The 115,343-nt window shown below is 60.2% G+C and carries 94 protein-coding genes, 1 tRNA gene and 3 pseudogenes (1 of these 98 cut by a window edge); 54 read left to right on the top strand and 44 right to left on the bottom strand.

All coding sequences use genetic code 11. From position 1 onward, the window contains the following. On the bottom strand, positions 1 to 514 hold the 5' portion of the coding sequence (tsaD, locus tag AB4N33_RS24190) for a tRNA (adenosine(37)-N6)-threonylcarbamoyltransferase complex transferase subunit TsaD (RefSeq protein ID WP_460120314.1). Its footprint begins 512 nt before the window's first position; 514 of the gene's 1,026 nt are visible here — the first part of the coding sequence; it begins with the start codon at positions 512 to 514; its stop codon lies beyond the left edge, outside the window. A gap of 199 nt (positions 515 to 713) precedes the next feature. On the opposite strand from tsaD, the gene rpsU reads away from it, so the two are divergent. The 6 genes from rpsU (at position 714) to AB4N33_RS24160 (ending at position 10,879) form a co-directional block, all read left to right on the top strand. Next, on the top strand, positions 714 to 929 hold the full coding sequence (gene rpsU / locus AB4N33_RS24185) for a 30S ribosomal protein S21 (protein ID WP_002551877.1): 216 nt from the start codon (positions 714 to 716) through the stop codon (positions 927 to 929). Positions 930 to 1,403: 474 nt separating this feature from the next. Beyond that, positions 1,404 to 3,374: a DNA primase gene (gene dnaG / locus AB4N33_RS24180; protein ID WP_460120313.1), complete on the top strand. Its 1,971-nt coding sequence runs from the start codon at positions 1,404 to 1,406 to the stop codon at positions 3,372 to 3,374. A gap of 67 nt (positions 3,375 to 3,441) precedes the next feature. Then, entirely contained in the window at positions 3,442 to 5,289 is a 1,848-nt protein-coding gene (gene rpoD, locus AB4N33_RS24175) for an RNA polymerase sigma factor RpoD (RefSeq protein WP_460120311.1), read from the top strand. A 120-nt stretch (positions 5,290 to 5,409) separates the two neighbouring features. Continuing rightward, positions 5,410 to 9,156, top strand: coding sequence for an EAL domain-containing protein (locus AB4N33_RS24170; protein ID WP_476458409.1), 3,747 nt, complete (start codon positions 5,410 to 5,412; stop codon positions 9,154 to 9,156). Positions 9,157 to 9,171: 15 nt separating this feature from the next. Beyond that, positions 9,172 to 9,248 (top strand) — tRNA-Ile (locus AB4N33_RS24165). 419 nt (positions 9,249 to 9,667) lie between these two features. Then, positions 9,668 to 10,879 (top strand): glycosyltransferase family 4 protein, encoded by a 1,212-nt coding sequence (locus AB4N33_RS24160; protein WP_476458408.1) that lies wholly within the window; start codon positions 9,668 to 9,670, stop codon positions 10,877 to 10,879. A 9-nt stretch (positions 10,880 to 10,888) separates the two neighbouring features. On the opposite strand, the gene AB4N33_RS24155 is transcribed toward AB4N33_RS24160, so the two are convergent. Continuing rightward, on the bottom strand, positions 10,889 to 11,515 hold the full coding sequence (locus AB4N33_RS24155; protein WP_476458407.1) for a peptidase M41: 627 nt from the start codon (positions 11,513 to 11,515) through the stop codon (positions 10,889 to 10,891). Positions 11,516 to 11,660: 145 nt separating this feature from the next. Here AB4N33_RS24155 and AB4N33_RS24150 point away from each other — a divergent pair, with 145 nt between their 5' ends. The 10 genes from AB4N33_RS24150 (at position 11,661) to AB4N33_RS24105 (ending at position 22,558) form a co-directional block, all read left to right on the top strand. After that, the gene (locus AB4N33_RS24150; protein WP_460120303.1) at positions 11,661 to 12,122 is read left to right on the top strand and encodes an Lrp/AsnC family transcriptional regulator; all 462 of its coding nucleotides are present in this window, start codon (positions 11,661 to 11,663) and stop codon (positions 12,120 to 12,122) included. Positions 12,123 to 12,293: 171 nt separating this feature from the next. Next, on the top strand, positions 12,294 to 13,976 hold the full coding sequence (locus AB4N33_RS24145; protein ID WP_476458406.1) for a flavin monoamine oxidase family protein: 1,683 nt from the start codon (positions 12,294 to 12,296) through the stop codon (positions 13,974 to 13,976). A gap of 12 nt (positions 13,977 to 13,988) precedes the next feature. Next, positions 13,989 to 14,783: a carbon-nitrogen hydrolase family protein gene (locus AB4N33_RS24140; RefSeq protein WP_476458405.1), complete on the top strand. Its 795-nt coding sequence runs from the start codon at positions 13,989 to 13,991 to the stop codon at positions 14,781 to 14,783. A gap of 48 nt (positions 14,784 to 14,831) precedes the next feature. Then, positions 14,832 to 17,276 (top strand): pyrroloquinoline quinone biosynthesis protein PqqF, encoded by a 2,445-nt coding sequence (gene pqqF / locus AB4N33_RS24135; RefSeq protein WP_476458404.1) that lies wholly within the window; start codon positions 14,832 to 14,834, stop codon positions 17,274 to 17,276. Between the two features lie 133 nt (positions 17,277 to 17,409). Further along, positions 17,410 to 17,484: a pyrroloquinoline quinone precursor peptide PqqA gene (pqqA, locus tag AB4N33_RS24130; RefSeq protein WP_009045898.1), complete on the top strand. Its 75-nt coding sequence runs from the start codon at positions 17,410 to 17,412 to the stop codon at positions 17,482 to 17,484. A gap of 79 nt (positions 17,485 to 17,563) precedes the next feature. Then, positions 17,564 to 18,475 carry a pyrroloquinoline quinone biosynthesis protein PqqB gene (gene pqqB / locus AB4N33_RS24125; RefSeq protein WP_476458403.1) on the top strand — a complete coding sequence of 304 codons (912 nt, stop codon included), beginning with the start codon at positions 17,564 to 17,566 and terminating at the stop codon, positions 18,473 to 18,475. A gap of 119 nt (positions 18,476 to 18,594) precedes the next feature. Further along, the gene (gene pqqC, locus AB4N33_RS24120; protein ID WP_476458402.1) at positions 18,595 to 19,347 is read left to right on the top strand and encodes a pyrroloquinoline-quinone synthase PqqC; all 753 of its coding nucleotides are present in this window, start codon (positions 18,595 to 18,597) and stop codon (positions 19,345 to 19,347) included. Further along, positions 19,344 to 19,619: a pyrroloquinoline quinone biosynthesis peptide chaperone PqqD gene (gene pqqD / locus AB4N33_RS24115; RefSeq protein ID WP_460120292.1), complete on the top strand. Its 276-nt coding sequence runs from the start codon at positions 19,344 to 19,346 to the stop codon at positions 19,617 to 19,619. The genes pqqC and pqqD overlap by 4 nt, the downstream gene beginning before the upstream one ends. Before the next feature lie 4 nt (positions 19,620 to 19,623). Continuing rightward, the gene (gene pqqE, locus AB4N33_RS24110) at positions 19,624 to 20,766 is read left to right on the top strand and encodes a pyrroloquinoline quinone biosynthesis protein PqqE (protein WP_476458844.1); all 1,143 of its coding nucleotides are present in this window, start codon (positions 19,624 to 19,626) and stop codon (positions 20,764 to 20,766) included. After that, entirely contained in the window at positions 20,732 to 22,558 is a 1,827-nt protein-coding gene (locus tag AB4N33_RS24105) for a S9 family peptidase (protein ID WP_476458401.1), read from the top strand. The genes pqqE and AB4N33_RS24105 overlap by 35 nt, the downstream gene beginning before the upstream one ends. Positions 22,559 to 22,661: 103 nt before the next feature. On the opposite strand, the gene AB4N33_RS24100 is transcribed toward AB4N33_RS24105, so the two are convergent. From AB4N33_RS24100 to AB4N33_RS24085, 4 genes are all read right to left on the bottom strand, one after another. Continuing rightward, positions 22,662 to 22,820 (bottom strand): YqaE/Pmp3 family membrane protein, encoded by a 159-nt coding sequence (locus tag AB4N33_RS24100; protein ID WP_003228885.1) that lies wholly within the window; start codon positions 22,818 to 22,820, stop codon positions 22,662 to 22,664. An 82-nt stretch (positions 22,821 to 22,902) separates the two neighbouring features. Then, the gene (locus tag AB4N33_RS24095; RefSeq protein WP_460120288.1) at positions 22,903 to 23,223 is read right to left on the bottom strand and encodes a helix-turn-helix domain-containing protein; all 321 of its coding nucleotides are present in this window, start codon (positions 23,221 to 23,223) and stop codon (positions 22,903 to 22,905) included. After that, the gene (locus tag AB4N33_RS24090; RefSeq protein WP_460120287.1) at positions 23,216 to 23,572 is read right to left on the bottom strand and encodes a type II toxin-antitoxin system RelE/ParE family toxin; all 357 of its coding nucleotides are present in this window, start codon (positions 23,570 to 23,572) and stop codon (positions 23,216 to 23,218) included. Before AB4N33_RS24090 ends, AB4N33_RS24095 begins: the two co-directional genes overlap by 8 nt. Positions 23,573 to 23,826: 254 nt before the next feature. Next, positions 23,827 to 25,110, bottom strand: coding sequence for an aspartate aminotransferase family protein (locus AB4N33_RS24085; protein WP_476458400.1), 1,284 nt, complete (start codon positions 25,108 to 25,110; stop codon positions 23,827 to 23,829). A gap of 169 nt (positions 25,111 to 25,279) precedes the next feature. Between AB4N33_RS24085 and AB4N33_RS24080 the strand changes: the two genes are divergently transcribed. Further along, positions 25,280 to 26,203: a LysR family transcriptional regulator gene (locus AB4N33_RS24080; protein WP_476458399.1), complete on the top strand. Its 924-nt coding sequence runs from the start codon at positions 25,280 to 25,282 to the stop codon at positions 26,201 to 26,203. A gap of 224 nt (positions 26,204 to 26,427) precedes the next feature. Here the strand turns inward: AB4N33_RS24080 and AB4N33_RS24075 are convergent, their stop codons facing one another. The 11 genes and pseudogenes from AB4N33_RS24075 to bioB form a co-directional block, all read right to left on the bottom strand. Then, positions 26,428 to 28,206 (bottom strand): acyl-CoA dehydrogenase C-terminal domain-containing protein, encoded by a 1,779-nt coding sequence (locus tag AB4N33_RS24075; RefSeq protein WP_476458398.1) that lies wholly within the window; start codon positions 28,204 to 28,206, stop codon positions 26,428 to 26,430. Between the two features lie 203 nt (positions 28,207 to 28,409). After that, complete coding sequence (locus AB4N33_RS24070; protein WP_476458397.1) at positions 28,410 to 30,206, bottom strand: acyl-CoA dehydrogenase C-terminal domain-containing protein; 1,797 nt, start codon at positions 30,204 to 30,206, stop codon at positions 28,410 to 28,412. A 91-nt stretch (positions 30,207 to 30,297) separates the two neighbouring features. After that, positions 30,298 to 31,587 carry a GGDEF domain-containing protein gene (locus AB4N33_RS24065; RefSeq protein ID WP_476458396.1) on the bottom strand — a complete coding sequence of 430 codons (1,290 nt, stop codon included), beginning with the start codon at positions 31,585 to 31,587 and terminating at the stop codon, positions 30,298 to 30,300. A 153-nt stretch (positions 31,588 to 31,740) separates the two neighbouring features. Beyond that, positions 31,741 to 33,854 (bottom strand): annotated as a pseudogene (locus tag AB4N33_RS24060) (cytochrome-c peroxidase). Positions 33,855 to 34,115: 261 nt separating this feature from the next. Then, positions 34,116 to 35,921, bottom strand: coding sequence for a phenylacyl-CoA dehydrogenase (locus AB4N33_RS24055; protein WP_460120274.1), 1,806 nt, complete (start codon positions 35,919 to 35,921; stop codon positions 34,116 to 34,118). 276 nt (positions 35,922 to 36,197) lie between these two features. Beyond that, complete coding sequence (locus AB4N33_RS24050) at positions 36,198 to 36,494, bottom strand: pyrroloquinoline quinone biosynthesis protein PqqE (RefSeq protein ID WP_460120272.1); 297 nt, start codon at positions 36,492 to 36,494, stop codon at positions 36,198 to 36,200. 113 nt (positions 36,495 to 36,607) lie between these two features. Further along, positions 36,608 to 37,288, bottom strand: coding sequence for a dethiobiotin synthase (bioD, locus tag AB4N33_RS24045; protein ID WP_476458395.1), 681 nt, complete (start codon positions 37,286 to 37,288; stop codon positions 36,608 to 36,610). Continuing rightward, the gene (gene bioC, locus AB4N33_RS24040; RefSeq protein ID WP_476458394.1) at positions 37,285 to 38,097 is read right to left on the bottom strand and encodes a malonyl-ACP O-methyltransferase BioC; all 813 of its coding nucleotides are present in this window, start codon (positions 38,095 to 38,097) and stop codon (positions 37,285 to 37,287) included. Before bioC ends, bioD begins: the two co-directional genes overlap by 4 nt. After that, positions 38,090 to 38,821 carry an alpha/beta fold hydrolase gene (locus tag AB4N33_RS24035; protein WP_460140785.1) on the bottom strand — a complete coding sequence of 244 codons (732 nt, stop codon included), beginning with the start codon at positions 38,819 to 38,821 and terminating at the stop codon, positions 38,090 to 38,092. The genes bioC and AB4N33_RS24035 overlap by 8 nt, the downstream gene beginning before the upstream one ends. Then, positions 38,814 to 39,992: an 8-amino-7-oxononanoate synthase gene (gene bioF, locus AB4N33_RS24030; protein ID WP_460140784.1), complete on the bottom strand. Its 1,179-nt coding sequence runs from the start codon at positions 39,990 to 39,992 to the stop codon at positions 38,814 to 38,816. Before bioF ends, AB4N33_RS24035 begins: the two co-directional genes overlap by 8 nt. A 155-nt stretch (positions 39,993 to 40,147) precedes the next feature. After that, positions 40,148 to 41,203 carry a biotin synthase BioB gene (bioB, locus tag AB4N33_RS24025; protein WP_460120262.1) on the bottom strand — a complete coding sequence of 352 codons (1,056 nt, stop codon included), beginning with the start codon at positions 41,201 to 41,203 and terminating at the stop codon, positions 40,148 to 40,150. A 97-nt stretch (positions 41,204 to 41,300) separates the two neighbouring features. On the opposite strand from bioB, the gene AB4N33_RS24020 reads away from it, so the two are divergent. From AB4N33_RS24020 to rarD, 5 genes are all read left to right on the top strand, one after another. Beyond that, positions 41,301 to 42,032 carry a double zinc ribbon domain-containing protein gene (locus AB4N33_RS24020; RefSeq protein ID WP_476458393.1) on the top strand — a complete coding sequence of 244 codons (732 nt, stop codon included), beginning with the start codon at positions 41,301 to 41,303 and terminating at the stop codon, positions 42,030 to 42,032. Between the two features lie 152 nt (positions 42,033 to 42,184). Then, on the top strand, positions 42,185 to 42,949 hold the full coding sequence (locus AB4N33_RS24015; RefSeq protein ID WP_460120257.1) for a TOBE domain-containing protein: 765 nt from the start codon (positions 42,185 to 42,187) through the stop codon (positions 42,947 to 42,949). 57 nt (positions 42,950 to 43,006) lie between these two features. Then, the gene (locus AB4N33_RS24010) at positions 43,007 to 44,908 is read left to right on the top strand and encodes a PhoX family protein (protein ID WP_476458392.1); all 1,902 of its coding nucleotides are present in this window, start codon (positions 43,007 to 43,009) and stop codon (positions 44,906 to 44,908) included. A 159-nt stretch (positions 44,909 to 45,067) separates the two neighbouring features. Continuing rightward, positions 45,068 to 46,042, top strand: a complete 975-nt coding sequence (locus AB4N33_RS24005; RefSeq protein WP_460140780.1) for a serine/threonine protein kinase — start codon at positions 45,068 to 45,070, stop codon at positions 46,040 to 46,042. Positions 46,043 to 46,237: 195 nt separating this feature from the next. Beyond that, a complete protein-coding gene (gene rarD, locus AB4N33_RS24000; RefSeq protein WP_460140779.1) occupies positions 46,238 to 47,125 on the top strand; it encodes an EamA family transporter RarD in 888 nt (295 codons plus the stop codon). Between the two features lie 216 nt (positions 47,126 to 47,341). On the opposite strand, the gene AB4N33_RS23995 is transcribed toward rarD, so the two are convergent. Next, positions 47,342 to 47,860: a glycine cleavage system transcriptional repressor gene (locus AB4N33_RS23995; protein WP_476458391.1), complete on the bottom strand. Its 519-nt coding sequence runs from the start codon at positions 47,858 to 47,860 to the stop codon at positions 47,342 to 47,344. A gap of 507 nt (positions 47,861 to 48,367) precedes the next feature. On the opposite strand from AB4N33_RS23995, the gene AB4N33_RS23990 reads away from it, so the two are divergent. Continuing rightward, complete coding sequence (locus AB4N33_RS23990; protein ID WP_476458390.1) at positions 48,368 to 50,545, top strand: malate synthase G; 2,178 nt, start codon at positions 48,368 to 48,370, stop codon at positions 50,543 to 50,545. Between the two features lie 201 nt (positions 50,546 to 50,746). Here the strand turns inward: AB4N33_RS23990 and AB4N33_RS23985 are convergent, their stop codons facing one another. Beyond that, a complete protein-coding gene (locus AB4N33_RS23985) occupies positions 50,747 to 51,193 on the bottom strand; it encodes a response regulator (protein ID WP_460120244.1) in 447 nt (148 codons plus the stop codon). Between the two features lie 259 nt (positions 51,194 to 51,452). Between AB4N33_RS23985 and AB4N33_RS23980 the strand changes: the two are divergent. The 8 genes and pseudogenes from AB4N33_RS23980 to AB4N33_RS23945 all read left to right on the top strand — a co-directional run bounded on the left by AB4N33_RS23980 (position 51,453) and on the right by AB4N33_RS23945 (position 60,583). After that, a pseudogene (locus tag AB4N33_RS23980) lies at positions 51,453 to 53,386 on the top strand (putative nucleotidyltransferase substrate binding domain-containing protein). Beyond that, positions 53,383 to 54,090, top strand: a complete 708-nt coding sequence (locus AB4N33_RS23975; protein ID WP_476458389.1) for a 3'-5' exonuclease — start codon at positions 53,383 to 53,385, stop codon at positions 54,088 to 54,090. Before AB4N33_RS23980 ends, AB4N33_RS23975 begins: the two are co-directional and overlap by 4 nt. A 222-nt stretch (positions 54,091 to 54,312) precedes the next feature. Beyond that, positions 54,313 to 54,831 carry an RNA polymerase sigma factor gene (locus AB4N33_RS23970; RefSeq protein WP_460120238.1) on the top strand — a complete coding sequence of 173 codons (519 nt, stop codon included), beginning with the start codon at positions 54,313 to 54,315 and terminating at the stop codon, positions 54,829 to 54,831. Continuing rightward, entirely contained in the window at positions 54,828 to 55,799 is a 972-nt protein-coding gene (locus tag AB4N33_RS23965) for a FecR domain-containing protein (RefSeq protein ID WP_476458388.1), read from the top strand. The genes AB4N33_RS23970 and AB4N33_RS23965 overlap by 4 nt, the downstream gene beginning before the upstream one ends. Positions 55,800 to 55,988: 189 nt before the next feature. Beyond that, positions 55,989 to 58,397, top strand: a complete 2,409-nt coding sequence (locus AB4N33_RS23960) for a TonB-dependent siderophore receptor (RefSeq protein ID WP_476458387.1) — start codon at positions 55,989 to 55,991, stop codon at positions 58,395 to 58,397. Positions 58,398 to 58,465: 68 nt separating this feature from the next. After that, on the top strand, positions 58,466 to 59,596 hold the full coding sequence (locus AB4N33_RS23955; RefSeq protein WP_476458386.1) for a PepSY-associated TM helix domain-containing protein: 1,131 nt from the start codon (positions 58,466 to 58,468) through the stop codon (positions 59,594 to 59,596). After that, positions 59,593 to 59,772, top strand: coding sequence for a hypothetical protein (locus AB4N33_RS23950; RefSeq protein ID WP_460120230.1), 180 nt, complete (start codon positions 59,593 to 59,595; stop codon positions 59,770 to 59,772). The genes AB4N33_RS23955 and AB4N33_RS23950 overlap by 4 nt, the downstream gene beginning before the upstream one ends. 145 nt (positions 59,773 to 59,917) lie before the next feature. Beyond that, positions 59,918 to 60,583: a glutathione S-transferase gene (locus AB4N33_RS23945; protein WP_476458385.1), complete on the top strand. Its 666-nt coding sequence runs from the start codon at positions 59,918 to 59,920 to the stop codon at positions 60,581 to 60,583. Positions 60,584 to 60,803: 220 nt separating this feature from the next. Here AB4N33_RS23945 and creD read toward each other — a convergent pair whose 3' ends face one another. The 3 genes from creD to creB form a co-directional block, all read right to left on the bottom strand. Next, positions 60,804 to 62,174 (bottom strand): cell envelope integrity protein CreD, encoded by a 1,371-nt coding sequence (gene creD / locus AB4N33_RS23940; protein ID WP_476458384.1) that lies wholly within the window; start codon positions 62,172 to 62,174, stop codon positions 60,804 to 60,806. A gap of 172 nt (positions 62,175 to 62,346) precedes the next feature. Continuing rightward, positions 62,347 to 63,765 (bottom strand): two-component system sensor histidine kinase CreC, encoded by a 1,419-nt coding sequence (creC, locus tag AB4N33_RS23935; RefSeq protein WP_476458383.1) that lies wholly within the window; start codon positions 63,763 to 63,765, stop codon positions 62,347 to 62,349. Then, a complete protein-coding gene (gene creB / locus AB4N33_RS23930; RefSeq protein ID WP_476458382.1) occupies positions 63,765 to 64,445 on the bottom strand; it encodes a two-component system response regulator CreB in 681 nt (226 codons plus the stop codon). The genes creC and creB overlap by 1 nt, the downstream gene beginning before the upstream one ends. 167 nt (positions 64,446 to 64,612) lie before the next feature. On the opposite strand from creB, the gene AB4N33_RS23925 reads away from it, so the two are divergent. After that, positions 64,613 to 65,692 (top strand): RHS repeat-associated core domain-containing protein, encoded by a 1,080-nt coding sequence (locus AB4N33_RS23925; protein WP_460120220.1) that lies wholly within the window; start codon positions 64,613 to 64,615, stop codon positions 65,690 to 65,692. Between the two features lie 44 nt (positions 65,693 to 65,736). Here AB4N33_RS23925 and rloA2 read toward each other — a convergent pair whose 3' ends face one another. After that, positions 65,737 to 66,240, bottom strand: a complete 504-nt coding sequence (gene rloA2 / locus AB4N33_RS23920) for a retropepsin-like aspartic peptidase RloA2 (protein WP_460120218.1) — start codon at positions 66,238 to 66,240, stop codon at positions 65,737 to 65,739. A gap of 268 nt (positions 66,241 to 66,508) precedes the next feature. Between rloA2 and AB4N33_RS23915 the strand changes: the two genes are divergently transcribed. Beyond that, positions 66,509 to 67,396 (top strand): acyltransferase, encoded by an 888-nt coding sequence (locus AB4N33_RS23915; RefSeq protein ID WP_476458381.1) that lies wholly within the window; start codon positions 66,509 to 66,511, stop codon positions 67,394 to 67,396. A gap of 1 nt (position 67,397) precedes the next feature. Here AB4N33_RS23915 and AB4N33_RS23910 read toward each other — a convergent pair whose 3' ends face one another. Further along, positions 67,398 to 67,946: a DUF2780 domain-containing protein gene (locus AB4N33_RS23910; protein WP_476458380.1), complete on the bottom strand. Its 549-nt coding sequence runs from the start codon at positions 67,944 to 67,946 to the stop codon at positions 67,398 to 67,400. A 548-nt stretch (positions 67,947 to 68,494) separates the two neighbouring features. On the opposite strand from AB4N33_RS23910, the gene AB4N33_RS23905 reads away from it, so the two are divergent. Beyond that, on the top strand, positions 68,495 to 68,791 hold the full coding sequence (locus tag AB4N33_RS23905) for a DUF6124 family protein (RefSeq protein WP_476458379.1): 297 nt from the start codon (positions 68,495 to 68,497) through the stop codon (positions 68,789 to 68,791). A 172-nt stretch (positions 68,792 to 68,963) separates the two neighbouring features. On the opposite strand, the gene fdhA is transcribed toward AB4N33_RS23905, so the two are convergent. The 8 genes from fdhA to AB4N33_RS23865 form a co-directional block, all read right to left on the bottom strand. Next, positions 68,964 to 70,163, bottom strand: coding sequence for a formaldehyde dehydrogenase, glutathione-independent (gene fdhA, locus AB4N33_RS23900; RefSeq protein ID WP_027617107.1), 1,200 nt, complete (start codon positions 70,161 to 70,163; stop codon positions 68,964 to 68,966). 118 nt (positions 70,164 to 70,281) lie between these two features. After that, the gene (gene purU, locus AB4N33_RS23895; protein ID WP_460120210.1) at positions 70,282 to 71,139 is read right to left on the bottom strand and encodes a formyltetrahydrofolate deformylase; all 858 of its coding nucleotides are present in this window, start codon (positions 71,137 to 71,139) and stop codon (positions 70,282 to 70,284) included. A 142-nt stretch (positions 71,140 to 71,281) separates the two neighbouring features. Further along, positions 71,282 to 71,914, bottom strand: a complete 633-nt coding sequence (locus AB4N33_RS23890; RefSeq protein ID WP_460120208.1) for a sarcosine oxidase subunit gamma — start codon at positions 71,912 to 71,914, stop codon at positions 71,282 to 71,284. Between the two features lie 145 nt (positions 71,915 to 72,059). Continuing rightward, the gene (locus tag AB4N33_RS23885) at positions 72,060 to 75,077 is read right to left on the bottom strand and encodes a sarcosine oxidase subunit alpha (protein WP_460120206.1); all 3,018 of its coding nucleotides are present in this window, start codon (positions 75,075 to 75,077) and stop codon (positions 72,060 to 72,062) included. Further along, the gene (locus AB4N33_RS23880; RefSeq protein WP_368555738.1) at positions 75,074 to 75,403 is read right to left on the bottom strand and encodes a sarcosine oxidase subunit delta; all 330 of its coding nucleotides are present in this window, start codon (positions 75,401 to 75,403) and stop codon (positions 75,074 to 75,076) included. Before AB4N33_RS23880 ends, AB4N33_RS23885 begins: the two co-directional genes overlap by 4 nt. A 14-nt stretch (positions 75,404 to 75,417) precedes the next feature. Beyond that, the gene (locus AB4N33_RS23875) at positions 75,418 to 76,668 is read right to left on the bottom strand and encodes a sarcosine oxidase subunit beta (protein WP_007980419.1); all 1,251 of its coding nucleotides are present in this window, start codon (positions 76,666 to 76,668) and stop codon (positions 75,418 to 75,420) included. 23 nt (positions 76,669 to 76,691) lie between these two features. Next, a complete protein-coding gene (glyA, locus tag AB4N33_RS23870) occupies positions 76,692 to 77,945 on the bottom strand; it encodes a serine hydroxymethyltransferase (protein WP_460120204.1) in 1,254 nt (417 codons plus the stop codon). 234 nt (positions 77,946 to 78,179) lie between these two features. Then, a complete protein-coding gene (locus AB4N33_RS23865) occupies positions 78,180 to 78,929 on the bottom strand; it encodes a TraX family protein (protein WP_476458378.1) in 750 nt (249 codons plus the stop codon). Positions 78,930 to 79,062: 133 nt separating this feature from the next. On the opposite strand from AB4N33_RS23865, the gene AB4N33_RS23860 reads away from it, so the two are divergent. Further along, a complete protein-coding gene (locus AB4N33_RS23860; protein ID WP_460120201.1) occupies positions 79,063 to 80,103 on the top strand; it encodes a threonine aldolase family protein in 1,041 nt (346 codons plus the stop codon). Positions 80,104 to 80,213: 110 nt separating this feature from the next. Further along, positions 80,214 to 81,037 (top strand): annotated as a pseudogene (locus AB4N33_RS23855) (SDR family oxidoreductase). Here AB4N33_RS23855 and AB4N33_RS23850 read toward each other — a convergent pair. Continuing rightward, positions 81,030 to 81,152, bottom strand: a complete 123-nt coding sequence (locus tag AB4N33_RS23850) for a hypothetical protein (RefSeq protein ID WP_476458377.1) — start codon at positions 81,150 to 81,152, stop codon at positions 81,030 to 81,032. The pseudogene AB4N33_RS23855 and the gene AB4N33_RS23850 sit on opposite strands and share 8 nt — an antisense overlap. A gap of 28 nt (positions 81,153 to 81,180) precedes the next feature. Continuing rightward, on the bottom strand, positions 81,181 to 82,281 hold the full coding sequence (gene gbcB / locus AB4N33_RS23845; protein ID WP_460120198.1) for a glycine-betaine demethylase subunit GbcB: 1,101 nt from the start codon (positions 82,279 to 82,281) through the stop codon (positions 81,181 to 81,183). Positions 82,282 to 82,564: 283 nt separating this feature from the next. Here gbcB and gbcA point away from each other — a divergent pair, with 283 nt between their 5' ends. After that, the gene (gbcA, locus tag AB4N33_RS23840) at positions 82,565 to 83,860 is read left to right on the top strand and encodes a glycine-betaine demethylase subunit GbcA (protein ID WP_460120196.1); all 1,296 of its coding nucleotides are present in this window, start codon (positions 82,565 to 82,567) and stop codon (positions 83,858 to 83,860) included. Positions 83,861 to 84,494: 634 nt separating this feature from the next. On the opposite strand, the gene AB4N33_RS23835 is transcribed toward gbcA, so the two are convergent. The 7 genes from AB4N33_RS23835 to AB4N33_RS23805 form a co-directional block, all read right to left on the bottom strand. Then, positions 84,495 to 85,061, bottom strand: coding sequence for a GNAT family N-acetyltransferase (locus tag AB4N33_RS23835; RefSeq protein WP_460120195.1), 567 nt, complete (start codon positions 85,059 to 85,061; stop codon positions 84,495 to 84,497). A gap of 87 nt (positions 85,062 to 85,148) precedes the next feature. Next, complete coding sequence (gene etfB / locus AB4N33_RS23830) at positions 85,149 to 85,919, bottom strand: electron transfer flavoprotein subunit beta (RefSeq protein ID WP_476458376.1); 771 nt, start codon at positions 85,917 to 85,919, stop codon at positions 85,149 to 85,151. Between the two features lie 15 nt (positions 85,920 to 85,934). Further along, the gene (etfA, locus tag AB4N33_RS23825; RefSeq protein ID WP_460140768.1) at positions 85,935 to 87,155 is read right to left on the bottom strand and encodes an electron transfer flavoprotein subunit alpha; all 1,221 of its coding nucleotides are present in this window, start codon (positions 87,153 to 87,155) and stop codon (positions 85,935 to 85,937) included. Further along, on the bottom strand, positions 87,155 to 89,101 hold the full coding sequence (gene dgcB, locus AB4N33_RS23820) for a dimethylglycine demethylation protein DgcB (RefSeq protein WP_476458375.1): 1,947 nt from the start codon (positions 89,099 to 89,101) through the stop codon (positions 87,155 to 87,157). The genes etfA and dgcB overlap by 1 nt, the downstream gene beginning before the upstream one ends. 111 nt (positions 89,102 to 89,212) lie before the next feature. Next, the gene (gene dgcA, locus AB4N33_RS23815; RefSeq protein ID WP_460120188.1) at positions 89,213 to 91,273 is read right to left on the bottom strand and encodes a dimethylglycine demethylation protein DgcA; all 2,061 of its coding nucleotides are present in this window, start codon (positions 91,271 to 91,273) and stop codon (positions 89,213 to 89,215) included. A 152-nt stretch (positions 91,274 to 91,425) separates the two neighbouring features. Continuing rightward, positions 91,426 to 91,959 (bottom strand): DUF5943 domain-containing protein, encoded by a 534-nt coding sequence (locus tag AB4N33_RS23810; protein ID WP_476458374.1) that lies wholly within the window; start codon positions 91,957 to 91,959, stop codon positions 91,426 to 91,428. A gap of 78 nt (positions 91,960 to 92,037) precedes the next feature. Continuing rightward, positions 92,038 to 93,015 (bottom strand): dipeptidase, encoded by a 978-nt coding sequence (locus AB4N33_RS23805; protein WP_175376594.1) that lies wholly within the window; start codon positions 93,013 to 93,015, stop codon positions 92,038 to 92,040. 221 nt (positions 93,016 to 93,236) lie between these two features. Here AB4N33_RS23805 and AB4N33_RS23800 point away from each other — a divergent pair, with 221 nt between their 5' ends. The 5 genes from AB4N33_RS23800 (at position 93,237) to AB4N33_RS23780 (ending at position 97,617) form a co-directional block, all read left to right on the top strand. Beyond that, complete coding sequence (locus AB4N33_RS23800) at positions 93,237 to 93,638, top strand: lysozyme inhibitor LprI family protein (RefSeq protein ID WP_476458373.1); 402 nt, start codon at positions 93,237 to 93,239, stop codon at positions 93,636 to 93,638. A gap of 191 nt (positions 93,639 to 93,829) precedes the next feature. After that, the gene (locus AB4N33_RS23795; protein ID WP_460126876.1) at positions 93,830 to 94,084 is read left to right on the top strand and encodes a type II toxin-antitoxin system RelE family toxin; all 255 of its coding nucleotides are present in this window, start codon (positions 93,830 to 93,832) and stop codon (positions 94,082 to 94,084) included. Continuing rightward, complete coding sequence (locus AB4N33_RS23790; protein ID WP_460120184.1) at positions 94,068 to 94,391, top strand: helix-turn-helix domain-containing protein; 324 nt, start codon at positions 94,068 to 94,070, stop codon at positions 94,389 to 94,391. The genes AB4N33_RS23795 and AB4N33_RS23790 overlap by 17 nt, the downstream gene beginning before the upstream one ends. Before the next feature lie 32 nt (positions 94,392 to 94,423). After that, positions 94,424 to 94,840, top strand: a complete 417-nt coding sequence (locus tag AB4N33_RS23785) for a DUF3010 family protein (RefSeq protein WP_476458372.1) — start codon at positions 94,424 to 94,426, stop codon at positions 94,838 to 94,840. Positions 94,841 to 94,923: 83 nt separating this feature from the next. Then, positions 94,924 to 97,617: an RHS repeat domain-containing protein gene (locus AB4N33_RS23780; protein WP_476458371.1), complete on the top strand. Its 2,694-nt coding sequence runs from the start codon at positions 94,924 to 94,926 to the stop codon at positions 97,615 to 97,617. Positions 97,618 to 97,622: 5 nt separating this feature from the next. On the opposite strand, the gene AB4N33_RS23775 is transcribed toward AB4N33_RS23780, so the two are convergent. Continuing rightward, positions 97,623 to 98,606: a GlxA family transcriptional regulator gene (locus AB4N33_RS23775; RefSeq protein WP_476458370.1), complete on the bottom strand. Its 984-nt coding sequence runs from the start codon at positions 98,604 to 98,606 to the stop codon at positions 97,623 to 97,625. A 206-nt stretch (positions 98,607 to 98,812) separates the two neighbouring features. On the opposite strand from AB4N33_RS23775, the gene AB4N33_RS23770 reads away from it, so the two are divergent. The 6 genes from AB4N33_RS23770 to AB4N33_RS23745 all read left to right on the top strand — a co-directional run bounded on the left by AB4N33_RS23770 (position 98,813) and on the right by AB4N33_RS23745 (position 104,272). Then, a complete protein-coding gene (locus tag AB4N33_RS23770) occupies positions 98,813 to 99,757 on the top strand; it encodes a choline ABC transporter substrate-binding protein (protein WP_476458369.1) in 945 nt (314 codons plus the stop codon). 92 nt (positions 99,758 to 99,849) lie between these two features. Further along, on the top strand, positions 99,850 to 100,737 hold the full coding sequence (gene cdhC / locus AB4N33_RS23765; RefSeq protein ID WP_460120173.1) for a 3-dehydrocarnitine:acetyl-CoA trimethylamine transferase CdhC: 888 nt from the start codon (positions 99,850 to 99,852) through the stop codon (positions 100,735 to 100,737). 142 nt (positions 100,738 to 100,879) lie between these two features. Continuing rightward, positions 100,880 to 101,845: an L-carnitine dehydrogenase gene (locus tag AB4N33_RS23760; protein ID WP_476458368.1), complete on the top strand. Its 966-nt coding sequence runs from the start codon at positions 100,880 to 100,882 to the stop codon at positions 101,843 to 101,845. Between the two features lie 116 nt (positions 101,846 to 101,961). Continuing rightward, a complete protein-coding gene (locus AB4N33_RS23755) occupies positions 101,962 to 102,438 on the top strand; it encodes a thioesterase family protein (protein WP_476458367.1) in 477 nt (158 codons plus the stop codon). A 12-nt stretch (positions 102,439 to 102,450) separates the two neighbouring features. Next, positions 102,451 to 103,614: a gamma-butyrobetaine dioxygenase gene (locus AB4N33_RS23750; RefSeq protein WP_476458366.1), complete on the top strand. Its 1,164-nt coding sequence runs from the start codon at positions 102,451 to 102,453 to the stop codon at positions 103,612 to 103,614. A 394-nt stretch (positions 103,615 to 104,008) separates the two neighbouring features. Next, entirely contained in the window at positions 104,009 to 104,272 is a 264-nt protein-coding gene (locus AB4N33_RS23745; RefSeq protein WP_460120166.1) for a hypothetical protein, read from the top strand. Between the two features lie 128 nt (positions 104,273 to 104,400). Here AB4N33_RS23745 and gbdR read toward each other — a convergent pair whose 3' ends face one another. After that, positions 104,401 to 105,504 (bottom strand): choline metabolism transcriptional regulator GbdR, encoded by a 1,104-nt coding sequence (gbdR, locus tag AB4N33_RS23740; RefSeq protein WP_460120164.1) that lies wholly within the window; start codon positions 105,502 to 105,504, stop codon positions 104,401 to 104,403. Positions 105,505 to 105,980: 476 nt separating this feature from the next. Continuing rightward, the gene (locus AB4N33_RS23735; RefSeq protein ID WP_476458365.1) at positions 105,981 to 107,357 is read right to left on the bottom strand and encodes an L-serine ammonia-lyase; all 1,377 of its coding nucleotides are present in this window, start codon (positions 107,355 to 107,357) and stop codon (positions 105,981 to 105,983) included. A gap of 437 nt (positions 107,358 to 107,794) precedes the next feature. Between AB4N33_RS23735 and AB4N33_RS23730 the strand changes: the two genes are divergently transcribed. From AB4N33_RS23730 to betA, 6 genes are all read left to right on the top strand, one after another. Further along, the gene (locus tag AB4N33_RS23730; RefSeq protein WP_460120160.1) at positions 107,795 to 108,745 is read left to right on the top strand and encodes a choline ABC transporter substrate-binding protein; all 951 of its coding nucleotides are present in this window, start codon (positions 107,795 to 107,797) and stop codon (positions 108,743 to 108,745) included. 77 nt (positions 108,746 to 108,822) lie between these two features. Further along, complete coding sequence (gene choW / locus AB4N33_RS23725) at positions 108,823 to 109,668, top strand: choline ABC transporter permease subunit (protein WP_192306691.1); 846 nt, start codon at positions 108,823 to 108,825, stop codon at positions 109,666 to 109,668. After that, positions 109,665 to 110,843 carry a choline ABC transporter ATP-binding protein gene (gene choV / locus AB4N33_RS23720; protein WP_460120158.1) on the top strand — a complete coding sequence of 393 codons (1,179 nt, stop codon included), beginning with the start codon at positions 109,665 to 109,667 and terminating at the stop codon, positions 110,841 to 110,843. The genes choW and choV overlap by 4 nt, the downstream gene beginning before the upstream one ends. 457 nt (positions 110,844 to 111,300) lie before the next feature. Further along, entirely contained in the window at positions 111,301 to 111,894 is a 594-nt protein-coding gene (gene betI, locus AB4N33_RS23715; protein ID WP_368555772.1) for a transcriptional regulator BetI, read from the top strand. A 63-nt stretch (positions 111,895 to 111,957) separates the two neighbouring features. Further along, positions 111,958 to 113,430, top strand: coding sequence for a betaine-aldehyde dehydrogenase (gene betB, locus AB4N33_RS23710; protein WP_460120156.1), 1,473 nt, complete (start codon positions 111,958 to 111,960; stop codon positions 113,428 to 113,430). A 128-nt stretch (positions 113,431 to 113,558) separates the two neighbouring features. Then, the gene (gene betA / locus AB4N33_RS23705) at positions 113,559 to 115,259 is read left to right on the top strand and encodes a choline dehydrogenase (protein ID WP_460120154.1); all 1,701 of its coding nucleotides are present in this window, start codon (positions 113,559 to 113,561) and stop codon (positions 115,257 to 115,259) included. The last annotated feature ends 84 nt before the right edge of the window (positions 115,260 to 115,343 follow it).

The raw sequence follows: 115,343 nt of genomic DNA, 5'->3' as shown, positions 1-115,343 counted from the left end.
TCTTCGCCGTCTTGTCGAACGCTTCGCCAGCCGCATCGTCGAGGCTCTCGCCCATGAGCGTGTACTGGCCGATTCCGTCGACCTGAACCAGCTGCGTATGCCCCCCGGACACCAACAAAGCGACGAACGGAAATTCCGGCGGATGAGACTCCAGCATCGGGGCCAACAGGTGGCCTTCCATGTGATGCACGCCCAGCGCCGGAATGCCCCAGGCGAAGGCCAGCGCCTGGGCGCATGAAGCCCCCACCAGCAGCGCACCGACCAGCCCGGGTCCCGCGGTGTAGGCGATCGCGTCGATTTCCGTTGGCACGCAGTCAGCTTCGGCCAGCACCTGACGAATCAAGGGCAGCATCCGTTTGACGTGATCACGCGAGGCCAGCTCCGGCACCACACCACCATAGGCTCGATGCAGGTCGATCTGGCTGAACAGCGCGTCGGCCAGCAGGCCCCGTTCACTGTCGTATAATGCGACTCCAGTTTCGTCGCAGGAAGTTTCCATTCCCAGTACTAGCATGGGTTTGCGCCTTGTTTAGGCCGAATTCGAAGGCGCGCATAATAGTCGCCGCGTGATGCGCCGACCAGCGGTTTTCGATCAGAGGCTTTGCATTCCGAGCGATGAGGGGTTAACATCCGCAACCCTTAAAAACCGACGTCTTCAAGTGCTCTTTTGCCGCGAGGATGTTGACCCCGGTAATGAATGAAGGTAGCTCTGGATGCCAGCCGTCAAAGTAAAAGAGAACGAACCCTTCGACGTAGCTCTGCGTCGTTTCAAGCGCTCCTGCGAAAAAGCCGGTGTACTGGCTGAAGTTCGTAGCCGCGAATTTTACGAGAAGCCAACTTCTGAGCGTAAGCGCAAGGCAGCTGCTGCTGTTAAGCGTCACGCCAAGAAAGTTCAGCGCGAACAGCGCCGCGCCGTTCGTCTGTACTAATACACAGACGATCGTAGCAAGCTTCTGCCAAGCCCGGCCCTCAGCCGGGCTAATGGCATTTGCGGAAAACGCTTGATGCTTCAACGTCGAAGCCGCACACGCGACCGAGACAAACTGCTTCACCGCGTCAGACCTGGCTCTTTTGCCAGCGGTGCACGTCTTTTCTGACGAGCCTTTCAAGGCTACTGACGAGCACACCCACTGATTCCTCTCACGACGATCAGCCCAAGGCGCCGCTTGCGTGCCGCATGATGAGCTATCCGAGACCGATGACTGGTCGCAGCCGGATTCAGCGAAACACTTTCAAATAGTCGAATACTGATTGGAATTAACGTCAGTGGATTTTCGGCAGATACACTTCCCGACAGCGATTACGCAGACGACACCGATCGAGCCGCACACCTTGTGCGCTTCATACCCGCGTTCGGCCGCCCACCGCTACGGTACCCTTTCATCGCAGACGACGAGAACGCCATGGCCGGGCTGATCCCCCAGAGCTTCATTGACGACCTTCTGAACCGCACCGACATCGTCGACGTGGTCAGCTCGCGCCTGCAACTGAAAAAAGCCGGCAAGAACCACACCGCCTGCTGCCCGTTTCATAAGGAAAAAACCCCGTCGTTCAGCGTCAGCCCCGACAAACAGTTCTATTACTGTTTTGGCTGCGGCGCCGGCGGCAACGCCCTCGGTTTCATCATGGACCACGACAACCTGGACTTTCCCCAGGCTGTCGAGGAACTGGCCAAAGCCGCCGGCATGGAAATCCCCCGCGAGGAAAGTGGCAGGGCGCGCAAACCGCGGCAGCCGACCGATTCGCCGCTGTATCCGCTGCTCACAGCCGCCGCCGACTTTTACCGCCAAGCACTCAAAAGCCACCCATCGCGCAAAGCCGCGGTGGATTACCTGAAGGGGCGTGGACTGACAGGGGAAATCGCCCGGGACTTCGGCCTCGGCTTCGCCCCACCCGGTTGGGACAACCTGTTCAAGCACTTGAGCAGCGACACCCTGCAACAGAAAGCCATGATCGATGCTGGCCTGCTGATCGAGAACGCCGAAACCGGCAAACGCTATGATCGTTTCCGCGATCGCGTCATGTTCCCGATTCGCGACAGCCGGGGTCGCATCATCGCCTTCGGCGGGCGGGTACTGGGCGATGACAAGCCCAAATACCTGAACTCACCGGAGACCCCGGTTTTTCACAAGGGCCAGGAGCTTTACGGCCTTTATGAAGCGCGCAAGAACAACCGCAACCTCGACGAAATCATCGTCGTCGAAGGCTACATGGACGTCATTGCCCTCGCCCAGCAAGGCCTGCGCAATGCCGTCGCCACGCTGGGTACGGCCACCAGCGAAGAGCACTTGAAGCGGCTGTTCCGCGTCGTACCGAACGTATTGTTCTGCTTCGACGGTGACCAGGCAGGCCGCAATGCTGCGTGGCGAGCCCTCGAAGCGACGCTATCGAGCTTGCAGGATGGACGCCGCGCACGCTTCCTGTTCCTGCCCGAGGGCGAAGACCCGGACACCCTGGTTCGCTCTGAAGGCACCGATGCCTTCCGCGCACGAATCAATCAGCACGCACAGCCACTGGCGGATTACTTCTTCCAGCAACTGACTGAAGAAGCCGATCCACGCTCGCTCGAGGGCAAGGCGCACATGGCCACGCTTGCCGCGCCGCTGATTGATAAGGTTCCGGGCGCCAACCTGCGCACCCTGATGCGCCAGCGCCTGCTGGAGATCACCGGGCTGAGCGGTGAAGCCGTCAGCCAGTTGGTACACAGCGCACCACAGGACGCGCCGCCCGTCTATGACCCCGGCATGGACTACGACGCCATGCCCGATTACTCCGACTTCCATCAACCTCAGGAGGCCTACGCCCCCCAGCAGGAATGGACGCCGAAAAAATCCGCTACCGGCGGCAAAAAAAAATGGGACAAGAAACCGTGGAGCAAGGACGGCAAGCGTGGCGATCGCGAAGAGTACGCCCCGCGCACGCCTGTGGCAGTGGAAGCCCCAACGCTTATTGCCCTGCGCACGCTTATTCACCACCCCCAATTGGCCGGCAAGGTTGAAAGTGCCGATCATTTTGCCAACGAGAGCAACGTTTACGCCCAGGTGCTGATCGCCCTGATCGAAGCGGTGCAGAAAAATCCTCAGCTAAACTCTATTCAGTTGATGGCGCGCTGGCATGGCACCGAACAGGGGCGCTTGTTGAAGGCCCTTGCAGAAAAGGAGTGGTTGATTGATGGCGATAACCTTGAACAGCAATTTTTAGACACCATTAACAGGTTATCTGCGGGTCAACATACGCAGACCCTCGACGAACTTATCAAGAAAGCCAGGCAGCCGGGTTTATCGGCTGACGAGCAAATCCAGATAGCAAAACAGATGCGCGACCTCTTAAAACAGAACGTTTGCGCATCAAACCCGACCTCAACTGGCGCGTGAGGTCATAGCTCAGGTATAATCCTCGGCTTGTTTTTTGCCCGCCAAGACCTTCAGTGGATAGGGTGTTATGTCCGGAAAAGCGCAACAGCAGTCTCGTATTATTGAGTTGATCAAACTGGGTCGTGAGCAGAAGTATCTGACTTACGCCGAGGTCAACGACCACCTGCCCGAGGATATTTCAGATCCAGAGCAGGTGGAAGACATCATCCGCATGATTAATGACATGGGGATCCCCGTACACGAGAGTGCTCCGGATGCGGACGCCCTTATGCTGGCCGACGCCGATACCGACGAAGCCGCCGCCGAAGAGGCAGCAGCAGCGTTGGCAGCGGTCGAGACCGACATTGGTCGCACCACCGACCCTGTGCGCATGTATATGCGTGAAATGGGTACGGTAGAGCTCCTCACTCGTGAAGGCGAAATTGAAATCGCCAAGCGTATCGAGGAAGGCATCCGTGAAGTGATGGGCGCTATCGCGCACTTCCCTGGCACGGTCGACCATATTCTCTCCGAATACACTCGCGTCACCACCGAAGGTGGCCGCCTGTCCGACGTTCTGAGTGGCTACATCGACCCGGATGACGGTATTACGCCGCCTGCCGCGGAAGTGCCGCCACCGGTCGACGCGAAAGCTGAAAAAGCCGACGACGACAGCGATGACGAAGAGGGCGAATCTTCGGACGACGAAGAAGAAGCCGAAAGCGGTCCGGATCCGATCGTCGCAGCCCAGCGTTTTGGTGCTGTTTCCGATCAGATGGAAATCACTCGCAAGGCGCTGAAAAAGCACGGTCGCGACAACAAGCAGGCAATTGCCGAGCTGTTGGCCCTGGCTGAGCTCTTCATGCCGATCAAGCTGGTACCCAAGCAATTCGAAGGTTTGGTCGAGCGTGTTCGCAGTGCCCTGGATCGTCTGCGTCAGCAAGAACGTGCGATCATGCAATTGTGCGTTCGTGATGCCCGCATGCCGCGTGCCGATTTCCTGCGCCAGTTCCCGGGCAACGAAATCGACGAAAGCTGGACCGACGCGCTGGCCAAAGGCAAAAGCAAGTACGCCGAAGCCATTGCTCGCCTGCAACCGGACATCGTTCGTTGCCAGCAGAAGCTGTCCGCGCTGGAAGCCGAAACCGGCTTGACCATCGCCGAGATCAAGGACATCAACCGTCGCATGTCGATCGGTGAGGCCAAAGCCCGCCGCGCGAAGAAAGAGATGGTCGAAGCGAACTTGCGTCTGGTGATTTCCATCGCCAAGAAGTACACCAACCGTGGCCTGCAATTCCTCGACCTGATCCAGGAAGGCAACATCGGCTTGATGAAAGCGGTAGACAAGTTCGAATACCGTCGCGGCTACAAGTTCTCGACTTATGCCACCTGGTGGATCCGTCAGGCGATCACTCGCTCGATCGCCGACCAGGCACGCACCATCCGTATTCCGGTGCACATGATCGAGACGATCAACAAGCTCAACCGTATTTCCCGCCAGATGTTGCAGGAAATGGGTCGCGAACCGACTCCGGAAGAGCTGGGCGAACGCATGGAAATGCCTGAGGACAAGATCCGCAAGGTATTGAAGATCGCAAAAGAGCCGATTTCCATGGAAACCCCGATCGGTGATGACGAAGACTCCCATCTGGGCGACTTCATCGAAGACTCGACCATGCAGTCGCCTATCGATGTCGCCACCGTTGAGAGCCTCAAGGAAGCGACTCGCGAAGTACTGTCCGGCCTCACGGCACGTGAAGCCAAGGTCCTGCGCATGCGCTTCGGCATCGACATGAACACCGACCACACGCTCGAAGAGGTTGGTAAGCAGTTCGACGTCACCCGCGAGCGGATTCGTCAGATCGAAGCCAAGGCGTTGCGCAAGCTGCGCCACCCGACGAGAAGCGAGCATCTGCGCTCCTTCCTCGACGAGTAATCCAGAACCCCCGGCCCAGGCCGGGGGTTTTGCTTTTTGCAGATAAAATCCCCCGCACTTCGCTCCCGCCGTATAGCCCGTCTACACTCGAAACATTCCCCGAGCCATAACGAGACCGTTATGACCAGACTGCCGACCGTGCTTTTTTTGCTGTCGCTGATGACCTGGACTGCAACGGCTGGCGCGCTGACTCTGACCGACGAAGAACGTAGCTGGCTGACCGCCCACCCGGACTTGCGCCTGGGGGTCGATGCCTCATGGCCACCTTTTGAGTTTCGTGACGACCAAGGCCGTTATCAGGGACTTGCAGCGGACTATATCGACCTGATCCGACAACGACTGGCCATCAACCTCACGCCCATCGAGCCCGTCAGCTGGACGGTCGTACTGGAGCAGGCCAGACAGGCCAAACTCGACCTGTTGCCTGGCATCATGTCGACCCCGGAACGCCAGACCTATCTATCGTTTACGCGACCCTATCTCGACTTCCCGATTGTCATCCTAGCCCACGTGGGGGGTGCTCAGCCGCGCAAAATCGAAGACCTGTACGGCCTGAAAATCGCTGTAGTGGAGGACTACGCCCCCCATGAACTGCTGCGCACCCATCATCCAGACCTGAACCTTGTGGGCATGCCCAACGTTGCCTCGGCGCTACAGGCATTGGCAACCGATGAAGTGGACGCCGTGGTGGGTGACCTGGCATCCAGCGTCTGGAGCCTGCGCCAGCTCAAGCTCGACGGCTTGTACGTCAGCGGTGAAACGCCTTATCGCTATCAGTTGGCGATGGGCGTTCCCCGCGAAAACAAGACTCTGGTGGGCATTCTGGACAAGGTGCTGGCCGATATGGCCCCGGAAGAAATCAGTTCGATCCAGGAACGCTGGATCGGCAACGTGCTGGACCATCGCACGTTTTGGTCCGACCTGCTGGTTTACGGCCTCCCCGGGCTGCTGCTACTGGTCACCATATTGGCCGTGGTCATCCGCATCAACCGCCGCCTGAGTTCAGAAATTGCTCGTCGTGTCGACCTTGAACAGGAGCTGCGCAGCAGCGAATACCATTACCGTGGGCTTGTGGAGAGTCTTTCGGCCATTGCCTGGGAAGCTCGGATTACCGATTTTACTTACAGCTACGTGTCACCCCATGCCGAAGAGCTGCTCGGCTACCCACTGGCCCATTGGCTCATTCCAGGCTTCTGGCGCAACATCATCCACCCCGCCGACCTGACCCGTGCCCAGACCTTCTGCGATCACGAAGTGCTGGCCGGTCGCGATCACAGCCTCGATTACCGGGTCATCACCGCCGACGGCCGCTGCATTTGGGTGCGCGACATTGTCAGCTTGATCGAGCATGGGCATGAACCCGTAATGCGCGGGCTGATGATCGACATCAGCGAGGCCAAACGCACCGAGGAGGCCTTGCGCCTGTCCGAGCAGAAGTTTGCCTCGGTATTCCAGCAGTGCCCGGACATCCTGGTCATCGCACGACTCTGCGACGGCTGCCTGCTGGAGGTCAACGAAGCCTTCGAAGAACAGATCGGCCTCAAGGCTGAAGATGTCATTGGCCAGACCGCCTCCGACCTGAACATCTGGGGCATTCCCGGGGTGGGGCCGGGGCTGTTGCAACGCTTGCAGGCCGGCAGTATCCGCAATCTGGAGATGCTTTTCAGGCGCAACAATGGTCAGGTGTTTACCGGCCTGATCTCGGCCGAACCGTTCGACCTCGATACCACGCCGGCGCTGGTGGTGGTCGTGCGTGACATCCACCAACTCAAGGAAACCCAGCAACAGCTGCAAACTTCTGAAGAAAAATTTGCCAAGGCCTTCCACGCCTCGCCCGACGGTCTGCTACTGTCGCGACAGAGCGACGGCCTGCTACTGGAGGTCAACGAAGGCTTCAGCCGCATCACCGGTTTTAACAGTGCCATGTCGGTGGACCGCTCATCGCTGGAACTGGGCATCTGGGTCAATCTCAATGAGCGCAAGCAGATGCTTGACCTGCTGCACCGCGACGGTTTCGTTCGTGACTTCAGCTGCCACATTCGCCGCAGCGACGGTCAGATCCGGCTTTGCGAAGTGTCGAGCCGGCCACTGCCCATCGGCGATGAAGACTGCATGCTCACCATCGCCCGGGACATCACCGAACGACACCTGATGCAGGAAAAACTGCAACAGGCCGCGACCGTGTTCGAAAGCACCGCCGAGGGCGTATTGATCACCGACACCCAGCAACACATCAGCGCGGTCAATCGCGCCTTCACTGAAATCACCGGCTACAGCGAAAGTGAAGCATTGGGCCACACCCCTCGCCTGCTCGCCTCCGGCCTGCACGACAGTGCATTCTATGCAGCCATGTGGCATCAACTGACTGCCGAGGGACACTGGCAGGGGGAAATTTCCAACCGGCGCAAAAATGGCGAGCTGTACCCCAGCTGGCTGACCATCAGCGCGGTGCGCAACCGCGACAAATTCATCACCCACTTCGTTGCCGTGTTCGCGGATATTTCCAGCCTCAAGCACGCCCAGGCCAAGCTCGATTACCAGGCCCACCACGACCCATTGACCGGCTTGCCGAATCGCACGCTGTTCGAAAGCCGGCTACAAACAGCACTGAACAACCAACGTGAAAACGGGGGCCAGGGCGCGGTGCTGTTTCTCGACCTGGACCGATTCAAACATATCAATGACAGCCTGGGTCACCCGGTCGGCGACCTGCTCCTCAAAGGTATCGCGGTGCGCCTCAAGGAGCAGTTGCGCGACATCGACACCGTGGCGCGCCTGGGCGGCGATGAGTTCATCATCCTGCTGCCCGGCCTGCAACAGTGCAGCGACGCCGACAACATCGCGATCAAACTGCTCAACTGTTTCTGCGCCCCCTTCCAGGCTGGCGAGCATGAGTTCTTTATCAGCGCCAGCATCGGGACCAGCCTGTATCCAAAAGACGGCTGTGACGTGGCCACCCTGGTCAAGAACGCCGACGCGGCGATGTACCGCTCCAAGGCCAAGGGTCGCAATCGAGTCGAGAGCTACACTCGCGACTTGACCGCCCAGGCCAGCGAGCGCATCGCCCTGGAATACGAACTGCGCCGCGCCATCGAGCGTAATGAGCTGTTGCTGCACTATCAGCCCAAAATCAGCCTTGAGGACAATCGCCTGGTCGGCGCCGAGGCTCTCATTCGCTGGCACCACCCGACCTTTGGCGAAGTACCGCCAGAACACTTCATTTCGTTGGCCGAAGAAAACGGCATGATCCTGCAAATCGGCGACTGGGTACTCGAAACCGCCTGCCGGCAGATGTACGAATGGAGCCTGACGTATGAAAGCCTCGGGCCATTGTCGGTCAATCTTGCGGGCGCCCAATTGCGCCAGCCCAACCTGCTCGGACGGATCGACCAACTGCTCAACGACAACGGACTTAAGCCCGGATTACTGCAACTGGAAATTACCGAAAACTTCATCATGAGCCAGGCCGAGGAAGCGCTGGCGGTGTTGCATCAACTCAAGCACCTGGGCGTGCAACTGGCCATCGATGATTTCGGCACCGGTTATTCGTCCCTCAGCTACCTCAAGCGACTGCCGCTGGACATCCTCAAGATCGACCAGTCATTCGTTCGCGGCCTGCCAGATGACCCCCACGACGTGGCAATCGTGCGCGCCATCATCGCCCTGGGGCGCAGCATGCAGTTCACCGTCATCGCCGAAGGTGTCGAGACCTTGGCACAACAGCAATTCCTGGCCCAGGAAAGCTGTGAACAAATCCAGGGCTACATCGTCAGCCCCCCCATGCCCGCCGACGAATTCGCCGCGACGTTTCTTCGCATAGCCATATCGGATTTTTCGGATAGCACAGCCGAGAAACCGTCGTTATAATCCGCGACCTACTGAGGGCCTATAGCTCAGTTGGTTAGAGCAGAGGACTCATAATCCTTTGGTCCACGGTTCAAGTCCGTGTGGGCCCACCAAACAAGAAAGCCGCGCACTGCGCGGCTTTTGCGTTTTTATGAATAGGCCGATCTATCATGAGAAACGCGCTAGCCGAAACTTTGTATAAAGGGTCCGGCGCATCGCCGGATCGCTCCTGTCACATTCGGCGCCCGCTCACTCAGCTCGAGTGATCGATTCAGTACCCGCTCCACTGAAAAAATTGATCACCGCACACTCACGCGGTCGAAATTCTGCGTTAAAAAAGCCCTTTTACCTTACAGGATAAGGACCTATAAAAATCTCAATCCGCAGGCGAAAAAAAGATGTTTCGGACTGCTACAATTCCCCCGAACGCCTGCAGTGTTATTTTCAATGGGCAGCAAAAAAATGGCGCCAGTAGTAGGACGCGCCCGGCAGGAAATATCACTTAGCCGTCAAGGATTCCTGTGAGGGGAATATGATCAACGAGCCATACATCCTGTTCACAAGAATCCCGATCAAAAAGGATGATCATGGCAACCTGTTCGCCGACCCTCTTTGGGCCAAAGATATAGAGTTGCATCTGGACTACATCCAGAACTTTGGAATTTGCTGCCCTGTTGAAAAAAGCAATAAAGTCGACGGCTTGAAAAACATCACCAGCTTGAACATACAATGGCTCTACGGACTAAAAAACGACTACGGGCTAGTGTCCGTTGTTAAAAATCTTGTTCCAAACTTTATAACCGTCATAAAAGCCTGTAGAACCGCCCGAATTGTTCATTCCGATGGGGCAGGCTGGGCATTCCCGTTGTCTTTTTATCTTCTGCCACTCAAGCCGCTCATGCGCTTCCAATGGATCATTGTCATTGAGTCTTCATTCTGGATGCTCAGTCAGGGGGAGCCCAGGACCTTTAGAAAGGCCATTGAACACTACGCGCACAAGATTCTGTTGAAACGCTGTTTGAAGCGGGCAAACGCAAGGATATTTACCCAGTCATTTTATCGGGAATATTTTCTGGGCGACGATGACAGCCGAGCTTTGATAAACCATGCCACTTGGGTGGACAAACAACACGTCACCAATCAAGAGGCGGTCGAAAACAAATTCAGAGACCGGCTCGATGGCGCACTCAATATCTTTTACCCATCGCGTCTGGCGGAGGATAAAGGTGTACTCGTTGTACTCGATGCCATAAAAAAATTGAAACATGACAACTTGAACATCAATGTAACCGTCATGGGTTCAGGCGATCTTAAAGAGCATTGCCAGCGATTTGCCGAAGAAGATCACGGGGGCGTAAAAGTCCGGTTTCAAGACGCTGTCAATTATGGGGAGGACTTTTTCAACGTCATTTCCCAATATGACTGGTTGCTCGTCCCGACCCTGAAACAGGAGCAGCCCCGGATCATTTTTGACGCCTTCAGCCAGGGCGTGCCGGTCATCGCCTCCGACACCTCGGGAATTCTGGACATCACCAATGAGGACAACGCCCTGATCTTTGCAACGGGCAATTCGTCCAGCCTGGCAGACAGCATTCGGCATATCGCCCGGCATCCCGAACTGGCATTGAAGATGGGGCTGGCCGGTCTGGAATACGCGACTGGCAAAACCCACCTACAGATGCACCAGGACCGGGAAAAATTCCTCAAGAACAGTCTGGAACCCTACGCCAGCCACCCAACCTGAGTGCCGCGCTCACACGCGCAACAATGGAATGGCCTGAACTACCGGCAATCTTTCCAGCGAGTCTCGGCCGAACACCACCTCGTAGGTATCCGCCGCCCTCCCCCACTGTTCGACGATCGCCATGCCGCCAACCAGCAAGCTTCCCAGTTCGATGATCGTGTCGGCCTGGTCCTCGACGACGGTTTGAGTTCGAACCCAGATCCCATCCGTCAGGGTCTTCAGCTCGGTCGCGATGCGTTCGGGCGACCCTGGATCCGTTTCGGGATAGCAGATGTTGCGCAGCAAATGCTGTAGTTCTTTGACCTTCGCGTAATCCTGTTCCGCTCCCAACGCACCTTTGAGAATGGCGATTGCCTTCGTTTTGTCGACCCCAGCCGGAGAAAGTGTCTGCGCCATGACGCCGGCAAAGAGCACCATCATCCGCGCTTCCAGGTGCGCTTTCATGACCGCCATCGACGCAATTGGCTTCGCCAGGGTGATGGTGGCACCTCCGTGATGCCTCAAGTCCATGGTCACGGCCAGGGTCACACCGCCGGTTGCAAACCCCAGGGTGCGCGCCACGACGTAGTGGCCCATTTCGTGATGAGCGATCTGCAAAGCATGTTCGCGTACCGCGCTGGGCATGATCCTGGACATTTCTGCGCCTCGCTTCCTTCGATTCTGCATTCCACTATGGGCAATACATGACTGTCCAGACCCGATATCAAGCATTTACTGCCGCCAGCGTCTGCGGTGCCTGTAACATGTTCAATCCTGGATCTGTACCGCTGGAGCCCACCCATTGCACGACATCCGTCCGCCCGTTCTTGACGAAATCGACCGCCAACTGATCGCAGCCCTGCAGATCAATGCCCGCGAGAGCGTGGCCATGCTTGCCCGGCAACTGGGTATCGCGCGCACCACCGTCACGTCCCGGCTCGCGCGCCTGGAAAAGGCCAAGGTGATTACCGGATACGGTGTGCGCCTGGGTCAGCGGGTGGTGGACGGCGGCTTGCAGGCCTATGTGGGCATTACCGTGCAACCACGCTCCGGCAAGGAAGTACTGCGTCGTCTCAGCGCCATGGCGCAGGTGCAACAGTTGTGCGCGGTCAGTGGCGAATTTGATTATGTGGCGTGGCTGCGCACGGACTCACCGGAGCAACTGGATCAATTGCTGGACCAGATCGGCTCGGTCGACGGGGTAGAGAAGACCACCACCTCGATCATCCTGAGCAGCAAAATTGATCGGGGCCAGCCGGTTTGAACGGTTCGTAAAGCAACAACTATGATGTCGTCATTCGTCATATTGACCAAATAACTATCATAATGACGACACTTTGCGCCTTATTAACGTGTTCTACGCTCTCTAGAATGGCTGCCATCTTTTCCTATACTCAGACGCGCATCCCGTGTCCGGTCGCCAGTAAGGTCAGCCATGAACAAGAACAATCGCCACCCTGCAGACGGTAAGAAACCAGTCACCATTTTCGGCCCGGATTTCCCCTTCGCCTTCGACGACTGGATCGAACACCCGGCGGGCCTGGGCAGCATTCCTGCACACCATCACGGCGCCGAAGTGGCGATCGTCGGCGCGGGCATCGCTGGTCTGGTGGCGGCCTACGAGCTGATGAAGCTGGGGCTTAAGCCGGTCGTCTACGAAGCCTCGAAATTGGGTGGGCGCCTGCGCTCGCAAGCGTTCAACGGCACCGACGGGATCGTCGCCGAGTTAGGCGGCATGCGGTTTCCAGTGTCCTCCACCGCGTTCTACCACTATGTGGACAAACTGGGTCTTCAGACCAAACCTTTCCCCAATCCCCTGACGCCTGCCTCCGGCAGCACCGTCATCGACCTGGAAGGCACCACTCACTACGCACAGAAACTGGCTGACCTTCCTGCACTGTTCCAGGAAGTGGCTGACGCCTGGGCTGACGCGCTGGAGGCTGGATCGCAATTCTCCGACATCCAGCAAGCGATCCGCGACCGCGACGTACCGCGCCTCAAAGAGCTGTGGAACACCCTTGTCCCATTATGGGACGACCGCACCTTCTACGACTTCGTTGCGACTTCCGAAGCGTTCGCCAAGCTAACTTTCCACCATCGGGAAGTGTTCGGCCAGGTTGGATTCGGCACGGGCGGCTGGGACTCGGACTTCCCGAACTCGATGCTGGAAATTTTCCGCGTGGTCATGACCAACTGCGACGATCACCAACACCTGGTGGTCGGCGGCGTGGAGCAAGTCCCACAGGGTATCTGGCGGCATGCTCCAGAGCGTTGCGTACACTGGCCGCAAGGCACCAGCCTCAAGTCACTGCACCGTGGAGCACCGCGCTCCGGGGTGAAAAAAATAGCTCACGCCGCCGATGGCCGATTTGCCGTCACCGATAACAACGGCGATACCCGCGAATACGCGGCGGTGCTGACCACTTGCCAAAGCTGGCTGTTGACCACCCAGATCGAATGCGACGAAACCCTGTTCTCGCAAAAAATGTGGATGGCCCTGGACCGTACCCGTTACATGCAATCCTCGAAGACCTTCGTGATGGTCGACCGCCCGTTCTGGAAGGACAAGGACCCGGAAACCGGCCGCGACCTGATGAGCATGACCCTCACCGACCGCCTGACCCGTGGCACGTACCTGTTCGACAACGGCGACGACAAACCCGGGGTCATCTGCCTGTCGTACTCGTGGATGAGCGACGCGCTGAAAATGCTCCCACACCCGGTGGAGAAACGCGTGAAGCTGGCGCTCGACGCCCTCAAGAAGATCTATCCGAAAGTCGACATTGCCGCACGGATCATCGGCGACCCGATCACCGTCTCCTGGGAGGCCGACCCGCACTTCCTCGGGGCCTTCAAAGGTGCGCTGCCCGGTCACTATCGCTACAACCAACGCATGTACGCGCACTTCATGCAGGACGAAATGCCGGCAGAACAGCGCGGGATTTTCATTGCGGGCGACGATGTATCGTGGACGCCAGCATGGGTCGAAGGCGCGGTGCAGACCTCACTCAATGCGGTCTGGGGCATCATGAAACACTTCGGCGGTGAAACTCACGCCGAGAACCCGGGTCCAGGAGATGTGTTCAAAGAGATCGGTCCGATCGCCCTGCCCGAGTAAGAGGAATCCCAAATGCGCGTAGCTCTTTACCAATGCCCACCGCTGCCCCTGGATGTCGCCGGTAACCTGCAACGCCTGCATCAGCTGGCGCTGGAGGCCAAGGGCGCCGACCTGCTGGTGGTGCCGGAGATGTTCCTGACCGGCTACAACATCGGCGTCGATGCGGTCAGCGTGCTGGCCGAGGTGTACAACGGTGAGTCGGCCCAGCAAATCGCGCGCATCGCCAAAGCCGCCGGGATTGCCATTTTGTATGGATATCCCGAGCGCACCGAGGATGGGCAGATCTACAACGCGGTACAGTTGATCGACGCTAACGGCGAGCGCCTGTGCAACTACCGCAAGACTCACCTGTACGGCGACCTCGACCGCTCGATGTTCAGCGCCGGTCGCGACGATTTCCCAATCGTGGAGCTTAACGGCTGGAAGCTCGGTTTCCTGATCTGCTACGACCTGGAGTTTCCGGAGAACGCGCGGCGCCTGGCCCTGGCGGGTGCCGAGCTGATTCTGGTGCCAACGGCGAACATGATTCCCTACGACTTTGTCGCCGACGTGACCGTGCGCTCCCGAGCCTTCGAAAACCAGTGCTACGTGGCATACGCCAACTATTGCGGCAGCGAAGGCGACATTCAGTATTGCGGACAGAGCAGCATCGCCGCGCCGGATGGAAGCCGCATCGCCCAGGCTGGCCTGGATGAAGCCCTGATCGTCGGGGAGCTCGATCGCCCGTTGCTAAACGACTCTCGCGCCGCCAATCGCTACTTGCTCGATCGCCGCCCGGAGCTATACGGCGAGCTGAACAAGCGCTGATCCATCGTTATCCGCTAGCATGAGCGCTTCTCTGTCCTGGAAGTGCTCATGCCTGCGCCGATTCCCTCTCGCCCCCACACGGAAACCCTGGCCAACGGCTTGCGGGTGACGCTACGTCATGCCCCTGACTTAAAGCGCTGCGCGGCGGCATTAAGGGTCGCGGCTGGCAGTCATGATGTGCCGCTGGCCTGGCCGGGCCTGGCGCATTTCCTTGAGCACCTGCTGTTTCTCGGCACAGTCCGTTTCCCTGGAAATCAAGGGTTGATGGCCTACGTTCAATGTCACGGCGGGCAGGTCAATGCGCGAACCAGTGAGCGCACGACCGACTTCTTTTTCGAGCTGCCCCCCAAGCATTTCAGCGCAGGGCTTGAACGACTGTCAGACATGCTCGCTCATCCGCGAATGAGTCCGGACGATCAACAGCGTGAACGCGAGGTGTTGCACGCCGAATTTGTCGCCTGGTCGCAGGATGCGCGGGCGCAACAGCAGCTGGCGCTGTTCGATGGGCTTTCGGCGGCTCATCCATTACGAGGGTTTCACGCTGGTAATCGCGACACGTTGCCGGTGCCGGAAGCGGACTTCCAATTGGCACTGAAGGATTTCCATCAGCGTTTCTACCAGACCGGACAGATGACCTTGAGCCTGGCGGGGCCACAGAGTATCGAAGATCTGCGGCAACTGGCGCTGGGTTTCGGTGCAGTGATTACAACCGGAGAAAACATCCCACAGACAAAACCGTTGGCGCTGATGGCGTCCTCGGACAGCACGTATCAACAGGTGAGCGAGCGCCGGCTCGATCTGCTCTTCACGTTTGAATCGCTGCCTCCTTCTTCGGGTGAGGCGTTGGCGTTCCTGTGTCACTGGCTGAACCTCGGAAAACCCGGAGGGTTGCTGTCACAGTTGCGTGCCAGTGACTTGGCGGAGCGTTTGAAGGCGCAGGTGCTGTATCGGTTTGCCGAACAAGCCGTGCTGCATATCGAGGTCGCCACAACAGCCCCGCCGAACGTAGTCCGCGAGAACCTCCTCGACTGGCTGGGCTTCTTTGCCACGCAGGATTGGTCGGCTCTGCGTGACGAATACACGGTCTTGCAGGCACGTCAGCAACAGATGAGCAGCGCCCTGGAATTGGCCCGCCTGGACAGTGAACAGCTCGAAATCGGTTTATCCAATCAAGGTGTCGTCGCGCTTGAACACATCCTGAAGACGATGGGCGCTGTGGATAACTTCAGCGGTGAATGGCAGTTGCCCGCACCCAATCCGTTCCTGCACCTCGAAGCCCCCGCCCAGAATGCTGGCCTTATTCGCGGTCAAACCAGCAAACACCGAGGCCTGAGAACCTTTGCCCAGGATCGCTCGCGCAACCGTCGTGAAACTTCGCCGATGCAATTCAGCCAGGCCCTGCCAGACAATACGGCACAGGGGGCAATCTACCTGCGCTGGCGACTGCAGGCCTCGCCTCAGCCACGTCTGCAACAACATCTTGAGGACCGACTGCAACCGCTGTGCGAAGAAGCCCGCCAAGCCGGCGTCGAGATATCATTCAGCGCTTCGGGCAATGAATGGCTGCTGAGAGTGACGGGGCTGCAGGAGTCGATGCCGAATATTTTGGAACACGTGCTGAAAGAACTGGCGACGCCCGTCGGTGGCTGCTCACTTGAGGTGTCGGAAAATCCTGCGCTGATCCCGATCAAGCAGCTGCTCAAAGTCTTGCCCGATCATTGCCTTGAGCCGTCAGCGCTCTGCGATGATGCGCAGCAGCTGTGGTCCACCGCACGGTGGGAAGGCTTGGCCGTCGGTCTCTCAGCGCAGACGCAGGCCGCACTGGGGTTGGCCCTGAGCCGCGTACCCGGTATTGCCGATGGCCAAGTGGCAACCGCACGCTCGATCAACGGGCAGCGTCTGTGGACAACGTTGGATACCAGCTCCAGCGAACACGCGATTCTGCTGTTCTGCCCGACAGCTACGCGGGAAATCTCCGACGAGGCTGCCTGGCGTCTCTTAGGGTTGGTCTGTCAGACGCCGATCTATCAGCGTCTACGTGTTGAACTGCAATTGGGTTATGCCGTCTTCAGCTCTCTACGGCAGATCCATGGGCGGACCGGGCTGCTGATTGGCGTACAGTCGCCAAGTACCCCACCTCTGCAATTGCTGGAACACATTGAACGCTTCTTCGGCGAGCTACCCGCCATGATCGAGGCGATCGATGCCGCCACGTTCATCTCCCAGCGCCAGTCACTCGCCGAGCAATTCGATCCGGCCCTATTGCCGCTGGCCCAGGCCGCCGAACAGCTCTGGCAGGGTAAACAGGCAGGCCACTCGTCGGATTACCTGGCTCAGTTGCCATTGGCGATTCAGGCCCTCCAACACAGCGATTTGATCGCCGCCGCCCACCGACTGAAGGATACCGAAGGTGGCTGGCGATGCCTGGCCACCCGTTCTGAACCGCCGCCTCCCTGGCGCTTGACACGAGGATCTTTACCGCTGGTGCAATGAGCTTTTTCCGAGATTGCCGGCCATTCATTTGTAAATTTGAGTAACATAGCCACCTAACTATCTGAACATCTCCGGTTGGAGGTGGACTATATGTATAGCTATCAACCGTCCCATCACCACAAGGAGCGCTCCCATGTCCTGGTCCAAGCCTGCTTACACCGACCTGCGTATCGGCTTTGAAGTCACCATGTACTTCGCCAGCCGCTAAGGTTGTAGACTCAAAGCGATGTGCAACGCCTCGGTTTACCGGGGCGTTTTTATTTTCAGAGTTGAATGACGGAGCGCCCATGTTTGTCCAGATCCTAGGTTCCGCTGCCGGCGGCGGTTTCCCCCAGTGGAACTGCAACTGCGTGAACTGCGCAGGTTTTCGCGACGGCAGCCTGAATGCCAAGGCCCGTACTCAGTCATCCATTGCGATTTCCGATGACGGTATCAACTGGGTCCTGTGCAACGCCTCGCCGGACATCCGTGCCCAGCTCCAGAGCTTCGCCCCAATGCAACCGGGCCGGGCCCTGCGCGACACCGGCATCAGCGCCATTGTGTTGATGGACAGCCAGATCGACCACACCACCGGCCTGCTCAGCCTGCGCGAGGGATGCCCGCACAACGTCTGGTGCACCGACATGGTCCATGAAGACCTGAGCACCGGTTTCCCGCTGTTCACCATGCTTACCCACTGGAACGGCGGGCTAAGCTGGAACCGCATCGAGCTGGACCGCAGCTTCACCATTCCCGCTTGCCCGAGTCTGCGTTTCACCCCACTGCCACTGCGCAGTGCGGCGCCACCGTATTCACCGCATCGCTTCGACCCGCATCCTGGCGACAACATCGGGCTCATCGTCGAGGACCTGAACACCGGCGGCAAGCTGTTCTACGCCCCTGGCCTGGGCAAGGTGGACGCACCGCTGATGCAGATCATGGAAGGCAGCGACTGCCTGCTGGTGGATGGCACGTTATGGGATGACGACGAAATGCAACGCCGAGGCGTCGGCACCCGCACCGGCCGCGAAATGGGGCACTTGGCACAGAACGGCGCTGGCGGCATGCTCGAGGTGCTGGACCAGTTGCCCAAGCAGCGCAAGGTGCTTATCCACATCAACAACACCAACCCGATTCTCGATGAAGACTCGCCGGAGCGCGCGGAGCTGGTTCGGCGTAACGTCGAAGTCGCGTATGACGGGATGAGTATTGTTTTGTAAGAGGCCAAGACTGCTTCGCGGCCTATCGCGAGCAGGCTCGCTCCCATACGATGACGGGCTGCCTGCATTTACAGCAAAGCTCGCGATGAGGCCCTATCCGACACCGCTGGAGCCCCAAAATGACTGACACCCCGCTCTCCCCCGCCGAATTCGAAGCCGCCCTGAGGGCCAAGGGCGCCTATTACCACATCCATCACCCTTACCACGTGGCGATGTACGAAGGCCGGGCGACCCGTGAGCAAATCCAGGGCTGGGTCGCCAACCGTTTCTACTATCAGGTGAACATCCCCCTGAAGGACGCGGCCATCCTGGCCAACTGCCCGGACCGCGAAATCCGCCGCGAGTGGATTCAGCGCCTGCTCGATCACGATGGCGCCCCTGGCGAAGACGGCGGAATTGAAGCCTGGTTGCGCCTGGGCCAGGCTGTCGGCCTCGACCCTGACCAATTGCGTTCCCAGGAACTGGTCCTGCCCGGTGTGCGTTTTGCCGTGGACGCCTACGTCAACTTCGCCCGCCGTGCGAGCTGGCAGGAAGCCGCCAGCAGCTCGCTGACCGAACTGTTCGCGCCGCAAATACACCAGTCGCGCCTGGACAGCTGGCCCCAGCATTACCCGTGGATCGACCCGGCAGGCTACGAATACTTTCGCACTCGCCTGGGCCAGGCGCGGCGCGATGTCGAGCATGGACTGGCGATCACCCTGCAACACTACACGACACGGGAAGGCCAGGAGCGCATGCTGGAAATTCTCCAGTTCAAACTGGACATTCTTTGGAGCATGCTCGACGCCATGAGCATGGCCTACGAATTGAAACGCCCGCCATATCACAGCGTGACCGAACAACGGGTCTGGCATAAAGGAATCAACCTATGAGTTTCGACCGCAGCAAAACCCCGACCTGGCGTCCCGGCTACCGTTTCCAGTACGAACCGGCGCAAAAAGGCCACGTGCTGCTGTACCCCGAAGGCATGATCAAACTCAATGACAGTGCCGCGCTGATCGGTGGTTTGATCGACGGCCAACGCGACGTCGCGGCGATCATCACCGAGCTCGACAAGCAGTTCCCCGGGGTACCGGAACTGGGTGACGACATCGAGCAATTCATGGAGGTTGCCCGTGCTCAGCACTGGATCGAACTTGCCTGACGACGTGTCGGATAAGTTACCGCCCAAGCCCGAAGTCGGCCTGCCGCTGTGGCTGCTGGCCGAGCTGACCTATCGTTGCCCATTGCAATGCCCCTACTGCTCCAACCCGCTGGACTTCGCCGAGCAAGGCAAAGAGCTGAGCACCGAGCAGTGGATCAAGGTGTTTCGTGAAGCGCGGGAAATGGGCGCGGCGCAACTGGGCTTTTCCGGTGGCGAACCGCTCGTGCGCCAGGACCTTGCGCAGTTGATTGGCGAGGCGCGCAAGCTCGGTTTCTATACCAACCTGATCACTTCGGGCATTGGTCTGACCGAGCAGAAAATCAGTGACTTCAAAAAGGCCGGCCTGGACCATATCCAGATCAGTTTCCAGGCCAGCGACGAGCAAGTGAACAACCTGCTGGCCGGTTCAAAAAAAGCGTTCGCGCAGAAACTGGAGATGGCCCGTGCAGTAAAGGCCCATGGCTATCCAATGGTGCTGAACTTCGTTACCCATCGGCACAACATCGATAAAATCGACCGCATCATCGAGCTGTGCATTGCCCTCGAAGCCGACTTCGTTGAACTCGCCACCTGCCAGTTCTACGGTTGGGCACAACTCAATCGGGTGGGCCTGCTGCCGACCCAGGAACAACTGACGCGCGCTGAACGCATCACCAACCAATATCGCGCCAAACTGGAAGCAGAAGGACACCCCTGCAAGCTGATTTTCGTCACTCCGGACTATTACGAAGAACGCCCGAAGGCCTGCATGAACGGCTGGGGCAGTATTTTTCTGACAGTGACACCCGACGGTACAGCCCTTCCCTGTCACGGTGCCCGACAGATGCCGGTGCAATTTCCCAATGTGCGCGATCACAGCATGCAACACATCTGGTACGACTCCTTTGGCTTCAACCGTTTTCGCGGCTACGACTGGATGCCAGAGCCTTGCCGCTCCTGCGACGAAAAAGAAAAGGACTTTGGCGGCTGTCGCTGTCAGGCGTTCATGCTCACCGGCGACGCCAGCAACGCCGACCCAGTGTGCAGCAAATCGCAGCATCACGGCATGATTCTCAAGGCCCGCGAAGAGGCCGAGCACGCCACCGAAACCATCGAACAACTGGCCTTTCGCAATGAACGAAACTCACGCCTCATCGCCAAAAGCTGAACCGCTCAGCGCCGCCAATGCCGTGGCCGCTGGCGTCGACTTTGCCGAACTGCTGGTGGGGCAGCATGGCCTGTTCTGGAATGAATACCGCCCCGAAGATGCTGCATGCCGCATCTGGCATTGGCGTGACGACCAGGCACATTGCCTGACGCCCGACGGTTTCAGCGTACGCAGTCGGGTGTACGAATATGGCGGTGGAGCGTTTTGCCTGACAGACGATGGAATCGTGTTCGTCAACGAAGCAGACCAGCAGTTGTATCGCCAATCGCTGCAGGGCGAAACACCCGTGCCGCTGACGTCCGGTGAATGCCGGTATGGCGATCTGAAGTTCGCCGAGGGTCAGGTTCTGGCCGTGGAAGAACAGCGCAATCACCACCGTCTGGTGGCCATTGATCTGGCGAACGGGAACCGCCATCTGTTGGCCGAGGGTGCTGATTTCTATGCTGCGCCGACGCTGAGCCCCGACGGACAGCGCCTGGCCTGGATCGAATGGAGCCGTCCGGATCAGCCCTGGACCGCTACGCGCCTGATGGTCGCCGAGCGCACAAACGGCGGCGTTTTTCCCCCAGCTCGCTGCGTGGCCGGCGAAGAAACTCAGGAATCGGTACAACAGCCCCGTTTCGATGAGCATGGTCGTCTTTATTGCCTGACGGATCGCGCCGGGTACTGGCAGCCTTGGGGGGAGTCACCGGACGGTTTGCGAGCTTTGCCCAGCGTTGCGGCCGACCACGGCCCCGCGCCTTGGCAACTGGGTGGCTGCACCTGGCTGCCACTCGCAGATAACGCTTTTCTGGCCAGTTGGACCGAAGACGGTTTCGGCCGACTCGCCATTTGCACGGAAACCGTTGAAGACTTCACCGGCGACTACAGCCGTTTCCGACATTTGGCCATGGATGAAGATTTCATCTACTGCATCGCTGCCTCCCCCGTCAGACCATCCGCGATCAACGCCATCGAGCGCACTACCGGAGAAGCGAAAGTGCTGGCGGGCGGCGAGGCACCATTGCCGGCAGAACGGATCAGCGTCCCGCAAACCCTGCGTTACCCGAGCGGCTCGGGCGAGGCACACGGATTCTTTTATCCCGCGATGTCCGGCGAGGCGAAACCGCCGCTGGTGGTATTCATCCACGGCGGCCCGACGTCAGCGTGCTACCCGATACTGGATCCGCGCATTCAGTATTGGGCGCAACGCGGTTTCGCCGTGGCCGACCTCAATTACCGTGGCAGCAGCGGCTATGGGCGGGCGTACCGCCAGGCGCTGTATTTGAGCTGGGGGGAAGTGGATGTAGAGGATGCTTGCGCGGTGGTGACACATCTCGCCAACCGTGGCTTGATCGATGGCGACAAAGCGTTCATTCGCGGTGGCAGTGCCGGTGGCTACACCACGTTGTGCGCCCTGGCGTTCAACACGGTGTTTCGCGCCGGCGCGAGTCTCTACGGGGTCAGCGATCCCGTGGCGCTGGGCCGGGTCACCCACAAGTTCGAGGGCGATTACCTGGATTGGCTGATCGGCGATCCCGACAGGGACGCCGAACGCTACGCCTCTCGTACGCCTCTGCTTCATGCAGGAAACATCCGCGTACCGATGATCTTCTTCCAGGGTGAACTCGACGCCGTCGTGGTGCCCCAACAGACCCGCGACATGGTCGAGGCTCTACAGGAAAACGGCATCCTGGTTGAAGCCCATTACTATCCCGACGAACGCCATGGTTTCCGCAAGGCGGGGAACCAGGCCCATGCACTGGAGCACGAGTGGTTGTTTTACAAGCGGGTGATGAAATCATCCACTTGAGATAGCGTCGTTCCAATTGCTGGCAAGCCAGCCCCTACAGATTACGCAATCCCCTGCAGAAGCTGGCTTGCGAGCGATAACTGCCTACCGGCCGCCGCGACTCTCAGCGCTTGGCGATGATGTAGACCGCATGCACGATCCCCGGAATGTAACCGCACAACGTCAGCAGAATATTCAGCCAGAACGCTCCACCGAAGCCGACCTGCAGAAACACACCCAGTGGCGGTAGAAGAATAGCGATGATGATGCGAATGAAATCCATGGGGCAGCTCCTGATTTGAAGTGGGCGCGTGCGCCCTACAGCTAATCGACCTGCGCCGTTCGTCAGGGTTCAGTTCGCGAATTCAGGCCAGTATTTCCAGCCCGTGTTTCTGCACGATGCTCAGCAGTTTGAGCGCCATGCCACTGGGGTGTTTGGCGCCGGCTTCCCATTGCTTTACCGTCGATGCACTGGTGTTCAGATAACGTGCGAACACCGGCTGGCTGACATTGTTGCGCTCGCGCAGCGCCTTGATCTGCTCCGCCGGGATCGCATCGGGAACAGTTGCAAGGCAGGACTCATCGAACTCGCGCATGGTTGCCTTGCTGATTGCGCCGATGGCGTACAGGGCGCTGGCGGATTCGTGTACCGATTCCAATGCCTCACTTTTGAACTTTCTACTCATGAAAAACCTCCAAAAACTCCTTTGTATCCAGCAGGGACTGGAGTTGCAGTTCTGTCAGCATCTCGTAGGTCTTCGCCACTTTCCGAAAGCCGATCAAATCCGCTTGACTGATATTGCTTTGATCTTTTTTGGCGTACAGGAATTGATACACCCAGTAACGCTCACCCTTGGCCACAACAATCGAGCGATGTCGATTGGCATTCAAGCGTTTCTTCCAAACCCCACCGCCGAGGCTTTCGGCCTGGCCCCTTAGCATTTGCGCAAAAGCGTCGCGAAGCTCGTCATCGCCAATCCATGCCTTGCCAGCCTGCACGGCAAAACGCTTGGTCTTGAACAACCGGGGTCTCATCGGCATCCCTTCCTAAAAAAACATACCACTTAGTGGTATATAAATCAAAGCCTGCTGAATGACTCTGTCACTCTGCGGGCATCGGCACTCCTTGCCGACGTGCACTAAAAAACCACCGATCGCGCCATCGCTCAAGCACCGATTGGCATCTGGAAAAATGCAGAGACAAAAAAACGCCCCACGTCAAAAGAATCAAACGTGGGGCGACGCGTTATACCGCGAGACGGTTCGGAAATTCGTGCAGGACGTTGCTGTCAGACGGCAATCCCTTTGCGGCATTGCAGTTGTGCCGTCCGCACGCGGGAGAAGGCACGGGCCAGGCGCAGGAGCATTTCGTCGATGTTGGCGTTGCTGACCGTGAGCGCCGGGGTGAAACGCAAGCAATCGGGTTGCGGGGCGTCGAGCAACAGGCCTTCGGACATGGCGGCCTTGACCACTGCCCCAGCCGAAGCGTCGGACAGGGTCAGGCCCCAAAGCAGCCCCTGGCCTCGCAATTGGCCATGGCCATAGCGATGCGCCAGTCGCGCCAGGCCTTCGCGCAAATGCTCGCCAGTCTCCCCGACATGCTTGAGAAACCCCTTGTCCTGCACGCTGCCGAGTACGGCAAGCGCGGCCGCCGTCATCAAAGCATTGCCGTGATGAGTACCCGTCAGCTCGCCCACATCGAAACAGCAGGCTTTGCCCCGGGCCAGGAGTGCCGCAACCGGTACTCCGCCACCCAGCCCTTTACCGAGCACGACGATATCTGCCCGCACGCCGTAGTATTGCTCCGCGAGCAAGGTGCCGAGACGACCGACGCCGGTTTGCACTTCATCCAGGATCAACAGAATGCCCAGCTCACGGCACAGGCGCTCAACGCCCTTGAGGTAATGCTCGGTGGCGGGGATAACCCCGGCTTCGCTCTGGACCGGTTCAAGCATGATCGCGACGGTTTGTGCGTCGACGGCGGCATGCAACGCGGCCAGATCGTTGAACGGCACATGGCTGAAGCCCGGCAGCTGTGGCTCGAAACGGTTGGCCAGGTTGACACTGTCTGACGCCGGAATAGTCCCGAGACTGCGGCCGTGGCACCCATTGTTGGCGACGATGATCCCCGAAGCGCCTCCGCGGTGCAGTTGGCCCCACTTGCGTGCCAGCTTGATCGCTGCCTCACACGCCTCGCTGCCAGTGTTGAGCAGGTACGCCTGATCGCTGCCGGTACTGGCGCAAAGACGTTCAGCGAGATTGAGCATGCCACGGTTATGCAGACCAAAGCCTGGATTGATCAGCGACTGAGCCTGAGCGGAAATGGCGTTGACCAACACTGATGGGCTGTGCCCAAGACTATTGGCGCCGTTACCCTGAGAGAAATCGAGGTAAGCGCGATCATCGCTGTCCCACAACCATGAACCCTGCCCTCGCACAAAGACCTGCTTGGGCCGCTCGACGCTGGGCATCAGGTATTCGCTGGATGAGGCGTCGTCCGTGGACGGCATGAACGCCTCCTCACTCAGGTCTTCGAGGCTGGGGGTACTGCGCCGCAAACTGAACAAATTCATACAAAAAAACCTTCATTGAGGTTTTTTGCCTTACCTATGCAAACACCCTTTCGGTGAATGGTATTCATCGCGCTCTCTGGCCCTGTAAGCCTAGTGAATGCGGTTAGACTAGGCCTATGCCGGTCCCTGGACCATTTCGTTTTTCCAGTATTTTCAATAAGTAAAACTTATGGATTTCAAACAACTGCGTTATTTCGTCGCGGTCTACGAAGAGGGCCATGTCGGACGGGCCGCCGAGCGTCTGTCGATCTCTCAACCAGCGCTGTCCCAACAGATTCGCCAGCTTGAGCAGAACCTCGATCTCAGCTTGTTCGAGCGCAGCAGCAAACGCCTGCTGCCGACCCTGGCTGCCCACACCTTGTACAACCACGCCCTCCCCTTGCTCGACGGCTTGCAACGGGCCCGTGAAGCGATGGGCAACTTCAAGGGTCAGGCCCTGCGAACACTGGCCATCGGCGTGCTGCAAACGGTGCACAGCAGCCTGGTGCCGCAGCTGCTCGAGCGTGTGCGCAAGGCGCAGCCGCATCTGGTGGTGCAGATCTATGAGCTCTCGGGTCTGGAGATTGAGCGACGCCTGCTCAGTGGTACCCTGGACATCGGCATCAGCTACCTGCCACCACGCCAACCGGGATTGCATGGCGTGATGCTGTACGAAGACGAACTGACTCTCGTCATCCCGGCTGATCATCCGTTGCGCGAATTCAAGAAGGTTTCCATGGTGCAGGCAGCCGAACTGCCGATGTTGTTGCTGGGCGAGGAGTTTCAGGTGCGGCAGATCTGGCAGACGCAACTGGCCAGCCTGGGGCGGCGACCGCAAGTGCAGGCGGAGTTGAATAACATGGCGGGGATTCTCGACAGCCTGCCCCACACCCGCTTGGCAACCGTGTTGCCGGGGCGATCACAAAAAGTACTGGGCAGCCATGAGCTGCTGTGGAAGCCTCTGACCGAACCGCGAGTACCGCTGAAAGTCGGGCTGGTATGTCGTGATGTACAACGTCAACAGGCATCAATGACGTTGTTACGCAATTTGCTGGAAGAAGTGATGAGTGCCACGGATGATCGCTCGATAACCCCTGACGGGCTGAGCGGATAACTTTTCTGCGGGCATAAGAAAACCCCGCCGAAGCGGGGCTTTGCAGACTGTTTCCCTGACATCCATTTCACTCCGCCATCCTGGCAGAATCCTACGTGTCCGTGTTGTTACTTGCGCTTTCCTGCGCGACGTCCATGTGAAGTAGATTAGCCGTGGATCCAATCTGCATCTATGGGAGATGAGCAGCACGTCGTGTAAGAGAATGCTTACACGACGTTTCACAGTCAGAACTGTGCGGCATCCAGCAGGAACAGCGACTCGCTGCCTGCCCACACCGATGCGCTGAGCGAGTGAATACGTGGCAGCAAGCGTGCGAAATAGAAGCGCGCCGTACCCACTTTGCTCGCATAGAAATCGTCCTGTGTTTCCTTGCCCAGCGCCGCCTTGGCCATCAATGCCCACATGTAGGCGTAGGCAACATAACCGAAGGTTTGCAGGTACTCGACCGAAGCCGCGCCGATTTCATTCGGGTTGTTCTTAGCCCGGTCCAGCAGCCAGGCTGTCAGTTCATCCAACGTGGTCAACGCGTCATTCAGCGGTTGGGTGAACTCGCCCAGATCGGCACTGGCCGTTGTGGTGAAGTGCCGAATCTCATCGGCGAAGAGCTTGTAGAAAGCTCCGCCGCTGCCAACGACCTTGCGCCCTACAAGGTCCAGCGCCTGAATGCCGTTGGTGCCTTCGTAGATCTGGGTGATGCGCACGTCACGCACCAACTGCTCCTGGCCCCACTCACGGATGTAACCGTGGCCGCCGAACACCTGCTGGCCGTGAACGGTGGTTTCCAGGCCGAGGTCGGTCAGGAATGCCTTGGCTACCGGAGTCAGCAGCGCCACCAGGTCTTCTGCACGCTTGCGGGTGGCGGCGTCTTCGCTGAACTTGGCGGTGTCCAACTGCATGGCCACGTAAGTGGAGAACGCGCGGCCGCCTTCGTTCGCAGCTTTCATGGTCAGCAGCATGCGGCGCACGTCCGGATGCACGATGATCGGGTCTGCAACCTTGTCTTTGTTCTGCGCACCCGTCGGTGAACGGCTTTGCAGGCGATCGCGGGCATACTCGACGGCGTTCTGGTAGGAACGCTCACCCGTCGCGAGCCCCTGGATGCCTACGCCCAGGCGCTCGTAGTTCATCATGGTGAACATTGCCGCGAGGCCCTTGTTCGGCTCGCCGACCAGATAACCCACGGCTTCATCGAAGTTCATCACGCAGGTGGCGGATGCCTGGATACCCATTTTGTGTTCGATCGAGCCGCAATTTGCAGGGTTGCGCTCACCCAGGCTGCCGTCGGCGTTGACCAGGAACTTGGGCACCAGAAATAGCGAAATACCCTTGGGCCCTGCCGGTGCGTCCGGCAGTTTCGCCAGCACCAGGTGGATGATGTTCTCGGTCAGGTCGTGTTCACCGCCAGTGATGAAGATCTTGGTGCCGCTGACCTTGTAGGAACCGTCCGCTTGAGGCTCGGCCTTGGTACGAATGATCCCCAGATCCGTGCCGGCATGCGGCTCGGTCAGGCACATGGAACCTGCCCAGATACCGGCGTACATGTTCGGCAGGTAAGCCGCCTTCAGCTCGTCGCTGGCGTGGGCGTTGATCGACAGGCAAGCGCCCGCCGTCAGCATCGGGTACAGACCGAACGCCAGGCTTGAGGAGTTGACCATTTCCTCGACCTGGGCCGAAACCGCCTTGGGCATGCCCATGCCGCCGTAAGCCGGGTCACCTCCCACACCGACCCAGCCGCCTTCGGCATACGTCTGGTAAGCCTGTGGGAAACCTGCTGGCGTAGTAACGACGCCGTCCGCCCAATGGCAACCTTCTTCGTCGGCCCCACGGCTCAGCGGCGCGATGCTTTTACTGGTGACCTTGCCGGCTTCTTCAAGAATGGCCTCGACCGTTTCCGCGTCGACGGTCTCGGCCAGTGCAGGCAACTCGGCCCACAATTTGGCAACCTCGAACACTTCATTGAGGACGAAGCGCATATCACGCAGGGGCGCTTTGTAGTCAGCCATGGCAAACCTCGCAAGATCTTTTACAGGTGATGTGTAGGAAGAGTGTCTCGTTGGGCCCGAGTGTACCCCAACAACTTTTGCGACACATAGGGTCAACTAGTGACCCTTTTGTAATTTTTGGTCACCAACATTCCATGACCCACGCAGCGAGCTTGTGAGCCTGCCGGATTAACGAAGGCTCACGAAGCGTTCACCACCAGTCGTCAGAACGCAAATGACTCCGCCGACAGCGACATCAGGCAATCGCTGCCTGCTTCGATGGCGGCGCGGTGAGAAGCGGTACGCGGCAACAAACGCTTGAAGTAAAACTCGTTGGTCGCCAGCTTGCCTCGATGGAACTCCGCCTCGCCCTCGCCCGATTCCAGGCGTGCCTGCGCCACAAGGGCCATGCGCAACCACAGGTAGCCCAGCACGATGTAGCCGCTGTACATCAAGTAGTCCACGGATGCAGCGCCGACCTCATCCGGGTTTTTCATTGCCGCCATGCCCACCCGGGTCGTCACCTCGCCCCACTGCTGGTTGAGTTCATTGAGCTGCGCCACGTAACGACCCAGTTGCGGATGCCCGGCGTTCGCCGTACAGAACTTGTGGACGATCCTGGTGAAACCGCGCAGCAGCTTGCCCTGGCTACCGAGCACTTTTCGCCCCAGCAGATCCAATGCCTGAATACCGTTGGTGCCTTCATAGATAGGTGCAATCCGGCAATCGCGAACCAGTTGCTCCATGCCCCATTCTCGAATGAAACCGTGGCCGCCGAACACCTGCATGCCGTGGTTGGTCACTTCCAGCCCGGTGTCGGTCATGAAGGCCTTGCAGATCGGCGTCAGGAAGGCCAGCAGGTCTTCGGCGTCCTGACGCGCCGCTTCGTCCGCGCTCAAATGCGCGACGTCCAGTAACTGGGCGGTGAAGTACGTGAGCGCGCGGTTGCCTTCGTTGAAGGCCTTCATGGTGAGCAACATCCGTCGTATGTCAGGATGAACGATGATCGGGTCCGCGGCTTTTTCCGGTGCTTTAGCGCCGGTCAGCGCGCGCATTTGCAAGCGATCATTGGCGTATTTGATCGCCCCCTGGAAGCTCGCTTCACCAAGACACAGGCCCTGCATTCCGGTGCCCAGCCGCGCATGGTTCATCATGGTGAACATGCAGTTCAGGCCCTTGTTCGGCTCACCGATGAGAAAGCCCCTCGCGTCATCGAAGTTCAGCACGCAGGTGGCAGACGCCTTGATACCCATCTTGTGTTCGATGGAGCCACAGGAAACACCGTTGCGCTTGCCGGCCTCACCCTTTGCATCGGGCAGGAATTTGGGAACGATGAACAACGAAATGCCCTTGGTGCCCGGCGGGGCATCCGGCAGTTTCGCCAACACGAGGTGAACGATGTTTTCGCTCATGTCGTGTTCACCGGCGGAGATGAAGATCTTGCTGCCGGAAATCGCATAGCTGCCGTCCGCAGTAGGTACGGCGCGTGTCTTGATGATGCCCAGGTCGGTGCCGCAATGGGCTTCGGTCAGGCACATGGTGCCCGTCCATTGGCCGGCGGTCAGTTTGCTCAGGTAGGTGTTTTTCTGCGCCTGCGTGCCATGCGCGTGAATTGCCGACATCGCCCCGTGCGTCAGGCCCGGGTACATGCCCCACGACGTGTTACTGGACCCGACCATCTCGCTGATGACCAGCCCCAACGAAGTGGGCAACCCCTGGCCACCGTACGCAGGGTCGGCCGCCAGGCCATGCCAGCCACCCTCGACATACTGGGCGAAAGCCTGCTTGAAACCGGCCGGCGTCGTCACCACACCATTGTCGAAATGGCAGCCTTCCTCATCACCGCTTCTATTGAGTGGGGCGAGCACGTTCTCGCAGAACCTCGCCCCCTCTTCGAGGATCGCATCGACCATGTCCGGGCTGGCCTCCGTGGCGCCCAGCGCAGCGTAATTGCTGTGAAAATCGAAGACGTGATTGATCAGAAAGCGCATGTCGCGCAAGGGTGCCTTGTACTCGGGCATGGTGACTTCTCCGGTAGCAGATGCCCTAAACCTACTGCCACCGATCCCACACCGACAATCACAGTCCAGGCGCTGAATGCGCCGTCATCACTCAACCGGCAGCCGCCTCCGTGCGCACCGCACCGCGCCGATTCTGCCCATATGCGACTACGCAGTTGCGTCCGGCGCCTTTGGCGGCATAGAGCGCCTCGTCTGCGGACTTGAGCACTTTTTCCGGGTTACGTTGGTCTACGCGCTCGGCGACGCCGATGCTGACAGTGACCGATACCGTGGAGGCCGCGGAGCCGGAGCGGCGCTGGCGACCCTGCTGGTCGTCCTGGGGACGGTTGTCCTGGTTGCGCAAATGGATGCTGTAAGTCTCGATCGATTCGCGAATGACCTCCAGGTGCGGCAGGCATTCCTCAAGCGTCTTGCCCGCGAACACCAGGGCAAATTCCTCACCGCCGTAGCGATACGCCCTACCGCCGCCACCGATCTTTGACAACTTGCTGGCCACCAGCCGCAGCACCTGATCGCCGACGTCGTGACCGTGGGTATCGTTGAATTTCTTGAAGTGATCGACGTCGCTCATGGCCAGCACGTAGTTGCGCCCCAATCGCTGCATGCGCTCGTTCAAGGCACGGCGACCCGGCAAGCCGGTAAGCTCATCACGGAACGCCATTTGATAGGCTTCGTGGGCGACGGCGGCAGCGATCATCAACATCACCTGGCTGCACATGATGTTGAGGGTGAAGGGCAGGATGAAGGTTTTCGGCAACGCCCAGAACAACCCCAGCAGCCCCACCAGTTGAGCCGCGTGCAAGGGGCGCGGGTTGCGCCAGTATTGCCAGCCCAGCAGCACGAACACGCTGAAGAATACCGGATAGGACAATTGGATGAGGCTCATCCAGGCGCCATGCAAGGCCGGCCAGCGGATTTCCGACAACCACATCAGCAAGGGCTGCGGATAACTCTGCTCCAGGCCCAACGCCACGCTTCCGACAGCCAGCAGCACTGCAAACCGCGCCACCATGTCCTGAAACAGATGGGTTCGCTCCTGCCACGCTGCGAACAGGCCGAACATCAGGGGCAGCAGCAGGCAACACAGGTGGAAAACCACCGCAGCGTCTTCACGCACGCGGCCATTGTCACGGTAATAATCGGTCTGGGTATCGAGCAGAAAGTAGGCGATGTACACCGTGACCATCAGAAACAGCTCACGCTGGCGTCGGTAAACCCCGCAGTAGGCACCGCCGAGCAACAGCACCAACGTGGGCAGCACGTTGAACAGTGAGGTGAAGAAGACGTTCAGATCCTTGACGTACGCCGCCGCCAGTCCCGAGAACAACAGCAGAAGTGACGGCAGGAAATGACTGAAACGTACTGCGGAAGAACGCGGCAAGGGTAAAGCTCCGACCCGTCTGATCAATAGATGGCAATGTGCCCACATACTGTAACGGCAGTCCCCCTGACTTTCTGAGTTATTTAGTCAGGTTTTTTTGTTGCGGCTATGTAACGGGATGCAACTGCGCAGCCCGTCACTCGAATCGAAGTCTTAAAGGTCGTTGTCAAACGTCCGCAATGGCCCCTCCGAAACACCACGCCCCTCCGCCCCCACCGGCTTGAGCGTCAGCAACGCATCGGCTGCCTGGCGAGTGGTGATCTTCGGGCTGACCGGTTTCGGAGTCACAGCGTTCTCATCTCCCACGTGCCCCAAGGGGATGACCAGCGACGGGTGATCGAAAGGCGCCTGCTCCCAGGCCACGCGAGGATCGGTCAGGCCGACCTCCATGAACTTGACCAATGCATCGATCTCATCGGGGGTCAGGTTCAATGATGTCATGTCCGGATCGAGGTTTGAGGTGTTGTGCTGATTGACACTGGCATGATCGAAGCCGCTGGTGTTGTTGGCATCCGAACCCCGCCGATCGCCACCGCGATTGTAAAACTCCATGACCTGCTTGAGTGTCGACCGGCTGCCGTTGTGGAAGTAAGGCCCGGTGAGTGCGATGTTGCGCAGCGTCGGCGTCTTGAAGGCGCCATCGACTGCGTCGCGGAATCCGACAGTGGGCTTGAGCGTCGCGTCACAGGGGATCGCCGCGCTCAACGGCGCTTCGAATGTGCACACATCGACATCCAGCGGATCTGGCACCCTGGCACCCTGAATCTGGCTGTTGTACTCGCGAGTGAAGGCCAGCGGATTGCCCCAGGCGTCGGTGCCGCCGAGCGCCAGGTCTTCGGAAGTCGGGCGCACCCCGGTGTTATAAAAGCCGTTGTCGTACAGCGTGGTCAGGTTGTCCGCCATGACCATACGCTCGATTCGCTCACGCGGATGGAACAGCAGCCGGCTGCCAGCATTGGTCAGCTCCGCACCTCCATGACAACTGACGCATTTGCCCTTGCCGAGGAACAGGTTCATCCCTTCGACCTGCTGCGCATTCAATGCTTGATGATCACCTTGCAGATAGGCGTCGAGCGGCGCCTGGTCGGAAATCAGCGTGGATTCGTACATCTGGATCGCCAGTCCGAAGAACAAGGGAAAGTTCGCCTCCATCTGGGTGTACGAGGCACCGCCCAGCGAAACCGGTTGTGTGGCATTCCAAAGCCGCGGGTGGAAAGCGGCCTTGATCAGCTCGCGGTACGTTGGCCGGCGTGCGCCGGACACCGGGCCAAGCACCGAGTCTGTGGAGGAAATACGCTGCTGCTTGAGCATCAGCGTGTCGAGCATCCGACGGCCAATGTCGGCGAAGGTGCGCCCACCGCAGGACATTTCCACCGCGCTCCCCGGCGGTCCTACGGCTTGCGAGGCGGCAGACGCATCATTGAGCGCCAGGCGCACTTTGGTCGCCACGCCACTGCGATCGCTGGTGACAAAAATCCCGGCATCGGGATCGCGATTGCCAAAGGCGAAAAGCCGTTGAACACGTTGTTGGCCCGGCCATCCCAGAAGTTGCGCACGTTGAACGCGGCGTTGATCACCGACGGCGCGTTGCGCCCGGTCGCACGACGGACGTTGATCCCGCCAACCTGGAAAATGCCATCCGGCTGCTGCGTGCACTTATCGAAACGCGGCTGGTTGGGCTTGACGAAATTGGCGTCGAACACGCCTTGCGAGCCGATCACATCGTCGGTTGAATAAGCGATGGGCGAGTCACGGTCCAACGGGTTGACCAGCAGATGGGTGGGGAAATCGGTTTTCTTCAGCGTGTAGTTCGGGCCGCCCTTGCCACCGGACAGCGTCGCGTAGGACGCCACGTCACCGGGGATGTCGGATGCGGTGAACGGTTTGTTGAATATCGAGGCCACGTTGGCGTTGGTGTGCGCCTGGCCAGGGTTGACCTGATTGGTGATCCGATGATCAACCCCGGCGTGAAAGTGGCAGGACGCGCACGCCGTGGCGCTATCGCTGCCGACTTCCATGTCCCAAAACAACGCCTTGCCCAACAGGATTGCAGCACCGCGATTGAGGACGTAATCGGTCATCAGGTCGACTTTGCGTCCGCCCTCGGTGCCTGATGGGTCGGGCGGCTGCATGCCACGCAACGATTGCAGGCTGGGGACCTCCGGCACGGGCGGATCCACTTCGGCGACAGTGGCCGCCATGACGCCGTGGGCGGACAGTGCGATGGGTAACCAGAAGGTCAAACGAACGAGGCGACTGATGTTCATGAGCTTCACCCTGACTGTTGTTGTTAAGTGGCCGGGCGTGAGGCTTCTTCGAGCGAGACAGTTCTTTGCAGCACCGGTTGATGGGTGCGGTGCAATTAATTTGCCACTCCATGTAGAAACATTTTGAATCAATTAACTCAACGTTTTCGGAAGCCGAGCGTTGAGCATGCTGGGGAAAGGCACCCGACTTCGGGGGAAAACGAGCAAAAAAAACCGCTACCCCCAAAGGAGCAGCGGTTTTCTGCGAGGCCGCGTAAAGGCTTAGTAGCCCAGAGCGAAGTCTTCTTCTTTCATGTCCATCAGATTGTTGGCACCCGACAGCATGGTTGCCACGTGAGTGCGTGTACGCGGCAGGATGCGCTGGAAGTAGAAGCGCGCAGTCTGCAGCTTGGCGGTGTAGAACGCCGTGTCGCTGGTGCCGGCTGCCAGCTTCTCGGCTGCCAGACGCGCCATGTCAGCCCAGAAGTAGGCCAGGCAGGCGTAACCGGAATACATCAGGTAGTCCACGGAGGCCGCGCCGACTTCCTCACGGTCTTTCATGGCAGCCATACCGACCTTCATGGTCAGTTCGCCCCATTCCTTGTTCAGTGCAGCCAACGGTGCGACGAATTCCTGAACGGCTTCGTTGCCTTCGTTGTTCTGGCAGAACTTGTGGACAATCTTGGTGAAGCCTTTGAGCGCTTCACCTTGGGTCATCAGCACTTTACGACCCAGCAGGTCGAGTGCCTGGATGCCGGTGGTGCCTTCGTACAGCATCGAGATGCGGCTGTCGCGAACGTTCTGCTCCATGCCCCACTCGGCGATAAAGCCATGGCCGCCGTAGATCTGCACGCCGTGGTTGGCCGATTCGAAACCGACTTCGGTCATGAAGGCCTTGGCGATTGGCGTCATGAACGCCAACAGCGCATCAGCCTTTTTCTTCTCTTCTTCGTCCACACCGTATTTGACGATGTCGACCTGCTTGGCCGTGAAGTAAACCATTGCGCGGTTGCCTTCGGCGAACGCCTTCATGGTCAACAGCATGCGACGCACATCCGGGTGCACGATGATCGGGTCAGCGGCTTTGTCCGGTGCTTTCGGGCCAGTCAGCGAGCGCATTTGCAGGCGATCGCGAGCGTATTTCAGGCCGCCCTGGAAGCCGATTTCGGCGTGGGCCAGGCCTTGCAGCGCGGTGCCCAGGCGAGCGGTGTTCATGAAGGTGAACATGCAGTTCAGGCCTTTGTTCGCCGGGCCGATCAGGAAACCGGTTGCCGCGTCGAAGTTCATCACGCAAGTGGCGTTGCCGTGGATACCCATCTTGTGTTCCAGGGAACCGCAGGACACGGCGTTACGCGCGCCGATCGAGCCGTCTGCGTTCGGCAGGAACTTGGGCACGATGAACAGCGAAATACCTTTGGTGCCAGCCGGTGCATCCGGCAGGCGCGCCAACACGATGTGGACGATGTTGTCGGCCATGTCGTGTTCACCGGCCGAGATGAAGATCTTGGTGCCGGAAACTTTATAAGAACCGTCGGCCTGAGGTTCGGCCTTGGTACGCAGCATGCCCAGGTCGGTGCCGCAGTGCGGTTCGGTCAGGCACATGGTGCCGGTCCACTCGCCGGAAACCAGCTTGGTCAGGTACGCCTCTTGCTGCTCAGGGGTGCCGTGCTCGGAGATGGTGTTCATCGCACCATGGGACAGGCCTGGGTACATGCCCCACGACCAGTTGGCTTCGCCGACCATTTCGCTGACCGCCAGGCCCAGCGACTCAGGCAGACCCTGACCGCCGTGCTCGACGTCGTGGGCCAGGCTCGGCCAACCGCCATCGACAAATTGCTTATAGGCTTCTTTGAAGCCGGTCGGGGTTTTCACACCGGACTCGCTCCAGGTGCAGCCTTCAAGGTCGCCCACGCGGTTCAGCGGTGCCAGCACCTGCTCACAAAACTTGGCGCCCTCTTCGAGAATGGCGTCAACCATGTCCGGCGTGGCGTCTGCGCAGGCCGGAAGGCTCTGATAGTGCGCTTCGTAGCCGAGCAGTTCGTCACGAACGAAGCGAATATCACGCAAGGGGGCCTTGTAGTCAGGCATAGCGATAAACCTCTGCTGATGTAACCGGGGATGGACGACCGCTGGAATTGTTGTAACGGTCAAACAGTTGTTTGAAACATACGTTTACGCCTAAATCTTGTCAAGCATCGATCTTTTGCCGTTCGTCATCGCTGCATGCAAATGCCGGACACACGAAGATGCGACACGGCGACACAGGCGGGCCGTCGTGCGGAAAAGTTTAGTTGGCAGAGAAAGACTTACAGACAAAAACGCCGCGAAAGGTCGCGGCGATGACGGTGCGGAGTCAGCAGAAAATCAGGCGAAGGTATCGATCAGCGTACCGAGCATTTCGTCGGAAGCCTTGGCCACCTTGACGCCCGCCTCGACCTGGAACTTGCCTTGAGCCATTTCGATCGCGTTGCTGGCGAGATCCGACTGCTGGCTGCGATCAACCCCACGCAGGCGATCGACCTGAACTTCGGAGGACTGGCTGGTAACCGAACGCTCGATCGTATTGTTGGCGATCTGGCCCGCAGCCTGATCGACGCGGTTCTGCCCTGTCTGAATAGTACTCAGACCGGCGTAGAAAGCGGTATTTCCTGAGATTTCCATGGGAGAACTCGTCCTGAAAAAGGATCAACAGCGCCTATTGAAGCAGAGATGACCCTATTACGCCCGACAAAAACACTAATGGCACAGTGCCTTGTCATAGCAAAAACCAAACGTCAGTCGAGCAGATCCAACTGAAGATGTTCGGCAACCGCCTCAGCCGTCACCAGCTTGAGTTTGGGCACTCGGCCCAGGCAGGGTGCGGGAATGCGCTCGGCGAGAGTCGCCAGGTTTTCCTCCAGGCGCGACGTTTTCGGATCGATGACATTGGCCACCCAGCCCGCCAGCTGCAAACCGTCATGGGCAATTGCTTCGGCCGTCAGCAACGCGTGGCTGATACACCCCAACCGAACGCCGACCACCAGGATCACCGGCAGGTCCAGCGCCATGGCCAGGTCCGACAGGTTGTCCTGGTCCGCCAACGGCACACGCCAGCCACCCGCGCCTTCGATCAGGGTGAAATCCGCCTCCATCTGCAGAATCTCACGCATCGGCGCCAGCAGCGACTGCACCGTCAACGCCACGCCCGCCTCACGCGCCGCCAGATGCGGAGCGATGGCCGGCTCGAACGCGACCGGATTGACCTGGACATAGGTCAGCGGCAACGAACACTCGGCCTGCAGTGCCAGTGCATCGGCGTTGCGCAACCCCTTGGGCGTCACGTCGCAACCCGAGGCCACCGGTTTGCCCGCCGCCGTACTCAGCCCCGCCAACCGAGCAGCATGCAAAAGGCCCGCGGCGACGGTGGTCTTGCCGACATCGGTATCGGTACCGGTGATGAAATACGCTGCGCTCATAAGGGTTTCTCCAAAACGGCGTACACCACTTGATAAGTCGCCGGCAGGCCACTGGCCTGACGAAACTGCTCATAAGCCTCGACCAGGCGGAGAATCCGCGCCCGCCCGGTCAATCCTCCCGGTCGCCCGGGGTTGAGGTTGTGCGCACCCAGCGCCTTGAGTTCGTGTGTCAGGGTGCGTACATCCGGGTAGTGCAACACATGGGGTCGGGTTTGCAGCCCTACAACCCGCAGACCACTGCCCCCGCACAGCTGTTGATATCCGACGAACTCGCGAAAACGATTGACGTGGACCATGCGATCCACTTGACGCCAGCTTTCGCGCAGCTCTGACAGCGTGCCCACGCACAGACTAGCAAACGCAAAAATACCACCAGGTTTGAGTACGCGCCGGGCTTCACTGAGTACCGCAGCGAAGTCGTCACACCACTGCACTGCCAGGCTGGAGAAAATCAGGTCACAGGTCGAATCCTGCAACGGCAGGCGCTCGGCATCACCCGCGATGAAGTGCGTGGCGCCACCCAACGGACGGGCGTGATTGAGCATGCCTTCGGCGATGTCCAACGCCACGCCTTTCGTCTCAGGAAAACGCTCATCCAACGCCCGGCTGAAATACCCGGTGCCGCACCCCAGGTCGAGCCAGCGGTCCGGTACGAAGTCGCCTGGTAATCGGCTCAGCAACTGGTTGCCCACATCACGCTGCAATTGGGCGACGCTGTCGTAACTGGCCGCTGCGCGGGAGAAGGATGCCGCCACCTGGCGCTTGTCCGGCAAGGCACCGGGCAGGTTGGGAATGGATAAATCAGTCATCACCGCTCTCATGCAAAAAGGCCTGGATCGCCCCCGCCACTCCGTGCGGGTCCTCCAGGAGAAACGCGTGGCTGGCCTGTTCGATCAGACCGATTTCGACATCCGGCAACAACGCCAGCAACTCGCCGGCCGTTTCGGCGGGCACCAGTCCATCGAGTCCGGCGAACAAATGCAGTTGCGGACCGCGAAACCCTTGCAACGCCTGACGGGTATCCAGTTGCGCCAGCAACTCCAGGCCACTCATCAACACCGATGTTGCCGTGTTTGGCGCGCCACCGAGCAGCAGCCGTGACAGGCCGCGCGGGTCTTCGGCACCTTGGGCACAGAGCAGCGAAAAGCGCTTGAGCGTCAATCGTGGATCGGCGTTGCAGCCCGCCAGAAAAGCGTCAAAGGTCTCACCGGGCATCGCGCTCGGCCACAGCTCATGGGCAACGAAAGAAGGATTGCTCGCCAGGGTCAGCAAGCCACAGCAGCGATCACCGCGCCGCGACGCGAGTTCAGAAGCGAGCATACCCCCCAGCGACCAGCCGCCGAGCCAGGCATCCTGGGGCACGCTGGAGTCGAGTTCGTCGAGCCAGTCTTCCAGATCACTGGAGTCCAGTTCCGGCAGCGGTTCGATCTCCACGCGCAGGTGTTCATCCAGCCCTTGCAGCGCAGCGGCCAAGGGTTCCAGCGGTGAAATGCCGAGGCCCCAGCCAGGCAACAGAATCAGGCGATCACGCATGGCTTGGCTCCGCTCCCAGTTTTTCAAAACAATCGGCCAGTCCTTCTAACAATAGCTGCACCTGCGCCTCGCTGTGAGCCGCGGTCAGGGTCACGCGCAAGCGCGCGCTGCCGGCGGGGACGGTGGGTGGGCGGATCGCAGTCACCATCAAGCCGCGCTCGCGCAGCATCTGCGACAGGCGCACCGCACGCCCGGCATCGCCAATCATGATCGGCTGGATCGGGGTGAAGCTATCCATCAATTCCAGGCCGATTTGCTCGGCGCCGTGGCGGAACTGGCGAATCAGCCGGTCCAGATGCTCGCGTCGCCAATGCTCGGTGCGCAGCAGATCGAGGCTTTTGAGGGTCGCACATGCCAGCGCCGGCGGTTGGCTGGTGGTGTAAATGTAGGGGCGGGCGAACTGGATCAGGCTTTCGACCAACTCTTCGCTACCGGCGACGAAGGCACCCGCCGTACCGAATGCCTTGCCGAGGGTGCCGACCAGCACGGGCACATCGTCCTGGCTGAGGCCGAAATGCTCGACGATCCCACCGCCATTGGCCCCCAACGGACCAAAACCGTGGGCGTCATCGACCATCAGCCACGCGCCTTTGGCTTTGGCCGCACGGGCCAGCGCCGGCAGGTCGGCGATATCGCCGTCCATGCTGAACACGCCATCGGTGACCACCAGCGTGTTGCCAGTGGCCTTTTCCAGACGACTGGCCAGGCTTGCAGCGTCGTTATGCAGGTAGCGACTGAAACGCGCACCGGACAACAGGCCGGCATCGAGCAATGAGGCGTGATTGAGGCGGTCTTCCAGCACCGTATCACCCTGCCCCACCAACGCCGTCACCGCGCCGAGGTTAGCCATGTAACCCGTGGAGAACAACAGGACACGTTGGCGGCCGGTCAGGTCCGCCAAGGCTTCTTCCAACGCATGGTGAGGACCGCTGTGGCCAATCACCAGATGCGAAGCGCCGCCACCGACGCCCCACTTTGCGGCACCCGCGCGCCAGGCCTCGATCACCTGGGGGTGATTGGCCAGGCCCAGGTAATCGTTGTTGCAGAACGCCAGCAACGGCTGGCCATCGACCACCACCTCAGGGCCTTGCGGGCTTTCGAGCAGGGGGCGTTGCCGGTAAAGATTTTCGGCACGGCGGGTAGCCAGGCGTGCAGCGAGATCGAAAGACATGCAGGCCTCAGACAGCAATCAATGTAAAACCGGACATGTGGGAGCGGGCTTGCCCGCGATAGCAATCAGTCTGTCGACATCTGTGTTGAATGTGACAAAGCCATCGCGGGCAAGCCCGCTCCCACAAGGTGTGGGGTTGTACTCAACCAGCGAGATCAAACAGCCGCGTTGTAAAACATCTCGCTGCTCTTCTGCTCCACCAGTGCCTGCTCGATCGCCGCCTGATGCACCTCGTCGGCATGTTCTTCCCGCGCTTCGGGCTGAATGCCCAGTCGCGAGAACAGTTGCATGTCCTTGTCGGCCTGCGGGTTGGCGGTGGTCAGCAGCTTTTCACCGTAGAAAATCGAGTTGGCGCCCGCGAAGAACGCCAGGGCCTGCATCTGCTCGTTCATGGCCTCGCGGCCGGCGGACAGGCGCACGTGTGATTGCGGCATCAGGATGCGTGCCACGGCGAGCATGCGGATGAAGTCGAACGGGTCGACGTCTTCGGCGTTTTCCAGCGGCGTGCCGGCGACTTTCACCAGCATGTTGATCGGCACCGATTCCGGATGCTCTGGCAGGTTGGCCAGCTGGATCAGCAGGTTGGCGCGGTCGTCCAGGGATTCGCCCATGCCGAGAATGCCGCCGGAACAGATCTTCATCCCCGAATCACGCACGTAGGCCAGGGTTTGCAGGCGCTCGCTGTAGGTGCGGGTGGTGATGATGCTGCCGTAGAACTCCGGCGAGGTGTCGAGGTTGTGGTTGTAGTAATCGAGGCCGGCCTTGGCCAGCGCTTCGGTCTGCTCCTGGTCGAGGCGACCCAGGGTCATGCAGGTTTCCAGGCCCATGGCTTTCACGCCTTCGACCATTTTCAACACGTAGGGCATGTCCTTGGCCGACGGGTGTTTCCACGCCGCGCCCATGCAGAAACGGGTCGAGCCGATGGCCTTGGCGCGAGCGGCCTCTTCGAGGACCTTCTGCACTTCCATCAGTTTTTCTTTTTCCAGGCCGGTGTTGTAGTGACCGGACTGCGGACAGTATTTGCAATCTTCCGGGCAAGCGCCGGTTTTGATCGACAGCAGCGTGGACACTTGCACGCGGTTGGCGTCGAAATGCGCGCGGTGCACGGTCTGCGCCTGAAACAACAGGTCATTGAATGGCTGTACGAAGAGTGCTTTGACTTCGGCCAAAGACCAGTCATGACGCAAAGTGGCAGAGGTGCTGGCGCTCATGGGCGTTACCTTTATTCTGAACGGGGCAAGGCTGGCGACTGCGGCAGGGAATAACCACAGGCGCTACACGGATGTTTGGCATATTTAAGGAAGAGCGATGCGCTGTCAACCGCACTACGATGGACCGGTTTACATCTGGTTAAAAAACAAACAAATCTGTTTGCTTTGCAGCGAGCCAGCCGATGAAGCCACGCCCATCTGCACCGATTGCGAAACCGAATTGCCGTGGCTTGGCGATCACTGCCAAACCTGCGCCCTGCCCCTGCCGGCACCGGGGCTGACCTGTGGCCAGTGCCTGCACGAGCCGCCGCCGTTCCAGCGGGTGATCGCACCGTGGGTGTACGACTTTCCGCTGGACAGCCTGATCACCCGCTTCAAACACAGCGCAAAGTGGCCCTACGGCCGCCTGCTCGGCGAACTTCTCGCCCAGTTCCTGCAGCACCGCTTTGACGAAGGGCTGGCATGCCCCGACGCCCTGGTGCCGGTGCCGCTCGCGGTCAAGCGATTGCGTCAGCGCGGGTTCAACCAGGCGGCGATGCTGGCCCGCTGGTTGGGCGACAGCCTGGGCATCGCCAGCGACGAACACCTGCTCAAGCGCGTACAAGACACCAGTGCCCAACAGGACCTCAAGGCCGAGGCGCGCAAGAAGAACCTGCGCCATGCCTTTGCCTTGATGCCTGGTGCGCAGGTGGTGGGCCGCCACCTGGCACTGGTGGATGACGTGCTCACTACCGGCGCCACCGCCCAGGCGTTGGCGCGCCTGTTGATGGAGGCCGGTGCGGCGCGGGTCGATGTGTATTGCCTGGCGCGAACACCAAAACCGGCCTGATCGGTGTTCCTGTGGGAGCGAGCTTGCTCGCGATGGTCGCCAACGATAACGTTGACTCCCTGACACTGCGCGGCGTTTCAGAGATCATCGCGACGGTTCGACAAGCTCGCTCCTGCAGTCAGTCAATCATTCACCCACCGAAGCAACCCGCCATGCCTCTGTCCACCCTGTTGTCCCAACACATCATTCGCCGCCCGCAGCGCATCGCGTTGCTGCAACACATTGCCGAACAGGGCTCGATCACCCGTGCCGCAAAAAGTGCGGGGCTGAGCTACAAGGCGGCGTGGGACGCCATCGATGAGTTGAACAATTTGGCGCAAAAGCCGCTGGTGGAGCGCAGTGTCGGTGGCAAGGGCGGTGGTGGTGCCAAGCTGTCGAGCGAGGGTGAGCGCGTGTTGCGCCTGTATCAGAAGCTGCAAACATTGCAGGCACAGGTGCTGGAAGCAGCCGAAGAAGCCAGCGACCTCGACCTGCTCGGGCGGCTCATGCTCAGGACCAGCGCGCGCAATCAGTTGCACGGCAAAGTCAGGACGATCGAAGCACAGGGCCGCAATGACCTGATTCGCCTGGAGCTGGCCGCAGGGCTGGCGCTCGATGCACAGATCACCCATGACAGCACCGTGCGCCTGGCACTGGAGCCCGGCAGCGAAGTGGTTGCGCTGATCAAGGCAGGCTGGCTCGATTTGCTGGCGGTCCAAGCCCCGGCAACACCGGGACACAATGACCTGACCGGCATCATCGAAGAGATCCTCGACGCACAGGACGGCCCCAGTGAAGTGCGCATTGGCCTGCCCAATGGCCAGACATTGTGCGCTCTGGCCGAACCCCAGGACCTGCGCGCCCGTGGCCTGAGCGTCGACAAACCGGTGCGAGTGCAGTTTGCCGCGTCACACGTGCTGCTCGGTACACAGCTCTGAAACACAAGCGTCATTTAAGCGCTTTAAGGTGACTGCAAAAACCGCAGGGAGCCTGACGTGAGCCTATTAGAAGAGAACCAATCCACCGACCTCGAGAAGATGGTCGGCCTAAGCCGCCGTGGTTTCATCAGCGCCGGTGCCTTGTGCGGTGCCGCGATGTTCCTCGGCGGCAACCTGCTGAGTCGCAGCGTAATGGCCGCCAGCGTCAGCGCCGGCAACAGCCAACTGCTGGGCTTTGCCAGCATCCCTGCTGCTACCAGCGACGCTATCACCCTGCCTCCGGGCTACAAGTCCTCGGTGCTGATCAGTTGGGGCCAGCCCTTGCAAAAGGACGGCCCGGCATTCGATCCGAGCGGCAACGGCACCGCTGCCCAGCAGGAAGTGCAGTTTGGCGACAACAACGACGGCATGAGCCTGTTCGAGTTCCCCGGCGAGAAAGACCGTGCGCTCATGGCGATCAACAACGAATACACCAACTACCGCTACCTCTACCCCCACGGCGGTATGCCGCAGTCGGCGGAAGAAGTGCGCAAGGCATTGGCCTGCGAAGGAGTGACGGTGATCGAAGTACAGCGCAAGAATGGCCAATGGAAGTTCGTCCAGGGTTCGCGCTACAACCGGCGCATCCACGGCAATGCGCCGATCACACTCAGCGGCCCCGCTGCCGGCCATGACCTGCTCAAGACCAGCGCAGACCCGCAAGGCAAGAACGTCCTCGGTACGTTCCAGAATTGCGCCAACGGCAAGACGCCGTGGGGCACGTACCTGACCTGCGAAGAGAACTTCACCGACTGCTTTGGCAGCAGCAATGCCGAGCAAAAATTCGATGCCGCGCAGAAACGCTACGGGGTGGTGGCCGCCAGCAAGGAGATCAACTGGCACCCTCACGACGAACGTTTTGACCTGGCGAAAAACCCCAACGAACTCAACCGTCACGGTTGGGTGGTGGAAATCGATCCGTTCGATCCGAAGTCGACGCCGGTCAAGCGCACGGCCCTGGGCCGTTTCAAACATGAAAACGCCGCCCTGGCCGAGACCCGCGACGGTCACGCCGTGGTGTACATGGGCGACGACGAACGTGGCGAGTTCATCTACAAGTTCGTCAGCCGCGACAAGATCAACCACAAAAACCCCAAGGCCAACCGCGACCTGCTGGACCACGGCACCCTGTACGTGGCGATTTTCGATGCCGGCGATGGCAACACGGATCACCCGAAAGGCAAAGGCCAATGGGTCGAGCTGACCCACGGCAAGAACGGCATTGACGCCAGTAGCGGCTTCGCCAGCCAGGCCGAAGTGCTGATCAACGCACGCCTGGCGGCCTCTGTGGTGAAAGCCACGCGCATGGACCGCCCGGAGTGGATTGTCGTCAGCCCCAAGGATGGTCAGGTCTATTGCACCCTGACCAACAATGCCAAGCGCGGCGAAGACGGTCAGCCTGTGGGCGGGCCAAACCCGCGTGAAAAGAACGTCTACGGACAGATTTTGCGCTGGCGCACCGATCGCGACGATCACGCCTCGAACACCTTCGGCTGGGACCTGTTCGTGGTGGCCGGCAACCCTGGCGTCCACGCGGGCACGCCCAAGGGAGGCTCGTCCAACATCACCCCACAGAACATGTTCAACAGCCCCGACGGCCTGGGTTTCGACAAGGCCGGCCGGTTGTGGATCCTCACTGACGGCGACTCGAGCAACACCGGTGACTTCGCCGGCATGGGCAATAACCAGATGCTCTGCGCCGACCCGGTGAGCGGCGAGATCCGCCGCTTCATGGTCGGACCGATCGGTTGCGAGGTCACGGGGATCAGCTTCTCGCCGGATCAGAAGACCTTGTTCGTGGGGATTCAGCATCCGGGGGAAAACGGCGGATCGACCTTCCCCGAGCATTTGCCGAACGGCAAGCCACGCTCCTCGGTGATGGCGATCACCCGTGAGGATGGCGGGATCGTCGGCGCCTGACAGGCCCTCACCGCGGGCAAGCCCGCTCCCACGGGACCATCAAAATACTGTGGGAGCGAGCCTGCTCGCGATGGCTTCAGCACAGCCACAACCCTTGCAAGGCAGTCTGCGCTACCATGCCTGGCCGGACGCAGCAGCCTGCTGCGCGCAGGAGTCAGCATGGCCCACCCGTTTGCAACCCTTACCCCAGACCTCGTGCTCGATGCCGTCGAAAGCATCGGTTTTCTCAGCGACGCGCGCATCCTGGCGCTCAACAGTTACGAGAACCGCGTCTATCAAGTCGGCATCGAAGACTCGGAACCGCTGATCGCCAAGTTCTACCGTCCGCAGCGCTGGACCAACGAAGCGATCCTGGAAGAACACCAATTCACCTTCGAACTCGCCGAGTGCGAGGTGCCGGTGGTGGCACCGTTGATCCACAACGGCACCAGCCTGCACGAACACAACGGGTTTCGTTTCACCCTGTTTCCACGCCGTGGCGGACGCGCGCCCGAGCCCGGCAATCTCGATCAACTGTATCGCTTGGGCCAGTTGCTCGGACGCTTGCACGCCGTTGGCTCGACCAAGCCGTTCGAACACCGCGAAGCATTGGCGCCGCAGAACTTCGGTCATGATTCGCTGAACACATTGCTCGAAGGCCATTTCATCCCCAAAAGCCTGTTGCCGGCCTACGAGTCGGTGGCGCGCGACCTGCTCAAGCGCGTGGAGGAGGTTTACCAGGCCACACCGCACCAGAACATCCGCATGCATGGCGATTGTCACCCCGGCAACATGATGTGTCGCGACGAAGTCTTCCACATCGTCGACCTTGACGATTGCCGCATGGGTCCGGCGGTACAGGACATCTGGATGATGCTTGCCGGTGATCGTCAGGCCTGCCTGGGGCAGTTGTCAGAACTGATGGACGGCTACAACGAGTTTCACGACTTCGACCCGCGGGAGCTCGCGCTCATCGAACCTTTACGTGCGTTGCGCCTTATGCACTACAGCGCGTGGCTGGCCCGCCGCTGGGACGATCCGGCATTCCCGCACAGTTTTCCGTGGTTCGGCACCGAGCGGTATTGGGGCGATCAGGTGCTGGCGTTGCGCGAGCAGTTGGCGGCGTTGAACGAAGAGCCATTAAAACTCTTCTAATCATCGCCACACCCCCTGTAGGAGCGAGCTTGCTCGCGATTGCGGTGTATCAGTCGGCATCAATGTCGGCTGGCCCACCGCAATCGCGAGCATGCTCGCTCCGACAGTTAATGTGCCTACCTTTGTATATGGGACATTTGTAGACAAACTTCCTTACAATCACTCTTTTGTTAGCTGCCTAAGCAAGGATTCTGCATGCAAGCTGCCAACCCGCGTCGCGGGTACATTCTGGGCCTGACTGCCTACATCATCTGGGGCTTGTTCCCGATCTACTTCAAAGCCATCGCCAGCGTGCCCGCCGTCGAGATCATCATCCACCGGGCGATCTGGTCAGCACTGTTCGGCAGCCTGTTGCTGCTGGTCTGGAAGCACCCGGGCTGGTGGCGCGAGTTGCGCGACAACCCCAAACGCCTGGCCATACTTGCCCTGAGCGGCACGCTGATCGCTGCCAACTGGCTGACGTATGTGTGGTCAGTGAACAACGGTCGCATGCTCGAAGCCAGTCTCGGCTACTACATCAACCCGCTGGTGAACGTGCTGCTGGGGATGCTGATCCTCGGCGAACGCTTGCGTCGCATGCAGTGGATCGCGGTGGGGTTGGCCGCAGTCGGCGTGGCGCAGCAGGTGTGGCAGGTCGGCAGCTTGCCGTGGGTCTCGCTGGTACTGGCGTTGACGTTCGGCTTCTACGGCCTGATCCGCAAGCAGGCACCGGTCAAGGCCTTGCCTGGCCTGGTGGTGGAAACCTGGATGCTGGTACCGCTGGCCATGGCGTGGCTGTTGTTCAATCAGACAGCCATGACCGCCCAGCCCGAATTCTGGACAACCAATGAAGCCTGGTGGCTGATCGCCGCTGGGCCGGTCACCCTGGTGCCGCTGGTGTGTTTCAACGCTGCCGCACGGCACCTGCCCTACACCACCCTGGGGTTCCTGCAGTACCTGGCGCCGACATTGGTGCTGCTGCAAGCCGTGCTGCTGTTTGGCGAACACCTTTCATCCACCACGCTGGTCGCCTTCCTGTTCATCTGGGCGGGCCTGGCGGTTTACAGCGTCGATGCGTGGATAAGTCTGCGCCGCCGCAGTTGATCAAAAATCGTACAGAACGCTACAGGCCACATTCCGCGTGGCCTGCATCCATCCTTCCCAAGGTTATCCACAACCTGATCCCCGATGTTTGTGCGCAAGTCGCTGAATGTTGGCGGTTTTTTGAGCAATACTGGCCAACCCCCGTATTACGTGGCCTGGCGGGCAGTCTCTACAGGTTATCCACAGGCAGGTGCACGTTAAAACTGGATAAGCCGTTTAGGTTTCGCTGCGTAAAACCAGTTCCACCATCAAGTCATCCGCCAGGGTTTCCAGGCGCGATTGCAGCACATCCAGTGACAAGGTCAGCGGCACGGCGAGAATCGCCTCGGCGTGGAACAGCGGCTCACTGCTCATGGGCGCTGGACGCACTTCGGTAACCAGTCGTTCCAGGCTCACCCCTTGTTCACTCAACAAGCGCGTGATGTCGCGCACGATCCCGGGGCGATCATTGCCCACCAACTCCATCGCAATCGGCTTCCAGGTGCAGGACTGTTCGATCGAGCTTTCGGCAATCAACACGCGAATGCCCTGGCCCGACAACCCTTGCAGGGCATCGACCAAGGCGTCGTAGGCTTCTGCCGGTACGCCCACCCGAAGAATCCCGGCGAACTGCCCGGCCATGCGCGACATGCGGCTCTCCAGCCAGTTACCACCCTGCTCGGCGATGCACTGAGCAATGCGCTCGACCTGGCCGGGCTTGTCTGGGGCGAAAACAGTCAGTACGAGGTGGTCCATGGCGCAGCCCTCTCTGGTCATGATTTTTGTCGTTGAGAGGGAAGTATAGGCAAGAGGGGGTTGTGTGTTGTCTGGGCGGGCCTCATCGCGGGCAAGCCCGCTCCTACAGGGATCGGGACACCCCAAAGCAAGGGTGAACAACAAATCGTGTACAACTCAGATATTTAACTGGAACAATCCATAAGTTTTTTGAGAACATCCCGTACCCCGCCGTGACTGCAATGCGTCACGAGGTCGCAGAACGACGTAATTAGTCTAATTTTCACAAGCGCAATTGATCATGTAGTATGCCGCAGCGCGCACTACATAACGTTGGATCGATGTCTGCCGCAGGCACGTTCGCAACCCCCAAAGCCCTGTCAGCAAGGCCTCAAAGCCGTTGATCGGTTCCATCCCAGCCGCCTGAAATGGCATGTACTGGGGGAAGGGGTTTGTGGTTTAAATAGCCGAGGCTTCATTGTCATTTGAAGAATAAAAGCGAAATAGCTGAGCAGAGTGAGGCAAGCAATGACTGAACACGTTCAAGTCGGTGGCCTGCAGGTCGCCAAAGTCCTGTTCGACTTCGTGAACAACGAAGCCATTCCCGGAACCGGCCTGACTGCCGAAGCGTTCTGGGCCGGTGCCGACAAGGTCATTCATGATCTGGCGCCGAAGAACAAAGCCCTACTCGCCAAACGCGATGATTTCCAGGCTCGTATCGACGCCTGGCACCAGGAGCGCGCAGGCCAGGCGCACGACGCCGTGGCCTACAAGGCGTTCCTGCAAGACATCGGTTATCTGCTGCCAGAAGCGGCCGATTTCCAGGTCTCGACGCAAAACGTCGATGAAGAAATCGCCCACATGGCCGGCCCGCAGCTCGTGGTGCCGGTGATGAATGCCCGTTTCGCGCTCAATGCCTCGAACGCCCGTTGGGGTTCGCTGTACGACGCGCTCTACGGCACCGACGCCATCAGCGAAGCTGACGGCGCGGAAAAAGGCAAAGGCTACAACAAGGTTCGCGGCGACAAGGTCATCGCCTTCGCCCGTGCCTTCCTCGACGAGGCCGCACCGCTCGCCGCCGGCTCCCACGTCGATGCCACCCGTTACAGCATCGCGGACGGCAAACTGCTGGTCGCCCTCAAAGGTGGCAGCAACAGCGGCCTGCGCAACGATGCCCAGTTGATCGGTTTCCAGGGCGATGCCTCGACACCCATCGCAATCCTGCTGAAAAACAACGGCCTGCATTTCGAAATCCAGGTCGATGCCAGCACCCCCGTCGGCCAGACCGACGCTGCCGGCGTCAAAGACATCCTGATGGAAGCCGCGCTGACCACCATCATGGACTGCGAAGACTCCGTCGCTGCTGTCGATGCCGATGACAAGGTGGTGATCTACCGCAACTGGCTCGGCCTGATGAAGGGCGACCTGTCGGAAGAAGTCGCCAAGGGCGGCAAGACCTTCACCCGCACCATGAACGCCGACCGGACCTACACCGCCGTCGACGGCAGCCCGTTGAGCCTGCACGGTCGTTCGCTGCTGTTCGTGCGTAACGTCGGCCACCTGATGACCATCGATGCGATTCTCGACAGCCAAGGCAACGAAGTGCCGGAAGGCATCCTCGACGGTTTGGTGACGTGCCTGGCCGCCATGCACAACCTCAATGGCAACACTTCGCGCAAAAACACGCGCACCGGCTCGGTCTACATCGTCAAACCGAAAATGCACGGTCCGGAAGAAGCAGCGTTCACCAACGAGCTGTTCGGTCGCGTCGAAGACGTACTGGGCCTGCCGCGCAATACCCTCAAAGTCGGAATCATGGACGAGGAGCGCCGTACCACGGTCAACCTCAAGGCCTGCATCAAGGCGGCCAGCGAGCGCGTCGTGTTCATCAACACCGGTTTCCTCGACCGCACGGGCGATGAAATCCACACCTCCATGGAAGCCGGCCCGATGGTGCGCAAGGCGGACATGAAGGCGGAAAAATGGATCGGCGCCTACGAGAACTCCAACGTCGACATCGGTTTGAGCAGCGGCCTGCAAGGTCGTGCGCAGATCGGTAAAGGCATGTGGGCCATGCCTGACCTGATGGCAGCGATGCTCGAACAGAAAATCGCTCACCCAATGGCCGGCGCCAACACCGCCTGGGTTCCATCGCCAACCGCCGCCGCGTTGCATGCGCTGCACTACCACAAGGTCGACGTGTTCGCGCGCCAGGCCGAACTGGCCAAGCGTGCGCCGGCGTCGGTGGACGACATCCTGACCATCCCGCTGGCGGTCAACCCGCAGTGGAGCGCCGAACAGATCAAGAACGAACTGGACAACAACGCCCAGGGCATTCTCGGTTACGTGGTGCGTTGGATCGATCAGGGCGTGGGTTGCTCGAAGGTGCCGGACATCAATGACGTCGGCCTGATGGAAGACCGTGCCACCCTGCGCATTTCCAGTCAGCACATCGCCAACTGGCTGCGTCACGGCATCGTCACCCAGGAACAAGTACTGGAAAGCCTCAAGCGGATGGCGCCGGTGGTTGACCGTCAGAATGCCAACGACCCGCTGTACCGCCCTCTGGCACCGAACTTCGACAGCAACATCGCCTTCCAGGCGGCGGTCGAATTGGTGATCGAAGGCACGCAGCAGCCGAACGGCTACACCGAGCCGGTCCTGCACCGCCGTCGCCGCGAGTTCAAGGCGGCCAATGGCCTGTAACTGAAGCCCATGAAAAAGCCCTGATCTGTCGATCAGGGCTTTTTTGTATGTGCTGTCTTGATTTCTGTAGGAGCGAGCATGTCGAAACGTCGAACCGTCGCGATGGACGTTAACGATAACGCTGGCAAACTGATGCCCAACGGTGCCTTGAAGACCATCGCGAGCATGCTCGCTCCTACAGAAATGTGTGTACCGATTCGGTCAGGGCTCCATCCCCAACTCATGCTTGACCAGCGCCAGCAACTTGCCTGTGTCGATGGGTTTGAGCAGGAAGTCCACCACGCTCAAATGCATCGCGGCGATCGCGTCCTTCACGTCGGCATCGCCGGAAACAATAATGAACGGCATCGCCGCCCGTACCGATTCGCGAACCTGGCGGATCAAATCCAACCCATTGACGTGCCCCATCCGCAGATCGGTGATCACCAGACCGATCGAAGGTTTTTCGCTCAGCATCTTCAGCGCCGTTTCGCCGCTGGCGGCGGTCATGCAGCGAATGCCATCCAAACCCAATATTTCCGACAACAGCTCGCGAGCGTCCTTGTCGTCATCGACGATCAGCACCCGTTGCGGGGGCAAATCGGGCTCCAGCATGACGGCACTCAGCGCTTCGCGTTCGGCGTCACTCAAAATATCGTGGTCGGACATGGCTTTCTCTAAGTGATCGAGTTCTTTCCCTGGCACAGTGGTGAGACATCGCCGAGCAGACCTTCTAATGTGCACTTCGTCGGATTTTTTGCCTATAAGGGAAAGGATAGGTTCTCCCTCGATTTTCGTAAGGGTTTTCCCAAATCTCACCTCACAAAGCCATCCTAGACTTACGTCCAATGGGCACTGCGCGTTCAGAAGCTGACCATGGCCGAGTCATCCGACAACAACAATTTCAAAAAAGACTGCGGTAATGGTTATGAGTAAAGCGGACGCCTTCACCCAGGCAGGGAAAACCGCGGTGTTGCAGAACATCCAGGGAACCCTGCAATTCCTCCAGCGCTTCCCCCCTTTCAATCAGATGGAACACGCTCACCTGGCGTACCTGGTTGAACAATGTCAGCTGCGTTTCTATGCGCCCGGCGAGAGCATCATCAAGCCCGCCGATGGCCCGGTCGAGCATTTCTACATCGTCAAGCAGGGCCGCGTGGTGGGTGAGCGTCCCCACAGCGCCAAGGGCGGCACCGAAACCACCTTCGAAATCACCGGCGGCGAATGCTTTCCCCTCGCCGCCCTGTTGGGTGAACGTGCGACCCGTACCGAACACCTCGCGGCCGAAGACACCTTTTGCCTGCAACTGAACAAGCTCGCCTTCATCAAGCTGTTTGCCCTGTCCACCACCTTTCGCGACTTTGCCCTGCGTGGCGTCAGCAGCCTGCTGGACCAAGTCAACCAGCAAGTCCAGCAAAAAGCCGTGGAAACCCTCGGCACCCAGTACTCTCTCAACACTCGCCTGGGCGAACTGGCCATGCGTCACCCGGTGACGTGCGGCCCCGACACACCCTGCGCGAAGCCGTGACGTTGATGCACGAGCAGCAGGTCGGCAGCATCGTGGTGGTCAACGAACACAAGGCGCCCCAGGGAATTTTTACCCTGCGTGACCTGCGCCAGGTGGTGGCAGGCGGCACCAACGATTTCAACGAGTCCATCGAGCGACACATGACCCGCGCGCCGTTCTTCCTGAGCCCGGATCACAGCGCGTTCGATGCAGCGATTGCCATGACCGAGCGGCACATCGCCCACGTCTGCCTGGTCAAGGATCAGCGCCTGTGTGGTGTGGTGTCGGAGCGTGATCTGTTCTCCCTGCAACGGGTCGATCTGGTGCACCTGGCTCGCACCATCCGCAGTGCCCAGCGCGTGGAAAACCTGGTGGTGCTGCGCGGCGAGATCGGCCAGCTGGTGGAGCGCATGCTCGCCCATGGCGCGTCGTCGACCCAGATCACCCACATCATCACCCTGCTCAACGATCACACCGTGTGCCGGGTCATCGAACTGACGCTCGCCGAAAAAGGCGACCCCGGCGTGCCGTTCAGTTGGTTGTGCTTCGGCAGCGAAGGCCGTCGCGAGCAGACGCTGCACACCGACCAGGACAACGGCATCCTCTTCGAAGCCCGTGATGCGGCGCACGCCGCCGAGATTCGCGGCAAGCTGCTGCCCATCGCGCAACACATCAACCAGAGCCTGGCGTTGTGCGGCTTCACCCTGTGCAAGGGTAACATCATGGCCGGCAACCCCGAGCTGTGCCTGTCTCGCGCCGAATGGGCGCGCCGCTTTTCGGCGTTCATCCGTGAAGCGACGCCGGAGAACCTGCTGGGCTCCAGCATCTATTTCGACCTGCGGGTGGTCTGGGGCGACGAGCAAAGCTGCGATCAATTGCGTCGGGGAGTTCTCGACCAGGTCGCCGACAATCGTCTGTTCCAGCGCATGATGGCCGAAAACGCCCTGCGCAATCGCCCGCCCGTAGGACGGTTCCGCGAGTTCGTGCTGGCGCGCAAGAATGGCGAGAAAGCCACGCTGGACCTGAAGGTCCAAGGGCTGGGGCCGTTCGTCGAGGGCGCTCGATTGCTCGCATTGGCCCACGGCATCGAGGCAAACAATACCCTAGAGCGTTTTCGTCAACTGGTGGAAAAGCAGGTGATCGATCAGCTCGATGGCGCGGCCTACGAAGAGGCGTACCACTTCATTCAGCAAACCCGCATGCAGCAACATCAGCGACAGACGCGGGAGAACCTGCCCTACTCCAACCGGGTCGATCCCGACAGCCTCAACCACCTGGACCGCCGGATCCTGCGTGAGTCCCTGCGCCAGGCACAACGCCTGCAAAGCAGCCTGACCCTGCGGTATCAACTATGAGTCTGTTTTCCTGGCTGCGCCCGGCAGGTCCGATGTTATCTGGCCAACTGCAGCAACGCCTCAAGGACTTGCCGGTGGAGGCCGCGCTGGGTGAGTGCAGCCTGCGCGAACAGCGCTGGGTGGTGGTGGACCTGGAAACCACTGGACTGAACCTGAACAAGGACCGTGTGCTGTCCATCGGCGCCGTGGTGATCGAAGACGGCGCCATCGATTTCAGCCAACAGTTCGAACGCACCCTGCAATGCGCCGACATGAAAGTGGCGCCCAGTGTGCTGATTCACGGCCTGGGGCCCAGCGCGATAGCCGCCGGCACGGATCCGGCGCAGGCACTGATCGAGTTCATGGAGTTTGTCGGCGACAGTCCGCTGCTGGCGTTCCATGCGCCCTTTGACCAGCACATGCTCGGGCGCGCGCTGAAAGATCATCTGGGGTACAAGTTGCAGCATCCGTTTCTGGACGTGGCCGACATCGCGCCGCTGCTGTGCCCGCAGGCGAACATTCGCGAGGCCGGCCTGGATGAGTGGATCAATTGGTTCAAGCTCGAAGTGATCGAACGCCACAACGCCAGTGCCGATGCGCTGGCCACCGCCGAACTGGCTCTGATCCTGTTCAGCCGGGCGCGTCAGCAACAGATTCATAGCCCGTTGAACCTGCACCAGCGGTTGAGCCAGTGGAAACGGCGGCAGAATTCGCCGTCGTTTTGATCTGCGGCGCCTAATCGGGCGCCATCGCGGGCAAGCCCGCTCCTACAGGTGATGGGTGGTGTTCGTGGGTCCCTTGTGGGAGCGGGCTTGCCCGCGATGAACGATAACGCGGTCCATCGCCTTGTCCACCAGCCGACCAGCGGCCAATTGCTTCCCTCCCGCGCCTCTGCCACAATCGCGAACAATTCTCGTTAGTTAATACTTCTTAATCGGTGATGCGTCGTGGCGTCAGTCCCCAGCCCTCAAAGTGAACTCGTCGGTGCGTTGTATCGTGACCATCGCAGTTGGCTATTGGCCTGGCTTCGGCGCAACGTCGCCTGCCCGCAGCGGGCCGAGGACCTGAGCCAGGACACCTTCGTACGCTTGCTGGGCCGCGAGGAACTGACAGCGCCGCGCGAACCCCGGGCGTTCCTGGTGGCGATCGCCAAGGGCCTGCTGTTCGACTACTTCCGACGGGCCGCGCTGGAACAGGCCTACCTCACCGAATTGATGCTGATTCCCGAAGAAGAACACCCTTCGGCGGAAGAACAGCAAATGATCCTCGAAGACCTGAAAAACATCGACCGTCTGCTCGGCAAGCTGTCGAGCAAGGCCCGAGCGGCGTTTCTCTACAACCGTCTCGACGGCTTGAGCCACGCAGAAATCGCCCAGCGCCTCGGCGTTTCGGTGCCACGGGTGCGCCAATACCTGGCCCAAGGCATTCGCCAGTGCTACATCGCCTTATACGGGGAGCCCGTATGACCCCGGCCAGCTCCAGACCCGTCTCGGCACAGGTGCTGGACGCGGCGATTGCCTGGCAATTGTCGCTGGACTCGGCCAACCCGGTGGAGCGCGAAGAGTTCGCCAAGTGGCACGCCGCTCACGAGGAACACGCCCGCGCCTGGCGCCAGCTGGGCATGCTCGATCAGCGTTTCAGCGTGGTCAGCGGGCCGGCGCGCACCGCGTTGCTGCAATCACGCGAAGGCATTCGACGGCGGGTGCGCAAGCTGGGCAATGGCCTGGCAACCGTCGTAGCGGTCATCGGCCTGGCGCTGTTCGCCGGTGAGCGCTACCTGCCAGTCGATTACTGGCTGGCCGATCAACGTACCGCCACCGGCGAGCAACGCACCTTGCGCCTGAGCGACGGCACCGTGATCAACCTCAACACCCACAGCGCGGTGGATGTGCGCTTCGACGAGAAGCAACGGCGGGTAATACTTCAGGACGGCGAAATCCTCGTCGAGACGGGTCACGGCGACGCCCGGCCGTTCATCGTCGAAACCCGTGAAGGCAGCATGCGTGCACTGGGGACGCGCTTCCTGGTCAAGCGCGAAGAGGAAGGCACGCGCCTGAGCGTGTTGAAGTCCGCCGTGGCGGCGCATCCCGAGTCCAGCCCCGACGAACAGATTCTGCAGGAAGGCCAGCAAGTGCTGATGCGCAGCAACGGCCTGGGGCCGATCGCCGCGCTGGACCTCGGCGCCGACGCCTGGACCCGGGGCATGCTGGTGGTGGACAACGCACGCCTGGAGGACCTGGTACATGAACTGGGTCGCTACCGTCGTGGGCACCTTGGGGTCGCGCCGGAAGTGGCAGATTTGCGGATTACCGGCAGCTTTCCGTTGAACGACACCGACCTGGCGTTGAGCGCCCTGCTGCCGACGTTGCCGGTGCAGATCGAGCAGCGCACGGCTTGGTGGGTGACGGTGGCGAAGGCCGATGCGAAGCCTTGAGAGCGTTGGCGTCTGAAAGGGCGGCGCCATCGCGGGCAAGCCCCTGTAGGAGCGGGCTTGCCCGCGATGGCGGCCTATCAGCCCCACCGAACCCTCTGAATAAAAATTATTTTCATCCACCCCTATCACTTTGCACATCTCGTTCGGCACACAGGCAATTGAGAAGTATTCCCTTTCAGGAGCCATCCCATGTCCCGTTCGCTCGACACCTTGTTGCGCCCCAGTTTGCTGGCGGTAGCCATTGCCCTCTGTACCCCGCTGGCCAGCAGCCAACTGATCGCCGCTGAGCAAGCGTCCAGCGTTCGCGCCTATAACCTGCCGGCTGCGCCTTTGGCCAGCACCCTGAACCAGATCGCCAGCCAGTCGGGCCTTGCCCTCGCGTTGAACCCTTCCCTGGCGGCGGGAAAGACATCGGCTCCGGTCAGCGGCCAGTACGACGCCGTTGGCGCCTTGCGCGCTGCCCTGCGTGGCACCGGTTTGCAACTGGAACAGAGCGGCACCGGCACCTACAGCCTTGTGGCCGCACCTGAGGGTGTGATGGCGCTGCCGGAAACGGCGATCATCGGTGTCGAGAACACCGAAAACGCTTGGGGGCCGGTCGAGGGATATGTGGCTACCCGTACGGCTGCCGGCACAAAAACCGATACGCCCATTGTCGAAGCACCACGCTCGATGTCGGTGATCACCCGCGCGCAGATGGAAGATCGTGGCGTGCAGAATCTCGATGACGCCGTGCGTTACATGCCAGGCGTGATCGCCAGTAGCTACGGCAGCGACTCGCGGGCCGACTGGCTGCGCGTGCGTGGCTTCGAACCGACCCAGTTCCTTGATGGCCTGCCGCTGCCAAAAGGTTCCTACGCCAACCCCAAGGCCGAAACCTGGGACCTGGAACGCATCACGCTCCTGCGCGGGCCTGCCTCTTCGGTATACGGCCAGACTCCACCGGGCGGCATGCTCGATATGGTCAGCCGCCGTCCAGATGCCATTGCCAGCCACGAAGTGCGCGCTGAAGTGGGCAGCAATAACCGCAAGCAGATGAGCTTCGACAGCACCGGCAAGATCGATGACGAAGGTCAGTTTCTCTACCGCGTCGACGGCGTGGTGCGTGACAGCGGTATGCCGGTCGACCACACCGATGACAAGCGCTATAACTTGGCACCGAGCCTGACCTGGAATGTCGACGATGACACGCACCTGACATTCCTCTCGCAGTTCACTCGCGACGATACCGGGGTCAGCGGTCAATTCCTGCCATTGCAAGGCACCAAGCTGGCCTCGCCGGCCGGGGCGAAAATTTCCCACCACAAGAACCTGGGTGATCCGGACTCCGATCACTATGATCGCACCTACTACGCCCTGGGCTACGCCTTCGACCATCGCCTGAACGATGTCTGGCAGTTCAAACAGAACCTGCGCTATACCAAAAGCGATCTGTCCTTCCAGCAAGCCTACGCGTCCTTCGGTGACGTCGTAGCGCCGGACGGCACCCTGAGCCGCTTGGTCGACAAGGTCGACGAGGACATCAGCCAGTTCGCCGTCGACAACAACCTTCAGGCTGACTTCCAGACCGGTGCGCTAAGCCACGTCGTCCTGCTGGGCCTGGATCACCAGCGCACCAACACCAACTACAAATGGCTGGAAGGCACTGCGCCAACCAGCAACGTGATTCACCCGATTCGTGGTGCGGACTTCTCAAATGTTTCCTACGCCACGTTCTACGACTACAACCAGAAGACCAACCAGACCGGCCTCTATGCTCAGGACCAGATTTCCTTGGACAAATGGCGCCTGACCTTGGGTGGCCGTGAGGACTGGATTCACAGCGCGACGACATTCAACAACCAGAACGATGCGACCAACACCCAGCGCGACAAGGCCTTCAGCGGTAATGCCGGCCTGAGCTATGTGTTTGACTCCGGTATCACCCCCTACATTTCCTACACGGAGTCGTTCCAGCCGTCGATGGGTGCCGACGCCCGTGCGACCGAGGGATTCAAGCCCACTGAAGGCAAGCAGACCGAGATCGGCGTGAAGTACCAGCCGCCGGGCAGCCGCACCCTGCTCACCGCTGCCGCGTTCGACCTGCGCCAGGAAAACGTATCGGTTTCGCAGAACAACGTCACCAGCCAGATCGGCGAGCTGAAAGTGCGCGGTATTGAGCTTGAAGCCACGTCCGACGTGACCGACAACCTGAAACTGGTGGGTTCCTACACCTACACCGATACCGAGATCCTCAAGGGCGACGATAAGGGCAACCGGATGAAACTGGTCCCGCGTAACCAGGCCTCGTTGTGGTCCGACTACACGTGGCACGCGGGCGTGCTCGACGGGTTCGGCGTAGGGGCTGGCGTGCGTTATGTCGGCGACACTTACGGCAACACCGCTAACACCGCCAACGGTCATGTAGGTTCCTACACCGTTTACGATGCCGCCGTGCATTACGACTTGAGCCGCCTGAACCCGGCGCTGGCAGGGATCTCGGTGGATGTCACCGCGAAGAACCTGTTCAACAAGGATTATCTGTCGACCTGTGATGGCACGTGGTGCTACTACGGCGACGAACGTAACGTCATCGCGGGCGTGAACTACAAGTGGTAAGCCACTGAGCGGTGCGCAACCACCCAGGGGTCACGGTCAGCCGTGACCTTTTGGCATTTGGATGGGTTATGAAAAGCAAAACAATCCGCCGCTGGTCCTTCGTCCACACCTGGACCAGCCTGATCTGCACCGTGTTCCTGCTGATGCTGGCGCTCACCGGACTGCCGTTGATCTTCCATCACGAGATCGATCATCTGCTGGGTGACGCGCCGGAGTTGAAGGTCATGCCGGCCGATACGCCGCAGCTTAATTTGCAGCAATTGGTGCAGGCAGCAGAAAAACACCGTCCCGGCGAAGTCATGCAGTATTTCGGCTTCGACGAAGACGAACCCAATGGCGCCATTGCGATCATGGCAGCCACCGCTGGCACCGAGCCCAACTCGTCGCACACGTTCATGCTCGACGCCCGCACCGGGCAAGCGCTGGAAATGCCGTCGGCCAACGGCGGTTTCATGATGTTCATGCTGCGCCTGCACGTGGACATGTTTGCCGACTTGCCGGGCAAGCTGTTGCTGGCGTTCATGGGCATCCTGTTCGTGGTGGCGATTGTCTCCGGGACGGTGTTGTACCTGCCGTTCATGCGACGGTTGAAATTCGCCACCGTGCGCCAGGACAAATCCACCCGCCTGCGTTGGCTCGACCTGCACAACCTGATAGGCGTGGTCACTCTGACCTGGGCGCTGGTGGTGGGCGTTACCGGCGTCATCAGCGCCTGCGCCGACTTGCTCATCGCCCAATGGCGCAACGACACGCTCAGCACGATGATCGCGCCGTACCGCGATGCGCCGCCGCTGACCCAACTGGCCCCGGCCACCCGCCTGCTCGACATCGCCCGTGAGGCGGCACCCGGCATGCGTCCGGATTTCATCGCCTTCCCCGGTACGCGTTTTTCCAGTGAGCACCATTACGCGGTGTTCATGAAAGGCAGCACGCACCTGACCTCGCACCTGTTGACGCCAATCCTGATCGACGCCAGCAATCTTGAGGTCACCGCCGTGGTCGAGCGCCCCTGGTACATGGACGCCATGGGCATGTCGCAGCCTCTGCACTTCGGTGATTACGGCGGCATGCCGATGAAAATCCTCTGGGCCACCCTCGACGTGCTGACCATCATCGTGCTCGGCAGCGGTGTTTACCTGTGGGTAGTGCGGCGCAAGGCCGCCAAACCCGTCTTGGAAAAAGCCGAGGCCAGCGCATGAGGCCCCGGCAATCGAACTTCTGGAAAGTCTTCGCCACGCCCACGGTGATCGCCTTGCTGACCGCCGCAGGGTTGTTTGCCGCGTTGCTCGGCGACGGCGCCTGGGATGCGCTGAGCTGGCTCGGCTTGGGCATTCCCGCCGCCCTGGCCCTGCGCGGCCTGCTGCGTCGACACTAACCGCCCCCTGTAGGAGCGAGCTTGCTCGCGATGCGGTGTATCAGTTGATAGCAATGCTGGCTGACACACCCATCGCGAGCAATCGAGCGTCGACCGGCTGCTCCTACAGGGCGGTGGAGTATTCAAGCCCCTGCCCCAACACGCTATGCTGCCCACCTCCGCCACCGCCCGAGACGCAGCCATGTCCACCCCGAGCATGACCCTGTACCACAACCCCCTCTCGCCCTTCGTTCGCAAAGTCATGGTGCTGCTGCACGAAACCGGCCAGCAGGACCGCGTCGCGCTGCAAAACTGCGTACTCACCCCGGTCGACCCGGACCAGGCGCTGATCGACGACAACCCGCTGAGCAAAATCCCGGCCCTGCGCCTCGCCGACGGCAGCGTCATCCACGACAGCCGGGTGATCCTCGACTACCTCGACCACCAGCACGTCGGCAACCCGCTGATCCCCCGCGAGGGCTCGGCCCGCTGGCGCCGCCTGACCCTGGCCTCGATGGCCGACGGCATCATGGACGCCGCCGTGCTGGTCCGTTACGAAGTCGCCCTGCGTGCCCCGCAAAAACACTGGGCCGAGTGGCTCGATGGCCAGCGCGACAAAATCCGCCGCGCCCTGGCCCTGCTGGAAAAAGACGCGATCGCCGAACTGACCAGCCACTTCGACGTGGCCGCCATCAGCGTCGCGTGTGCCCTGGGCTACATCGATCTGCGCCACCCGGACCTGGCCTGGCGCGAGGCCAACCCGCAGTTGGCCGCCTGGTATTTCGACGTGAGCCAGCGGCCGTCGATGGTGGCAACGATGCCCAAGGTTTAGGTTTTCGCTGACAGGGTTGGCCTCATCGCGAGCAAGTCGAATCGTCGCCCCCACAGTTGATCGCGTTGTTGCTCACGGCTCGATCTAAGGAGGGAGCGACGGGGCGACGATTCGATCTGCTCGCGATGCCATCCCACCGGCTCCGACGCAAACAACTCACAGACCAATACCACCAGCCTCTCCCCTTCTCGCTGATCCTCCCGCAACCCCAGCGACCGGCTCATTTCACCTCTCCCAGATCAAACGCCACCGGCTTGGCCACCTTCTGGCCCACCCCATACCAATCCAGCTTTCGGGTCAGCACCATGAACACCCCGAGCAACCCAAACAACAACCCCGAGCCCATCAACAACGCGTAGTCCTCGGCGCTCAGCAACCCGTAAAGCAGGCCATACAAAGCCGCCAACCCTGCCGAGAAGCTCAAGCCATGGCGCAAGCTGTGCAGCACGTGGCAGACGTAGAAGCCGATCAACACCACACAGGCACTGGCCGACGCGAGATAGGCCAGGGCGAAGCCGATGTGTTCGGACAACGACAGCAACAGCAGGTAGAAGAACGCCAGGGCCACCCCCACCAACGCGTACTGCACTGGGTGCACCGCGAGGCTTTTCAGCACTTCGAAGAGGAAGAAGCCAGCGAAGGTCAGGACGATGAACAGCAGCGCGTACTTGATCGCCCGGTCGCTTTTCAAATACTGATCCACCGGGTCGATGAAGCTCACCCCGAAGCTGCGGCCATTGAACGCTTCGCAGCTGCGGCGCAGCACGCAATCGTTCAGGGCTTCTTGCAGGTTGGTGGAGAAAAACGTTGTTTGCCATTCGGCGGAGAAGCCTTGGTCGGTGATGTCACGCTTGGCCGGCAGGTAGTTGCCGATGAAGCTGGGGTGCGGCCAGTTGGCGGTCAGGGATACGCTGCTGGTTTTGCCCACAGGCAGCACCTGCAACTGCCCGGTGCCTTGCAGCTTCAGGTTGAACGCGAATGCCAGCTCGGTGTTTTGTTTCGCATCCAGCGCCGGCAACATCACGTGAACACCCTCGCCCAGCCACCCCACCTGACTGCCCGGCACGAAGTCCAGGCGCTGGCCGTTGAGTTCGAGTTTCAGGGCGTTCTCGATGCCGCGAATGTCGCTGATGCCCACCGCCAGGAACGGCTGGTCGAACTGGTAATCGGCAAAGTCCTCCTTGATGCCCAGTTGCGCCGGCAGGGAAAAATGCCCGTTGATGCGATTGTCAACATGGAACAGTCGCGCCTGATAAATACCCCGGGCGCGCAGTTCGGTGGCCACCTCGCCGTCGAGTTCGAAGCGCTCCGGCAGGAAGTACAGGCGACCGCGCTCCTCGCCCACCTCCTGATAACGCTTGTTGGTCTTTTCGTTGAGTTTCCAGGTACGTACCACCTTGCGATACGGCACCACCATCAGCGGCCCGCTCAATTGCTGGCTGTAGCTGGAGCTGCGGGCGATGTCTTCCAGCACACCGTCACGCAGTTGCTGGCGCTCCTGGATGACGCCGTTGATCATCAACAGCGGGATCAGCAGCAGCAAAATCAGCAGGGCAATGGCCCCGAGTTTCAAGGTCAGATTGCGGTTCATGGGACTCTCCCTGTTTGGATAGGGAGAGTCTGGGCCCGGTATGTGGGCGCTTTATGTGGGGTTTATGGAGATTGTGTGGAGACAGGGTGGGCCCGATCCTACAAGAACCGCGCTCACCTGTAGGAGCGAGCTTGTCGAAGCGTCGAACCGTCGCGATGGCGGCAACTCGGTCTCAAGGCAAGCACAAGGTGACTTCCACCCCACCCTCAACATTGCCGATCCTCAACACTCCACCATGCAACTTGGCCACTTCCTCGACAAAATTAAGCCCCAACCCGGTGCTCTTGCGCCCACTGTCCGGACGCGGCAGCGAATAGAAACGCTCACTTAAACGCGGCAATGCATAGTCGGGAATCGCTTCAGCCTGGTTGAACAGTTTAAATTCGACCTGCCCGCCAACTCGTGCGGCACTGAAACGCAACAGCCCCTGAACCGGCGTGAAATCCAGGGCATTTTCCAGCAGATTCGCCAGCGCCTGGCGCAGCAGGAACGGCTCACCGTTCACCAGCAGATCATCAGGAATAGCCCGTTCCACGCGCAACTGCTTGCCTTCGATACGCCCGGCCTGAGCACCCAGCAACTCATCCACCAGACCCGCCAGCGGTACCGCCACGCGCTCTTCCAGCCCCTGACGTTGTTCCACCAGCGCCAGATTCAACAACCGCTCGATCAACTGCTGCATCCGCACGCTTTCATTGTCGATGTTGCTGACAAAGCGCTGGCGTTGCGTCAACGGCATCTCGCCCTGCAACAGCTCCGCCGCACCGCGAATCGCCGCCAGCGGGCTTTTCAATTCATGGGTAAGGGTGTGCACGTAACGCTCCACGTAAGCCTTGCCCTCGAGCTGGGTGCGCATCTGTTCCACGGCCGTCGCCAGTTGCTCCAGCTCGCCGCCACGGTAGTGCGGCACCTCAACCCGTCGCCCCTCGCTCACCGCCTGCGCATATGCGGTCAGGCGTCGCAATGCTGCACTCAGCCACCACGACAATAACGCGCCGAACAACAGGCCCAAGCCGATCAACCCGGCGCCATAGGCCAACAACCGACGCTCGGTGCGATCCACATAGGGCTGCAGCGAACTATTGGGCTTCGCCACCGTGACCACGCCTATGATCTGGCCGTTGTCGCGAATCGCCGCGCCCACGTGCATCACCGAAGAGCTGGCATCGTTCGGATCGCTGCGAGTCGAACGCGCACCGTACTCGCCGCGCAGGGTCAGGTACACATCGTTCCAGCGCGAGTAATTCTGGCCGACAGCCGTGCCGCTGGAATCCAGCACCACGATGCCCTTGGCGTCGGTGACGTAGATGCGATGGTTGACCTGATTTTTCGGCAAACCCCAGATGCTCGCCTTCGGCTGCCGTTCGCCGTAGGCCTTGAGCAACTGCGGCCAGCGGTTCTGGTTGAGGGTGCCGGCCTTGAAGTCGTCGCGCAGGATCTCCGCCATCAGGTTGGCCGTGTCCACCAGGGTTTCCTCCGTGGACTGGCGCACGCCGGGGCGGATTTCCTCCATCACCGTACTCAGCACGAAATAACCGGTCAGGCCAACGAACAGCACATACACCAGGAAAATCCGGATGCCCAGCGACATCAGCTGTTACCCGGGCTGTAGCTGTAACCGAGCCCGCGATGGGTCTGGATCGGCTCGGCGTCGGCCTTCACCCCGCGCAACTTGGCGCGCACGCTCTTGATGTGGCTGTCGATGCTGCGTTCGTAACCGGCGTCAGGAGCCACGCCAAGCGCATCGAGCAACTGCTCGCGGCTGAACACCCGCTCGGGTTGCTCGAGCAGGCATTGCAGCAGGCGGAATTCGTGACGGGTCAGGGTCAGCGGCTGGCTGCGATAACTGATCTGCACCCGCTCAGGGTCGATACGAAAAAGTGTGGAATCTGTTTCAACGGTCGTTCTCGGCGCCACGCGCTTGAGGATCGCCCGAACCCGCGCCGTCACCTCGCGGGGGCTGAACGGTTTGACCACGTAATCGTCAGCGCCAATCTCCAGGCCCACCACCCGATCGATCTCCGCGTCCCGCGCCGTGAGAAAAATCACCGGGACCTCGGAGAAACGCCGCAATTGCTTGCAGGTTTCAAAACCTGTGATGTCAGGCAGGCCGACGTCAAGAATGATCAGGTCCGCCGGCGTCTGTTGCTGATGCTCCAGCGCCGCCGCTCCAAGGGTCAGCCACGTGGTGCTGAAACCCTCGCCCTGCAAGGCAAAAATCAGCGTATCGGCAATCGCCGCTTCGTCTTCGACAATCAGGATATGAGGCATGGCGTCCGAGCCCGGTCAGTGGAGTGGGCGAACGGTGAACCAAGGGGCGGTGGACGTCAATCCACTAGAGTGAGTCAGCGTGACTATCAGTTCTGCTAGTGGCCAAAAAATAGAAATACGTCAATGCTGCGTGCTCCAGTCAACACGCATTGCAAGAGAAAATCGCCATGTCGGGCTCATCTGTTCAAAGACTTCTGTGCCTTTACAGCTACGACCCATTGGACCGTCAGACCGGATTTTCATACCCGGGTGGCTCACCGTTGCAGCGCTTTTACCGCAAAAACCAAATTTGTACGGAGCTCCAAGGCAACCTGCAAACCAGTTTTTTTCAAAACGCTAAACAACCTTTGGCTGAACTTTGCCAAGAAAATGGCAAGACAACTACGGCCTTGCTGGCAGCCGACCAACAATTCTCAATACTAAAAGCAATGGATGTGACTCAGTTACAGGCCATTGCTTATTCACCCTACGGTTTTCATCCTGCCTGTAGAGGTCAGTTAAGCCTACTTAATTATAACGGCGAACGACCAGACACTATTACCGGACACTACCCTTTAGGCAACGGCTACCGCGCGTTCAATCCAGTATTAATGAGATTCAATAGCCCGGACAGGTGGAGCCCTTTTGGCCGCGGGGGCATTAATGCATATGTTTATTGCGCGGGTGATCCTATCAACCGACGTGATCCAAATGGTCGGTTCTGGTTTAGCAAAGGGTCGTGGTTTAATTCACTGCTCAAGGGTCTCAATAAAAATTTATCGAAGAGATCCACCACTACGCACCCTTCTAGAAAGCTCACTGACACGACGGTACGCCTGCTTAATGAATCCCTCGAAAGGCTCGGAGGAGAAAAAGCAGTCGCCAAACTCGCAAAAAAAGCAAAGCTCACTCCAAAGCAATATTTTACAAAAAAATCTTCTTTGACCAATCAACTTAAATCGAACCCACATGAGATTTTTTCAGACTCCCCGCATGAACTGGTGGATGAAAATATTAAATTATTGATTGCACGGGAAGTGGCATTAACAGACCTGCAGGCAGCATTTGGTGCTAAAAATAATTTTAACCATGATTACTACAGTGGGCTTATTGAGCAGACAAGAGACTACATCGAATTGAACCGTGACCTGCGAAATACCTGGTCAGGCGGATTGCCCTCTTCCAGGCTTTTGGAAGATCCTTCAGCAGGTGATTTTTTTCACAGGCCACCGCCACCCTCATACGAAGATGCGCTGAAAAATCAGTGAGGGACCGGATGCCCCACAGAGAGGGGGAAACGAGTATCCCCCTCTCAACAATCCGGCTTATCCGCAGTGTATCGCCGAGCCGGGTTCACCGCCGCGCCAAACTCGCGCAACGCCTTGGCGCCGATCAGCAATGGATAGTTAAAGCTGCTGCGGTCGGTGAGGTTGACCTCGACGGTGCGCTTGACGTTGCCCAGGCACAGTTCCAGGTCGACCACCGGGCGCTTGGTCGGTGACGCCACTTCTTCGTCGTCATCCTCTTCGGAGCGGGTCTTGATCTTGCTGATGCGCGCGATCTTGTGCTCGTACACCTTGTTGCTCGCGCCCTTGGTGGCCAGGCGGAACCGCACCCAGTCTTCGCCGTCGCGGGTGAAGGTTTCGATGTCCTTGGCCGACAGGGAGGCGGTCAGGGCGCCGGTGTCCATTTTCGCCTTGAGCACTTCACCGCCGATTTCCGGCAGGGCGATGTATTCGTAGCGGCCGTACAGGGTGGGTTCGGCGGCCATGACTGGCAGGGCGACGAGGGACAAAATTGCGAGTAAAGATTTCACGTGATCGGTGTCCTTTAGAAAGGGGCAGCGGGATTTTAGACCGTCAGCGAGGGATTGGTTCGCGCTGAAATCGCTATCGCGGGCAAGCCCGCTCCCACAGGTATCGCGTCGCCGCTGTGGGAGCGGGCTTGCTCGCGAAGGGGCCGACATGTCTGGCCAAATTTCTGTGAGCTTAACGATAGCCAGGTGAAACATTTGTCACCGCCAATTTGGCCTCCCACCCGAACCTGCTTATCATGGCCCGCTCAACCGCTTTCAAGAGTCACCCATGCGCCGCCTGCTCACTGGCTGTTTCGTCGCCCTGCTGCTGTTGCTCAACACCCTGATCCTGATCGGGCCGTTGATGGTGTTTGCCCTGCTCAAGCTGGTGCTGCCCGGCCGCTTTCGCGACTACGCGTCCGGGGCGGTGATGTGGATCGCCGAGACCTGGTCGGAAATCGACAAACTGATCTTTCACCTGTGCATCCCGACCCAATGGGACATTCGCGGCGACGATGGGCTGCAGCGCGACACTTCGTACCTGGTGATCAGCAACCATCAATCCTGGGTCGATATCCCGGCGCTGATCCAGACACTCAACCGACGCACACCGTTCTTCAAGTTCTTCCTCAAGAAAGAACTGATCTGGGTGCCGTTCCTGGGGCTGGCGTGGTGGGCGCTGGATTACCCGTTCATGAAGCGCTACACCAAGGCGTTTCTCGCTAAAAATCCGGAGCTGGCGGGCAAGGACCTGGAAATCACCAAGGCCGCCTGCGAACTGTTCAAGCGCCAGCCGGTGACCGTGGTGAATTACCTGGAAGGCACCCGTTACACCCCGGCAAAAAGCACCCAGCAGCAATCACCGTTCAGCCACCTGCTCAAGCCCAAGGCGGGCGGCGTGGCGTTCGTACTGGCGGCGATGGGTGAACAGCTGGACGCGATTCTCGATGTGACGGTGGTTTACCCGCAGGCGAAGATCCCGGGGTTCTGGGACCTGATCAGCGGCAACGTGCCGAGGGTGATCATCGACATCCACACCCGCGAACTCGACCCGGCGCTGTGGCAGGGCGATTACGAAAATGACCCGGTGTTTCGCGAATCGGTGCAGAACTGGGTCAACCAGCTCTGGACCGAGAAAGACCAGCGCATCGCCGCCCTGCGCAGCGAAAGCCGCTGAATCAGCTGCCGGAGCCCCAAATACCGCCCAGGCTTTGCAGCAGTGAGCCGCCAACGCCCTGCTGACCCAGGTATTGCAAAATCACCGGGGCAAACTGGCCGATCATGCCGCTGTCCATGCCCAACGCGCTGAAAGCATTGTTCAGGTCGTTGGTGTCCTTGACGTTGCCCAAGGCGTTGTCGAGGCCGGCGGCCTTGCCATTGGAACCGAGCAGGCTGGCCAGCGCGCCCAGCTCGCCGCCGCCCGACAACTTGTCGATGCCCGGCACACTCTTGGCCAGTTCGGCGTAGTCGGTGGTGCTCAACTGATTTTTGGCCAGACCGAGCATCGCCCCGGCGCCGCCGACGGCTTGTTGCGGGGTCACGTCCAACTGGCTGAGCGCGCCGAGCAGATCGGCCGTCTCGGAGGTCGGCGCGGCCTCTGTGGCAGCGTTGTCACCTTTCATGCCTGCAATGGCATTGGCCGCATCGCCCAGGCTGAACTGCGCAAACACTGGCCCGGCGGCCAGAGTCATGAGCGATGCCAGTACCAAACCGCGTGAAACCTTCATCCAGACACCCTCAACGAAAAACCGCCCGGGAATGGGCGGTTGAAACAGTTCGTTGGACTGGGATCGGCAGGTATTGTTCCCTGTGGGAGCGGGCTTGCCCGCGAAGACGGCCGCCAGCACACCGAAGCTGTCAGAGCTTTCCCGATAACCCTCTGGAAATAATCACCCAAAGGCAAAAGCCGTCAGAAATCCTCCCTGTTTATCGGTGATGTTTAAAACCACCTCCAGTTACTTCCTGAAAGCCACAAAACCTTGCGTCGTTCCCTACGCCCCACCCAGAATCCGCCGGCTAGTGCAGCCAGGACGGCGGCTTTATCGTTGACTCGCCACTGAACCTCAGTGGTCGGGCTTAGCGGCCGACGATCCCCCAGCTTGCACATGCGTCCACCGAACAGGCATCTCCCCATGCCTGCGGTTTCATGGTGGCTGCACGCAGGGCGCCTTCGGGCGCACCGGCTGAGGGATCCCGGTCCGCTAACCTGCGTGCAGCTGCCACCCCACTTCGCTTAGCGGCACACAGGGGAAGGCATCCAACAGAGGTCCCTCCGATGCGCAAGGCCAAACCAGATTCACCCGACACCGACGAAACCCCACTCTCCGCCGCCGACATCAAAGCCAAACCCCGCAAACCGTGTTCGATGTACAGCGTCAATCCCAAAGTCCATGTCCAGGACCTGCTCGGCAGTATCAGCGAATCACTGGCCTCGGCCAACGTCATCACCCTGGACCTCGCCGACCGCGAAACCGGCGCCGGCCGCAACACCCTGCTAGGCATCGCGCAAATCGTAATGCTGGCGGAAATCTCGGTGAACCGCGTGCTGGATCAACTCGACCCAATTGCCTGAAAAAACCCCTGTAGGAGCGAGCTTGCTCGCGATGGCCGTCAACGATAACGCTGGGTACCTGACACCCCGTGGCGTTTTCGAGTCCATCGCGAGCATGCTCGCTCCTACAGGGGCGGGGGCGGGCCAATAGAAAAGGGCGACATTGCGTCGCCCTTTTCCTTGCGCGTATTACTTACGCCGCACTAAACATCTTGTGCGGGTCGATCACAAACTTCTTCGGCACGCCGGCATCGAACTCGCCGTAGCCTTCCGGTGCCTGGTCCAGGCTGATCACCTGCACGCCCACCACTTCGGCGATGTTGATGCGGTCCCACATGATGGCTTGCATCAGCGCACGGTTGTACTTCATCACCGGGGTCTGGCCGGTGTGGAAGCTGTGGGATTTGGCCCAGCCCAGGCCGAAGCGGATGCTCAGGCTGCCCATTTTGGCGGCAGCGTCGACAGCGCCCGGGTCTTCGGTGACGTAGAGGCCGGGGATGCCGATTTTGCCGGCCACGCGTACCACGCCCATCAGGGAGTTGAGCACGGTAGCCGGGGCTTCGTGTTTCACGCCGTCATGGCCGTGGCCACGGGCTTCGAAGCCCACGCAGTCCACTGCGCAATCCACTTCCGGCTCGCCCAGCAGCGCGGCGATCTGCTCGTGCAGCGGCGCGTCCTTGGACAGGTCGACGATTTCAAAACCCTGGGCCTTGGCGTGGGCCAGGCGGATGGTGTTGACGTCGCCGATGATCACCACCGCCGCACCCAGCAGGCGCGCCGAAGCGGCAGCGGCCAGGCCGACCGGGCCCGCACCGGCGATGTACACGGTGCTGCCTGGGCCGACACCGGCGGTGACGGCACCGTGGTAGCCGGTGGGCAGGATGTCGGAGAGGCAGGTCAGGTCGCGGATTTTCTCCATGGCCTTGTCGCGGTCCGGCAGTTTCAGCAGGTTGAAGTCAGCGTACGGCACCAGCACGTATTCGGCCTGGCCGCCGGTCCAGTCGCCCATGTCGACGTAGCCGTAAGCGCCACCGGCACGGGCCGGGTTGACGGTCAGGCACACGCCGGTGTGTTGCTCCTTGCAGGAACGGCAGCGCCCGCAAGCCACGTTGAACGGCACGGACACCAGATCGCCGATTTTCAGGTTCTCGACGTCGCTGCCCTTCTCGATCACTTCACCGGTGATTTCGTGACCCAGGACCAGACCGGTTTGAGCGGTGGTACGGCCACGCACCATGTGCTGGTCGGAACCACAAATGTTGGTGGACACCACACGCAGGATGACACCGTGCTCGATCTTCCTGCCGCGCGGGTCCTGCATTTTCGGATAGTCGATTTTCTGTACTTCGACCTTGCCAGCGCCGAGATACACCACACCACGATTGCCAGACATGCCATCACCTCTGTAATTGTTGTTGGATAGAGCGTGGTTGAGCTTCCAGCGGCAAGCTACAAGCCGCAAGAAGTGTACACACCGCGTTTTCTTGCGGCTTGGAGCTAAAGGCTTGCAGCTATAAAACGACTGTCCTGTTCGCGTTGAGGAACACTCTTCTTTCGATGTGATACCCCACCGCCCGCGCTAACGTCAGGCCTTCGATATCCCGCCCCTTGGCGATCAAGTCTTCCGGGTAATGGCTGTGATCCACCACCTCCACGCCCTGGGCGATGATCGGGCCTTCGTCCAGGTCGTTGTTGATGTAATGCGCCGTCGCGCCGACCAGCTTCACGCCCTTGTTGTAAGCCTGGTGGTAAGGCTTGGCGCCCTTGAACCCGGGCAGCAGGGAGTGATGGATGTTGATCGCCTTGCCATCGAGCTTGCGGCACAGTTCCGGCGACAACACCTGCATGTAGCGCGCAAGGATCACCAGTTCGGCACCGGCCTCTTCGATCACCTGCAATACCTGGCGCTCTTGCGACGGCTTGTCGTTCGGGTCCAGGGGGAAATGGTAGTACGGAATCTGGTGCCAGTCGGCCAGCGGCTTGAGATCCGGATGGTTGGACACCACCGCCGCCACGTCCATCGACAACTGGCCGATTCGCTGGCGATAAAGCAGGTCGTTGAGGCAGTGATCGGCCTTGGAGACCATGATCACCACTTTCGGCCGGTAATGCGGCGGCGTCAGTTCGAAGACCATGCCGAACGTCTCGCCACGCTCTTGCAGGCCGGCGCGGAAAGACTGTTCGTCGAAGCCGTCGGGCTGACGGAATTCCACTCGAATGAAAAAGCGGCCCGAGAGCCGGTCATCGAACGAATGGTGCTCGGTGACGTAGCAGCCCTGCTCGAACAGAAAGCGGGTCACCGCGTCCACGGTGCCGAGTACGCTGGGGCAGTCGGCGGTCAGGATCCATGTGTCTGGGGCGCGGCTCATAGCGGGTGACTCCAGAAGCGAAAGTGGCCTGTAGGAGCGAGCATGCTCGCGATGGTCTTCAACGATGACGTTGGCTTTCTGAATACCAGCGGTGTCTGGGCCACCATCGCGAGCATGCTCGCTCCTACAGGAAGAGCAGTCATCAGGGCTGCACGGCCAGGCCGTACTCGGCCGAGGCATCTTGCAGCCACAGCCACCAGTAGTCCGAGAAGCTGCGGCGGATCAGCAGTTCCCAGGTGTCTTCGGCGGTGTGGCGGATCACCAGTTGCGACTTGGCGAACACGGTGCCAACGGCCTTGCCCACTGGGAAACTGTTGGGGTGTACGTCGTAGCTGGTGGACTTCATCAGCACCTGGCGCACGTTGGGGCCACTCAGTTCGAGGATCTGCTGGCCGCCGCTGACGTTGACGATCTGGATGTGCAGATCGCCCAGGGCTTCACGCAGCTTTTTCTCGGCCTCGAATTCTTCACCGCTCGGCACGATCAGCAGCCATTCGTCCGGGCCCATCCATTGCAGACTGGTCTCGCCCTTGACGATGACGGTCAGCGCACCCGGCAGCTCGATGCCCAGGGCCTTGTGCACGCCGGTGGCGAACGCGGCGTCATGAGCATCGCCACGAATGGTCAGGTGGCCCAGAAGTTTTTTCTCGCGCACGGTCACGCCGGCGCTCTTGCGACCCTTGCCCACCAGGCTGGCGAGGTCGGCATGATGCAGCGACGACTCGGCTTTAGCCCCGGTGGTTGGGCGTTGTTGGTAAACGTTGGCTGCGGTCATAAGGCACCCTTTCTGAATTCTGTGTTCTCTGTGGGAGCTGGCTTGCCAGCGATAGCGGTATGTCAGTCACAGTTGTTTTGTCTGGCCTGACGCTATCGCGGCGATGCGGCGGGCCGACAAGCCCGCTCCCACAGGGACTGTGGTGTTAAACGTTCTGGCGCTCACCCTTCGGATCAAAGAACACCGAAGAAACAATCTCTGCCTCGATCACGCTGCCGTCGGCCAGCGGTGCGAACACGCGCTCACCCAGGCGCTTCAGCCCACCCTTGACCACGCCCATGGCAAACGAATAGCCCAGGGAGTTGTGCAGGTAGCTGGAGGTGACGTGGCCGACCATGGTCATCGGGATCGACTGCTTGGTGTTGAACACCAGTTGCGCACCTTCCGGCAGCCATTTGGTCGGGTCGACCGGCTTGAGGCCCACCAGTTGCTTGCGCTGGTCACGTACGCAGTCTTCACGGTTCATGCCGCGCTGGCCGATCCACGAGAACGGTTTGGTGCGACCCACGCACCAGCCCATGTTCAGGTCATCGGGGGTCATCGAGCCGTCGGTGTCCTGGCCGACGATGATGAAGCCCTTCTCGGCCCGCAGGATGTGCATGGTTTCGGTACCGTACGGCGTCAGGTTGTACTTTTTGCCAGCCTCGACGATTTTCTCGAGCACGCCCATCGCGTAATCGGCCTGCACGTTGACTTCGTACGACAGCTCACCGGTAAACGAAATCCGGAACACACGCGCCGGCACGCCACCCACCAGGCCTTCTTTCCAGGTCATGAACGGGAACGCTTCGTTGCTCAAATCAACGTCGGTGACTTCGCTGAGCAGCTTGCGGCTGTTCGGCCCGGACAGGGTCATGGTCGCCCAGTGATCCGTCACGGAGGTGAAGTACACCTTCAGGTCAGGCCATTCGGTCTGCTGGTAGATTTCCAGCCATTGCAGCACACGTGCCGCGCCGCCGGTGGTGGTGGTCATGACGAAATGGTTGTCGGCGAGACAGGCGGTTACGCCGTCGTCGAACACCATGCCGTCTTCCTTGCACATCAGGCCGTAACGCGCCTTGCCCACGTCCAGCTTGGTCCAGGCGTTGGTGTAGATGCGGTTGAGGAACTCACGCGCGTCCGGCCCCTGGATGTCGATCTTGCCCAGGGTCGAGGCGTCCAGCAGGCCGACGCTGTCGCGCACGGCTTTGCATTCGCGTTTGACCGCCGCGTGGATGTCTTCACCGTTTTTCGGGAAGTACCACGGACGCTTCCACTGACCGACGTCTTCAAACTCGGCGCCGTTCTTCACGTGCCAGTGATGCAGCGCGGTGAAACGCACTGGCTCGAAGATGTGCCCACAGTGACGACCGGCCACGGCGCCGAAGGTCACCGGCGTGTAGTTCGGACGGAACATGGTGGTGCCCATCTGCGGGATGGTCACGTTCAGCGAACGGGCGGCGATGGCCAGGCCGTTGACGTTGCCGAGCTTGCCCTGGTCGGTGCCGAAGCCCAGCGCGGTGTAGCGTTTGACGTGTTCGACCGACTCGAAGCCCTCGCGGGTCGCCAGTTCGATACCCCCCGCCGTCACATCGTTTTGCAGGTCGACGAATTGCTTCGGTGCACGCGCCGAGTTCTTCTCGTGCGGCACTTGGAATAGCGCCAGGGTCGGTTCTTCGAGACGGCTCAGGGCTTTGGGCAAGGTGCCTTCGACCACGGCGAAACCGGCTTCGCTGGCCGCACGAGCGCCTCCTTCAAAACCGTCGGCCAGGGAATCACCCAGCGCGTAGACACCATTGATGCCACCGACGCACACGCGCTTCTGCGGTGCTTCGCCCGGTACGAAACCGAGGATGTCTTCACGCCAGATCGGCTTGCCACCCAAGTGCGAGGCCAGGTGAACCACCGGGCTGTAACCACCGGAGCTGGCAATCAGGTCGCAATCGAGCCATTCGCCCGGGCTGGTCACCGCATGGGCTTTTACATCGATCGCGGCCACGCGGGCAGCGGTCACGCGTTTGGTGCCACGGGTCTCGATCACGGCGCTGCCGGTCAGGATGCGAATGCCTTTGGCGCGCGCTTCTTCCACCAACGCACCGCGCGGGTTGCTGCGGGCGTCGGCGATGGCCACCACTTGCAGGCTGGCATCGAGCCAATCCAGGGCCACGCGGTAGGCGTGGTCATTGTTGGTCGAGAGCACCAGTTTCTTGCCCGGTGCCACGCCGTAACGACGGACGTAAGTCGACACCGCGCCGGCCAGCATGTTGCCCGGCACGTCGTTGTTGCCGTAAACCAATGGACGCTCGTGAGCACCGGTCGCCAGGACCACGCGCTTGGCGCGAACCCGGTGGATGCGCTGGCGAACCTGGCCAATCGGGGCGCGATCGCCCAGGTGATCGGTCAGGCGCTCGTGAATGGTCAGGAAGTTATGGTCGTGGTAGCCGTTGACGGTAGCGCGCGGCAACAGCAGCACGTCCGGTGTGTTCGTGAGTTCCGAAATGACGCTGGCGACCCATTCCATGGCCGGCTTGCCGTCCAGGCTTTCGCGGGAGTCGAGCAGGCTGCCGCCGAACTCTTCCTGTTCATCGGCGATGATCACCCGGGCGCCGCTGCGCGCAGCCGCCAGTGCAGCGGCCAGGCCTGCGGGGCCGGCGCCGACGATCAGCACGTCGCAGTGCTGGTTCATGTAGTCGTAGGTGTCCGGATCGTTCTCGGTCGGCGAACGGCCGAGGCCCGCCGCCTTGCGGATGTACTTTTCGTAAGTCATCCAGAACGATTGCGGGTACATGAAGGTTTTGTAGTAGAAGCCCGGAGGCATCAGCTTGCCGCCGACCTTGCCGAGAATCCCCATCATGTCGTTGTTCACGCTTGGCCAGCCGTTGGTGCTGGTGGCGACCAGGCCTTGGTACAGCGCTTGTTGAGTGGCGCGCACGTTCGGGATTTGCGTGGCTTCGGTGGCGCCGATCTGCAGCACCGCGTTCGGCTCTTCGGCACCGGCAGCGAAAATACCGCGTGGGCGCGAATATTTGAAGCTGCGACCGATGATGTCAACGCCGTTGGCCAGCAGCGCTGCGGCCAGCGAGTCGCCTTCAAAACCTTTGTAGCTCTGGCCGTTGAAGGTGAAGCTCAGGACTTTGTTGCGGTCGATCCGTCCGCCGTTGGACAGGCGATTGGTCTGGCTCATACCTTCTCTCCCAGAGCCGTGGCGGCCGCTTTCGGGCTCTCGGTCTTGTCGGTGAATTGGGGCTTGGTGCCGATCTTGTAGGTTTCCAGAATCTCGTAGGTCACGGTGTCGCGGGTGGCGTTGAAGTACTGACGGCAACCGGCGGCGTGGATCCACAGTTCATGGTGCAGGCCGCGAGGGTTGTCGCGGAAGAACATGTAGTCGCCCCACTCCTCGTCGGTGCAGCTGTTGGGGTCCAGTGGACGCGGGATGTGCGCCTGGCCGGATGCGTGGAATTCCTCTTCGGAGCGCAGTTCGCCGCAGTGAGGACAGAAGATATGCAACATGGGGATTTCTCCTGTTAGTGGGCAACCGCAGCAGCGCCGTGTTCATCGATCAACGCACCGTTGTGGAAACGGTCGATGGAGAAAGGGGCGGCCAATGGGTGCATTTCACCCTTGGCCAGGCTCGCGGCAAATACGTTGCCCGAGCCAGGTGTCGCCTTGAAGCCACCGGTGCCCCAACCGCAGTTGAAGAACATGTTCGGGACCGGGGTTTTGGAAATGATCGGGCAGGCATCCGGAGTGGTGTCGACGATGCCGCCCCACTGACGGTTCATGCGCACCCGCGACAGCACCGGGAACATCTCGACGATGGCCTGGATTGTGTGCTCGATCACCGGGTACGAACCGCGCTGGCCGTAGCCGTTGTAGCCGTCGATACCGGCGCCGATCACCAGGTCGCCCTTGTCGGACTGGCTGATGTAACCGTGCACGGCGTTGGACATGATCACGCTGTCGATAATCGGCTTGATCGGCTCGGACACCAGCGCTTGCAGCGGGTGCGATTCGATCGGCAGGCGGAAACCGGCCAGCTTGGCCATGTGCCCGGAGTTACCGGCGGTCACCACGCCGACGCGCTTGGCGCCAATGAAACCCTTGTTGGTTTCGACACCGATGCACACGCCGTTTTCCTTGCGGAAACCGATCACTTCGGTCTGCTGGATCAGGTCCACGCCCAGGGCGTCGGCAGCCCGGGCAAAGCCCCAGGCCACCGCATCGTGACGAGCCACGCCGCCGCGACGCTGGACGGTGGCGCCCATCACCGGGTAGCGGGTGTTTTTCGAGCAGTCCAGGTACGGAATTTCGTCGGCGACCTGCTTGGCATCGAGCAGCTCACCATCCACGCCATTGAGGCGGTTGGCGCTGACCCGGCGCTCGGAATCGCGAATGTCCTGCAGCGTGTGGCACAGGTTGTAGACGCCGCGCTGGGAGAACATCACGTTGTAGTTGAGGTCCTGGGACAGGCCTTCCCACAGTTTCATCGCGTGTTCGTACAGGTGCGCCGACTCGTCCCACAGGTAGTTGGAGCGAACGATGGTGGTGTTGCGCGCGGTGTTACCGCCGCCCAGCCAGCCCTTTTCGACCACGGCCACATTGGTGATGCCGTGTTCCTTGGCCAGGTAGTAGGCAGTCGCCAGGCCATGCCCGCCGCCACCGACGATGACCACGTCGTAGACCTTCTTGGGTGTGGGCGTGCGCCACATGCGCTGCCAGTTTTCGTGATGGCTCAGAGAGTGCTTGAAGAGGCCGAAGCCTGAGTAGCGTTGCATAGTCATTTACTCCAAAACTGCACTCAGCGATAAACCGGGAAGTCTGCGCACAGGGCCGATACCTGCTCGGCGACGTTGGCCTCGACATCGGCATCGCCGAGGTTGTCGAGGATGTCGCAGATCCAGCCGGCCAGCGTGACGCACTGGGTCACCTTGAAACCGCGCGTGGTCACCGCCGGGGTGCCGATACGCAGGCCGGAGGTAACGAACGGCGACTGCGGGTCGTTCGGCACGGCGTTCTTGTTCACGGTGATGTGGGCGCGACCGAGGGCGGCGTCTGCGTCCTTGCCGGTGAGGCCCTGACGGATCAGGCTGACCAGGAACAGGTGGTTATCGGTGCCGCCGGACACTACATCGTAGCCGCGTTTGATAAACACGCCGGCCATGGCCTGGGCGTTCTCGATCACTTGTTGCTGATAGGCCTTGAAGCCTGGTTCCAAAGCTTCCTTGAAGCACACGGCCTTGCCCGCAATCACGTGCATCAGCGGGCCGCCCTGGGCGCCGGGGAATACGGCGGCGTTGAGCTTCTTCTCGATTTCTTCGTTGGACTTGGCCAGGATCAGGCCGCCACGTGGACCGCGCAGGGTCTTGTGGGTGGTGGTGGTGACCACGTCAGCGAACGGAATCGGGTTCGGATACAGGCCAGCAGCGACCAGGCCGGCCACGTGGGCCATGTCGACGAACAGCAACGCCCCCACCTTGTCGGCGATCTGGCGGAAGCGTGGGAAATCCAGGGTTTTGGAGTAGGCCGAGAACCCGGCAACGATCATCTTCGGCTTGCATTCAACGGCCAGACGCTCGACTTCGTCGTAATCGATCAGGCCGGTATCGGTGTTGATGCCGTATTGAACGGCGTTGTACAGCTTGCCCGAGGACGAGACTTTGGCGCCGTGGGTCAGGTGACCACCGTGGGCCAGGCTCATGCCCAGGATGGTATCGCCGGCTTGCAGCAGGGCCAGGTACACGGCGCTGTTGGCCGAGGAACCGGAGTGCGGCTGCACGTTGGCGTAATCGGCGCCGAACAGTTGTTTGGCGCGTTCGATGGCCAGGGCTTCGACCTTGTCCACGTGCTCGCAGCCACCGTAGTAGCGCTTGCCCGGGTAGCCTTCGGCGTATTTGTTGGTCAGGCCGCTGCCTTGGGCTTGCATGACACGTTTGCTGGTGTAGTTCTCCGACGCGATCAGCTCGATGTGATCTTCCTGACGTTGCTCCTCGGCATTCATCGCCGCCAGCAGTGCATCGTCGTAACCCTGGATCTGGTCTTGCTTGCTGAACATCGCGTCTCTCCCAGCGGCATCTGTGCGCCATTCGTCTCGGTGAGGCACCGGTTTTTCGGCAGTGCCCTTTGAATGCGATGGTATGGCCGGCGTCGAGAGGCCAAATGCCTACGGACGCCACGCAAAGGCGCGTTTACGACATGGCGTAAACAGCCGAGACAGAACGTGACACCGGGAACAACTCAAAACCTTGTGGGAGCGGGCTTGCCCGCGATTGCGGCGGGTCAGCTGCATCTATGTTGGCTGATACACCGCTATCGCGAGCAAGCCCGCTCCCACAAAGGCTCGTACTGCATAGAGACCTAGGAAATGCCCCGGATAAAGCGCATACGCCCACCGCCGCATCGGCGGTGGTTTTACGCCCTGCGCATGTCGCAACAGGAACAGTCCCAGCCATGGCGCAATCAGGCACGCGATAACGGCCGCCATCGCGACGGGGCTGCCCAGGCGAATCGAGTGATACAGCACCGACCATTGATTCGCCGCTAGGCACACCAGCCCCGGCAACAGGGCGAAATACCAGGGTTTGCGATACACCAGCAGCGTCGCCAGCGGCAACAACACGCCAAACACGCCGAACATCAGTTGTCCCGAAAACACCAGCGCCAGCACCATGGCCGACACCCCCAATGCCCGTGCCTGTAAACCCGGCGCCTGCCAGCCCCGCGCCACCAACAGCCCCAGTGCCAGGGTGGGGAGTACGTTCAAGGTGTCGGCATCGGCGATGAACAGCCGATAGGGGATCTCGCTCACCGCACTGAACAGCACCAGCCAGCCCAGGTAGCGCCATTGCCCGGTGACGACGGCCGGCCCGCGCGCCAAATTGGCCGCCATCGCCAGGCAGAACCATGGGAACGCCAATCGCCCCGGCACGTACAGCCAATCGGCGGAGAACCCGACATATCGCAGGTGATCGAGCACCATGCTCAGCAGCGCCAGCCACTTGAGCAAATCCAGTGCCCCATCCCTGTGCGTCATGTGCATAATTGCCCGTCGTCCTTGAGTTTGTTTGTCTGACGCATCCCGTGTGCTCCCCGGATGATCTTCGGTAGAGTGCGCACCATCAATGACCTTGAGCCGCTTCACCATAGGCGTCTCGACCACGGAAAGCAGGGCCATGACCGATAAGAGCCAACAATTCGCCAGCGATAACTATTCCGGTATCTGCCCTGAAGCCTGGGCGGCGATGGAGCAGGCCAACCATGGCCACCAGCGCGCCTACGGCGACGATGAATGGACCGCCCGCGCGTCCGATCAATTCCGCAAATTGTTCGAAACCGACTGCGAAGTGTTTTTCGCCTTCAATGGCACCGCCGCCAACTCCCTGGCCCTGTCGTCGCTGTGCCAGAGTTACCACAGCGTGATCTGCTCGGAAACCGCCCACGTCGAAACCGATGAATGCGGCGCGCCGGAGTTTTTCTCCAACGGTTCCAAACTGCTGATCGCCGGCACCGAAAACGGCAAGCTGACCCCGGAATCGATCCGAGAGGTCGCCCTCAAGCGCCAGGACATCCACTACCCCAAACCGCGGGTGGTGACCCTGACCCAGGCCACCGAAGTCGGCAGCGTCTACACCCCGGAAGAAATCCGCGCCATCAGCGCCACCTGCAAGGAACTGGGCCTGAACCTGCACATGGACGGTGCCCGTTTCTCCAACGCTTGCGCGTACCTGGGCTGCACGCCCGCCGACCTGACCTGGAAGGCCGGCGTCGACGTGTTGTGTTTTGGCGGTACGAAAAACGGCATGGCGGTGGGCGAGGCCATTCTGTTCTTCAACCACAAACTGGCGGAAGACTTCGACTACCGCTGCAAACAGGCCGGACAACTGGCCTCGAAAATGCGCTTCCTCTCGGCGCCCTGGGTCGGCATCCTGGAAAACGACGCCTGGCTCAAATATGCCCGCCACGCCAATCGCTGCGCGCAATTGCTCGCCGAACTGGTCAGCGACATTCCAGGGGTAGAACTGATGTTCCCGGTGCAGGCCAACGGCGTGTTCCTGCAACTCTCGGAACCGGCCATCGCTGCCCTGACTGCCAAGGGCTGGCGTTTCTACACCTTCATCGGCAAGGGCGGCGCTCGCTTCATGTGCTCCTGGGACACCGAGGAAGACCGCGTCCGCGAACTGGCCGCCGATATCCGCGAAGTGATGACTCGCTGAGCACTAACTGAGAAATCACTCATCCCTGTGGGAGCGGCGGTGCGACTGAAGACTTCGTCTACATTGTTTCTCGAGCCTTTGCTCGAATAACAATAATCAGGAGCACGCGCATGTCCTTGCAAGGCAAAACCCTGTTCATTACCGGCGCCAGCCGTGGGATTGGTCGTGAGATTGCCCTGCGCGCTGCGCGCGATGGCGCCAACATCGTGATTGCCGCCAAGAGTGCCGAGCCGCACGCCAAGTTACCCGGGACGATTTACAGCGTGGCCGAGGAAGTCGAGCCGCCGGCGGCAGGGCGCTGGCCCTGCAAGTGGATGTGCGTGACGAGGTCGCCGTGCATCAGGCCCTGGCGCAGGCCAATGAACATTTCGGCGGTATCGATGCGCTGGTCAACAACGCAGGCGCCATCAAGCTGACTGGCGTTGCGCACCTGGAGCTCAAGCGCTTCGACCTGATGCATCAGATCAACACTCGCGCGGTATTGCTATGCAGCCAGGCTGCCCTGCCCTACCTGAAGAAATCCGCCGGGCACATTCTCAACCTGTCCCCGCCGCTGAACCTGGACACGAAGTGGTTCGCCCAATACAGCCCATACACCGTGACCAAATACGGAATGAGCATGCTGACCCTCGGGATGAGCGAGGAATTTCGTCACGTCGGGATCAGCGTCAATTCGCTGTGGCCGCAAACCATGATCGCCACCGCGGCCATCGAGTTCCAACTGGGCTCGCGCGAATCATTCAAGCACGCCAGGACCCCGGCGATCATGGCCGATGCCGCGCACGTGATTCTCGGCAGCTCTGGCCGAACACTGACCGGGCGTTTGTTGATCGATGAGCAGGTGCTGCGTGAGAACGGCGTGACCGAGTTCAACCACTACCGATTCGAACCGGACAGCAGCGCCCCGTTGATGCCGGATTTATTCATCAACTGAACCCACCGAACCCTGTAGGAGCGAGCTTGCTCGCGATGGAAGCCCAGGCACCGCTGGCATTCAGACAGCCAGCGTCATCGTTGACGACCATCGCGATGGTTCGACGCCTCGACATGCTCGCTCCTACAGAAAGCAGGGGACTATCAGAATTCGATCCGCACATCGCCTTTGGGCACGCTGCAGCACGACAGGATATACCCCTCAGCTTCGTCTTCCTCGGTGATCCCGCCGTTGTGTTCCATCTCGACTTCGCCGCCCAGCTTCAGCACTTTGCAGGTGCCGCAGATGCCCATGCCGCAGGCCTTGGGGATCAGCAGGCCAACCTTGGCCGCCGCCGCATGCACGGTTTCGCCCGGCGCCACACGAATGCTCTTGCCCGAAGAAATGAATTCCACCTGATGCAGGTCCGCGGCATCGACTTCCGGCGCATCCGCCGCCTGCTCGGCCTGTTCCACCGCGTCGGCCCGGGCCTCTTCCGGCGTCGCGCCGAAGGATTCCTCGTGATAACGCTTCATGTCGAAGCCAGCGGACTCAAGCATCCGCTTGACCGCGTTCATGTAGGGCGTCGGGCCGCAGCAGAACACTTCGCGCTCCATGAAGTCCGGGGTCATCAGTTCGAGCATCTTGTGGTTCAGGTAACCGCGATAACCGGCCCAGGGTTCACCCAGACCATGCTTTTCGCAGATCAGGTGCAGGCTGAAGTTATCGATGCGCGACGCCATGTGCTCCAGCTCGCGGTGGTAAATGATGTCTTTGGGCGAGCGGGCGCTGTGGATAAACACCATGTCCACGTTGCCATTGGTGTCATAGAACCAGCGAGCCATGGACATGCACGGCGTGATGCCGACACCGCCGCTGAGGTACAGCACTTTCGGCGCCGGGAAGTCGATGGCATTGAACAGCCCGACCGGCCCGTGCACCGCCAGCTCCTGGCCTTCATGCAGGGTGTCGTGCAACCAGTTCGACACCTTGCCGCCCGGTACGCGCTTGATGGTCACCGAGAAGCTGTAAGGCACCGATGGCGAACTTGAAATGGTGTACGACCGCATGATCGGCTGGCCTTCGATTTCCAGTTCCAGGGTGACGAACTGCCCCGGCTTGAAGAAGAACATGATCGGCTGGTCGGCCATGAAGCAGAAGGTGCGCACGTCCCAGGTTTCCTGGATGACTTTGACGCAACGCACGATATGACGGCCGTTGGCCCAGGTCTGGGTGGTTACCGTGTTCAGGAAGTTATTGGACATGCTGTTCTCCGTAGCCGATGGTCGGCCGTATGGTGGCGATTCTGCGTATAGCGCAAACCGCCCATTTACCTACCAGCGACATTCACATACTTATCGCGACCAGCCCATAACCACCGGGGGTTGCGCGTCGGGAACAGATTGGGCCATGTCGCCCATGGATAAGGTTGCGAGCAACGCCGGCCCCACACTCGCCCCATACCAAGACAGACATTCAAACCCTTGCGTAGCAACCCTGATTAGCCACTTTCGCTGGCCACACAGAATGGCCTTGAGGATCACAACGATGGACGTCACCACTACCCTGAGCCTGGGCGATCCGCTGGAACCCGCACGCAAGGCCACCGCCCAGATGCTGCAAGAGCGTGAGCGCACCTTCTCGCTGCCCCAGCCGTTCTACTCCGACGAGCGCCTGTTCGATATCGACATGCAGGAGATCTTCCAGAAAGAGTGGCTGATCGCCGGCATGACCTGCGAGATCCCGGCCAAGGGCAACTACTTGACCCTGCAGGTCGGCAAGAACCCGATCATCGTCATCCGCGGCGCTGAAGGCGTGGTTCATGCCTTCCACAACGTCTGCCGCCACCGTGGATCGCGCCTGTGCACCAGCGACAAGGGCAAGGTCGCCAAACTGGTTTGCCACTACCACCAGTGGACCTACGAACTCGACGGTCGCCTGTTGTTCGCCGGCACCGAAATGGGTGCCGACTTCGACATGAAGCAATACGGCCTCAAGCCTGTGAACGTGAAAACCGCAGGCGGCTATATCTTCATCAGCCTGGCGGAAAACCCGCCGGCCATCGACGAGTTCCTGTCGACGCTCAACCACTACATGGAACCGTACGACATGGAAAACACCAAGGTGGCGGTGCAAACCACCTTGATGGAGAAGGCCAACTGGAAATTGGTGCTGGAAAACAACCGCGAGTGCTACCACTGCAACGCGTCGCACCCGGAACTGCTCAAAACCCTGCTGGAATGGGACGACGTTACCGATCCACGTGCCGACCAGGCGTTCAAGGACCACGTTGCCGCCTCCGCTGCCGCCTGGGAAGCGGAAAAGATCCCTTACGCCCACGCCAGCTTCGGCCTGCGCAACCGCATCGTGCGCATGCCGCTGCTCAAAGGCACCGTGTCGATGACCATGGACGGCAAACAGGGCTGCGCCAAACTGATGGGCCGCATCAAGAACCCGGACCTGGGCTCGATGCGCATCCTGCACCTGCCGCACTCGTGGAACCACTGCATGGGCGACCACATCATCGTGTTCACCGTCTGGCCGATCAGCGCCCAGGAAACCATGGTCACCACCAAGTGGCTGGTGCACAAGGACGCGGTCGAAGGTGTGGACTATGACGTGGAGCGCATGCGCCAGGTCTGGGACGCCACCAACGATCAAGACCGTCGCCTGGCCGAAGAAAACCAGCGCGGTATCAACTCGTCGGCCTACCAACCAGGCCCCTACTCCAAGACCTATGAGTTCGGTGTGGTGAACTTCATCGACTGGTACAGCGGCCGCATGCTCAACAACCTCGGGGCTGAGCCTGCGCCTTACCTCAAGGGTGTCGCAGTCAGCGGTTAACAACAGCAAGAGCTTCGCGGGCAAGCCCGCTCCCACAGGTTCTGCGAAAATCCCCCTGTAGGAGCGGGCTTGCCCGCGATGGCATCTTTCCAATCACCAAACATCTCAAGGGATAGAACTGTACGAAATTTAACCTACTCCATTCAGCACTAAGCCCGCCGCACCTCCCAGCCTTCCGCAAACAAGTTATCCACACCTCCACCCACAGCAACTGGGGACAACTGTGGATACCTGACCATTTCCATTCACAGAAACTGAAGAAAATCCGTGACTTATCCAAAAGCATGTCTTTGGATAACCAATGGCTACTTTTTGATCAAACCTCTGTGGCCCTCTATATACAAGGCCTGTAGAGGATGGCGAACACGTTATCCACAGAAGCACCAACAGACTTTGGGGGCAACTTTTGCGCCGCTGTGGAAAAGTGCCACGGACATTGAAAAACAAAGGTTTTCAGTGCGTTCGGAGAGTAAATGAGCCACTTTGGCTATTTTTTGATCAACTTCATGAAAGACCCGTTTTTAGAGGCTTTGGGGCGATAGCAAACATCTTATCCACAGATGCGCCAACAGCGTTTGTGAGTAATCCATGTCGAGCAGTCGTAGCCCCGACGAATAGCTGCCTAACTGGAGTTCTATGGCCGATACATCAAGTACGCCTCACCGGTCACCCGAATCATCGGATGCGGCGTGATCTGGCAGGTATCGACGATGCGAAAGCCGTGGCGCTCGTAGAAACGCCGGGCCCCAGTGTTGGCGGCGTAGTCGATCAGGCTCAGGCCGTTGAGGCCGAGCTGGTTGGCGCGGTCGTAGGCGTAGGCGAGGAACTCCTTGCCCAGGCCCTGGCCGCGCCAGCCCTCATGCAGCGCCAGGCTGGAGATGTAGAGGGTGTCGGGTATTTCCATAGTGGCATAGGGCGCGAGCACCGGATCGGTGGTGGGTTCTGCCAGGGGGTCATGGCGCATGACATAGCTGTGCATCATGCCGATCACTTCGCCGTTCGCTTCGGCAATCAGGCAGTTCTGGTACGAGAAGTCCACGTCGTCGCGGGCGTAGCGAACGGCGCCCACGTCCAGCAGGTCCTGGCCGGGTTCGGCGAGCTGGCTCCAGATGTAATCGGAGGCACCTTCAGAGGAAATCTGAAACAGACGGGCAATCTCCCGCGCGTCGCTGCGCAGGGCTGGACGGAATTCGACGGTCATTGGGTGTTTCCAAGTGGGAGACTTTATGGGGATCCCTGTGGGAGCGGGCTTGCCCGCTCCCACATTGGATATTCAACGTCAAAGCAATCAGCGCACCACACCTTCCTCGATCAACAACTTGAGAATCGCCTCGGCACCGGCCTGCGCACTCACGCCCTTGAGCACCTGCCCCCCTCCGCCGCTGGCCTTGGCCGTGGCGGCTTTCATGCGGTCGGCGCCGCTCTTGGCCTTGATCACCTTGAGGCGTTTGGGTCGCGGCTTGGCCGGTTGCAGGGTCGCCACCGCCAGAAGCTCATCGTCGACCACTTCTACGTCATCGGCCTGCAACACACCGCGCCGCGCCGGACCATAGGCGCTCTGGCGTGGCTTGGGCGCCGCGTTATCCACAGTGGCCAGGAATGGCAGACGCACCTTCAGGCGACGACGTTGACCACGTGGCAACGCCTGGAGCACCAGGGCCGAACTGCCGTCGATGGATTCCACCTGCGCCAGCCCCACCACCAGCGGCCAGCCAAGGCCCTCCGCCAGCAAAAACGGCAGCATGCCCGAGCCTTCGCCGGTTTCCGCCTGGCTGCCGGTCAGCACCACCTGGGCGCCTGCGTCACGCAGGTAAGCGGTCAGCGCCGGCAGCGCGTCGGCACCCGCCGGTTGCTCGAGTACATGCATCTGCTCCAGCCCCATGCCCAGGTAGGCCCGTAACGCAGGTTCTGCGACGTCCCCGGCATGCAGCACCTGCAAGTTATCCCCAGCCAGTTGCAGGCCCAGTTCCACTGCCCGCGCATCCTGCTCCGCACGGCGTGGACGGCCGGAGGTCGGGTGGGCGCCGATGGACACCAGGCTGACGATTTTCGTGCTCATAACCCTTTCCTTCCCTTAAGCCGCATCGCGCTTGGCGTCGTTGCGATAAGCCGCTATTGCATCGATCAAGGCTTGAAGAAGCTCGGCGCTTTCGCCGATCACCGACAGGTCGGCCCGTTTGATCATGTCGCAGCCCGGGTCGAGGTTGATCGCCACCACCTTGTCGCAGGCGCCAATGCCCTGCAGGTGCTGGATCGCCCCGGAAATCCCCACCGCCACGTAGACCCGTGCCGTGACCCAGGTGCCGGACGCACCGACCTGACGGTCGCGCGCCATGAAGCCATCGTCCACCGCGACCCGCGAGGCGCCCTCGGTGGCGCCAAGTGCCTGGGCCGTCCTGTGGAAAAGCTCCCAGTCCTTGACCCCGTTGCCGCCGGAGAAAATGAATTCGGCTTCCGCCATCGGAATCGCCGCCGGATCCACCGCCACCGAACCCAGATCCTCGATACGCGACAAGCTGCGCGCCACGGCTGTGGATAACTCCACCGGCAACACTTCGTGACGAGTTTCACTGACCGGCTCAGCGCATTCGACCGCACCCAGAATCAGACGCGCGAGCGGACGCGCAAGGTCCTGCAAGCCCGCACCGGCGCGGCCGACGCATTGCTCATCCTTGACCTGCCAGACCCGTGTCGCCGGGCGCTCGCCCAAGGCAGCAGCGAAGCGACGGCCGAGTTCGCCGCCACCCGTGCGGCTGTCCGGGAGCAGCCAGTGCCGGGGGTTGAACTGGTTATCCACAGCCCGAAGACCCTGGATACGTTGCTCCGGTGCATAACCGCTGAACTCGTCACCTTCGAGTACCAGCAGGCGATCGACGCCAGCGCTGGCAAACGCATTTTCCTTGTGCTCGCCAAATACCACCGCCAACACCGCACCCTCCTTGCCCGCCAACTGATGGGCAAGGCCGAGCAAGTCGCGGTCGTGGCTGCTCAGGCGACCACCGACCATGTCCGGCACCACGCTGATATAGAACGCCGGTTGTGGAACCTGATGCAGCGGCAGTTGCACCTCTACGGCGGCCGAACGCTTGGCCGAGCCACCCTGTTGCGCGCCGCTGCGATCGATGCGTTTGATGCCGTTGGGGCCGATGAAACCCATGCCATGGGGATTCTTGCGAATGACGCCATTGGGCCCCATCCAGCTGTGCTGCGCCGGTTGCATGGCCGCGTGCAGCGGGTGCAGGCGGTTACGGGCAATCCATTCGGCGCGGGGGTCGCGGCGGATAATGTCGCTCATCAGTGCACCTCCGCAGGTTCGCGTTTGGCCGGCGCGGCGGATTTCGGCGCGTCTTCTTCAAGCAGCGCATCAGCCACCAGTTCGGCAATGTCCTTGATCAACGGCCGGGGCTCGACCACGCCTTCGAGCATCGCGGTGCACTGCGGACAGCCCACGGCGACCAGTTCGGCGCCGGTTTCGCGGATGTCCTCCATGCGCATGTCGGGGATTCGTTGTTTGCCCGGAATGTCGGTGATTGGCGCGCCGCCACCACCACCGCAGCACCGGGAGCGGAAACCGGAACGTTGCATCTCTTTCACTTCGATCCCAAGGGCACGCAGCACTTCGCGCGGCGCCTCGTATTCACCGTTGTAGCGACCGAGGTAACACGGGTCGTGATAGGTCACGCTGTCACCTTTGTGCTGGCCGAGGTTCAGTGCGCCGGTTTTGATGATTTCCGCCATATAGGTGCTGTGGTGCTGCACCCGGTAGTTGCCATCGAAAGCCCCGTACTCGTTTTTCAGCACGTGGAAGCTGTGCGGATCACAGGTGACGATGCGGTTGAAGCTGTACTTGGCCAGGGTCTGGATGTTGCGTTTCGCCAGCAACTGGAAGGTCGCTTCATCGCCCAGGCGACGGGCCACGTCGCCGCTGTCGCGCTCTTCGAGGCCGAGTACCGCGAAGTCGATTTTGGCCGCTTTCAACACTTTGACGAAGGCGCGCAGTGTGCGCTGGTTGCGCATGTCGAAGGCGCCATCACCCACCCAGAACAGCACGTCAGTGGATTTCTTCTCGCTGAGCAGGTTGAGATTGAGGTCCGCCGCCCAGTTCATCCGCCCACCCGGGGCGAAACCGCCGGGGTTGTCGGTGGCGATCAGGTTTTCCAGCACCTCGGCGCCCTTGTTCGGGGTCGCGCCCTTTTCCAGCGTCAGATGGCGGCGCATGTCGACGATGGCGTCGACATGCTCGATCATCATCGGGCATTCCTCGACGCAGGCGCGGCAGGTGGTGCACGACCACAGGGTTTCAGCGTCGACCAGACCGTTGACGATCGGTTGATGTGGATTGCCCGAGTGTTCGCCAATCGGTTTGCCCGGATAGGGGCTGCCGGCAAACTTCGCGTCAGTACCGCCCGCGAGGCCGACGACCATGTCCTGAATCAGTTTTTTCGGGTTCAGCGGCTGGCCGGCGGCGAAGGCCGGGCACGCCGCTTCGCACTTGCCGCACTGCACGCAGGCATCGAAGCCGAGCAACTGGTTCCAGGTGAAATCCTTGGGTTTTTCCACGCCCAACGGTGCGGTCGGGTCGCCCAGGTCCAACGGCTTCAAACCGGTGGAGCGGCCGCCGCCAAAACGTTCGGCGCGACGGTGCCAGGCCAGGTGCAAGGCACCGGCGAAGGCGTGCTTCATCGGCCCGCCCCAGGTCATTCCGAAGAACAGCTCCGACACGCCCCATAACACGCCGATACCGAGGATCACCGTCACCAGCCAGCCACCGAAGTTTTCCGGCAGGATGCCGGCCACCGGCAAGGTCACCAGGAAAAACGAGGCCGAGAAGGCCAGCAGGCTTTTCGGCAAGCGCATCCACGGGCCTTTCGACAGCCGCGACGGCGGGTTGCGCCGACGCAGGTACATGAAGATCGCCCCGACGAACATCACCGCTGACATCAACAGCAGTGCATAGCCGAGCCAGCGGTTATGCAGGCCAAAGCCGTGCACCAGGATCGCCAGGACGATGGACGCCACCGCGCCACCGGCCGTGGCCACGTGGGTGTTGGCAATGTATTTGTCCCGCGCCACCACATGGTGCAAATCGACCATGTAGCGCTTGGGCATGGCGAACAGGCCGCCGATCAGGTCGACCTTGGAGGCTCGACCCCGACGCCACATGGCCACCCGCCGCAGCGCACCCAGGGCCGCAAGGCCCAGGGCGGCGAACAACAGGATTGGAAGAAGGGTGTTTAACATCAGAGTCACCTCTGGCGAGGTGCAAGCTGCAAGCTGCAAGCTGCAAGAAAGAGCCGCGATGAGGCTGTGCTTTTACTTGTCGCTTGTAGCTTGCGGCTTGCAGCTACGCCGTCAAAAATCCTTACAGAGCCGGAGTGCGTCATAGATGGCAGCGTGCACGTTACGCTGTGCCACGCAGTCGCCGATGCGGAACAGCAGGTAGCCGTCGCCGCTCTGCTCGAGGCATGGTTGCGGCTTGATAGCGAACAGCGCCTCGACGTCGATCTGGCCCTTGTTGCGCGCACCTTCCTTCAACGCGTAGTAGATTTCCTCGTCCGGACGCACGCCGTTTTCGACGACAACCTGGTCCACTACCCGCTCCTCCTTGGCGCCGGTGTATTCGTTTTCCAGGACCGCCACCAGCTTGTCGCCTTCGCGGTAGACCTTCTCCAGCATCATGTCGCCGGTCATGATCACTTCTTTGGGGTACATGCTGCGGTAGTAGGTCGGGAACGACGTACCGCCGATTGCCACACCCGGCTTGATGTCGTCGGTGACGATCTCGACCTGGCTGCCCTTGTCCGCCAGGAAGTCGGCGGTGGACATGCCGGTGAACTCGCAGATGGTGTCGTACACCAGTACGTTCTTGCCCGGTGCAACCTTGCCGTCAAGCACGTCCCAGCTGCTGACCACCAGGCCTTCAGCCGCGCCCCAGTGCTCGTTCTGTTCGAGGAACGGATGACCGCCGACCGCCAGCACCACCACATCCGGACGCAGGTCCATGATGGTCGGCGCATCCGCCGCCGTGCCCAGGCGCAGGTCGACTTTGAGACGAGCCAGCTCCAGTTGATACCAACGGGTAATACCCGCGATCTGATCCCGTTGCGGGGCTTTCGCCGCCGTTGTGATCTGCCCGCCGATGAATTCCTTCTTCTCGAACAGGGTCACGTCATGGCCACGCTCGGCGGCCACACGCGCCGCCTCCATCCCCGCAGGCCCGGCGCCGACCACCACCACCTTGCGTTTTACGCCGGTGGTTTTTTCGATGATGTGCGGCACACCCATGTATTCACGGGAGGTCGCGGCGTTCTGGATGCACAACACATCCAGGCCCTGGTACTGACGGTCGATGCAGTAGTTGGCACCGACGCATTGCTTGATCTGGTCGATCTGGCCCATCTTGATCTTGGCGATCAGGTGCGGATCGGCGATGTGCGCACGGGTCATGCCGACCATGTCGACGTAACCGCCCTCCAGGATCCGCGTCGCCTGGTTCGGGTCCTTGATGTTCTGCGCGTGCAGCACCGGAACCTTGACCACTTCCTTGATACCGGCCGCCAGGTGCAGGAACGGCTCCGGCGGATAACTCATGTTCGGGATCACGTTGGCCAGGGTGTTGTGGGTGTCGCAACCCGAACCCACGACACCGATGAAATCGAGCATGCCGGTGTCGTCGTAATACTTGGCGATCTGTTTCATGTCTTCATGGGACAGGCCGTCCGGGTGGAACTCGTCACCGCACAGGCGCATACCCACGCAGAAGTCGTCGCCAACTTCGGCGCGCACAGCCTTGAGCACTTCCAGGCCGAACTTCATGCGGCCCTCGAAGCTGCCGCCCCATTCGTCGGTGCGCTTGTTGACCCGTGGGCTCCAGAACTGGTCGATCATGTGCTGGTGCACGGCCGACAGTTCGACGCCATCGAGGCCACCGGCCTTGGCGCGGCGGGCCGCTTGTGCGTAGTTGCCGATCACCCGCCAGATTTCTTCCGGCTCGATGGTCTTGCAGGTAGCGCGGTGCACCGGTTCACGGATGCCGGACGGCGACATCAGTGTCGGCCAGTTAAAGCCGTCCCAGCGCGAGCGTCGGCCCATGTGGGTAATCTGGATCATGATCTTGGCGCCGTGCTTGTGCATGGCGTCGGCCAGGTTCTGGAAGTGCGGAATGATGCGGTCGGTGGACAGGTTCACCGAACTCCACCATTCCTGAGGGCTGTCGATGGCCACCACCGACGAACCGCCGCAGATTGCCAGGCCGATCCCGCCCTTGGCTTTCTCTTCGTAGTACTTGACGTACCGGTCGGTGGTCATGCCGCCGTCGGTCGCGTAGACCTCGGCGTGGGCGGTGCTGATCACGCGGTTGCGGATGGTCAATTTACCGATCTGGATCGGCTGGAACATAGCTTCGAAAGCCATGGCGGTCTCCTCAAATCGTTAAAAAACTACTGCGCTCGACCATGCTGCGTTGAAATCAGACTCGAAATGCTCATTGACTAAAGTCAACTCCGCTTTCTCGCCTGACTTCGCCTTGCCTGGCCTTCGCTCGCTACGTTTTTTCAACGATTTGCTTATTGTTTAGGTTTGACGGTGAACAAACCGTCGTCGTGGCCTTCTTCAGAGCCACCGTAGACCTGCTCGGCCACGGTGCGGATCTTGCTGCCGCGTGCGGCGAGGATCTGGTCCATGGCACCGGCGAACCAGCCGGTGAACATGTAATCGACCTTGCGCCCGACCTTGCCGTAGACGTAGACGAATGCGGAGTGTTCGAGCTTGACGCTGGCGGTGCCGTTGTCGAGGTCGATGTCCTGGATCTTGAACAGGCCCCAGCCGCGTTGCGACAGACGCTTCATGTAGTGCTCGAACACCGCGACGCCTTCCAGGCCGTGGCATTCGGCTTCTTTTTCACACCAGTGCCAGGCGGACTTGTAGCCGGCCTTGTAGAGGATCTCGGCATAGGCGTCGGCGCCCAACACTTCCTCGATGCCCATGTGGTTATTCACGAAGAAATGACGTGGCACGTACAGCATCGGCAGGGCGTCGGAGGTCCAGACACCGGTCTCGCTGTCGACTTCGATAGGCAATTGCGGGGCGATCTTGGCCATGGAAACTTAACTCCAGAAGAATTTTGGTGTTGCCCCCGGCGCGGACGGCCGGGGGAAAAGGATTCAGCGCGCGGCGGTTTATTCGCCCCAAACGTCTTTTAAGACGTTCACCCAGTTTTCGCCCATGATCTTGCGCACCACCCGTTCGGAGTGGCCGCGCTTGAGCAGGGTTTCGGTCAGGTTCGGGAACTCGCCGACGGTGCGGATGCCCAGCGGGTTGATGATCTTGCCGAAGCTGGTCAGACGGCGGGCATAGCCCTTGTCATGGGTCAGGTATTCGAAGAAGTCCTGGCCATGGCCCTGGGTAAAGTCGGTGCCGATGCCGATGGCGTCTTCGCCGACGATGTTCATGGTGTATTCGATCGCTTCGGCGTAGTCGTCGATGGTCGAATCGATGCCCTTGGCCAGGAACGGCGCGAACATGGTCACACCGACGAAACCGCCGTGATCGGCGATGAACTTCAGTTCTTCATCGGATTTGTTGCGCGGGTGAACCTTCAGGCCAGATGGCAGGCAGTGCGAGTAGCACACCGGTTTCTTGGATTCGAGGATGACCTCTTCGGAGGTTTTCGAGCCAACGTGGGACAGATCGCACATGACGCCGACGCGGTTCATCTCGGCAACGATTTCACGACCGAAGCCCGACAGGCCACCATCACGCTCGTAGCAACCGGTGCCCACCAGGTTCTGGGTGTTGTAGCACATCTGCACGATGCCAACGCCGAGCTGCTTGAAAATCTCGACATAGCTGATCTGGTCTTCGAATGCGTGAGCGTTCTGGAAACCGAAGAGGATGCCGGTCTTGCCCTGCTCCTTGGCCTTGCGGATGTCAGCCGTCGTGCGGACCGGAATCACCAGGTCGCTGTTCTCGCGGATCAGTTTCTGGCTGGCGGCGATGTTATTGACAGTGGCCTGGAAGCCCTCCCACACCGACACGGTGCAGTTGGCCGCGGTCAGACCGCCCTTGCGCATGTCTTCGAACAGCTCACGGTTCCATTTGGCAATAATCAGCCCGTCGATAACGATGCTGTCGGCGTGCAGTTCGGCTGGGCTCATCAGGCTGTCCCCTATTGTCGATTCATGCGCCGAATCGTGTGCCGGCGCTTTGGGGCCAGCATATGCCTCGGTGCCTTGGCAGCCGGGTGCAAAAACGACAGGGGAATTGCCGAAAGCGTCAATCCGCGACAAAGGGTCGTCGCAAGCCGACACAGGCCACCTGTTCAAGGGCCTGCGCATGGGCCAGAATTCGCGCCATTACGGAATTTGGGGGTGATGCGATGAAATCTGTTTTGCTGGCCTTGCTACTGATAACGACCGGCGCACACGCGGCGCAGGAGTCCGACACCAACCCTTGCGATACCGTCGAAAACGACGTGCAGACCCTGGAATGCTCGGAGTACGGCCGCACCACCGCCGAAGACCTGCTCAAGGACAACCTCCAGAGCCTGACGGAGCGGCTGCAAGGCCTGTACGGCAAAAACCCGACGCAACTGGCCGACATCACCGCCAAGCTCAAGAACGCCCAGCAACAATGGCTGAAAACCCGCGACGCCGACTGCGCCGTCGAGGCCTTTCCGGCGACCAGCGGCAGCAAGGCCTTCACCATCGCGCAAAACGATTGCGTGGCGCGCATGAGCGACGAGCGGTCGGAGTTTTTGGAGTCGATTGGGCAGGAGTGAAATGACGCTTTTACAGAGAGCTGGCACTCTTGCCAGCTCTCTCCTACACACCTTGCAGAGCCTGCCTACAGACCCCGCATCACCCCGTGTCGGACCCTCTCCTTGGGCAACACCCCGACATGTTTTGTTGATTGGCCCGCAGAGAAATATAAGTAAATATTGGAAATCTTATAAAAGACTTATATTCTCTCATGAACAGTATCCACTGGACTCGAAAGGCCGTTAAGCAACTCCTGAAATTGCATTCCTCTCATCAGAGCCAGGTTCGCGATGCCGTGACGTCGCTGGCTGACATGCCCGATACGGGCAACGTCAAAGCACTCGTCGGCCATCTGTATGCCTATCGACTTCGAGTAGGCCATTACAGAGTTATGTTCGATTGGGATGGAGCAATCAAAGTGGTCAGTATTCAAGAGGTCAAAAAACGTGATGAACGCACCTACTGACGTTCAAATCATCAACGACGCAGACGGAAATCCTGCCTTCGTGGTCATTCCCTACGCACAATATGTGGCACAGAAGGTCGAACCCGATCTGATTCCCCACGAAGTGGTCAGTCGTATCGTCGACGGGGCGACACCGATTCGCGCCTGGCGTGAACACTTGAACCTTACCCAGGATGAAGTGGCCCAACGCATGGGTATCTCGCAACCGGCATTCGCCCAGCAGGAAACCGTCGCGAAGCCGCGTCGGGCCACCCGCGAAAAAATTGCGGCAGCGTTTGGCATCACCGCCAACCAGCTTGAGCTTTAGGCCGTCCACCACTCTTTGTGAAAAGGATCGACATGAAAATCTGCGGCATCGAAATCAAAGGCAGCGAAGCGATCATTGCCGTGGCGGCGCTCGACGGTCAGGCGCTGCGCCATGTCGCGCTCAACACCAAGAAGATCGCCCTTGAAGATGACGACGAAGCGGCGAACGTCAAAGTCTTTGCCGCTCAGGTTGCGTCGTTTGTACGTGAAAACTCCATCGACCGGATCGCGATCAAGAAGCGCAGCAAGAAAGGCGAATTCGCCGGTGGACCGACAACGTTCAAGATCGAGGGCGTCTTCCAGTTGCTGGAGAGTTGCGAGGTGTCGCTGCTGTCGCCGCAGACGATTAATGCGCAGGCCAAGAAGCACGGCTTTGAACTGCCAGCGACACTGAACAAGTATCAGCATGAGGCTTATAAAGCGGCCTGTTCGGCGTTGATGAAGAAGTAACCTCGTCACGCACCTGTTACTTGTGACAGTAGCCAGCAGGGGAAAATCGGTGCATAGGTTGGCAACTTTCATCAGAGCCGCCGATGATGACCGCCAACCTGCACCACAATACGCCCACCCTGGCGGTTTACGACCCGCGCAGCCAGGCGATTCGCAGTGTGGCTTACCACCGCGCCCAGCCGGATGAAACGCCGCAATCGCACATTACTCGTCAGGCCTACAACGCCAGCGGGCACTGGGTGGCTGGCTGGGACCCGCGTCAGTGGGCCACGGAGGGCGGTCCTTCGTTGACAAACGTGCATGCCGTCTCTGGTGAATCTTTACTAAGTTGCAGTGCTGACGCAGGCTGGAAAGCCGGCATGTTGGGCAACGCCAACGAACTGCGCTTCGAATGGGATGGCCAGCAGCTTCTTCGACAAGTCGACTACGACGATCAGCTACGTCCGACGACCATTACCGAGCAGGTCGACGACGCCCCGCCTGTTGTCAGCGAACGAATGGTCTATGGCGAAGACGGCGTTGAATTCGCCTCACGCAATCAATGCGGGCGCCTGATTCGCCACGACGATCCGGCCGGTAGCCTGCGTGCCGACGCCTACGACCTCCGGGGCTCAAGAGTCAGCGAGTCCAGGCACTTCACAAATGACCTCTCGCAGCCCGATTGGCCAGTCAGTCTAAATGAGCGTGATCAAAAACTGGTCGCTGAGGGCGAAACCACGATCTGGCAATTCGACGCCTTGGGCGCTCTTCTGTCCCTGGCCGATGCACGGGAAAACCGACGCCTGTTCGCCTACGACATGGCAGGCCAGTTGCTACGGATAAATCTCAAGCGCGACGGTTTGCCCGATGCCCCTTTGCTCAGTGACAGGCGCTATAGCGCAACGGGCCAGATAGAACATGAAACCGCCGGCAATGGCGTCGAAACGACCCGTCGTCATGACGCTCAGGACGGTCGCCTGTTGCAACTCACGTCCGCTCGCTCGGGCCGCACCTTCCAGGACCTTGTCTACGACTACGAGCCCGGGGGCAACATCAGCCGGATCCACGACTTTGTCCCGGCCACGCGTTACTTCAAAAACCAACGCACTGACGCCATCAACCACTACCGCTATGACTCACTGTCACAACTGGTTCAAGCCAGCGGACGAGAATGTATCGCCAGCGCGGACGCGATGACGGCGTATACACAGACCTTTTCATATGACCAGGCGGGGAATTTGCTGAGGCTTGTCCATGAAGGCGTTCAGGGTTACACCCGTGACATGGTCATCGCGCCCTCAAGCAACCGAAGCCTGCTGAAACCGCAGGCGGGCGAAGCGGATTTCATCAACAGTTTTGACGAAAACGGCAACTTGAGGGTCTTGTCTCCTGGCGGACAGGCGATGCAGTGGGATTGTCGCAATCAACTGAGCGGTGTCATTCAAGTCATCAGGAACGATGAGCAAAATGACGATGAGCTCTATCGCTATGACGCTGACGGCCAGCGGCTGCGCAAGGTGCTCCAGCGCAAGACTAAAACGGCAACTGCAACCCGCGAAGTGCGTTACCTGCCAGGGCTGGAGATCCATTACACCGGCAATAACGAAGTGCACTATGTGATCAGTGTCGACACCGGCAACTGCATCGTCCGGGCTGTGCATTGGCATCAGCCACCCCCGGAAAATATCGCCAACGATCAGATCCGCTATAGCCTGGGGGACCACCTTGGCTCCTGCACTTTGGAACTGGACGAAAACGCCGCACTGATCAGCCAGGAGTGGTACTACGCCTTCGGCGAAACGGCCTGTTGGTCGGCGCGAAGTAAAGTGGAGGGAAGCTACAAGACCCTTCGGTATTGCGCGAAGGAACGGGATGCCACCGGGCTTTACTACTATGGGTTTCGTTATTACACGCCTTGGTTACAGCGGTGGATCAACCCGGATCCGGCGGGTGATATCGATGGCTTCAATCGCTATCGGATGGTTCGCAATAACCCGCTGCGATTAAAGGACAGTGAGGGCCTGAATCCCCTGGATCCGATTGATGACTTTGAAGAGGCGATGGTTAAAGAACAACAGACAATAACGTTTAGGAGGTCTGCAGATTTGCCCACGAAAGATAGTGATGAATTCGACGCCAATTCATTGAACATGATTGCTTTTACTGAGGCCGCAGTTACAGCTCTGGGCGAGGTCCCTCTTAAAGTCGAGACACGACAAAAACTACGAGTAATTTATGGGGAAAGAGCAAACCCGCGATACCTGGAAATGGCTGCGTCGGAAGCTAAAGGAAAACTCGAACAAATACTTGCCGGCATAAAGAGAGATGTCGCGAGCGGTGATCGATTCGTGTTTGTCACTGCACACCCTCAAAGGCCTGATAATCGCGCATTCACCTATGCCCAATACTCCGGCACAAACAAATTTATTTACCTGACTCCTGCATACTTTCAAGAATCAGAAACCATCAAACTTGCAACGAAATTTCATGAATGGACCCATGAACACGGCAACACTTTCGACTTTTACTATTTGTTTTCCGAGACTTCGCGAAACGATCCCCCATCCATCAGCGAAGCGATCATACAGGCTGATATCGAAGCACCTTTTCTGGAGCCCGCCCGCGCTCCCAACATGTCGATGCTCGCAGCCAGGGAGAAAGCCGCCAAAGACGAACTTGTACGCCTGGCACTGGCGAAGTATCCCGATCCAGAGCGCCAAAATTGGGCCGCCCGAATCGCAGTCATCACCCACAACGCCGACAGCCTGACCGCTCTGATGCTCCAGTTCAGAAAATAGCAGGCTCACTGAACAACCGGTGCCTGCACAACACTGGCGCCTTGTCGCCCTTCACCGTTGCGCCGATCCTCCCGCGGGCAGCGCTCGAACTTCGCCCGATAACTGCGGGTGAAATACGACGGCGATTCAAACCCGCAGGCAATGCTCACCTCCAGCACGCTCATGTCGGTCTGGCGCAACAACTTGCGGGCCTTTTCCAGCCGCAACCTCAGGTAGAAATTGCTCGGTGTGTCGTTCAGATGCAGGCGAAACAGCCGCTCCAGTTGCCGGCGCGTCACCTTGATCGATTCGGCCAGTTGCAAGGTGGTCAGCGGTGGTTCGCTGTGTTGCTCCATTTCGCCAATGACTTGCACCAGTTTTTTGTTGCTGATGCCATACCGCGTGGCGACTTCCATGCGCTGGTGGTCCTTGCGCGGACGGATGCGGCCGAGCACGAATTGTTCGCTGACCTGGATCGCCAGTTCCGGGCCGTGGGCCTGGGCGATGAGGTCGAGCATCAGGTCGATGGAAGCGGTGCCGCCCGCCGAGGTGATGCGCCGACGGTCGATCTCGAACAGCTCCTGGGTAACGCTCAGTTGTGGATAAGACTCCTTGAACGCGTCGATGGCTTCCCAGTGCAAGGTCAGGCGATGACCGTCGAGCAAGCCCGCTTCGGCGAGAACGAAACTGCCGGTGTCGATGGCACCGAGGGTCACGCCTTCCTTGTCGAGCCGGCGCAGCCAGTGTTCCAGCGCGGGCGTGGCGAACTTCAGCGGTTCGAAGCCAGCGACCACCAACAGCGTCGCGCCTTTCTTCAAAGGCTCCAGCGCGGCATCGGCGTTGACCGACATGCCATTGCTGGCCAGGACCGCGCCGCCATCGGCGCTCAGGACATGCCAGCGGTACAGCTCGCCGCGAAAGCGATTGGCCACCCGCAGCGGCTCGATGGCCGAGATGAAACCGATGGCCGAAAAACCCGGCATCAACAAAAAGTAGAAATCCTGGGACATGGCGCACTCGATCAGCCAGTAACGTGAGACCGCTAGCGTGTGGACGTTGATACGCCACTTGTACCCAGCATTCAAGAGCACAGGTCGCTGCAGTGCAAGAGCTGGTCGCCGCAGTGCGTTTTCAGGGGGCCAAGGCTGCGTAACGTTGGCATCACCGGCGCACAGACACCGGGCCCCACAATAACGATCTGCCGAGGAAACCTGTGATGAAACGACTGATCAGCAGCTGTGTTCTTGCACTCAGTGGTACCGCTTTGCTGAACGCCAGCGTCATGGCGGCCGAACCTGCGTCGTGCCAGAACGTGCGCATGGGCGTGGTGAACTGGACCGACGTAATCGCCACCAGTGCCATGACCCAGGCCCTGCTCGACGGCCTCGGCTACAAGACCAAACAGACCAGCGCCTCCCAGCAGATCATCTTCGCCGGGATCCGCGACCAACGCCTGGACCTGTTCCTGGGCTACTGGAACCCGCTGATGACCCAGACCATCACCCCGTTCGTCGAGGCCAATCAGGTCAAGGTATTGAAAGAACCAAGCCTGAAAGATGCACGCGCCACGCTGGCGGTGCCCACCTACCTGGCGGACAAGGGCCTGAAAACCTTCGCCGACATCGCCAAGTTCGAAAAAGAACTGGGCGGCAAGATCTACGGCATCGAGCCGGGGTCGGGCGCCAACACCCAGATCAAGGCAATGATCGCCAAGAATCAGTTTGGCCTCGGCAAGTTTCAGTTGGTGGAATCCAGTGAGGCCGGCATGCTCGCCGCCGTCGATCGCGCCGTGCGCCGCAAGGAAGCCGTGGTGTTCTTCGGCTGGGCGCCGCACCCGATGAACGTCAATGTGCAAATGACTTACCTGACCGGCAGCGACGATGCCCTGGGCCCGAACGAAGGCATGGCCACCGTGTGGACCGTGACTGCGCCAACCTATGCCGAGCAGTGCCCGAACATCGGGCGCCTGCTGACCAACCTGACTTTCACCGCCGAAGACGAGAGCCGGATGATGCAGCCGCTGCTGGATCACAAGGACGCCCTCGAATCGGCCCGCCAATGGCTCAAGGATCACCCGCAGGACAAGGAGCGCTGGCTGGAAGGCGTCACCACCTTCGATGGCAAGCCGGCGGCTGAGAACCTGCAACTGACCAGCAAATAACCCCACAACCGAACCACCGATTCGCAGTCCCGAGGACTGCGAACGGCGCCCATACGCCACCTGAAAAGTACTCGCCTGTAAGGAACCGCCCAATGAACCATGACGTCATCATCACCTGCGCACTCACCGGTGCTGGCGACACGACCGCCAAGAGCCCACACGTGCCGGTCACCCCCAAGCAAATTGCCGCCGCAGCCGTAGAGGCCGCCAAGGCTGGCGCCACCGTGGTCCACTGCCACGTACGTAACCCCGAGACGGGCAAGTTCAGCCGCGACGTGGCGCTGTACCGCGAAGTCATGGAGCGCATTCGCGAGGCCGACGTCGACATCATCGTTAACCTCACTGCGGGCATGGGCGGCGACCTGGAAATCGGCGCCGGTGAGAATCCCATGGAATTCGGCCCCAACACCGACCTGGTCGGCCCGTTGACCCGCCTGGCCCACGTAGAGGAACTGCTGCCGGAAATCTGCACACTGGACTGCGGCACCCTCAACTTCGGCGATGGCGACACCATTTACGTCTCGACCCCGGCGCAACTGCGCGCGGGCGCCAAGCGCATCCAGGAGCTGGGGGTGAAGGCCGAGCTGGAGATCTTCGACACGGGCCACCTGTGGTTCGCCAAGCAGATGATCAAGGAAGGGTTGCTCGACGATCCATTGTTCCAACTGTGCCTGGGCATCCCGTGGGGCGCGCCGGCGGACACCACCACCATGAAGGCCATGGTCGACAACCTGCCGGCAGACGCCGTCTGGGCCGGCTTCGGCATCGGCCGAATGCAGATGCCGATGGCGGCGCAAGCGGTGCTGCTGGGCGGGAACGTGAGGGTCGGCCTGGAAGACAACATCTGGCTGGACAAGGGCGTCCTGGCCACCAACGGCCAACTGGTGGAACGCGCCAGCGAAATCCTCAGCCGCCTGGGCGCCCGTGTCCTGACCCCGGCTGAGGGCCGCAAGAAGATGGGGCTGAAACAGCGCGGCTGACCACTTTTCACCTTCCCCCTGTAGGAGCGAGCTTGCTCGCGATGACGTCAGCACATTCAGCATTGATGTCGACTGGCCCGCCGCTATCGCGAGCAAGCTCGCTCCTACAGTAGTTTTTTTGAGCCAAATTCAGGATGCGATCATGAGCTTCATCACAGAAATCAAAACCTTCGCCGCCCTCGGCAGCGGTGTCATCGGCAGCGGCTGGGTGTCTCGCGCCCTCGCCCATGGCCTGGACGTTATCGCCTGGGACCCGGCACCCGGCGCCGAAGCGGCGCTGCGCAAACGCGTGGCCAATGCCTGGGGTGCCCTGGAGAAACAAGGCCTGGCACCCGGCGCGTCGCAAGATCGCCTGCGCTTTGTTGCCACGATCGAAGAATGCGTGCGAGACGCCGACTTCATCCAGGAAAGCGCCCCGGAACGCCTTGAGCTCAAACTCGACCTGCACAGCAAGATCAGTGCGGCGGCCAAGCCTAATGCCCTGATCGGCTCCAGCACTTCGGGCCTGCTGCCCAGCGAGTTCTACGAGAGCGCCACTCACCCGGAACGCTGCGTGGTCGGTCACCCGTTCAACCCGGTGTACCTGCTGCCGTTGGTGGAGGTGGTCGGCGGCAAGAACACCGCCCCGGAAGCCGTGCAGGCCGCCATGCAAGTCTACGAATCCCTGGGGATGCGCCCGCTGCATGTGCGCAAGGAAGTGCCGGGTTTCATTGCTGACCGCTTGCTCGAAGCGCTGTGGCGCGAGGCACTGCACCTGGTCAACGACGGCGTGGCGACCACCGGCGAAATCGACGACGCCATCCGTTTTGGCGCAGGTCTGCGCTGGTCATTCATGGGTATGTTCCTCACCTACACCCTGGCCGGGGGCGACGCGGGCATGCGCCATTTCATGGCGCAGTTCGGCCCGGCGTTGCAGTTGCCGTGGACCTACCTTCCTGCGCCGGAGCTGACCGACAAGCTGATCGACGATGTGGTCGATGGCACCAGCGATCAACTGGGATCACACAGCATTTCGGCGCTGGAGCGCTATCGTGATGATTGCCTGATGGCGGTGCTGGAGGCGGTGAAGGCGACCAAGGCCAAGCATGGCATGAGTTTCAGCGAATAGCAGGTCTGGCCTCATCGCGGGCAAGCCCGCTCCCACAGGAGTACGCATTCCAGTGTGGGAGCGGGCTTGCTCGCGATGACGGCCACTGAATCCCCCCACACTTCGGATCAATCACCATGCCCACCCTCACCACCTACCAGACCCGCATCATCCCCGACTGGGTCGATTACAACGGCCACCTGCGCGATGCGTTCTACCTGCTGATCTTCAGCTACGCCACCGACGCCCTGATGGATCGCCTGGGGCTCGACAGCGACAACCGAGAAGCCAGCGGCCATTCGCTGTTCACCCTGGAACTGCACCTCAACTACCTGCACGAAGTGAAACTCGACGCTGCCGTTGAAGTGCGCACGCAGATCATCGGCTACGACAGCAAGCGCCTGCATCTCTATCACAGCTTGCATTTGGCGGGTGATGACAAGGAGCTGTCGGGGAACGAACAAATGTTGCTGTACGTCGACCTCGCCGGCCCGCACTCCGCGCCGTTCAGCGAATTGACCCTGGGCAAACTGCAAGCCATCGTCGCCGATCAGGCCGATCTTCCGGCCCCCGCGTACATCGGCCGAGTGATCGCCTTACCTGCAAAAAAATAACAAGGACACGCCATGAACACCGCTGCCGCTTTAGCCGATTTTCGTACGTATCCGCTGATCAGCGCGCTCGGTAGCGTGCGAGCCCTGACGGATCGTATCGTGGTGACCTGGGCCGACCAGCGAGTCAGCCCCTTCCATCATCCATGGCTGCGGGACAATTGCCCGTGCACCCAATGCGTCTACAGCGTCACCCGCGAGCAGGTGCTGGAGATAGTCGATGTCGCCCAGGACCTGGCGGCGACCAACGTATGCATCGACGAGCACGGTTGCCTGAATATCGACTGGCAGGACGGCCATCAGAGCCGCTTCGATCCAGGCTGGTTACGCGCCCATGCCTATGACGATGAATCCCGAGCCGAACGCCTGTCGACCAAGCCCAGGGCGAAGCTCTGGCACAGCGATCTGAAACTGCCGGTGTTCGACTATCAAAAGCTGATGAACGACAACGACGCCCTGTTGCAATGGCTGTTGGCCGTGCGTGATATCGGCCTGACCCAGGTCCGAGGGGTGCCCGTCGAACCCGGCTCGCTGAAGCTGATCGCGCAACGCATTTCCTTCATCCGCGAGAGCAACTTCGGCGTGTTGTTCAACGTGCAATCCAAAGCCGACGCCGACAGCAATGCCTATACCGCTTTCAACTTGCCGTTGCACAGCGATTTGCCGACCCGCGAGTTGCAACCGGGGCTGCAATTTCTGCATTGCCTGGTCAACGATGCCGAGGGGGGCGAAAGCATTTTCGTCGATGGTTTTGCCATCGCCGAGGCACTGCGCCAGGAAGACCCTGAGTCGTTCCAGACGCTGTGTGACATTCCCGTGGAGTTTCGCAACAAGGACCGCCACAGCGACTATCGCTGCCTGGCACCGATCATCGCATTGAACGCTCTGGGGCAGGTTTCGGAAATCCGCATGGCCAACTTTCTGCGTGGGCCGTTCGATGCCTCGGTGGAGCAGATGCCCAGGCTGTATCGGGCCTATCGCCAGTTTATCGCCATGACCCGCGAAAACCGGTTTCGCCTGATGCAAAGGCTCCAGCCCGGTGAGCTGTGGTGCTTTGATAACCGGCGCACGTTGCATGCGCGCAATGCGTTCGACCCGGCCACCGGCGCGCGGCATTTCCAGGGATGCTATGTGGATCGGGATGAGTTGCTGTCGCGCATCCTGGTGTTGCAACGTTAGACCGCATCGACTTCATCGTCGGAACGCCGCCCGGACCAAGCCCGCTCCTACAGGAGATTTGTGCCAGCCACTGATCCACTGTAGGAGCGAGCTTGCTCGCGATGAGGCCCTCCCAGACAACACAAAACCCAAGAATTCACAGACAAAAAAAAGCCCCGATACAAGCCGTGACTGAATCGGGGAAGAGGGTACTGTTGAGGAGCCGCCATGCGAGGGTGACCAAACCTTCGTGAAGCAAGCTGGGTCCAGTGTGCCGGCTCCCGGGCAAGGCAAGTTAGCCGAAAACGACATGTTCATAGTCAATGCGGCCATAACGACAAATCGCCCTTGCCGAGCCCCCTCACCCCTACCAGAATCGAGCCACGACATCGTTCCCGGAAGAAGGACTTACGCCATGATGCATGCCGATTTGATCGATCAGGAAGACCTGTTGGGGCAACTCAAATCACTGGGTTTCCAGGTCCCTAATGGCTCCACCGCCGAACAAGCCTGCGAGTGCGCCGTACGCGGTTTGAACGACGAACGTGCGATGACCCTGCGGACCATGGTCAAGCAGATGTACACCAGCAGCGCCACCATTCTCCCGGCCGTACGCCAGGCGATTGATCGGCAACTGCTGCCGGCGTTGGCGGCGTATCAGCAAGGTCGTGCGGTGTAAAAACTCGCCCCCTGTAGGAGCGAGTTTACTCGCGATGGTAGCCCAGACACCGCGGGCATCCAGACACCCCGCGTCATCGTTAACGACAATCGCGAGCAAGCTCGCTCCTACAGAAGAGGATGAGGTTTCTAGAGCCTCACACTGGCAAACGTCGACTCGTTGCGCGCCTGGCTCAACGCCGATAGCGGTCCGGAAAGTGGCGACAGCACCAGCGCTTGTGGCAGCGGCATCAGTGCCACTTGCTGGGTGGTATTGGAGCCGACGCGTTCGTCACGCGGCGGGATGCCGAAGTACTCACGGTAGCACTTGGAGAAGTGCGGTGTAGACACAAAACCGCAGACCGACGCCACTTCGATGATCGACATCGGCGTTTGCTTGAGCAACTGCCGGGCGCGGATCAGACGAAGCTTCAGGTAGTAACGCGATGGCGAGCAATGCAGGTATTTCTGGAACAGCCGTTCGAGCTGGCGACGGGATACGGCGACGTACACCGCCAGTTCGTCGAGGTCGATCGGCTCTTCAAGGTTGGCTTCCATCAGCGCGACGATTTCCTGCAGCTTCGGCTGGTTGGTGCCCAGCATGTGCTTGAGCGGTACGCGCTGGTGATCCTGTTCGTTACGGATACGCTCGTAGACGAACATCTCCGAAATTGCTGCCGACAACTCACGACCGTGGTCGCGGCTGATCAGGTGCAGCATCATGTCCAGCGGCGCGGTGCCACCGGAGCTGGTGAAGCGGTTACGGTCCAGGGTGAAGAGGCGAGTGCTCATGGCCACACGCGGGAAGGCTTCCTGCATCGAGGCCAGGCATTCCCAGTGCACGCTGCAATCGAAGCCGTCCAGCAAACCGGCGCAGGCCAGGGCCCAACTGCCGGTGCAGACCGCGCCAAGACGCTTGGACTGACGCGCCTGGCTTTGCAGCCACGACACGTGCTCACGGGTTACGGTGCGTTGAATACCGATACCGCCGCAGACAATGATGGTGTCCATGGGCGGTGCTTTGTGCATGGAGGCGTCGGGGGTGATCTGCAGGCCGTCACTGGCCCAGACCTGGCCGCCATCGACGGTGAGCGTGGTCCAGCGATACAACTCGCGACCGGACAATTGGTTGGCCATGCGCAGGGGTTCTACGGCAGAGGCCAGGGAAATCAGCGTGAAATTGTCCAGCAGCAGAAAGCCGATGGATTGAGGCGCACGGTTCTGGGGTTGAGCCCCGGAGTTGAACGACGTCATCGCGGTATCTCCTCACACAAAGCAGGTGATGGCCTCAGGCGGAGGCTCTTGTTATGGCCATCGTTCTCGCTCGGGAGACGGGCTTTGTAATGACAGAGCAAATGCCATGCCTAAACTTGAATACGCGTTCAATAAATCCTGAAAACGACCTATGGGCGTGTCTATATAAGCCGCGTCATGAAGAGGTTAATAAGTGCCATCAGGGGCGCAAAGCGCCGTGTGGCGAGCGGCGTGAGCAGTTCGGTAGCACTTGTGGGAAGGGGCTGTGGGCGATCTGAGGGGAGTGTCACCCCTGGCACGGGATGACGGGTGGCCTGAGCGGCAAACATACCTCACCGTAAGTGGGGGCATTTATCTGTGAGCGACGCGCTAAAAGGTGGCGTGATAGGCCGAGGGTGTTCGATTTGCGCGCAGTTTTGACTGGTCTACCACTATCGCGGGCAAGCCCGCGATGCAGGTGACTTGGTCCTAAAGACTCAACACTCCACCGCACTCACCGCCAAGCCACCGCGCGATGTTTCTTTATATTTGTCATGCATGTCCGCCCCGGTGTCACGCATGGTGCGGATCACCCGATCCAGGGAAATGAAATGCTGGCCATCACCACGCAGCGCCATTTGCGCCGCGTTGATCGCTTTCACTGCGGCAATCGCATTGCGTTCGATGCACGGAACCTGAACCAGGCCGCCCACCGGGTCGCACGTCAGCCCAAGGTTGTGCTCCAGGCCGATTTCCGCCGCGTTGCACAATTGCTCCGGCGTGGCGCCCAGAATCTCTGCTAGGCCTGCTGCCGCCATGGCGCAGGCCGAACCGACTTCGCCCTGACAACCGACTTCGGCACCGGAAATCGATGCGTTTTTCTTGCACAGGATGCCCACCGCTGCCGCACCCAGGAAATAATCGACCACGTTGGCATCCGTGACCGCTTCGCTGAACTTCATGAAGTAGTGCAACACCGCCGGAATGATCCCCGCAGCGCCGTTGGTCGGCGCCGTCACCATGCGCCCCCCGGCGGCGTTTTCTTCGTTGACCGCGAGGGCAAACAGGTTAACCCACTCCATGGCGCTCAAGGTGGAGCCGATGACATTGGGCTTGTTCAACTCCTGCAGGCTGCGGTGCAACTTCGCCGCGCGCCGACGCACATTCAAGCCGCCGGGCAGGATGCCTTCGTGCTTGAGGCCGTGCTCAACGCAGTCCTGCATGGCCCGCCAGAGCTTCATCAGGCCGGCGCGGATTTCTTCCTCGCTGCGCCAGACGAGTTCGTTGGCCATCATCAGTTCGGCAACCCGCAGGTTGTGACGCTTGCAGAGTTCGAGCAGCTCCACGGCGCTGGAAAAATCGTAAGGCAGCTCGGTGCGGTCCAGATCGACCACGCCGCTGCTGGCCTGCGCCTCATCGACGACAAAACCACCACCGACGGAATAATAAGTGTCGCGATGCAGCTCGCCGTCATCGCCTTCGGCGACCAGGGTCATGGCGTTGGGATGGAACGGCAGGTTTTCATCGATCAAGCGCATGTCCCGTGTCCAGATGAACGGCACGGGTAGGCGACTGTCGAGCAGCAGGGTGTCGGTTTCGCGCAGGGTGGAGATGCGAATGCCTATTTGCGAAGGATCGATCGCGTCCGGCCACTCGCCCATCAGGCCCATGATCACCGCGTTGTCGCTGCCGTGGCCAATGCCGGTGGCCGACAACGAGCCATACAGCTGGACTTCGACACGCCGCACCTGCTCCAGCACCCCTTGTTCACGCAAACCCTGCACGAACAGCGCTGCGGCGCGCATGGGTCCCACAGTGTGCGAACTGGACGGTCCGATGCCGATTTTGAACAGGTCGAAAACGCTGATAGCCATTGCTGCCGAACTCCTGGATATGCCGATTCCAGGCGCACAGGCGCCCGGTGACGGAGCTGCTACGCTCAAGCTGCAATCCGCCGAGATGGCCGCATCATCGGGCTTTTACGGTGTCGTGCGACGTCTCGAACCGACGCACTCATGTCCACAAACGCCGCTGGCGTTTTACGCCATGTTTCGCCGGTTTTTTGCAGCTCAGCGCGGCAAAAGGACCTGAAAAAATCTGTAAACGACGTCACCAACACTGGATGCGACCATCCCTGTACTGGATACGACGCCCCCTGTAGGCGTCAGATTTTCACTGGTACATGATCTTAATCGACTCGATTGCAGGCGCTGCGGTAAGAGCTGTCTCAAGAACGCCACCCAACCGCAACCCATAAGTGCGGTGGTCCCAGTCGGAACACTGCCAAAAAAAAACACCAAGGAGTCCATTCATGAAAGGTTCCCCGTCGTTGTTGTTGGCCGCCATGCTTAGCCTGCCGCTTCTGGCACAGGCCGCTGAACCCGCACAATGCAATACCGTGAACTTCTCCGATGTCGGCTGGACCGACATCACCGCAACAACCGCCACCACCAGCGTCGTGCTCAACGCACTGGGCTATAAAACCAAGACCACCATGATTTCCGTCCCGGTGACCTACAAGTCCCTGGCCGATGGCAAGAACATGGACGTTTTCCTCGGCAACTGGATGCCGACCATGGAAAACGACATCAAGGCCTATCGCGACGCGGGCACCGTCGAAACCGTGCGCACCAACCTCAAGGGCGCCAAGTACACCCTGGCCGTGCCTCAAGCCCTGTACGACAAGGGCCTGCATGACTTCGCCGACATCGCCAAATTCAAGAAAGAGCTGGACGGCAAGATCTACGGTATCGAGCCGGGCAATGACGGCAACCGCCTGATCCAGAGCATGATCGACAAGAACGCCTTCGGCCTGAAGGACGCCGGCTTCAAGGTCGTCGAATCCAGCGAAGCGGGGATGCTGTCGCAGGTCGACCGCGCGCAGAAACGCGACACCGCCGTCGTCTTCCTCGGCTGGGCGCCACACCCGATGAACAAGCGTTTCAAGATCCAGTACCTCACCGGTGGTGACGATTTCTTTGGCCCCGATTTCGGCGCCGCCACCGTGGCAACCAACACCCGCAAGGGTTACGCCGAGGAATGCAGCAACGTGGGCCAACTGCTGAAAAACCTGGAGTTCACGGTCGACATGGAAAGCGAACTCATGGGCAACATCCTGGACGACAAGATGAAGCCTGACGCGGCCGCCAAGGCGTGGCTGAAAAAGAACCCACAGGTGCTCGATACCTGGCTCGCTGGCGTGACCACCACTGACGGTAAACCTGGCCTGGAGGCCGTGAAAGCCAAGCTTGCGCAGCCTTGATGTAAGAGGCATCGCTTATGCCGGACGGCCTCGGCCGTCCAGGCTGTTTATTTCCTTGCATGCGGACGTTCACTACCATGCTGATTGATCAGAAAATACCTCTAGGCCAGTACATTGCAGGCTTCGTTGAATGGTTGACGCAACACGGCGCCAACACCTTCGACGCCATCGCCGTGTCACTGGAAACGATGATCCACGGCGTGACGTTCGCGCTCACCTGGTTCAACCCGCTGGTCTTGATCGGACTTATCGCCCTACTGGCGCACTTCATCCAACGCAAATGGGGCCTGACTGCCTTCGTCGTTGCCTCCTTTCTGCTGATCCTCAACCTGGGGTACTGGCAGGAAACCATGGAAACACTCGCCCAGGTGATGTTCGCCACCCTGGTCTGCGTACTCATCGGCGTGCCGCTGGGCATCGTCGCCGCGCACAAACCGATGTTCTACACTCTAATGCGACCGGTACTGGATCTGATGCAGACCGTACCGACATTCGTATACCTCATTCCTACCCTGACCCTCTTCGGGCTGGGTGTGGTCCCGGGCCTGATTTCGACGGTGGTGTTCGCGATTGCCGCTCCCATCCGCCTGACTTACCTGGGTATCCGCGATGTTCCACAGGAACTGATGGACGCTGGCAAGGCCTTCGGCTGCTCGCGACGTCAACTGCTGACCAGGATCGAACTGCCCCACGCCATGCCGAGCATCGCGGCCGGCATCACCCAGTGCATCATGCTGTCGTTGTCGATGGTGGTGATCGCGGCACTGGTGGGCGCCGACGGACTCGGCAAACCGGTGGTCAACGCACTGAACACTGCTGATATCGCCCTGGGCTTCGAAGCGGGCCTGGCGATCGTACTGCTGGCGATCATGCTCGACCGTATCTGCAAACAACCCGACGCCAAAGTAGGGGGTGACGCATGAGCATAATTCGCTTCGAAGACGTCGACGTAATCTTCACCAAGGATCCGCGCGAGGCACTCAAGCTGCTGGATCAGGGCATGACCCGTAACGAAATCCTGAAAAAAACCGGGCAGATCGTTGGCGTTGAAAAGGCCAGCCTGGATATCGAGAAAGGCGAAATCTGCGTGCTGATGGGCCTGTCCGGTTCCGGCAAGTCCAGTCTGCTGCGTTGCATCAACGGCCTCAACACCGTAAGTCGGGGCAAGCTGTTCGTCGAGCACGAAGGCCGGCAGATTGACATTGCCTCCTGCTCCGCCGCGGAACTTAAAATGATGCGCACCAAGCGCATCGCGATGGTGTTCCAGAAATTCGCCCTGATGCCTTGGCTGACAGTGCGCGAGAACATCAGCTTCGGCCTGGAAATGCAGGGTCGCCCGGAGAAGGACCGCAGGAAACTGGTCGATGAAAAACTCGAACTGGTGGGCCTGACCCAATGGCGCAACAAGAAACCCGATGAGCTGTCCGGCGGCATGCAGCAGCGTGTTGGCCTGGCACGCGCCCTGGCGATGGACGCCGACATCCTGCTGATGGACGAACCGTTCTCCGCTCTCGACCCGCTGATCCGGCAGGGCCTGCAGGATGAACTGCTGGAGCTGCAACGCAAGCTGAGCAAAACCATCGTGTTCGTGAGTCACGACCTCGACGAAGCGCTGAAGCTGGGCAGCCGAATCGCGATCATGAAAGACGGACGGATCATCCAGTACAGCAAGCCTGAAGAGATCGTACTGAACCCGGCGGACGACTATGTGCGTACCTTCGTCGCCCACACCAACCCGCTGAACGTGTTGTGCGGCCGCAGCCTGATGCGCACCCTGGACAACTGCAAGCGTATCAACGGCTCGGTATGCCTGGATCCGGGCGGTGATTCCTGGCTGGACCTGGCGGAAGGCAACACCATCAAGGGCGCCCGCCAGAATGGCTCAAGTCTGGACCTGCAAAACTGGGCGCCAGGGCAAGCCGTGGAAGAGTTGGGCCGCCGACCTACGCTGGTGGACTCGAACATCGGCATGCGCGATGCGCTGCAAATCCGCTACCAGACCGGCAACAAACTGGTGCTGCACGACAACAACAAGGTGGTGGGGATTCTGGGCGACAGTGAGCTGTATCACGCACTGCTGGGCAAGAACCTGGGCTGAGGCCACAGAAACGAAAGCGCCGCGAGAGATCGCGGCGTTTTTATTTTGGGGTCGTCGGTTACTCACCTTTGAGGCTCATGTCCCCTCCGCGGGCAAGCCCGCTCCCACAGTTCTGGTGGTTGCTCCCAAATATTGTGGCCACCGCCAATCTACTGTGGGAGCGGGCTTGCTCGCGATGAAGGCGGCGCGGTGCTGCGAAAGAACAAATACCCGACCAGCGGGTGTTATAAAGACATCCCGAAAAAGCCCAAACCCTGCAAGCGCTTGCGCACGCAGGTTTGGAGCTTTTGGGGATGTCGGATTGTCACCACCTGCAAAGTGGAAAAGCCGGCAAGGAGCGACGTTTCGTCGTAGAGCTCACTTTTTGTTGATTGAACGTTCAATCAAAACAAAATAGACTGGCCGCAAGCCGGTAGTCGTTTGACGTCTACCGAAAAGGCCCAAGGAGATGCGCAAGATGCCCAAGGTCGGTATGCAACCCATCCGTCGCCAGCAATTGATCGAAGCTACGTTGCTGGCGGTCGATCAGGTCGGAATGGGGGACGCCAGCATTGCGCTGATCGCCCGTTTGGCCGGTGTCTCGAATGGCATCATCAGTCACTACTTTCAGGACAAGAACGGCCTGATCGCTGCCACCGCGCAGTACCTGATGACGGTCCTGGCCGAGAACGTCACCGCACGTCGTCAGGCGCTGACAGATGACAGCCCGCGGGCGCATCTGCAGGTGATCATCGAAGGCAACTTCGACGCCAGCCAGGTCAATGGCCCGGCAATGAAAACCTGGCTGGCCTTCTGGGCCACCAGCATGCACCACCCGTCCTTGCACAGGTTGCAGCGGATCAACGATCACCGCCTGTATTCCAACCTGTGCTGCCAGTTCCGCCGCGAATTGCCGCTCGATGATGCGCGCAGTGCAGCCCGGGGCCTGGCGGCACTCATTGACGGTTTGTGGTTGCGCGGCGCGCTGTCGGGAGATGCTTTCGACACCGAACAGGCGCACCGGATCGCTTACGAATACATGGATTTCCAACTGGCCAAGCGGGTGAGTTAGAGCACACCTAGAACGCTCAATACCCCCGATCGAGCCAATCACTGATGCACTTGCGAGGACTTTATGGCCCGTTTCGAACTGCAAAAACTCTACATCGATGGCGGTTACAGTGACGCTGGCAGCGATGCCACCTTCGAAACCATCAACCCGGCTAACGGTGAAGTCCTCGCAAAAGTACAACGCGCCACCAGGGACGACGTCGAGCGCGCCGTGGTCAGCGCCGAAAAGGGCCAGAAAATCTGGGCCGCCATGACCGCCATGGAGCGTTCGCGCATCCTGCGTCGCGCCGTGGAAATCCTGCGTGAGCGTAATGACGAACTGGCCGCGCTGGAAACCCTGGACACCGGCAAGGCCTACTCCGAGACCCGCTACGTCGACATCGTGACCGGCGCTGACGTGCTGGAATACTACGCGGGCCTGGTGCCTGCCATCGAAGGCGAGCAAATCCCGCTGCGCACCACGTCGTTCGTCTACACCCGTCGCGAGCCACTGGGCGTCGTGGCCGGTATCGGTGCATGGAACTACCCGATCCAGATCGCCCTGTGGAAATCCGCACCGGCCCTGGCCGCGGGCAACGCGATGATCTTCAAGCCGAGCGAAGTCACCTCGCTGACCACCCTGAAACTGGCCGAGATCTACACCGAAGCCGGCGTTCCGGCCGGTGTGTTCAACGTGTTGACCGGCAGCGGTCGTGAAGTCGGTACCTGGCTGACCGAGCACCCGCGCATCGAAAAAGTGTCGTTCACCGGCGGCACCGACACCGGCAAGAAAGTCATGGCCAGCGCCTCCAGCTCTTCGCTCAAGGATGTGACCATGGAACTGGGCGGCAAATCGCCGCTGATCATCTGCGATGACGCCGACCTGGATCGCGCCGCCGACACCGCGATGATGGCCAACTTCTACAGCTCCGGCCAGGTCTGCACCAACGGCACTCGCGTGTTCGTGCCCAGCCACCTCAAAGCTGCGTTCGAAGCCAAGATCGCCGAGCGTGTGGCGCGCATTCGCATCGGCAACCCGGAAGACGAAAACACCAACTTCGGCCCGCTGGTCAGCTTCGCTCACATGGAAAGCGTGTTGGGTTACATCGCCAAAGGCAAGGAAGAAGGCGCTCGCGTGCTCTGCGGTGGCCACCGTCTGAGCGAAGGCGAATTCGCCAAGGGCGCGTTCGTGGCGCCAACCGTGTTCACCGACTGCACGGATGACATGACCATCGTGCGTGAAGAAATCTTCGGCCCGGTGATGGCGATCCTGACCTACGACACCGAAGAAGAAGTGATCCGCCGCGCCAACGACACCGACTTCGGCCTGGCCGCCGGCGTGGTGACCAAGGACCTGAACCGCGCCCACCGCATCATCCATCAACTGGAAGCGGGCATCTGCTGGATCAACGCCTGGGGCGAATCCGACGCCAAGATGCCGGTCGGTGGCTACAAGCAGTCGGGTGTGGGCCGGGAGAACGGCATCAGCTCGCTGAACAACTTCACGCGTATCAAATCGGTACAGGTCGAGCTGGGCGATTACGCATCAGTGTTCTGATGAGCCCCGAGCGGCAAGCTTCAAGCTGCCAGTAAAAGCAGTTTGGCTTGCCGCATCTCTTCGATACGCCGCTCGCTGCTTTTTCTTGCAGCTTGAAGCTTAGAGCTCGCAGCTCTCAAGGAGCCCCCATGACTCAAGAATATGACTACATCATTGTTGGCGCAGGATCGGCAGGCAACACCCTGGCCACCCGCCTCACCGAAGACGCTGGCGTTACCGTGCTGCTGCTCGAAGCAGGCGGCCCGGATTACCGCCTCGATTTCCGTACACAAATGCCGGCCGCCCTGGCCTTCCCGTTGCAAGGTCGCCGCTACAACTGGGCGTACGAAACCGATCCTGAGCCGCACATGGACGGGCGCCGCATGGAGTGTGGTCGCGGCAAGGGCCTGGGTGGCTCTTCGTTGATCAATGGCATGTGCTACATCCGTGGCAACGCCATGGACTACGACGGCTGGGCCAAACTGCCTGGCCTGGACGACTGGTCCTACCTCGATTGCCTGCCGTATTTTCGCAAGGCGGAAAGCCGTGACATCGGTCCCAATGACTACCACGGTGGCGATGGCCCGGTCAGCGTGACCACGCCCAAAGCTGGCAACAATCCGTTGTTCCACGCCATGGTTGAAGCCGGCGTGCAGGCCGGCTACCCGCGTACGGAGGACCTCAACGGGTTCCAGCAGGAAGGCTTCGGCCCCATGGACCGCACCGTGACACCGAAGGGCCGCCGCGCTTCCACTGCCCGCGGTTACCTGGACGTGGCGAAGAAGCGTTCGACCCTGACTATCGTTACCCACGCCTTGACCGACAAGATCATTTTCGAAGGCAAGCGCGCCGTCGGCGTGCGCTACCTGGTGGGTGCTGCCGAAGAGCGCGTCGAAGCCCGCGCGCGCAAGGAAGTGCTGGTGTGCAGCGGTGCAATTGCCTCGCCGCAGCTGTTGCAACGCTCCGGTGTTGGCCCGGCCAAACTGCTGCAAAGCCTGGACATCCCAGTGGTACACGATCTGCCGGGTGTCGGTGAAAACCTGCAGGACCACCTCGAACTGTACCTGCAATATGCCTGCACCCAGCCGGTCTCGCTGTACCCCTCGCTGCTCTGGTACAACCAGCCGGCCATCGGTGCCGAGTGGCTGTTCAATGGCACCGGCATCGGCGCCAGCAACCAGTTCGAAGCCGGCGGTTTTATCCGCAGCCGCCCGGAATTCGAGTGGCCGAACATCCAGTATCACTTCCTTCCGGTGGCGATTAACTACAACGGCAGCAACGGTGTGAAGGAACACGGTTTCCAGGCGCACATGGGTTCGATGCGTTCGCCGAGTCGTGGGCGCATCCAGGTCAAGTCCAAGGACCCGCGCCAGCACCCGAGCATTCTGTTCAACTACATGGCCACCGAGCAGGACTGGCAGGAATTTCGCGATGGCATCCGTCTGACTCGGGAAATCATGCAGCAGCCAGCACTGGACGCGTATCGTGGTCGCGAGATCAGCCCGGGCATCGAAGTGCAAACCGACGAGCAGCTCGATAAATTCATCCGCGAGCACGCCGAAACCGCGTTCCACCCGTCCTGCTCCTGCAAGATGGGCACGGACGACATGGCGGTGGTCGATGGCCAGGGCCGTGTACACGGCATGCAGGGCCTTCGTGTGATCGATGCCTCGATCATGCCCATCATCACCACGGGCAACCTGAACGCGCCGACGATCATGATCGCCGAAAAAATTGCCGACAAAATCCGTGGTCGCCAGCCGTTACCGCGCAGCACGGCGGATTACTATGTGGCCGGCGATGCGCCAGTGAAGGGCAAGGCGGTGCGGGAAGTCAGCCAGCCAGCTTAAGACCGCGTCGCCCCAATCGCGGGCAAGCCCGCTCCCACAGGGTTTTCGGTCGGAACACAAATTTGTGATTCAGCCGAGAGACTG

The sequence above is a fragment of the Pseudomonas sp. S1_E05 genome, assembly GCF_056337105.1.
The sequence above is the reverse complement of the archived record's forward strand: the minus strand, read 5'-3'. Positions and strand labels throughout refer to the sequence as shown.

What these genes read in the sequence shown, in the direction of transcription:
- rpsU (WP_002551877.1), top strand. Translation starts at nt 714, where the DNA reads ATGCCAGCCGTCAAAGTAAAAGAGAACGAACCCTTCGACGTAGCTCTG.
- dnaG (WP_460120313.1), top strand. Translation starts at nt 1,404, where the DNA reads ATGGCCGGGCTGATCCCCCAGAGCTTCATTGACGACCTTCTGAACCGC.
- rpoD (WP_460120311.1), top strand. Translation starts at nt 3,442, where the DNA reads ATGTCCGGAAAAGCGCAACAGCAGTCTCGTATTATTGAGTTGATCAAA.
- AB4N33_RS24170 (WP_476458409.1), top strand. Translation starts at nt 5,410, where the DNA reads ATGACCAGACTGCCGACCGTGCTTTTTTTGCTGTCGCTGATGACCTGG.
- AB4N33_RS24160 (WP_476458408.1), top strand. Translation starts at nt 9,668, where the DNA reads ATGATCAACGAGCCATACATCCTGTTCACAAGAATCCCGATCAAAAAG.
- AB4N33_RS24155 (WP_476458407.1), bottom strand. Translation starts at nt 11,515, where the DNA reads ATGTCCAGGATCATGCCCAGCGCGGTACGCGAACATGCTTTGCAGATC.
- AB4N33_RS24145 (WP_476458406.1), top strand. Translation starts at nt 12,294, where the DNA reads ATGAACAAGAACAATCGCCACCCTGCAGACGGTAAGAAACCAGTCACC.
- AB4N33_RS24140 (WP_476458405.1), top strand. Translation starts at nt 13,989, where the DNA reads ATGCGCGTAGCTCTTTACCAATGCCCACCGCTGCCCCTGGATGTCGCC.
- pqqF (WP_476458404.1), top strand. Translation starts at nt 14,832, where the DNA reads ATGCCTGCGCCGATTCCCTCTCGCCCCCACACGGAAACCCTGGCCAAC.
- pqqB (WP_476458403.1), top strand. Translation starts at nt 17,564, where the DNA reads ATGTTTGTCCAGATCCTAGGTTCCGCTGCCGGCGGCGGTTTCCCCCAG.
- pqqC (WP_476458402.1), top strand. Translation starts at nt 18,595, where the DNA reads ATGACTGACACCCCGCTCTCCCCCGCCGAATTCGAAGCCGCCCTGAGG.
- pqqD (WP_460120292.1), top strand. Translation starts at nt 19,344, where the DNA reads ATGAGTTTCGACCGCAGCAAAACCCCGACCTGGCGTCCCGGCTACCGT.
- AB4N33_RS24105 (WP_476458401.1), top strand. Translation starts at nt 20,732, where the DNA reads ATGAACGAAACTCACGCCTCATCGCCAAAAGCTGAACCGCTCAGCGCC.
- AB4N33_RS24100 (WP_003228885.1), bottom strand. Translation starts at nt 22,820, where the DNA reads ATGGATTTCATTCGCATCATCATCGCTATTCTTCTACCGCCACTGGGT.
- AB4N33_RS24095 (WP_460120288.1), bottom strand. Translation starts at nt 23,223, where the DNA reads ATGAGTAGAAAGTTCAAAAGTGAGGCATTGGAATCGGTACACGAATCC.
- AB4N33_RS24090 (WP_460120287.1), bottom strand. Translation starts at nt 23,572, where the DNA reads ATGAGACCCCGGTTGTTCAAGACCAAGCGTTTTGCCGTGCAGGCTGGC.
- AB4N33_RS24085 (WP_476458400.1), bottom strand. Translation starts at nt 25,110, where the DNA reads ATGAATTTGTTCAGTTTGCGGCGCAGTACCCCCAGCCTCGAAGACCTG.
- AB4N33_RS24080 (WP_476458399.1), top strand. Translation starts at nt 25,280, where the DNA reads ATGGATTTCAAACAACTGCGTTATTTCGTCGCGGTCTACGAAGAGGGC.
- AB4N33_RS24075 (WP_476458398.1), bottom strand. Translation starts at nt 28,206, where the DNA reads ATGGCTGACTACAAAGCGCCCCTGCGTGATATGCGCTTCGTCCTCAAT.
- AB4N33_RS24070 (WP_476458397.1), bottom strand. Translation starts at nt 30,206, where the DNA reads ATGCCCGAGTACAAGGCACCCTTGCGCGACATGCGCTTTCTGATCAAT.
- AB4N33_RS24055 (WP_460120274.1), bottom strand. Translation starts at nt 35,921, where the DNA reads ATGCCTGACTACAAGGCCCCCTTGCGTGATATTCGCTTCGTTCGTGAC.
- AB4N33_RS24050 (WP_460120272.1), bottom strand. Translation starts at nt 36,494, where the DNA reads ATGGAAATCTCAGGAAATACCGCTTTCTACGCCGGTCTGAGTACTATT.
- bioD (WP_476458395.1), bottom strand. Translation starts at nt 37,288, where the DNA reads ATGAGCGCAGCGTATTTCATCACCGGTACCGATACCGATGTCGGCAAG.
- bioC (WP_476458394.1), bottom strand. Translation starts at nt 38,097, where the DNA reads ATGACTGATTTATCCATTCCCAACCTGCCCGGTGCCTTGCCGGACAAG.
- AB4N33_RS24035 (WP_460140785.1), bottom strand. Translation starts at nt 38,821, where the DNA reads ATGCGTGATCGCCTGATTCTGTTGCCTGGCTGGGGCCTCGGCATTTCA.
- bioF (WP_460140784.1), bottom strand. Translation starts at nt 39,992, where the DNA reads ATGTCTTTCGATCTCGCTGCACGCCTGGCTACCCGCCGTGCCGAAAAT.
- bioB (WP_460120262.1), bottom strand. Translation starts at nt 41,203, where the DNA reads ATGAGCGCCAGCACCTCTGCCACTTTGCGTCATGACTGGTCTTTGGCC.
- AB4N33_RS24020 (WP_476458393.1), top strand. Translation starts at nt 41,301, where the DNA reads ATGCGCTGTCAACCGCACTACGATGGACCGGTTTACATCTGGTTAAAA.
- AB4N33_RS24015 (WP_460120257.1), top strand. Translation starts at nt 42,185, where the DNA reads ATGCCTCTGTCCACCCTGTTGTCCCAACACATCATTCGCCGCCCGCAG.
- AB4N33_RS24005 (WP_460140780.1), top strand. Translation starts at nt 45,068, where the DNA reads ATGGCCCACCCGTTTGCAACCCTTACCCCAGACCTCGTGCTCGATGCC.
- rarD (WP_460140779.1), top strand. Translation starts at nt 46,238, where the DNA reads ATGCAAGCTGCCAACCCGCGTCGCGGGTACATTCTGGGCCTGACTGCC.
- AB4N33_RS23995 (WP_476458391.1), bottom strand. Translation starts at nt 47,860, where the DNA reads ATGGACCACCTCGTACTGACTGTTTTCGCCCCAGACAAGCCCGGCCAG.
- AB4N33_RS23990 (WP_476458390.1), top strand. Translation starts at nt 48,368, where the DNA reads ATGACTGAACACGTTCAAGTCGGTGGCCTGCAGGTCGCCAAAGTCCTG.
- AB4N33_RS23985 (WP_460120244.1), bottom strand. Translation starts at nt 51,193, where the DNA reads ATGTCCGACCACGATATTTTGAGTGACGCCGAACGCGAAGCGCTGAGT.
- AB4N33_RS23975 (WP_476458389.1), top strand. Translation starts at nt 53,383, where the DNA reads ATGAGTCTGTTTTCCTGGCTGCGCCCGGCAGGTCCGATGTTATCTGGC.
- AB4N33_RS23965 (WP_476458388.1), top strand. Translation starts at nt 54,828, where the DNA reads ATGACCCCGGCCAGCTCCAGACCCGTCTCGGCACAGGTGCTGGACGCG.
- AB4N33_RS23960 (WP_476458387.1), top strand. Translation starts at nt 55,989, where the DNA reads ATGTCCCGTTCGCTCGACACCTTGTTGCGCCCCAGTTTGCTGGCGGTA.
- AB4N33_RS23955 (WP_476458386.1), top strand. Translation starts at nt 58,466, where the DNA reads ATGAAAAGCAAAACAATCCGCCGCTGGTCCTTCGTCCACACCTGGACC.
- AB4N33_RS23950 (WP_460120230.1), top strand. Translation starts at nt 59,593, where the DNA reads ATGAGGCCCCGGCAATCGAACTTCTGGAAAGTCTTCGCCACGCCCACG.
- AB4N33_RS23945 (WP_476458385.1), top strand. Translation starts at nt 59,918, where the DNA reads ATGCTGCCCACCTCCGCCACCGCCCGAGACGCAGCCATGTCCACCCCG.
- creD (WP_476458384.1), bottom strand. Translation starts at nt 62,174, where the DNA reads ATGAACCGCAATCTGACCTTGAAACTCGGGGCCATTGCCCTGCTGATT.
- creC (WP_476458383.1), bottom strand. Translation starts at nt 63,765, where the DNA reads ATGTCGCTGGGCATCCGGATTTTCCTGGTGTATGTGCTGTTCGTTGGC.
- creB (WP_476458382.1), bottom strand. Translation starts at nt 64,445, where the DNA reads ATGCCTCATATCCTGATTGTCGAAGACGAAGCGGCGATTGCCGATACG.
- AB4N33_RS23925 (WP_460120220.1), top strand. Translation starts at nt 64,613, where the DNA reads ATGTCGGGCTCATCTGTTCAAAGACTTCTGTGCCTTTACAGCTACGAC.
- AB4N33_RS23915 (WP_476458381.1), top strand. Translation starts at nt 66,509, where the DNA reads ATGCGCCGCCTGCTCACTGGCTGTTTCGTCGCCCTGCTGCTGTTGCTC.
- AB4N33_RS23910 (WP_476458380.1), bottom strand. Translation starts at nt 67,946, where the DNA reads ATGAAGGTTTCACGCGGTTTGGTACTGGCATCGCTCATGACTCTGGCC.
- AB4N33_RS23905 (WP_476458379.1), top strand. Translation starts at nt 68,495, where the DNA reads ATGCGCAAGGCCAAACCAGATTCACCCGACACCGACGAAACCCCACTC.
- fdhA (WP_027617107.1), bottom strand. Translation starts at nt 70,163, where the DNA reads ATGTCTGGCAATCGTGGTGTGGTGTATCTCGGCGCTGGCAAGGTCGAA.
- purU (WP_460120210.1), bottom strand. Translation starts at nt 71,139, where the DNA reads ATGAGCCGCGCCCCAGACACATGGATCCTGACCGCCGACTGCCCCAGC.
- AB4N33_RS23890 (WP_460120208.1), bottom strand. Translation starts at nt 71,914, where the DNA reads ATGACCGCAGCCAACGTTTACCAACAACGCCCAACCACCGGGGCTAAA.
- AB4N33_RS23885 (WP_460120206.1), bottom strand. Translation starts at nt 75,077, where the DNA reads ATGAGCCAGACCAATCGCCTGTCCAACGGCGGACGGATCGACCGCAAC.
- AB4N33_RS23880 (WP_368555738.1), bottom strand. Translation starts at nt 75,403, where the DNA reads ATGTTGCATATCTTCTGTCCTCACTGCGGCGAACTGCGCTCCGAAGAG.
- AB4N33_RS23875 (WP_007980419.1), bottom strand. Translation starts at nt 76,668, where the DNA reads ATGCAACGCTACTCAGGCTTCGGCCTCTTCAAGCACTCTCTGAGCCAT.
- glyA (WP_460120204.1), bottom strand. Translation starts at nt 77,945, where the DNA reads ATGTTCAGCAAGCAAGACCAGATCCAGGGTTACGACGATGCACTGCTG.
- AB4N33_RS23865 (WP_476458378.1), bottom strand. Translation starts at nt 78,929, where the DNA reads ATGCACATGACGCACAGGGATGGGGCACTGGATTTGCTCAAGTGGCTG.
- AB4N33_RS23860 (WP_460120201.1), top strand. Translation starts at nt 79,063, where the DNA reads ATGACCGATAAGAGCCAACAATTCGCCAGCGATAACTATTCCGGTATC.
- AB4N33_RS23850 (WP_476458377.1), bottom strand. Translation starts at nt 81,152, where the DNA reads ATGTCGAGGCGTCGAACCATCGCGATGGTCGTCAACGATGACGCTGGC.
- gbcB (WP_460120198.1), bottom strand. Translation starts at nt 82,281, where the DNA reads ATGTCCAATAACTTCCTGAACACGGTAACCACCCAGACCTGGGCCAAC.
- gbcA (WP_460120196.1), top strand. Translation starts at nt 82,565, where the DNA reads ATGGACGTCACCACTACCCTGAGCCTGGGCGATCCGCTGGAACCCGCA.
- AB4N33_RS23835 (WP_460120195.1), bottom strand. Translation starts at nt 85,061, where the DNA reads ATGACCGTCGAATTCCGTCCAGCCCTGCGCAGCGACGCGCGGGAGATT.
- etfB (WP_476458376.1), bottom strand. Translation starts at nt 85,919, where the DNA reads ATGAGCACGAAAATCGTCAGCCTGGTGTCCATCGGCGCCCACCCGACC.
- etfA (WP_460140768.1), bottom strand. Translation starts at nt 87,155, where the DNA reads ATGAGCGACATTATCCGCCGCGACCCCCGCGCCGAATGGATTGCCCGT.
- dgcB (WP_476458375.1), bottom strand. Translation starts at nt 89,101, where the DNA reads ATGTTAAACACCCTTCTTCCAATCCTGTTGTTCGCCGCCCTGGGCCTT.
- dgcA (WP_460120188.1), bottom strand. Translation starts at nt 91,273, where the DNA reads ATGGCTTTCGAAGCTATGTTCCAGCCGATCCAGATCGGTAAATTGACC.
- AB4N33_RS23810 (WP_476458374.1), bottom strand. Translation starts at nt 91,959, where the DNA reads ATGGCCAAGATCGCCCCGCAATTGCCTATCGAAGTCGACAGCGAGACC.
- AB4N33_RS23805 (WP_175376594.1), bottom strand. Translation starts at nt 93,015, where the DNA reads ATGAGCCCAGCCGAACTGCACGCCGACAGCATCGTTATCGACGGGCTG.
- AB4N33_RS23800 (WP_476458373.1), top strand. Translation starts at nt 93,237, where the DNA reads ATGAAATCTGTTTTGCTGGCCTTGCTACTGATAACGACCGGCGCACAC.
- AB4N33_RS23795 (WP_460126876.1), top strand. Translation starts at nt 93,830, where the DNA reads ATGAACAGTATCCACTGGACTCGAAAGGCCGTTAAGCAACTCCTGAAA.
- AB4N33_RS23790 (WP_460120184.1), top strand. Translation starts at nt 94,068, where the DNA reads ATGAACGCACCTACTGACGTTCAAATCATCAACGACGCAGACGGAAAT.
- AB4N33_RS23785 (WP_476458372.1), top strand. Translation starts at nt 94,424, where the DNA reads ATGAAAATCTGCGGCATCGAAATCAAAGGCAGCGAAGCGATCATTGCC.
- AB4N33_RS23780 (WP_476458371.1), top strand. Translation starts at nt 94,924, where the DNA reads ATGATGACCGCCAACCTGCACCACAATACGCCCACCCTGGCGGTTTAC.
- AB4N33_RS23775 (WP_476458370.1), bottom strand. Translation starts at nt 98,606, where the DNA reads ATGTCCCAGGATTTCTACTTTTTGTTGATGCCGGGTTTTTCGGCCATC.
- AB4N33_RS23770 (WP_476458369.1), top strand. Translation starts at nt 98,813, where the DNA reads ATGAAACGACTGATCAGCAGCTGTGTTCTTGCACTCAGTGGTACCGCT.
- cdhC (WP_460120173.1), top strand. Translation starts at nt 99,850, where the DNA reads ATGAACCATGACGTCATCATCACCTGCGCACTCACCGGTGCTGGCGAC.
- AB4N33_RS23760 (WP_476458368.1), top strand. Translation starts at nt 100,880, where the DNA reads ATGAGCTTCATCACAGAAATCAAAACCTTCGCCGCCCTCGGCAGCGGT.
- AB4N33_RS23755 (WP_476458367.1), top strand. Translation starts at nt 101,962, where the DNA reads ATGCCCACCCTCACCACCTACCAGACCCGCATCATCCCCGACTGGGTC.
- AB4N33_RS23750 (WP_476458366.1), top strand. Translation starts at nt 102,451, where the DNA reads ATGAACACCGCTGCCGCTTTAGCCGATTTTCGTACGTATCCGCTGATC.
- AB4N33_RS23745 (WP_460120166.1), top strand. Translation starts at nt 104,009, where the DNA reads ATGATGCATGCCGATTTGATCGATCAGGAAGACCTGTTGGGGCAACTC.
- gbdR (WP_460120164.1), bottom strand. Translation starts at nt 105,504, where the DNA reads ATGACGTCGTTCAACTCCGGGGCTCAACCCCAGAACCGTGCGCCTCAA.
- AB4N33_RS23735 (WP_476458365.1), bottom strand. Translation starts at nt 107,357, where the DNA reads ATGGCTATCAGCGTTTTCGACCTGTTCAAAATCGGCATCGGACCGTCC.
- AB4N33_RS23730 (WP_460120160.1), top strand. Translation starts at nt 107,795, where the DNA reads ATGAAAGGTTCCCCGTCGTTGTTGTTGGCCGCCATGCTTAGCCTGCCG.
- choW (WP_192306691.1), top strand. Translation starts at nt 108,823, where the DNA reads ATGCTGATTGATCAGAAAATACCTCTAGGCCAGTACATTGCAGGCTTC.
- choV (WP_460120158.1), top strand. Translation starts at nt 109,665, where the DNA reads ATGAGCATAATTCGCTTCGAAGACGTCGACGTAATCTTCACCAAGGAT.
- betI (WP_368555772.1), top strand. Translation starts at nt 111,301, where the DNA reads ATGCCCAAGGTCGGTATGCAACCCATCCGTCGCCAGCAATTGATCGAA.
- betB (WP_460120156.1), top strand. Translation starts at nt 111,958, where the DNA reads ATGGCCCGTTTCGAACTGCAAAAACTCTACATCGATGGCGGTTACAGT.
- betA (WP_460120154.1), top strand. Translation starts at nt 113,559, where the DNA reads ATGACTCAAGAATATGACTACATCATTGTTGGCGCAGGATCGGCAGGC.